The sequence below is a fragment of the Psychrobacter sp. NC44 genome (assembly GCF_904846655.1).
Classification (GTDB): domain Bacteria; phylum Pseudomonadota; class Gammaproteobacteria; order Pseudomonadales; family Moraxellaceae; genus Psychrobacter.
In genome coordinates this window covers 57,672-159,158 of sequence record NZ_CAJHBN010000007.1, presented here as the reverse complement: position 1 = coordinate 159,158, position 101,487 = coordinate 57,672, and the positions used below count along the sequence as shown (strand labels likewise).

The 101,487-nt window shown below is 42.1% G+C and carries 87 protein-coding genes, 2 tRNA genes, 1 pseudogene and 1 riboswitch; of the genes and pseudogenes, 32 read left to right on the top strand and 58 right to left on the bottom strand.

Annotated elements, in window-relative coordinates; genetic code table 11:
- Nucleotides 1–162: 162 nt before the first annotated feature.
- The 19 genes from JMX95_RS07440 to sdhC all read right to left on the bottom strand — a co-directional run bounded on the left by JMX95_RS07440 (nt 163) and on the right by sdhC (nt 24,811).
- The gene (locus JMX95_RS07440) at nt 163–1,365 is read right to left on the bottom strand and encodes a DUF6716 putative glycosyltransferase (RefSeq protein WP_413786830.1); all 1,203 of its coding nucleotides are present in this window, start codon (nt 1,363–1,365) and stop codon (nt 163–165) included.
- Complete coding sequence (locus tag JMX95_RS07435; RefSeq protein ID WP_201560442.1) at nt 1,366–3,009, bottom strand: hypothetical protein; 1,644 nt, start codon at nt 3,007–3,009, stop codon at nt 1,366–1,368.
- A 3-nt stretch (nt 3,010–3,012) separates the two neighbouring features.
- Nucleotides 3,013–3,960 (bottom strand): polysaccharide deacetylase family protein, encoded by a 948-nt coding sequence (locus JMX95_RS07430; RefSeq protein ID WP_201560441.1) that lies wholly within the window; start codon nt 3,958–3,960, stop codon nt 3,013–3,015.
- Nucleotides 3,957–4,964 carry a hypothetical protein gene (locus tag JMX95_RS07425; protein ID WP_201560440.1) on the bottom strand — a complete coding sequence of 336 codons (1,008 nt, stop codon included), beginning with the start codon at nt 4,962–4,964 and terminating at the stop codon, nt 3,957–3,959. Before JMX95_RS07425 ends, JMX95_RS07430 begins: the two co-directional genes overlap by 4 nt.
- Complete coding sequence (locus tag JMX95_RS07420; RefSeq protein ID WP_201560439.1) at nt 4,954–6,639, bottom strand: HAD-IIIC family phosphatase; 1,686 nt, start codon at nt 6,637–6,639, stop codon at nt 4,954–4,956. The genes JMX95_RS07425 and JMX95_RS07420 overlap by 11 nt, the downstream gene beginning before the upstream one ends.
- 1 nt (nt 6,640) lies before the next feature.
- Nucleotides 6,641–6,919 (bottom strand): hypothetical protein, encoded by a 279-nt coding sequence (locus tag JMX95_RS07415; RefSeq protein WP_201560438.1) that lies wholly within the window; start codon nt 6,917–6,919, stop codon nt 6,641–6,643.
- 14 nt (nt 6,920–6,933) lie between these two features.
- Nucleotides 6,934–7,977: an N-acetylneuraminate synthase family protein gene (locus tag JMX95_RS07410; protein WP_201560437.1), complete on the bottom strand. Its 1,044-nt coding sequence runs from the start codon at nt 7,975–7,977 to the stop codon at nt 6,934–6,936.
- A complete protein-coding gene (locus JMX95_RS07405; protein WP_201560436.1) occupies nt 7,974–8,657 on the bottom strand; it encodes a cytidylyltransferase domain-containing protein in 684 nt (227 codons plus the stop codon). Before JMX95_RS07405 ends, JMX95_RS07410 begins: the two co-directional genes overlap by 4 nt.
- An 18-nt stretch (nt 8,658–8,675) precedes the next feature.
- Nucleotides 8,676–9,794, bottom strand: a complete 1,119-nt coding sequence (neuC, locus tag JMX95_RS07400; RefSeq protein ID WP_201560435.1) for a UDP-N-acetylglucosamine 2-epimerase — start codon at nt 9,792–9,794, stop codon at nt 8,676–8,678.
- Nucleotides 9,795–9,902: 108 nt separating this feature from the next.
- On the bottom strand, nt 9,903–10,778 hold the full coding sequence (gene sucD, locus JMX95_RS07395; RefSeq protein WP_045455414.1) for a succinate--CoA ligase subunit alpha: 876 nt from the start codon (nt 10,776–10,778) through the stop codon (nt 9,903–9,905).
- A 152-nt stretch (nt 10,779–10,930) separates the two neighbouring features.
- Nucleotides 10,931–12,097 (bottom strand): ADP-forming succinate--CoA ligase subunit beta, encoded by a 1,167-nt coding sequence (gene sucC, locus JMX95_RS07390; protein WP_055123662.1) that lies wholly within the window; start codon nt 12,095–12,097, stop codon nt 10,931–10,933.
- 156 nt (nt 12,098–12,253) lie between these two features.
- Nucleotides 12,254–13,708: a dihydrolipoyl dehydrogenase gene (gene lpdA, locus JMX95_RS07385; protein WP_201560434.1), complete on the bottom strand. Its 1,455-nt coding sequence runs from the start codon at nt 13,706–13,708 to the stop codon at nt 12,254–12,256.
- A 222-nt stretch (nt 13,709–13,930) separates the two neighbouring features.
- Nucleotides 13,931–15,172, bottom strand: coding sequence for a 2-oxoglutarate dehydrogenase complex dihydrolipoyllysine-residue succinyltransferase (gene odhB / locus JMX95_RS07380; protein ID WP_201560433.1), 1,242 nt, complete (start codon nt 15,170–15,172; stop codon nt 13,931–13,933).
- 153 nt (nt 15,173–15,325) lie between these two features.
- Nucleotides 15,326–18,208, bottom strand: a complete 2,883-nt coding sequence (locus tag JMX95_RS07375) for a 2-oxoglutarate dehydrogenase E1 component (protein ID WP_201560432.1) — start codon at nt 18,206–18,208, stop codon at nt 15,326–15,328.
- Nucleotides 18,209–18,968: 760 nt separating this feature from the next.
- Nucleotides 18,969–20,273, bottom strand: coding sequence for an RNA-guided endonuclease InsQ/TnpB family protein (locus JMX95_RS07370; protein WP_201560431.1), 1,305 nt, complete (start codon nt 20,271–20,273; stop codon nt 18,969–18,971).
- A 508-nt stretch (nt 20,274–20,781) separates the two neighbouring features.
- Nucleotides 20,782–21,492: a succinate dehydrogenase iron-sulfur subunit gene (locus JMX95_RS07365; RefSeq protein ID WP_055123743.1), complete on the bottom strand. Its 711-nt coding sequence runs from the start codon at nt 21,490–21,492 to the stop codon at nt 20,782–20,784.
- Between the two features lie 211 nt (nt 21,493–21,703).
- Nucleotides 21,704–23,554, bottom strand: coding sequence for a succinate dehydrogenase flavoprotein subunit (sdhA, locus tag JMX95_RS07360; protein ID WP_045443095.1), 1,851 nt, complete (start codon nt 23,552–23,554; stop codon nt 21,704–21,706).
- Nucleotides 23,555–24,017: 463 nt separating this feature from the next.
- On the bottom strand, nt 24,018–24,404 hold the full coding sequence (gene sdhD, locus JMX95_RS07355) for a succinate dehydrogenase, hydrophobic membrane anchor protein (protein ID WP_227500963.1): 387 nt from the start codon (nt 24,402–24,404) through the stop codon (nt 24,018–24,020).
- Nucleotides 24,405–24,424: 20 nt separating this feature from the next.
- Nucleotides 24,425–24,811, bottom strand: coding sequence for a succinate dehydrogenase, cytochrome b556 subunit (sdhC, locus tag JMX95_RS07350; protein WP_083475612.1), 387 nt, complete (start codon nt 24,809–24,811; stop codon nt 24,425–24,427).
- A 1,029-nt stretch (nt 24,812–25,840) separates the two neighbouring features.
- On the opposite strand from sdhC, the gene gltA reads away from it, so the two are divergent.
- Nucleotides 25,841–27,121: a citrate synthase gene (gltA, locus tag JMX95_RS07345; RefSeq protein ID WP_055123667.1), complete on the top strand. Its 1,281-nt coding sequence runs from the start codon at nt 25,841–25,843 to the stop codon at nt 27,119–27,121.
- Between the two features lie 172 nt (nt 27,122–27,293).
- Here gltA and JMX95_RS07340 read toward each other — a convergent pair whose 3' ends face one another.
- Nucleotides 27,294–28,241, bottom strand: a complete 948-nt coding sequence (locus JMX95_RS07340) for a hypothetical protein (protein ID WP_201560430.1) — start codon at nt 28,239–28,241, stop codon at nt 27,294–27,296.
- Nucleotides 28,242–28,313: 72 nt separating this feature from the next.
- Nucleotides 28,314–28,820, bottom strand: coding sequence for a type IV secretion protein Rhs (locus JMX95_RS07335; protein ID WP_201560449.1), 507 nt, complete (start codon nt 28,818–28,820; stop codon nt 28,314–28,316).
- A gap of 430 nt (nt 28,821–29,250) precedes the next feature.
- Here JMX95_RS07335 and JMX95_RS07330 point away from each other — a divergent pair, with 430 nt between their 5' ends.
- Both JMX95_RS07330 and ribBA read left to right on the top strand, forming a co-directional pair.
- Nucleotides 29,251–30,540: a replication-associated recombination protein A gene (locus JMX95_RS07330; protein WP_201560429.1), complete on the top strand. Its 1,290-nt coding sequence runs from the start codon at nt 29,251–29,253 to the stop codon at nt 30,538–30,540.
- Between the two features lie 325 nt (nt 30,541–30,865).
- Complete coding sequence (gene ribBA, locus JMX95_RS07325) at nt 30,866–31,978, top strand: bifunctional 3,4-dihydroxy-2-butanone-4-phosphate synthase/GTP cyclohydrolase II (protein WP_055123670.1); 1,113 nt, start codon at nt 30,866–30,868, stop codon at nt 31,976–31,978.
- Between the two features lie 93 nt (nt 31,979–32,071).
- Here the strand turns inward: ribBA and JMX95_RS07320 are convergent, their stop codons facing one another.
- From JMX95_RS07320 to JMX95_RS07295, 6 genes are all read right to left on the bottom strand, one after another.
- Nucleotides 32,072–32,560 (bottom strand): acyl-CoA thioesterase, encoded by a 489-nt coding sequence (locus JMX95_RS07320; protein ID WP_055123671.1) that lies wholly within the window; start codon nt 32,558–32,560, stop codon nt 32,072–32,074.
- 58 nt (nt 32,561–32,618) lie between these two features.
- Nucleotides 32,619–33,596: a hypothetical protein gene (locus tag JMX95_RS07315; protein ID WP_201560428.1), complete on the bottom strand. Its 978-nt coding sequence runs from the start codon at nt 33,594–33,596 to the stop codon at nt 32,619–32,621.
- A 101-nt stretch (nt 33,597–33,697) separates the two neighbouring features.
- Entirely contained in the window at nt 33,698–34,678 is a 981-nt protein-coding gene (locus JMX95_RS07310; protein ID WP_201560427.1) for a uroporphyrinogen-III synthase, read from the bottom strand.
- A gap of 98 nt (nt 34,679–34,776) precedes the next feature.
- Nucleotides 34,777–35,811 (bottom strand): hydroxymethylbilane synthase, encoded by a 1,035-nt coding sequence (gene hemC / locus JMX95_RS07305; RefSeq protein WP_201560426.1) that lies wholly within the window; start codon nt 35,809–35,811, stop codon nt 34,777–34,779.
- A 217-nt stretch (nt 35,812–36,028) separates the two neighbouring features.
- Nucleotides 36,029–36,766 (bottom strand): LytR/AlgR family response regulator transcription factor, encoded by a 738-nt coding sequence (locus JMX95_RS07300; RefSeq protein WP_045443089.1) that lies wholly within the window; start codon nt 36,764–36,766, stop codon nt 36,029–36,031.
- Nucleotides 36,767–37,069: 303 nt separating this feature from the next.
- On the bottom strand, nt 37,070–38,221 hold the full coding sequence (locus tag JMX95_RS07295; RefSeq protein WP_201560425.1) for a sensor histidine kinase: 1,152 nt from the start codon (nt 38,219–38,221) through the stop codon (nt 37,070–37,072).
- Between the two features lie 125 nt (nt 38,222–38,346).
- Here JMX95_RS07295 and argH point away from each other — a divergent pair, with 125 nt between their 5' ends.
- A complete protein-coding gene (gene argH / locus JMX95_RS07290; protein ID WP_201560448.1) occupies nt 38,347–39,720 on the top strand; it encodes an argininosuccinate lyase in 1,374 nt (457 codons plus the stop codon).
- A 306-nt stretch (nt 39,721–40,026) separates the two neighbouring features.
- Nucleotides 40,027–40,317 (top strand): oxidative damage protection protein, encoded by a 291-nt coding sequence (locus tag JMX95_RS07285; protein WP_045443086.1) that lies wholly within the window; start codon nt 40,027–40,029, stop codon nt 40,315–40,317.
- Between the two features lie 87 nt (nt 40,318–40,404).
- On the opposite strand, the gene phoU is transcribed toward JMX95_RS07285, so the two are convergent.
- From phoU to pstS, 5 genes are all read right to left on the bottom strand, one after another.
- Nucleotides 40,405–41,211 (bottom strand): phosphate signaling complex protein PhoU, encoded by an 807-nt coding sequence (gene phoU / locus JMX95_RS07280; protein WP_055123676.1) that lies wholly within the window; start codon nt 41,209–41,211, stop codon nt 40,405–40,407.
- A gap of 119 nt (nt 41,212–41,330) precedes the next feature.
- On the bottom strand, nt 41,331–42,257 hold the full coding sequence (pstB, locus tag JMX95_RS07275) for a phosphate ABC transporter ATP-binding protein PstB (RefSeq protein ID WP_087814967.1): 927 nt from the start codon (nt 42,255–42,257) through the stop codon (nt 41,331–41,333).
- 97 nt (nt 42,258–42,354) lie between these two features.
- Nucleotides 42,355–43,260: a phosphate ABC transporter permease PstA gene (gene pstA / locus JMX95_RS07270; protein ID WP_201560424.1), complete on the bottom strand. Its 906-nt coding sequence runs from the start codon at nt 43,258–43,260 to the stop codon at nt 42,355–42,357.
- Nucleotides 43,261–43,351: 91 nt separating this feature from the next.
- A complete protein-coding gene (gene pstC / locus JMX95_RS07265) occupies nt 43,352–44,305 on the bottom strand; it encodes a phosphate ABC transporter permease subunit PstC (protein WP_201560423.1) in 954 nt (317 codons plus the stop codon).
- A 174-nt stretch (nt 44,306–44,479) separates the two neighbouring features.
- Complete coding sequence (gene pstS, locus JMX95_RS07260) at nt 44,480–45,643, bottom strand: phosphate ABC transporter substrate-binding protein PstS (protein ID WP_201560422.1); 1,164 nt, start codon at nt 45,641–45,643, stop codon at nt 44,480–44,482.
- Nucleotides 45,644–45,935: 292 nt separating this feature from the next.
- A riboswitch (TPP riboswitch) is annotated at nt 45,936–46,078 on the top strand.
- A 248-nt stretch (nt 46,079–46,326) separates the two neighbouring features.
- Here pstS and thiC point away from each other — a divergent pair.
- Nucleotides 46,327–48,222: a phosphomethylpyrimidine synthase ThiC gene (gene thiC / locus JMX95_RS07255; protein WP_227675999.1), complete on the top strand. Its 1,896-nt coding sequence runs from the start codon at nt 46,327–46,329 to the stop codon at nt 48,220–48,222.
- A 285-nt stretch (nt 48,223–48,507) separates the two neighbouring features.
- Here thiC and JMX95_RS07250 read toward each other — a convergent pair whose 3' ends face one another.
- From JMX95_RS07250 to JMX95_RS07240, 3 genes are all read right to left on the bottom strand, one after another.
- On the bottom strand, nt 48,508–49,836 hold the full coding sequence (locus tag JMX95_RS07250) for a hypothetical protein (protein WP_201560421.1): 1,329 nt from the start codon (nt 49,834–49,836) through the stop codon (nt 48,508–48,510).
- Nucleotides 49,837–50,028: 192 nt separating this feature from the next.
- A complete protein-coding gene (locus JMX95_RS07245; protein WP_201560420.1) occupies nt 50,029–50,931 on the bottom strand; it encodes a fructose bisphosphate aldolase in 903 nt (300 codons plus the stop codon).
- Between the two features lie 192 nt (nt 50,932–51,123).
- Entirely contained in the window at nt 51,124–51,972 is an 849-nt protein-coding gene (locus JMX95_RS07240) for a hypothetical protein (RefSeq protein ID WP_045454888.1), read from the bottom strand.
- Nucleotides 51,973–52,290: 318 nt separating this feature from the next.
- On the opposite strand from JMX95_RS07240, the gene JMX95_RS07235 reads away from it, so the two are divergent.
- Genes JMX95_RS07235 through JMX95_RS07225 form a run of 3 tightly spaced genes read left to right on the top strand, consistent with a single transcriptional unit; the run spans nt 52,291 to nt 55,790 of the window.
- A complete protein-coding gene (locus JMX95_RS07235; RefSeq protein ID WP_201560419.1) occupies nt 52,291–54,198 on the top strand; it encodes an ABC transporter ATP-binding protein in 1,908 nt (635 codons plus the stop codon).
- A 51-nt stretch (nt 54,199–54,249) separates the two neighbouring features.
- On the top strand, nt 54,250–55,140 hold the full coding sequence (locus tag JMX95_RS07230; RefSeq protein ID WP_201539401.1) for an alpha/beta fold hydrolase: 891 nt from the start codon (nt 54,250–54,252) through the stop codon (nt 55,138–55,140).
- A gap of 17 nt (nt 55,141–55,157) precedes the next feature.
- Complete coding sequence (locus JMX95_RS07225) at nt 55,158–55,790, top strand: alpha-ketoglutarate-dependent dioxygenase AlkB family protein (RefSeq protein ID WP_201560446.1); 633 nt, start codon at nt 55,158–55,160, stop codon at nt 55,788–55,790.
- A 191-nt stretch (nt 55,791–55,981) separates the two neighbouring features.
- On the opposite strand, the gene JMX95_RS07220 is transcribed toward JMX95_RS07225, so the two are convergent.
- The 4 genes from JMX95_RS07220 to JMX95_RS07205 all read right to left on the bottom strand — a co-directional run bounded on the left by JMX95_RS07220 (nt 55,982) and on the right by JMX95_RS07205 (nt 59,866).
- Entirely contained in the window at nt 55,982–56,986 is a 1,005-nt protein-coding gene (locus tag JMX95_RS07220) for an NADP-dependent oxidoreductase (protein WP_201560418.1), read from the bottom strand.
- Nucleotides 56,987–57,073: 87 nt separating this feature from the next.
- Nucleotides 57,074–57,832: an endonuclease/exonuclease/phosphatase family protein gene (locus tag JMX95_RS07215; protein WP_045443058.1), complete on the bottom strand. Its 759-nt coding sequence runs from the start codon at nt 57,830–57,832 to the stop codon at nt 57,074–57,076.
- Nucleotides 57,833–57,836: 4 nt separating this feature from the next.
- On the bottom strand, nt 57,837–58,589 hold the full coding sequence (locus JMX95_RS07210; protein ID WP_201560417.1) for a M949_RS01915 family surface polysaccharide biosynthesis protein: 753 nt from the start codon (nt 58,587–58,589) through the stop codon (nt 57,837–57,839).
- A 164-nt stretch (nt 58,590–58,753) separates the two neighbouring features.
- On the bottom strand, nt 58,754–59,866 hold the full coding sequence (locus JMX95_RS07205; protein WP_201560416.1) for a hypothetical protein: 1,113 nt from the start codon (nt 59,864–59,866) through the stop codon (nt 58,754–58,756).
- Between the two features lie 456 nt (nt 59,867–60,322).
- Here JMX95_RS07205 and JMX95_RS07200 point away from each other — a divergent pair, with 456 nt between their 5' ends.
- The 4 genes from JMX95_RS07200 (at nt 60,323) to JMX95_RS07185 (ending at nt 64,038) form a co-directional block, all read left to right on the top strand.
- Nucleotides 60,323–62,518: a M3 family metallopeptidase gene (locus JMX95_RS07200; protein WP_201560415.1), complete on the top strand. Its 2,196-nt coding sequence runs from the start codon at nt 60,323–60,325 to the stop codon at nt 62,516–62,518.
- On the top strand, nt 62,519–62,776 hold the full coding sequence (locus JMX95_RS07195; RefSeq protein WP_109590586.1) for a YheV family putative metal-binding protein: 258 nt from the start codon (nt 62,519–62,521) through the stop codon (nt 62,774–62,776).
- Between the two features lie 113 nt (nt 62,777–62,889).
- Nucleotides 62,890–63,414 (top strand): hypothetical protein, encoded by a 525-nt coding sequence (locus JMX95_RS07190; protein WP_109590584.1) that lies wholly within the window; start codon nt 62,890–62,892, stop codon nt 63,412–63,414.
- Between the two features lie 33 nt (nt 63,415–63,447).
- Nucleotides 63,448–64,038 (top strand): hypothetical protein, encoded by a 591-nt coding sequence (locus JMX95_RS07185; protein WP_201560414.1) that lies wholly within the window; start codon nt 63,448–63,450, stop codon nt 64,036–64,038.
- Between the two features lie 109 nt (nt 64,039–64,147).
- Here the strand turns inward: JMX95_RS07185 and pnp are convergent, their stop codons facing one another.
- From pnp to tpiA, 14 genes are all read right to left on the bottom strand, one after another.
- Nucleotides 64,148–66,250 carry a polyribonucleotide nucleotidyltransferase gene (gene pnp / locus JMX95_RS07180; protein WP_201560413.1) on the bottom strand — a complete coding sequence of 701 codons (2,103 nt, stop codon included), beginning with the start codon at nt 66,248–66,250 and terminating at the stop codon, nt 64,148–64,150.
- A gap of 747 nt (nt 66,251–66,997) precedes the next feature.
- On the bottom strand, nt 66,998–67,264 hold the full coding sequence (gene rpsO / locus JMX95_RS07175; RefSeq protein ID WP_045443035.1) for a 30S ribosomal protein S15: 267 nt from the start codon (nt 67,262–67,264) through the stop codon (nt 66,998–67,000).
- A gap of 367 nt (nt 67,265–67,631) precedes the next feature.
- A complete protein-coding gene (locus tag JMX95_RS07170; protein WP_170108275.1) occupies nt 67,632–67,808 on the bottom strand; it encodes a hypothetical protein in 177 nt (58 codons plus the stop codon).
- A 135-nt stretch (nt 67,809–67,943) separates the two neighbouring features.
- Nucleotides 67,944–68,105: a hypothetical protein gene (locus JMX95_RS07165; protein ID WP_201552322.1), complete on the bottom strand. Its 162-nt coding sequence runs from the start codon at nt 68,103–68,105 to the stop codon at nt 67,944–67,946.
- A gap of 99 nt (nt 68,106–68,204) precedes the next feature.
- Nucleotides 68,205–68,729, bottom strand: coding sequence for a type 1 glutamine amidotransferase domain-containing protein (locus JMX95_RS07160; protein WP_045454877.1), 525 nt, complete (start codon nt 68,727–68,729; stop codon nt 68,205–68,207).
- A 375-nt stretch (nt 68,730–69,104) separates the two neighbouring features.
- A complete protein-coding gene (gene truB / locus JMX95_RS07155; RefSeq protein ID WP_109590576.1) occupies nt 69,105–70,184 on the bottom strand; it encodes a tRNA pseudouridine(55) synthase TruB in 1,080 nt (359 codons plus the stop codon).
- Nucleotides 70,185–70,200: 16 nt separating this feature from the next.
- On the bottom strand, nt 70,201–70,605 hold the full coding sequence (locus JMX95_RS07150) for a ribosome-binding factor A (RefSeq protein ID WP_045443024.1): 405 nt from the start codon (nt 70,603–70,605) through the stop codon (nt 70,201–70,203).
- 203 nt (nt 70,606–70,808) lie between these two features.
- Nucleotides 70,809–73,535 carry a translation initiation factor IF-2 gene (gene infB / locus JMX95_RS07145; protein WP_045443021.1) on the bottom strand — a complete coding sequence of 909 codons (2,727 nt, stop codon included), beginning with the start codon at nt 73,533–73,535 and terminating at the stop codon, nt 70,809–70,811.
- A gap of 151 nt (nt 73,536–73,686) precedes the next feature.
- Nucleotides 73,687–75,171 carry a transcription termination factor NusA gene (nusA, locus tag JMX95_RS07140; protein WP_055123697.1) on the bottom strand — a complete coding sequence of 495 codons (1,485 nt, stop codon included), beginning with the start codon at nt 75,169–75,171 and terminating at the stop codon, nt 73,687–73,689.
- A gap of 158 nt (nt 75,172–75,329) precedes the next feature.
- Complete coding sequence (gene rimP, locus JMX95_RS07135) at nt 75,330–75,830, bottom strand: ribosome maturation factor RimP (RefSeq protein WP_045454872.1); 501 nt, start codon at nt 75,828–75,830, stop codon at nt 75,330–75,332.
- Between the two features lie 460 nt (nt 75,831–76,290).
- Nucleotides 76,291–76,367 (bottom strand) — tRNA-Met (locus JMX95_RS07130).
- A 125-nt stretch (nt 76,368–76,492) separates the two neighbouring features.
- Nucleotides 76,493–76,576, bottom strand: a tRNA-Leu gene (locus tag JMX95_RS07125).
- A 186-nt stretch (nt 76,577–76,762) separates the two neighbouring features.
- Complete coding sequence (gene secG / locus JMX95_RS07120; RefSeq protein WP_025652589.1) at nt 76,763–77,071, bottom strand: preprotein translocase subunit SecG; 309 nt, start codon at nt 77,069–77,071, stop codon at nt 76,763–76,765.
- A 214-nt stretch (nt 77,072–77,285) separates the two neighbouring features.
- The gene (gene tpiA, locus JMX95_RS07115) at nt 77,286–78,098 is read right to left on the bottom strand and encodes a triose-phosphate isomerase (protein WP_109590574.1); all 813 of its coding nucleotides are present in this window, start codon (nt 78,096–78,098) and stop codon (nt 77,286–77,288) included.
- 626 nt (nt 78,099–78,724) lie between these two features.
- Between tpiA and pilB the strand changes: the two genes are divergently transcribed.
- From pilB to coaE, 4 genes are all read left to right on the top strand, one after another.
- Nucleotides 78,725–80,434: a type IV-A pilus assembly ATPase PilB gene (pilB, locus tag JMX95_RS07110; protein WP_109590572.1), complete on the top strand. Its 1,710-nt coding sequence runs from the start codon at nt 78,725–78,727 to the stop codon at nt 80,432–80,434.
- Between the two features lie 393 nt (nt 80,435–80,827).
- Nucleotides 80,828–82,051 (top strand): type II secretion system F family protein, encoded by a 1,224-nt coding sequence (locus JMX95_RS07105; protein WP_109590570.1) that lies wholly within the window; start codon nt 80,828–80,830, stop codon nt 82,049–82,051.
- 25 nt (nt 82,052–82,076) lie between these two features.
- Nucleotides 82,077–82,979, top strand: a complete 903-nt coding sequence (locus tag JMX95_RS07100; RefSeq protein WP_109590568.1) for a prepilin peptidase — start codon at nt 82,077–82,079, stop codon at nt 82,977–82,979.
- Between the two features lie 124 nt (nt 82,980–83,103).
- Nucleotides 83,104–83,790 (top strand): dephospho-CoA kinase, encoded by a 687-nt coding sequence (coaE, locus tag JMX95_RS07095; RefSeq protein ID WP_109590566.1) that lies wholly within the window; start codon nt 83,104–83,106, stop codon nt 83,788–83,790.
- Here coaE and rlmB read toward each other — a convergent pair.
- Together rlmB and JMX95_RS07085 are read right to left on the bottom strand one after the other, a co-directional pair.
- Nucleotides 83,753–84,523: a 23S rRNA (guanosine(2251)-2'-O)-methyltransferase RlmB gene (rlmB, locus tag JMX95_RS07090; RefSeq protein WP_055123702.1), complete on the bottom strand. Its 771-nt coding sequence runs from the start codon at nt 84,521–84,523 to the stop codon at nt 83,753–83,755. The genes coaE and rlmB overlap by 38 nt on opposite strands.
- 212 nt (nt 84,524–84,735) lie before the next feature.
- Nucleotides 84,736–85,071 carry a pyrimidine/purine nucleoside phosphorylase gene (locus JMX95_RS07085; protein ID WP_045443006.1) on the bottom strand — a complete coding sequence of 112 codons (336 nt, stop codon included), beginning with the start codon at nt 85,069–85,071 and terminating at the stop codon, nt 84,736–84,738.
- Nucleotides 85,072–85,804: 733 nt separating this feature from the next.
- Here JMX95_RS07085 and recN point away from each other — a divergent pair.
- From recN to JMX95_RS07030, 11 genes and pseudogenes are all read left to right on the top strand, one after another.
- A complete protein-coding gene (gene recN, locus JMX95_RS07080; protein WP_109590562.1) occupies nt 85,805–87,484 on the top strand; it encodes a DNA repair protein RecN in 1,680 nt (559 codons plus the stop codon).
- A 147-nt stretch (nt 87,485–87,631) separates the two neighbouring features.
- Nucleotides 87,632–88,195: a YqgE/AlgH family protein gene (locus tag JMX95_RS07075; RefSeq protein ID WP_045443003.1), complete on the top strand. Its 564-nt coding sequence runs from the start codon at nt 87,632–87,634 to the stop codon at nt 88,193–88,195.
- 91 nt (nt 88,196–88,286) lie between these two features.
- Nucleotides 88,287–88,814 carry a Holliday junction resolvase RuvX gene (gene ruvX / locus JMX95_RS07070; protein WP_055123746.1) on the top strand — a complete coding sequence of 176 codons (528 nt, stop codon included), beginning with the start codon at nt 88,287–88,289 and terminating at the stop codon, nt 88,812–88,814.
- A gap of 92 nt (nt 88,815–88,906) precedes the next feature.
- Nucleotides 88,907–89,386 carry a hypothetical protein gene (locus JMX95_RS07065; RefSeq protein ID WP_060490167.1) on the top strand — a complete coding sequence of 160 codons (480 nt, stop codon included), beginning with the start codon at nt 88,907–88,909 and terminating at the stop codon, nt 89,384–89,386.
- A gap of 60 nt (nt 89,387–89,446) precedes the next feature.
- Nucleotides 89,447–89,773, top strand: coding sequence for a sulfurtransferase TusA (tusA, locus tag JMX95_RS07060; protein ID WP_045454911.1), 327 nt, complete (start codon nt 89,447–89,449; stop codon nt 89,771–89,773).
- A 120-nt stretch (nt 89,774–89,893) separates the two neighbouring features.
- Nucleotides 89,894–91,096: a methyltransferase gene (locus JMX95_RS07055; protein WP_201560412.1), complete on the top strand. Its 1,203-nt coding sequence runs from the start codon at nt 89,894–89,896 to the stop codon at nt 91,094–91,096.
- A gap of 24 nt (nt 91,097–91,120) precedes the next feature.
- Nucleotides 91,121–92,059, top strand: a complete 939-nt coding sequence (xerD, locus tag JMX95_RS07050; protein ID WP_109590558.1) for a site-specific tyrosine recombinase XerD — start codon at nt 91,121–91,123, stop codon at nt 92,057–92,059.
- A gap of 24 nt (nt 92,060–92,083) precedes the next feature.
- Nucleotides 92,084–92,320, top strand: coding sequence for a hypothetical protein (locus JMX95_RS07045; RefSeq protein ID WP_109590556.1), 237 nt, complete (start codon nt 92,084–92,086; stop codon nt 92,318–92,320).
- A gap of 21 nt (nt 92,321–92,341) precedes the next feature.
- Nucleotides 92,342–92,545, top strand: a pseudogene (locus tag JMX95_RS13840) (tetratricopeptide repeat protein); the annotation flags it as partial.
- Between the two features lie 27 nt (nt 92,546–92,572).
- Nucleotides 92,573–92,830: a hypothetical protein gene (locus JMX95_RS07035; RefSeq protein ID WP_109590551.1), complete on the top strand. Its 258-nt coding sequence runs from the start codon at nt 92,573–92,575 to the stop codon at nt 92,828–92,830.
- A 299-nt stretch (nt 92,831–93,129) separates the two neighbouring features.
- A complete protein-coding gene (locus JMX95_RS07030) occupies nt 93,130–93,738 on the top strand; it encodes a class I SAM-dependent methyltransferase (RefSeq protein WP_201560411.1) in 609 nt (202 codons plus the stop codon).
- A gap of 94 nt (nt 93,739–93,832) precedes the next feature.
- Here the strand turns inward: JMX95_RS07030 and lptG are convergent, their stop codons facing one another.
- From lptG to JMX95_RS07015, 3 genes are all read right to left on the bottom strand, one after another.
- Entirely contained in the window at nt 93,833–95,059 is a 1,227-nt protein-coding gene (gene lptG, locus JMX95_RS07025) for an LPS export ABC transporter permease LptG (protein WP_201560410.1), read from the bottom strand.
- On the bottom strand, nt 95,059–96,354 hold the full coding sequence (locus JMX95_RS07020; protein ID WP_201560409.1) for an LPS export ABC transporter permease LptF: 1,296 nt from the start codon (nt 96,352–96,354) through the stop codon (nt 95,059–95,061). The genes lptG and JMX95_RS07020 overlap by 1 nt, the downstream gene beginning before the upstream one ends.
- 167 nt (nt 96,355–96,521) lie before the next feature.
- Nucleotides 96,522–96,809 carry a hypothetical protein gene (locus tag JMX95_RS07015; protein ID WP_201560408.1) on the bottom strand — a complete coding sequence of 96 codons (288 nt, stop codon included), beginning with the start codon at nt 96,807–96,809 and terminating at the stop codon, nt 96,522–96,524.
- Nucleotides 96,810–96,918: 109 nt separating this feature from the next.
- Here JMX95_RS07015 and JMX95_RS07010 point away from each other — a divergent pair, with 109 nt between their 5' ends.
- The 4 genes from JMX95_RS07010 to sstT all read left to right on the top strand — a co-directional run bounded on the left by JMX95_RS07010 (nt 96,919) and on the right by sstT (nt 101,350).
- On the top strand, nt 96,919–97,539 hold the full coding sequence (locus JMX95_RS07010; protein ID WP_201560407.1) for a cysteine hydrolase family protein: 621 nt from the start codon (nt 96,919–96,921) through the stop codon (nt 97,537–97,539).
- Between the two features lie 190 nt (nt 97,540–97,729).
- Nucleotides 97,730–99,409, top strand: coding sequence for a leucyl aminopeptidase (locus JMX95_RS07005; RefSeq protein WP_201560406.1), 1,680 nt, complete (start codon nt 97,730–97,732; stop codon nt 99,407–99,409).
- 36 nt (nt 99,410–99,445) lie between these two features.
- Complete coding sequence (locus tag JMX95_RS07000; RefSeq protein WP_055123714.1) at nt 99,446–99,934, top strand: DNA polymerase III subunit chi; 489 nt, start codon at nt 99,446–99,448, stop codon at nt 99,932–99,934.
- A gap of 213 nt (nt 99,935–100,147) precedes the next feature.
- The gene (sstT, locus tag JMX95_RS06995) at nt 100,148–101,350 is read left to right on the top strand and encodes a serine/threonine transporter SstT (protein WP_201560405.1); all 1,203 of its coding nucleotides are present in this window, start codon (nt 100,148–100,150) and stop codon (nt 101,348–101,350) included.
- Nucleotides 101,351–101,487: the final 137 nt, after the last annotated feature.

Here is a 101,487-nt window from a genome sequence, read left to right as displayed (position 1 = left end):
TGGATGCAAAATGACTTATCCAAATTGTTTTATGATATTTGTCCTAGTCATAACACTTTTATTTTGAACTAACTATACATCGCCTGCATTTGAACATGGCCCATAAACCAATAAGCTCGCTTTCGGTATCTTTCGCATGACAATCTCTCTTATATAATCAATTCATTTAAACCTAGTAAGAAATCCTGAAAGTATAGGATAGTTTTTCAAAAATTTGAACTTTATTCTTTCAGATTTTTTGAGCGAGTACCTCGAGGATAAGTACTTTGCAAAGCAATCATCATAAATCATTTCAGGAAAAGGCAATATATTACCCAAGAACTCCTGTTTTTCGAATAAAACCTCGATCTTTTTATATAAATTACTTGTAGTGAAATCATCGTTAAAATTAATATATTTATTCATCCATTTTTGATTCGGTATTAACCGTTGAATAGTAAGATTACTTATTTCATCAAATTCAATAAAAATATTACTTCCTACAAAGTGTTCAGTACCATAATCCACACGCACCCCAAAATCGGATATCACCCCAACATGAATACCTCTCTTTAAGCAGTGCATAATCACTGTAGACCCTATAGATAAAACGAGATCTGTATTTTCTAAAGAATCTAAGATAGGCAGCATATCTCCATATATAAAATGTATATTGTCTAATTGTTTAAAAAGTTTATATATTATTTCATAATGATGACTTTCTTGATGTGTAACATTATTCTCACCTACCTGTGAACGAGCCTTAATAAAAATACCCCAACTCGGATATTTTTTTGCAAGTTCAACTAACTTTTCGATAATGTAGAATCTCTCAGTCAAACTTTTAGGAACATCAGGCTGTACTATAAATACTACCTTTCGTTCATAGGGTTCATATTTCGCAAAAAATTTGATCGTAGCAGTACTTGTGTTTTGTAGAAACCCTAACAAGTGGATTGGAGACTGTTTGTAGTCTAATTTTTTGAGATAATCGTTAAACACTTCATAATCAAATAAAGTGTTTACACAAACTATGTCAGAACCTAACCTACAATTAAGAGAATGAATATTATATGGGTCAGTAATACCATTATATCCAGTAATAATTATAGGTCGTCTAGAAAACTTACTCAATTCAAATATATCTCTAACTCTTCTAATATATTTATGATTCGCCCCGCCCCCTAAAGCGATAATTAATATATTTGCATCTTGTAATTTATTCCAAGATTTCTTAGAGTCTAAAATGCTAAAATCATAAGATTCATTGCCTCTATACATGAATCTTACTGAGCTTGTAGAGTAATAATTAGATAAAGACTCTGCTAACATTCTAGACCACTTTATTCTAGAGTCCGTGTCCGATATTATTAAGATATTAGTCAACTATGAACCTATCAAATCTTTGAAGACCTTTATAATATCTATTTCGCGTTTGAAGTATCCTATAGATGGACTTTTTATAAAATTATCTAATTCTATTAAATCAATGCTTTCGATAGATGAGTCTATATATTTAACTAGCCCCTCGTCAATATATTCTTTATAATTCAAGAGTCCTTCTTTAGAATAAACAAAGGATTTAACATTATAGAAGTCCGCTTCAAGAACAGTAGTAGATCCTGAAGTTATATTAAAATCTACAGCTTTAAATAAATCTGAAATTAAAATTTCGTCAATAGTGCTACCAAACAATACATTATTAATATCTTGAACTTGTGATTCAATAACTTTATTACCTTTAGGATGAGCTCTAATTATCCATAGAATGCTATCTTGTTGTTTCATTATTTTAAGAATATTATTAGGTATAACATTATCTTTTTGTAAAGAAACTAATATTTTATAATCACAATTCCAATTACTTATCATCTTAGTAATTTGATTATCACTTTTAGAATTAAATTCAAGCCATTTATATCCTAATGGGATAGCTTTATGATGAGTATTGTTATCTAGAACAACTTCATTAAGATAATTAGCTTCCTTATCACTCCAAGTAAAGAAAATATCAGGTAAAGCTTTATATCCACTGATTGGCAGTTCCTGCCAGTTATCATAAAGCATACTATTATAGCCGTGCATTACACCGTGCTGGATATCTGCTGTCATGATATTCATTCTTTTTGCAGCTGTTACTAGAGGCATATTATAGTAGTAAGGATGAAATAAAATTATTTTTGGATTAAATTTTCTGAGTAATTTCGTATAGAAATCAATCATATGCATTTGCCAGTCGATAAAACTATTTATTCTACCTTCTGTGAACTCTATAACTGGAATATTTTTATTCAAGCTTTCTAAAAATTTATATGGGAAATCTGCTTTGCTACTGTAACCTCCAGTAAACAAATTTGATGGTAAAACACAAGTAGGGCGATTATAGTAAAGGGGTATTTTATCTACTGCCTTTGAAGTTGCCTTAATAATTTCAATTTTCTTACACGTAAACTCTTTACTCAACTCATCTATAAGGGGATCAATCAACCTATTATAAATCTTACCATCATATTTAACATGATCAGTAGAGTTTAAATTAGAGAAAAAAAGTATATCATTTTCTTGATCCTCTATTTCGTCTATTAAAGACATATACTCTCGGTTTTTAGCCAAATCATAGGCCATATCATGAGATACATTTGAAGGTCTGCACAGCTGAGTTTGGTAGGGATTAAAAAAATTACTACCCTTAATCTGTTTGTTAAAAGCTATTTCTAATTGTACCATTAGTTCAGCTCTAAGAAATGGCCACAAATTCAACCCTTCATATTTGAACTTATTTAAAGCTAGTTTCGTCTTAGCTTCTATTAAATAATTAACATATACTTCTTGAGGTATTTTTTGAGTTAGACTTTTATTTAATTTTAGATCTTTTTGTCCTTTATCAAATTTTTTATTAATGTTTTCAGGAATATTCCTATTAATTAATTGCTGTGGTGTTTTATCTCTAATTAATAATATACGTTTGTTCTCAATCGCATCCTTCAAAAATGATAACGGGTTATTAACTAGCTTTGTTAGCTTACTCATACTTTAACCTTCAAAATTAAATGTTGCTTGTCCATGAAGAAACTCATTACAATCATACCTAGGTAACTCAAATTTATTATTAATAATATCTGTTCTAGTAATATCCCTCGAACTCACACTGAACCCATATTTATAATTTTGATGAGCTAATATTTCTAACACTCTTTCATCGTAAGATTGCTTTCCACCATAAGGAAAGCAAAATCCATTTAATTCATTTGGATAAACTAACTCCTTTAAATATAAATTCGAAGTTGATAATTCATCTAAAAGATTACTATCTTCTAAATTGGATAGCAAGTTATGAGAGTGTGCATGACATCCCATTTCCATTCCATTGGCTTGCATCTCTAAAATATTTTTCTTAGATAAATAGTAAGTCTCAGCTAAATCTTCTTCAGGAAACTCAAGAAAATGTTCCATTACTCTGTCAAGGACAGCAGTTTTCCTACTAGGATTTAACTGATAATTTACTATCCTTTTGAATTCCTTAATACTTTCTTCAGAATGCTGATTTATGTAAGTTGTTAAAGCGAATTTTGTGTTCGCACTATCAATGAGATCATTTTTTGTAATTATTTTTTTAATATATTTAACGAGATCATTAGCTTCATATCTTCCAAGTAGGTAATGCGTTCTGTGTACATCAAGCAACTTCTTAGATATAAAAGGTAAAGTTGATATAAAAAAAATCCCCCAAAGACCCTTGCTTTTTAAATAAGGATAAACATAGTCATAATGATCACGTACTCCATCATCAAAAGTCAATATCATTCCCTTATCAATGGTTTTACCTGTCTTTAAACAGTAGTAAAACTCTTCTTGATTTAATATGTGATACTCTTTAGATAGAAAATCTATTTGCTTTTGGAAATCAGAGAAATCGAGGTGTATAAATTTAGGTATCTCGGAACTTGCTTCCCTAATGTAATGATACATTATTGCTTTCATATATTAAGCCCCTTAATCAGTGTAGGCCTATCTTGGTCTCCATCACCTTTGGTTACAAAATAACCATCCATTAACTTTGGATGCATAGCAAATTTTATTTCTACATTTCTAGAATCGAATGGCTCAAAATAATTGGGAATTATAGTTGCGGAGTCGGTATTGTTAAGTATGAATTTAGAATGAGTAATGGTGCTTATATCAGTACTGATTAATATATCTATATATTCATAGCCATTTTTAATTATAAAAGACTCCAAACTCTTACTTACCCTTGCCATTGATGCTGGTTGGCCATAGAAATCTATAATTCTTAAGATTTTTCTCTTGCTTATAGTAATCTCTCTACAAACTATTAATAAGTCCTCTTCAGGAATGGTTAAGAATGAGTATCTATAGTATGGATGATTTAAGTATTTATTAACTAGATATCTAACATTTTTATAGCAGGTGCTTTCATGATAGCCTATACTTCGAATATCAACACTATCAACTAACTCAAGCTCAAACAGAATCTCAACATCATTATCACTAAATTTTGGACTATGAGCTATCTTAAAATCATTAATAGTAGGGTTAGCTATATATAAGTGATAAAGAGATTGAACTTCGAATCCTAAATGATTATATAATTGCTCAGCTATAGCACTCATACCATTTGTTGCAATAAATGAATGCTCATAATGTTGACGTAAAAAAGAATATACCATAATGCCTATAAATGGATTTGATGCATCCTCCCTACTTTTCCATAGAGACAACCATATAACGTCTTCTTTGGCTAATGCTTTATCAAATCGAGAAGTAGGAATAAAACCTAATACACATTCCAATTCATTATTATCATCTTTAGATATAATCATATTATATCTACCAGCTGCTTGATCGTAGTATTGATAATCAAACATTTCTTTACTAGTGGCTAAAATATGATCTTTTTTCCAAAAATCATTGATAAATTGCATCACTTGAGCTAAATCTTTCTCTCCACAAAACTCAATCATCATGAGTACCTAATCTAATATCATCCAACTGAATATATGAATATTTTCCATATTCTTTTTTGTTATCCCAAACAAAGAAACCTTCTACTTGATCAAAACCAGATCTATCTTCTAAAAAATCCTTCATAGGTTTATTTCTATCAGTTTTTTCGTAATTAACTCTGACTTCAGATTTATCATGTTTAATGGCAAAGTCAATTATGCTCTTAAGGATTAGATTCTCAATATTCCTTCCCATGACTCTGCAACTCATAACGAAATCATATATTTGTATATAACTATCATATATCTCAAAGGTAACTACAGCCGTTAGCCCTGACTCACCATATTTATCTGATACCCGATAAGCCCAACAGTACCTAGATTGCTTCTCTAGCCAATTATCAATTTCTACTTCAGAAAACCTACGACTGATAGCATTAAATTGGTTTGATTTATTTAAAAGTTGAATTATTCTTTTTTTATTATTTTTATTGATATCTTCGAGCTCAACGTTTATTTTAATTGACTTTAACCAATCATCATGACTTAAGCTCTCTTTGAGCTGCTTTCTATCTTTCTCAGCAGCAAACATCTCCACTCTTTTTTTATCTTCATCACTAATCGAGGATACATTAAAACAGGTCAGTGATAACAATGCTTCGGCATAGTCTGCTGGAGACTCAGGCCAGTCAGGAACATAAACGTCAGGCAGTGTTTCAGAAACTCTACCTCGTTCCACAGGATTATCATCTATAAACACTAATGAACTAAGTCCCAAGTTTAACTCTTCTGCAATCTCTACGATATTAGCAGCCTTATCTTTCCAATTAATTCTCCATGCCGAAAAATCATCTTTTTTCAGATGCATTTCTTGATTATTTTCCAAAGCATGTATTGCATTTTCTTCATAGTTTTTACTTGCTATTGCTAATGCAACCCCCTTATTTTTCAATGTTTTAATAGCTTTCTGAAAATCTAAAAATGCTTCACCAGCTACATCATGTCCTCCAATTTTTATACCTTCAATTCCATCATCCCCTAGAATACCACCCCACAATGTGTTGTCTAAATCTAGTACTAATACTCTCCTAGATTTACCCAATACACCTTCGATGCAAGACAATAAAACCTCTGAAACCTTTTTGAGGAAGTCTAAATCATATGGCATTTTTATTAGGTGTTTCATTTGATTATCAAATACACTTCCTTTGTGACCTATCATGAGATCATTAAAGTTTAAAACATGTATATTTCCGTCATCTTGAGTAGTCTCTATAAATTTGTTATTTAAATGATTGATTAGATATTGAGGGCCATAATTTTTATAATCTAACATACCGTGCAAATAGTTTTGCGGTGGTTTTGTCCAAGAAAACATCAAAATATTTTTTACAACTTTAGAGCATTTCTGTAATATAGAGATGAAATCATTTAGTTCTTCATTTAGAGAATTGAAATTAAAATCAAGAAATTTCACTGACTTATGGTACTCAGGAAAGAGATTTTCTGCTTTAGTCCATATAACTAGGAAATCAATATCAGGCTGCTCACTCTTATTAGCAGCATTAACAATATTAATTAGGTTTTGGTAAACTTGACCATAAGGCAAGTTTACTACTTCAGCTTCCTCCAAATAATTAGTAAGTAAGTTAGCAAAAGGCTCCGAATTAAAGTCTGAAACAACTGTTACATTCATTTTATTTAATCTCCTTTGACAGATAGGCTTTTAACTTACCTATGTCTTCTAAGAAAGAAACATCTGCTCCTGTATTCAGTGCATCTATAAGCTTAATCTTGAAGCCAGTCTCTTTATAAATTTCATTCTCAAGCGTAGAAATAAATATTGCTAGTCCAAGCGAACTAACATTACTGCCTTTTTTCATTAGTAGCTGACTATCAACATTCTGTATATGATTTTCATTTTTTAATTGTAAATTCGTCTTTTGAATTGCATCACTTATAGTTTTATCTAACATCAATTACAACTCCTTCAAATAGAGATATCTGTTTTTTTAATCTGGCTACCTTTAACAATATTGTTGCCAGCAACTTTACCAATCAATAAATCATACTGATCTACTAAAAAATCCCCTGTTCCAGGACGACGTACCCAAAGATTTTCTTCAGTTAATGTTTCACCTGCCTTAATATCTTTGTAGGCAACAACTGAAGCAAAAGCAAAATCGATGGTTGATTGTTCTTCAGCAACAGCTCCTTTAGAACCACCACGAGCTTTTGCAATCGCTTTACTACCTTTGATGAGATCAGCCATACCATCTGAATCCATAGAACAGTTAATGTCTGGGCCCGCTCTATCAAAACTATCCGTGAAGTGACGTTCTAGCACGCTAGCTCCTAATGCTACTGCACCTAAGCATGCATAATTATCTATACAGTGGTCAGACAAACCAATGACAGCGTTAGGAAAAGCCACTTCTAGCTCAGTCAGTGCACCTAAACGCACTAGCTCATATGGAGTTGGATATACATTAGTACAATGTAAAAGCGAATATGGAACTTTTGCAGCTTCTAGAATATTTACAGATTTTCGAATACTTTCGATACTGTTCATACCAGTAGATAAGATAACAGGCTTACCAAATGAGGCGACAAGTTTGATTAGTGGATAATTATTACACTCTCCAGATCCTATCTTATAAGCTTCTACCCCCATACGTTCAAGACGATAGGCAGCTTCTCTAGAAAAAGGAGTGCTAATAAACATCATTCCTTTAGATTCGATATACTCTTTGAGAGCCGTTTCATCTTCTTCATTTAATGCACAGCGCTCCATGATCTCGTAGATAGAAACATCAGCATTGCCAGGGATAACAGACTTAGCTTCTTCAGACATTTCATCTTCTACTACATGCGTTTGATGCTTTACCATTTCTGCACCCGCTCGATGAGCAGCATCTACCATTTCTTTAGCAACATCCAAGGAACCTTCATGGTTAATGCCAATTTCAGCAATAACTAACGGTTCGAAGTCGTAACCAATATCGCGGTTTCCAATTTTAAAGCTTGGTTTCATAATAATTTACCTTTAGTAATTGAATTTGCTCTTTCTAAATCTTTATAACTATCAATATCAATAGATTCATCTTCGCCCATTTCGAAAAATCTTGTTGGATGGCAAAAAAATGAATCATGCTTAATCAGGTTTTTAAAAGAACTTATATAAATAGCACCATTAACCCGTAAAGCTTTTGGTAACTTCTGTCTTGGTGCCTCTAGATCAGATATCTGGCGTATAGGCACCATCTCACCTGTGTCGTCTTGAACAATAACTTTATAAGGGTGATGCTCGCACAATGTCGCTGATACTACAGAATTTACAGGATAGTTACTTTCATATTCATTGATACAGGCTTCTATATCACTGACTTGGCGTAACGGACTAGTTGGTTGAAGAAGAATACACACTTCATCAGATAACATCATATCGCCATATATATCTTTGATAACATCAATAGTTTTTGCACTATCTGATGAAGTCAAATGTCGCCTTCTATGAACTTCAGCATCATATGCTATAGCTTCTTCTATAATACTTTCAGAGTCTGTAGAGACGATTACTCTACTAATACTCTCTATACTGTTGGCAGCATTTATAGCTCTGCCTAACAAAGATACTCCATCTACAAGCTGTAGATTCTTATCTTTGATGCCTTTTGATCCACCACGAGCTGGGATAATTGCGATATATTCCATTTATAATCATTCCTATCTTTAGAGATCCACGAAAACTTTTTGGACTGGAATATTCCACATTCTATCACTATCAATATGAGACTCAAATAACTCAGTACTATTCCCTTTACCAAACCAAGTAGACTTCTCAACGTCGAGCTTATCAATCTCAGTAAGTGCTCGCTCAATTCCTTCCTCTGAATAGTCACAATCTAGGACAGACGGTCCTCTAAAACGAGAGTTCTGCCGAGTCCCTATATTTACACTAGGTAAGCCATAAAAAGGCGCTTCCCTAACACCAGCACTTGAATTACCTATAATAAACTCTGAATTTTTCAAAAGGACTAGAAATGACTCAAAATTGATTGATGGAAATATTCTAAAATTTATATGATTTTTATATCTTTCAATAACATCAAGTATCTTAAGACTACCAGGATCATTATTCGGATAAATAACCACATATCTTTTCTCTGACCTATCAAGAACTTTAAATAGATTTTCAGTATATTGCTTAATGTCTTTTTCTTCACTTGTCACAGGATGAAACATTACAATGCCGTAATTTTCGAAGGTAATATCATAATGATTTTTCGCTTCTTCTAAGCTAGGTAATACACCTGAATCCATAATATCTAAATCTGGAGAACCTATTATGAAAATAGCTTTCTTGTTCTCTCCCATCTGTATCAATCTTTGCTTAGCTTCATCATTAGCAACCATATGAATATGAGAAAGTTTAGTAATTGAATGCCTTATAGAGTCATCAATAGTTCCTGATAGCTCGCCACCTTCTATATGACACACCCGAATGTGATTAAGCGCCCCCACTGTAGCTCCAGCTAGTGCTTCTATTCTATCTCCGTGCACAACAATCATATCTGGATCTATAGAGTTTACTAAACGTGAAATAATACTAATTGTATTCGATAGTACAGAGCACATAGGTTCATCAGTATGCTGATTCGAGATGAGATAACTATTTCTATAGTTCTGCTTTTTCACTTCAATAAATGTTGAGCCATATAACTTCATCATATGCATGCCTGTAACTAAGACATGAAGTTCAAAATTCTTCATACTCTCAACTTTATCCATCAAGCTTTTAATCTTACCAAAATCAGCTCTCGTACCTGTTATAAATAGTATTTTTTTCATTGTTAGAGTTTCGCTTAAGATTGAATAAAAAAAGACACCCCATTGTAGGGGTGTCTTTGTTTCTTTGCAATGCAGTTTTGGTAGTTAAACTGTAGACTTATGCCTATCTTACCAACCAGTAACTTCTTTTAATTTCTCGCCAAGCTTAGATGGGTCACGTGTATACGCGATACCAGCATCTTCAAACGCTTTGAATTTCTCTTCAGCAGTACCTTGACCACCAGAGATAATAGCGCCAGCATGACCCATACGCTTGCCTTCTGGAGCGGTAACACCAGCGATATAACCAACGACTGGCTTGGTTACATGGTCTTTGATATAAGCAGCTGCTTCTTCTTCAGCAGTACCACCGATCTCACCGATTAGGATGATCGCTTCAGTTTGTGGATCTTCTTGGAACAGTTTCAATGCATCGATCTGGTTCATACCAGGGATAGGGTCACCACCGATACCGATACAAGTTGACTGACCAAAACCAAGCTTAGTGGTCTGAGCAACCGCTTCATAAGTCAATGTACCAGAGCGTGAGATGATACCTACTTTACCTGGCAAATGGATATGACCTGGCATGATACCAATTTTGCACTGACCTGGTGTGATAACACCTGGGCAGTTAGGACCAACCATGCGTACGCCTTCAGCTTCTTCGATATAACGTTTTGCTTTTAGCATGTCTAAAGTAGGCACGCCTTCAGTAATAACGATAATCAATTTAACACCAGCATCTACCGCTTCAACGATAGAATCTAGTACGAATGGTGCTGGTACATAGATAACAGAAGCGTCAGCTTGGGTCGCTTCCATAGCTTCTGCCATCGTGTTGAATACTGGTAGGCCTAAATGCGTTTGACCGCCTTTACCTGGCGTTACGCCGCCGACGACTTTGGTACCGTATTCGATGGCTTGTTCAGAATGGAACGTACCATTTTTACCAGTGAAACCTTGTACCAATACTTTGGTATCTTTATCGATTAATACACTCATTATTTATTCCTTGTATTCGGTGGTCTTGCAATAGCCACTTGATGATGTGTTATCCATTAAATGTTAATGATAAATTTATACCAACAAGCTGCTATTACGCGTTGACTACTATGCTTAAGCACGTATATTTAGAGGACTATGCCTCAAATATATTAAGCTTTAACAGCATCGACAATTTTTTGAGCCGCATCTGATAGGCCTTGGGCAGAAATCAATTTCAGACCAGACTCTTCTAGGATTTGCGCGCCTTTTTCAGCGTTGTTACCCTCTAGACGGACAACAACAGGTACTTTTACGTCAACTTCTTTGATAGCAGCGATAATCGCTTCTGCAATCATGTCACAACGTACGATACCACCGAAGATGTTGATTAAAACACCTTCAACGCTGCTGTCTTCAAGAATAATCTTGAATGCTTCAACAACGCGATCTTTAGTCGCGCCGCCGCCAACGTCCAAGAAGTTAGCAGGCTTGCCGCCGTACAATTTGATGATATCCATGGTCGCCATAGCAAGACCAGCACCGTTAACCATACAACCGATATTGCCTTCTAGAGCAACATAGTTTAAGTCAAACTCAGCCGCTTTAAGCTCACGCTCATTTTCTTGTGACTTGTCTTGTAGTGCTGCAATTTTAGGCAGACGATACAGTGCGTTTGAATCGATACCAATTTTGCCATCAACACAAACGATTTCGCCATTTTCACGAACGGCTAATGGGTTGATTTCTAACAAGGCAAAATCGTTATCGATAAATGCTTGATACGCGCCTGTCATCAATTTAACGAATTGATTAATTTGCTTGCCTTCTAAACCTAGTTTGAATGCCACATCACGTGCTTGGAAAGGCATCAAACCAACTAAAGGATCAACGTTTACTTTAAAGATTTTTTCTGGTGTCTCATTTGCGACTTCTTCGATATCAACGCCGCCTTCGGTTGATGCCATGAACGTTACGCGACGCGTAGAACGATCAACGACTGCACCAAGATATAGCTCAGTTTGTACTGGATACATATCTTCTGCAACCAATACGAAGTTAACTGGTTGGCCATCAGCGTCAGTTTGGAAAGTAACCAAATTGGTACCGATAAGCTCTTCAGCAACTTGCTTGGCTTCTTCACGAGTTTTAACCAGCTTTACGCCACCCGCTTTACCGCGACCACCAGCATGTACTTGCGCTTTAATAACCGCAATGTCTGTTGGCGTTTTATCAAAAGCAGCAGCAGCTTCGTCGCCGTTATAGGCAATAATGCCTTCTTGAATCGGCAAACCATAGCTTTTTAATAGCTCTTTTGCTTGATACTCATGTAAATTCATTGATTGTATCCTTTATTTTTTACAATTAATAAAAAGTGAAAACAAGTGCGCATATATACATATTCAACAAGCATATGGCGCACTCATGACCGTGGTGGAAGCCATAACAACCCCACCGCGATCAGGTTATAAGTTGGTACTGATCAAACTAACGACTTATTTCTTACGCTTTTTACGCTGAATGGCGTGAATAGCACGGCCATCAGCAGACAGAGCAGCTTCATGCACGGCTTCTGAAATGGTTGGATGAGCAAAGGTCATCAACTGCAAATCTTCGATACTAGAGACAAATTCCATCGCAATCATACCCTGATGGACGATATCACCAGCACCAGCAGAGATAGCATGCATACCTAATAGGCGATCTGTTTTGGCATCAGCCACGACTTTAATAGAGCCTTCTGCTTCGCTTTGAGCCAATGCACGGCCGTTCGCTGCTAGGTTGAATGAACCTGTTTTAACTTCGTAGCCAGCGGCTTCAGCTTCTTGCTCAGTCAAACCAACCCATGCGATTTCTGGATGGGTATAAATGACGTTAATGATCGTGTCATAATTGACTTGAGCTTTTTCACCGTGAATACGCTCCACCGCCATCATGCCCTCTTCCATTGCTTTATGCGCAAGCATTGGACCACGGACTAAATCACCAATAGCATAAACGCCATCAAGATTGGTTTTGCACTGGTCATCGACATCGATCAAACCGCGTTCAGTCAAGGTCACACCGCTGTCATCACCAAGTAACTTCTCAGAATATGCACGGCGACCAACACAAACGATGAGCTTGTCAAAGCTCTCTTCAGATGACTCGCCTTTATTTTCGCTAGTAACGACGACTTGATCGCCCTTCACTTCAGCATTGGTGACTTTGGTATCAACACGGATATCAAGACCCTGCTTCTTCAGCATTTTGCCTGCTTCTTTTGCGATGTCTTTGTCAGCGGCTGCTAAGAAACTTGGAAGCGCTTCATAAACAACAACTTCGCTACCCAAACGACGCCATACAGAACCGAGCTCAAGACCGATAACGCCAGCACCGATAACGCCTAGACGCTTAGGAACTGAGGTAAAATCAAGGGCACCAGTAGAGTCAACGATACGATCACCGTCAGTTTTGGCAACTGGGATATCAATAGGTACTGAACCGGCCGCTAGAATCACGTTTTTAGCGGTAATAGTGCTTTCTGCTTCGTCTTCTAAAGCGACAAACTTAACTTGCTTATCAGCGCCTTTGCCATCAACCAATGTGCCCCAGCCTTGTAGCCAGTCAACGCCATTACCTTTTAATAACGCTGCCACACCGCCAGTCAATTGCTTAACGATACCTTCTTTGCGAGCAATCATTTGCTCGATATCGATAGCGACGTCGCCAGTGCTAATACCATGTTCTTCAAGATCATGCTTGGTCGCTTCATAACGATGCGAACTATCAAGTAGGGCTTTTGATGGGATACAACCAACGTTTAAGCAAGTACCGCCAAGAGCAGGCTCACCTTTATAAACACGTTTTTCGATACAAGCAACGCTCATACCTAACTGACCTGCACGGATAGCGGCTTCATAACCACCAGGACCGCCGCCGATGACGACTAAATCATAATTGTCTTTCATAGTACGTTCCTATTTTTAATTATCATTCTAATTGTAAATATCATTCAAACTGAGGATTACCTCGTTAATAAATAGGCAATATCTTTATTAGATACTTTTTCACTTGACGGTAAATACACCATATCAGCGAAACATTCTTATTTATTAATAAACAACGAGCACCACTGTTTAGACTAAAGTTAAAAAGCTTGTATCAGCGGTTACCAATACAAGCTTGAAAGCTTACAGGTCTAGGAGCAGCATGGCTGGATCTTCAACCAACTCTTTGATAGTGACCAAGAACTGTACTGCTTCTTTACCATCAATCATACGATGGTCATAAGACAATGCAAGATACATCATTGGTAAGATTTCAACTTTACCATTAACTGCCATTGGGCGGTCGTTGATAGCATGCATACCTAAGATAGCAGTTTGTGGTGGGTTCAAAATAGGCGTTGACATCAATGAGCCAAATACACCACCGTTTGAGATAGTGAACGTACCGCCAGTCATGTCAGCTAGACCAAGCTTGCCCTTTTGGGCAAGGCCACCAAGCTCACGAATACGGCTTTCTACATCAGCCATGCTCATGCGATCGGTATCACGTAATACTGGAACAACCAGACCGCGATCTGAAGATACTGCTACACCAATATCATAATAACCATGATAAACGATATCATCGCCATCTAGTGACGCATTAACTGCTGGGAAGCGTTTGAGTGCTTCTGTTGCTGCTTTTACGAACAATGACATAAAGCCCAAACGTACGCCATGACGCTTCTCGAACTGGTCTTTATACTTAGCACGCATATCCATCAACGGCTTCATATTCACTTCGTTGAACGTCGTTAGCATCGCAGTATCTTGTGACGCTGACAATAGACGATTCGCTACTGTTTTACGTAGACGCGTCATTGGCACACGTTTTTCAGTACGCTCACCCATTGATTCAGCCACTGGACGGCCGCTATCAGATTTGATGCTGCTGTCTGCTTTCAATGTTGGGTTAGCCATATCCGTTTTGGTCACACGACCGCCGCGACCACTGCCTTCCACTTCTTTAGGATCAACGCCAGACTCTTTCGCTGCTTTACGTACCGCTGGGCTTTGATCTTTATGATCCGCTTCGTCTTTTTTATCTGTTGCTTGGACAGGCTCGCCACCATCTGCTGCTTGCTTGGCTTGTACTGGCGCTGCTGGTTGATCTGGATCTACCGCAGGAGCATTATCTGCACTGGCGCTTGCACCAGCTTCGAATTGACCAATGATCTCGTCAGACAACACGGTATCATCAACCTGCTTAACGATTTTGGTCACAACGCCATTATCAGGCGCCACAACTTCTAATACGACTTTATCAGTTTCGATTTCAGCCAATAGGTCATCACGATTGACTTGCTGACCTTCAGTGACATGCCACTCAACGATAGTACCGTCGGCAACTGATTCTGGAAAAACGGGGGCTTTGATATCAGCCATCGATATACTCCTTAGATTGGGATATTCATATTTGTTATTAAGTCGTGATAGGCAGTCAGTGCCATCTTGCATAGCGATCTTAGATAATACTATCTAGATTTTATTACAACATACTGACTGTTATCGCCTGATTCATTTATCTTCAATAATCTGTTACTTAGCCAACTCATCGACACTGATACCAAGACCACCAGCGATCAACGCTTGCTGCTGCTGAGCATGCAGTTTCGGTGACCCTGTAGCAGGTGCTGCACTCGCAGGACGCGCGACCGGCTCCATTACTTTTGCTTTGGTTGGGTGTGGCACAACAATGCGGAACATATGCGGCGCTAAATAATACCAAGCGCCTTGGTTCAGCGGCTCTTCTTGCGTCCAAACGATCTCAGCCAAGTTGCTGTATTTTTCAATCTCAGCCATCAAACGCTGCTCTGGTAATGGGTAGAGCTGCTCAATACGAACAATAGCGACATGATCTAGACCTAAGGCGCGGCGCTGCTCAAGCAAATCGTAATAAACTTTACCACCACAAAGCACCATACGAGTGACTTTGTCTGCATTTTGGTTGTCCATCTCTGGCAGTACCGTTTCAAACTTACCATTCGCTAGCTCTTCAAGATTTGACGTGGCTAGCTTATGACGTAGTAAACTCTTCGGTGACATGACAATCAATGGCTTACGAATTGGGCGAACCGCTTGACGACGTAGCGCATGATAGATCTGTGCAGGTGTCGTTGGCGTTATTACTTGCATATTGTCTTCAGCACATAGCTGTAAGAAACGCTCAAGACGAGCAGATGAATGCTCAGGACCTTGACCTTCAAAACCATGTGGTAATAACATAGTTAGACCACAAACGCGCTGCCATTTCGTCTCACCACTTGAGATAAACTGGTCAATCACCACCTGCGCGCCGTTGACGAAGTCACCAAACTGCGCTTCCCAAACGATCAAGGCGTTTGGTACTGTCGTTGCATAACCATATTCAAATGCTAATACCGCTTCTTCTGATAACAATGAGTTATAAGTGGCAAAGCGGGCTTGAGTGTCACTCATATGAGCCAATGGCACATACATACTGCCATCATTGATATTATAGATTTCGCTATGACGATGTGAGAAAGTACCGCGACCCACATCTTCACCAGTGATGCGTACCAATACTTTATCGTTATCGACTAGTGATGCGTATGCCAATGTTTCAGCTGCACCCCAGTTCAACGGCTCTTCGCCTGTTTGCATGGCTAAGCGCTGCTCAACCACTTTTTGTACTTGGCGTTGTAACTTATAGCCGTCTGGCATTTCCGCCATACGACGTCCATAACCTTTTAGAGTCTCAATGTCGACACTGGTATCCCAATCATCTACCAATTCGTGACCTAAATAAGGTTTCCAATCGACAAATAGCTGCTCGTTAGGTTCTTTAACCAGCGAGTTGGCAACATAGTCACCACGGTCTAAAGATTCACGATAGTCATCTTCATACTGTTTTTCTTCTTCAGCACTTAAGACTCCATCAGCGATAAGCTTCTGTGCATAGATAGTACGAGTCGTTGGTAACTTCTTAATAACGGCATACATGAGTGGTTGAGTCGCTGATGGCTCATCGGCTTCATTGTGACCGTTACGGCGATAGCAGAACAGATCGATAATGATGTCTTTATCAAACTCATGACGATAATCTAATGCTAACTGTGCGGCAAATACCACCGACTCAGGATCATCACCGTTCACATGTAGAATAGGTGCATGTACCATTTTTGCAACGTCAGTACAATATTCAGTCGAACGCACATCTTCTTGACGACTTGTCGTGAAACCGACTTGGTTATTGATCACAATATGTACTGTACCACCAGTGCTATAAGCACGAGTTTGTGACATTTGGAACGTTTCTTGAACCACACCTTGACCAGCAAACGCCGCATCACCATGAATGACGATTGGCAATACTGAGTTACCATCGGTATGTTCCATTAAAGGCTCATCATTACGGCGAACTTGACGTGCGCGTACAGAACCTTGCAATACTGGCGCGACAATCTCAAGATGGGACGGGTTGAATGCCAAAGCCAAATGCGCTTCACCACCTGGCGTCATCACATTCGATGAAAAACCATTATGGTATTTAACGTCACCTGAGCCTTTTTCTGGCTGTACTTTGCCATCAAACTCATCAAACAAGTCCGCAGGGTTTTTGCCTAAGATGTTGACCAATAGGTTTAGGCGTCCACGGTGAGCCATACCAATGACCATCTCTTTGGTGCCATAACCGCCTGCACGTTGGATGATTTCATTGATAGCAGGGATAAAGCTTTCGCCGCCCTCTAGTCCGAAACGCTTAACGCCCGTATATTTACGTGCTAAGTATTTTTCTAGACCTTCAGCTGCTGTTAGGCGCTCAAGAATAGATAAGCGCTTTTCTTTATCAAACTTGATGTAACCTAAGTTGGTTTCTAGATACTTTTCCATCCAGCGTTTTTCAGTACTGGTGGTAACGTGCATGTATTCAGTACCAATGTAACGGCAGTAAACACGTTCCATAATTTCGATGATTTCACGTAAAGGCGCTTCGTCTTTACCGATATTTAAATCATTGGTAGGAAATACGGTATCAAGATCAGCTTCTGAAAGATTATGATAAGCAAGGGTCAAATCTTCCACTTCTGCACGTGGATGTAGATTTAATGGATCAAGCTTGGCACGGCGATGACCACGGCGACGGTAAGCTGAAATTAGCTGTTGTACACCCATTTGTTTAGGGTTGGCACAGTCGGCTAAGCCTGCACTTTGATCAGGCGCTTGAGTGCTGGCTTTGTTGGCAGTTTGGTTGCGAGCAAGCAACAAAAACTGTTCCTTAATAGCGTTATGCTGTGCATCGTTTGCCGATTTGTATTGTTCAAAATACGTTTGCCAATCGGTATCAACGCTATCAGGATCGTTTAGGTACTGCTCATAAAGAGCTTCTATATAGCTGGCGTTGTCAGCAGCCAGTTCTGTATGTCCTAGGCTTGCGGCTTCTTTAGTTATACTATTCATAATAATCGTCTATTTGATAGATAAATGAATGGAATCGTGCTTATTATTGTGTAATCTGTTGTATGTGAGACATCTAAATACTTAATGCTATAAAAACTCAATCGTATTCTGTTCAGTACTGATTTATGAACCACACTTATTACTATAAAAGAAGTACGCTTATCTGTACTTTTGCTTATGACAGACAGTGATGCTAAATAGTGATAATAAGTGCCATTACAATACCTATATTAAAAATATAATTATTTGTGAACGTCCAGTTTTGTTATCTGACTCGTCTCACAACATTAATTTATATATACTGAAGTTAGTCATAACCAATTCATCAAAGATAAACGATCGATGAATTATTGACGCCTTCAGCTGGCCTATTATTTGGCTATCCTCGCTGGAACGTCTGGTTATTCCCAAGCTATCATTACTTTTATGGCAAACATACGTTGCTGTATAGAGTAGCATGACAGCGTTTCGCGCCATAGTTTGTTTGTTCAATACTAACTATTTAGGTAATGAATATCTACTATCATTTTGGATGCATTATTCCAGTCTATTACTTGTTTTGAATACTTATTTATCAGTAAGTTAAACGTTAACGACTGATAGTGGTTCGTCAAAACGACTAATTATTAAAATAATGCGCTATTCTAACATTTAACGTGGTGAATATCTCTGGCTGAATACTTTTTTCTAACACCAATTATTTGACATACTCCCGCCACTTTCGACAAGCTCAAGTGTGGGATTCTAAAAGCAAAAGCTCTTAGGTGACTTTCTCACGAAGGTCACAAGCTTTCTGTTTCATCGGGCGACCTTTACCGCGTCCTCCCTCCACAGACAAAACGGCATGTCCTACCGTAAGAATATTACGAGCTGCATTAACATCAGCATTCGCAATATAACCACATTCAACGCACTCAAATTTTGCTTGGGTGCGTCTATTTTCTTTGGCAACATGCTTGCACTCAAAACAGGTTTGGCTAGTAAATCTTGGGTTTACTTGGATCAATAATCCACCTTGCCATTGCTGTTTATACTCAAGCATAGTCAACGCCATACCCCAACCCTGATCAAGAATTGATTTATTCAATCCTGATTTGGCTCTGACATTGCGACCTTTGTTTTCAAGCGTACCACTTGCTGATTTCGACATATTAGCTACTTTCAAATCCTCACAGACAATCATGGCGTGGTTTTTGCTGATGTCAGTGGTGATCTTATGCAAGTAGTCATGGCGAATATTGGCGATATGATGGTGAAGCTTTTGGATTTTACGGTTTTGCTTTTTCCAATTATTACTAAATAAGACCTTGCGGCTTAATTGGCGCTGTAGCCTTGCTATCTTGACTTGATTGGCTTTGAAGCTATTTTTGGGCTGAATAATATCAGCGTTTGAGGTAGTGATAAATTTAGTAATCCCTAAATCAATACCAATGGCGGTTTTGGACGGATGGGTCGGTGTTTCAACCTCACGCTCCGTACCGAAAGACACGTACCAATGGCCGGATTTCTTACTGATGGTGATATTCTTTATGACACCTATGATCTCTTGAGATTTTTTAAACTTCACCAAGCCAATACCATTCGGTAATTTGACGCGATTGCCCTTAACGCGGCAATATTTATCAAACTGAACCAAGCGGATTGAATCTCGACCATCTGATTTACGTTTAAAACGCGGCATGAGTGGGCGTAGTTGGATTTCAGTGCCGTCGGCAAGCTTGAGGCATTTAGTTTTTCTAGGTTTTCTGTTATTTTCTTTCAGCCTTGCATGAACTTTAGGGTCAAAAAAGCGCGACCAAGCAGAAGCGAGATCACGAACTTTCTGTTGTAAAGATACCGCATTGGAGCTTGTTTTTAAGAATGCAAAATCAGGATTGGCTTTAATATCCATGATTTTATTAACCAAATTCGTTGCATTAATAAACTCATTCTTAACAAACATCTCAAACGATATGGCCAGCATTTGATTCCAAACAAAGCGCGCAGAACCAACAAGGTTATTTAAGATAACCTCTTGCTCTACGTTAGGCTCAAGCCTAAACTTATACGCTTTACTGATTTTCATAACACCAATTCGTTTTCGTCTGACATGTTATCAATACTAAAGATTAACACGATTTATTTCAGTAACTAATCTGTATAAAAATATAAGGCGGTGTTCTAAAAAGTATGGTGACGAAAAAATTTAATACGAAGTCTATGCTAATTTCTCTGATTCCATAGAGCTTTCAAGGCTTCAAAATTGTTCAAATTTTAGTCAACATATTTTTTGACACACCACCGAATATAATAAATACTAAGCGACATTCCCCTCCGCCCTAATGTCGGGTGGAGTCCTATTTCGCTTTTTTGATAGATTGCTGACGTATATATCATGCCTTCTTACATACAACCAACGTATTGATAGCCCAGCCTTACCTTTAACCATGTCGAATAATCGTCTCTATAAGCCCTATCTGACACTGAAAGACAATCAAAGAATCTCAGATATATTGCTCATAAAAAACACCACCTAATGATTAGGTGGTGTCTTTCGTACGCTATCTGCAAAAAAACCAGACCATTATAAACGATTAACCTGCTTGGTCAATGAGCATATTACGTAAATGACCAATTGCTTTGGTTGGATTTAAACCTTTTGGACAAACTGATACACAGTTCATGATACCGCGGCAACGGAATAGGCTAAATGGATCATCTAAGCGCGCCAAACGTGCTTGCGTATCACCATCACGGCTATCAGCCACGAAGCGATAAGCATGCAGTAGTGCTGATGGACCTAAGAATTTATCAGGGTTCCACCAGAACGATGGGCAGCTGGTTGAACAGCATGCGCATAGAATACATTCGTACAAACCGTTTAGCTTTTCGCGTTGCTCAGGTGACTGCAAACGCTCAGTTGGCGGCGCTGGCTGGTCATTGATCAAGTACGGATGTACTTTCTCATATTGCTCATAGAATTGGTTCATATCAACAACCAAATCGCGAACAACAGGTAGACCTGGTAATGGACGAACCGTGACTTTTTCTGGCAGAGTGTTCATGTTAATGAGACACGCTAGGCCATTTTTGCCATTGATGTTCATGCCATCAGAGCCACAAATACCTTCACGGCAAGAGCGACGGAAGGTCAGTGTTTCGTCTTCCTTTTTCAGGCGTAATAACACGTCAAGCAACATACGATCTGAGTCTAGCAACTCAATCGTATACGTTTGCATGCGCGGCGCTGCGTCCAGATCAGGATCGTAGCGATAGATTTCGATGGTGCGAGTACCTCGGCTCATAATGCTAAACTCCACACGTAGGTGATGGCGGGCATACAAAGGTTGCAGCATATCAGCGCTATTGATTAGCCCATATTGACAGTAATTATCAAATATCAACTAATCATATTGTCACGCTGGCATGAGCATGTAGCTGGCGGTCACCTTTTAATAAATGAATAAAAAATAAAACGTTTACGCTGTTCGTATCGCTAAATTGCGCAGTCTAAAATTAGTAGACGCGAACTTTCGGTTCGATATAATCAACCGTTAGTGGTACCTTACGAACTGGCTTATAAATGATGCGATTGCCTTCAGAATACCATAAGGTATGCTTCATCCACTCGTGGTCATTACGGCCATTTGGTGCGTAATCATCATCTTCTGGACGGTCATAGTCAGACACACTATGAGCACCGCGGCTTTCGTGACGCATTGCCGCTGATACCATCGTCGCTTTGGCCACTTCATACAAGTTAGCCACTTCGAATGCTTCAATGCGCGCTGTGTTAAATACTTGTGATTTATCGGCTAAATGGATTTTTTCAATCTTGTCACCAAGCGCTAAAATCTTCTCAACGCCTTCGTCCATCATCGCTTGCGTACGGAACACACTCGCATGCGCTTGCATGGTCGCACGAATCTCGTCAGCCACGTCTTGGGCATTATAGCCTTCAGTCGACTGTTGCAGCTTGTCTAAACGACCGACCGTATAATCTAGCACGCGTGGATCTAGAGGCTTATAGTTATGATCGGCATGATGGAATTCATCAACGATATGCTTACCAGCAGCACGACCAAATACCAGTAGATCAAGCAAAGAGTTGGTACCTAAACGGTTGGCACCATGAACACTGACACAAGCACATTCGCCGATAGCATAAAGACCTTTAACCACGTTGCCTTTTGCATATAGACCGTCTTCATCAGTACCCGCTTCTAGATCAGGCGTGATTACTTGACCATGGATGGTGGTTGGAATACCGCCCATCATATAGTGAATAGTTGGAATAACGGGAATTGGCTCTTTGGTGATATCAACGTTAGCGAAGTTTTTACCAATCTCAAATACTGATGGCAAACGCTTCATGATGGTTTCTACACCCAAATGCGTCATATCCATTACGATATGGTCAGCGTTTGGACCACAGCCGCGACCTTCTTTGATTTCTTGATCCATAGAACGAGAAACCAAATCACGTGGTGCCAAGTCTTTCACGGTTGGCGCATAGCGCTCCATGAACGCTTCGCCATCTTTGTTACGTAAGATTGCGCCTTCACCGCGGCAACCTTCAGTTAACAGTACGCCTGCACCGTGGACACCTGTTGGGTGGAACTGCCAAAACTCCATGTCTTGTAATGGAATACCAGCACGAACTGCCATGCCAATACCGTCACCAGTATTGATATAAGCGTTAGTAGAGGCGGCAAAGATACGACCTGCACCACCTGTCGCTAGGACAGTAATCGGTGACTGGAATACGGCAACCGTACCTGTCTCTTGCTCAAGCGCGATAACACCGTTGATATTACCCGCTTCGTCTTTGATCAAATCAAGCGCAATCCACTCGATAAAGAACTCAGTGCCTTGCTGCAAATTCTTCTGATATAACGTATGTAATAGCGCGTGACCCGTACGGTCAGCTGCAGCACACGCACGTTGTACGGCTTTTTCGCCATAATTTGAGGTATGACCACCGAATGGGCGCTGATAAATCGTGCCGTCTTCGTTACGGTCAAACGGCATGCCCATGTGCTCAAGCTCATAGACTACTTTAGGCGCTTCACGGCACATGTATTCAATCGCGTCTTGATCACCTAACCAATCTGACCCTTTAACGGTGTCATAAAAGTGGAAATGCCAGTTATCGTTGCTCATGTTGCCCAAACTTGCGCCGATACCGCCCTGAGCCGCAACCGTGTGCGAACGGGTTGGGAATACTTTGGTCAAAACGGCAACTTTCATGCCCGCTTCTGCCAAATGTAGTGAAGCACGCATACCTGAGCCGCCGCCACCAACGATGACTGCATCGTAGTTTAGCGTCTTAATATTACTAATGGTATTATCTTGTCTAGTTGCCATTACGGTTTTCCTAATGCCTATTAATGCTTAGAAGTAAATAAAAAGGCTGTCTCAAAATCATCCTATTGCTAGACAAAACACTTTATTGTCTTGCCACTATTTGCAATTATCAAAGTGGATGACGCTCACAACCTTTAACCACCTAATTTGCACATCTATCGTTATATTGGGTTCGCTCACTGACTAAACCATAGCGCACCTATTATATAAGTGACTGGCTAAGTCAATGATGTCCAACGCTATGATTGGCTATGACTATTTTTGGCTACTAACGGATGACTTTGACATTTGCTAGTCGCGTCCGTTATTGTTTATAGATAAATCAAGTTACAGATAAATAAATATTATCAATACATAGTCTGTTCAATATAATATGGATACAAGGAAGGCATGTCACCAGAACTACAAATAGTAGATTAAGCGAGCCTGACACCGTATCCAGATTATAGGGGATTGGCTATCGTTAAACAGCAACCACACCGAAACCAGTACCCCAAAAAATCATGATGCCCCAAAATAGAAACACTAAAATAGCGATAATCATCAATGACTGTAGCACTAAGCGTAGACCTGCTGCGCTTGAGCCCAATTTGCCAGTCGTGATATAGTCGGTGAACACGGTCCACATACCAACCCAAGCATGACCAGCTAGAGCAAGTACCGCCACCAAGCTAAATAGGCGCATAGGTAAACTGGTCATAAATGATGACCATTCAAGATAAGTAACATCGCCATGCGTCAAAAAGAAGCCCAGCAATACCACACTATAAACGGCTAAAACGACAGCGCTAATACGCTGGATAATCCAATCGCGTGAGCCTGAACCTGTCAGACCAGTCGCACTTTTGATTCCTGAATCATTTTTTATCATTAGAACATCACCCATACAAATGACGCGACAATTAGAATCGCTGCAATCACAAAACTAACCATAGACGCAGTGCGGCCAGATTTTAGCTCTTCGTTCATGCCCATATCAGCGAATAAGTGCTTAATACCCATCACAAAGTGATAAGCAATCGCAGCAACAAATATCCATGCTAAAAAGCGCACAAGTACGTTGTCAAATACGGTTTCAAAGCTCTCAGCCGAAGCCAATGAGTTCTGTAGTAACCACAGCATGACAGGAATCAATAAAAATAAAATAATGCCAGAGATACGATGCAAGATAGAGGCGATCGCAATCGGTGAGCGATTAACGCTAATCACTTGGCTTAAAGGCAGATCAATAGGTCGGTTGCTTTTCACAGCGGGCATCCTTTTTGCGGTTATACTCCTGTATCTGCTATCAACGCTTGATATCACTGATGTCGATTAAGCATTGAGCAACACACGAGACGAATAAAGTAAGGAAGAGCTAGCTGACTTCGTTTAGTTTGCGCTAAATATGAAGAAAGGATCGTGGGTTACAAGGTATTGATAAACTGTTTAATATCGCTCGTCAAATCGACAGGTCTATAAAACAACCCGTCTATTATACAACAAAGAAAATAAACATGAGTAAGATCGATTAACTAGTCTATTTTTACTGGTCATATCAATAAAAACAACGCTACTCCGTCATCGATATCAATACAGCCCTTTTACTAATGACTTAAAAATAGAACAGTTAACAAAAGCATTCAAACCCTGGATTACAGATATTGTCTATCAAAACGCTAGTGCGTCGTTGCTCTGGTGCTACTCAGCCATAACCGAGTATGAATAGAAAAACGACACTACATCATGACCACTTATCAATTCGCACAAAGCGAGTGCCAGTTAAGTTCCTACAATTATAAAATGACTGGGCGATAATTACAAATTTATCCCCTAAGTAGTAAAAGGCAAACGCTGGGTTAACAAATAAATAGACAGCGATCATACGTATTTGCCAAAATTACTCAATTTTGAGGAGATTTATGCCAAACTCAATTCGTCTACTACGCATACTCTGTCTGTTTTTAACCCGAATATTAATCAAACCTGCTACATTATTATCGTAAAATTCTTTAAGAATTATGCGGATAATGTAGCTGTACTTACTGTCATAAAAACAAGCTTTCTAAGCAAAATAACCAATCAGACATATTTTGATACAAAAATTACAGTGAATAAACACGACTAAACCGTGCCAATTGGTGCTATTGATGGTAAAAGTCTTTTCAAATCATAAGTAATTACTGCTAATATACCCTGCGTATTAAATGAGTTAAATGCATTTTTATGATTTGACTAACGATAGACCGAGGGTGTGCGTCTGTCGTAATTTTATTCTAACAAGCTAAAACCAATGGAGAGCAATTTATGGCTGACACTAATGCCAAACTAACCGTCAATGGTAAAGAATACGAGTTTCCTATTATCGAAGGTACTTTAGGGCGTCCAGTTCTAGATATTGCTGCTCTACAAGAATCAGGATTTTGGTCTTATGACCCTGGTTTTAAAGTAACCGCTCCTGTTGAATCAAAGATTACTTATATTGATGGCGGTAAAGGTGAGCTACTACACCGCGGCTACCCTATCGATCAATTGGCAAACAATGCTGAATATTTAGAAGTGGCTTATGCCTTGATTCATGGCGACTTACCGAACGCTGAGCAAAAAGCAGATTTCTTTGAAAAAATCCGTAAGCATACGGGTGTTCATGATCAATTACGCAAGTTCTTTGAAGGCTTCCGCCGTGACGCACATCCAATGGCCATTATGGTTGGTGTCGTTGGTGCTTTATCCGCGTTTTATCATGAAGCATTAGACGTCAGTAACGAAGAGCATCGTGAAATCACGGCTATCCGTCTAATCGCTAAAATGCCAACGCTTGCTGCGATGAGTTATAAATACTCGCAAGGCGAACCGTTCATGTATCCACGCAATGACTTTAGCTATGCTGAAAACTTCTTATACATGATGTTTGCCACGCCTGCTGATGTTGATTACCAAACCAATGACGTCATCACTCGCGCCATGGACAAAATCTTTACTTTGCATGCTGACCACGAGCAAAACGCGTCAACGTCTACGGTACGTCTAGCTGGTTCTACTGGCGCAAACCCTTATGCGTGTATCGCTGCTGGTATCGCCGCCCTTTGGGGACCATCACATGGCGGCGCGAACGAAGCCGTGCTTGAGATGTTAGATGAGATCGGTTCAGTTGAAAATGTGCCTGAATTCATGGAAAAAGTGAAGAGCCGTGAAGTGAAACTGATGGGCTTTGGTCATCGCGTTTATAAAAACTTTGATCCACGCGCACAAGTAATGAAAGAAACTTGTGACGAAGTATTAGGCGCATTGGGCATCAATGATCCTAAGCTTGAGCTTGCCATGGCACTTGAGAAAATCGCTTTAGAAGACCCGTTCTTCGTTGAGCGTAACTTGTATCCAAACGTTGATTTTTACTCGGGCATTATCCTTAAAGCCATCGGTATCCCAACGTCAATGTTTACCGTTATTTTCTCATTGGCTCGTACCTCTGGTTGGATCAGCCATTGGTTAGAGATGCACAGCACACCGTTCAAAATTGGTCGTCCACGTCAGTTATACACTGGTGAAACGCATCGCGATTTCGTTAAAGTTGAAGACCGTAAATAGTCACTTATATTTTAGTTTTTAGAACCATAAAAAATCCCGCCATCGTGCGGGATTTTTTATGGTTCTTTTTTTATGGTTCTTACTGTCTCATTTGATACGGTTAGCCACATTACATTTTATAGAAACCCTATCCGTTACTGAATGAATAACTGGTTGAGTGACAGAATTGCGGCTACTGGAATTCTTTTAGTGTCTGCTCATATTTGGCAATTTGCTCATCATAACCTTTAATGGTGTCATTAAACTTAGTCATAAGCGTCTCAAATTCTTTTTGTTGATTCAGTTTCATCTGCTGCATATCAATCACTTGCTGAGCTTCTATCTGCTCCCAAACCTGGTGCTGAATAATCAAACGCGCTAATGCTGGGCTCTTGGCACTGAGCCTGCCAGCAACTTCTGCATGCTCAAATAATTGCGGTACTAACGTTGCGATATTAATTAAAGTATCAACATCTTCTGCGCTAAGAGGTGTCGTTACAGGCTGATAAAGCGCTTCCATCGCTTGCTGGTAGCTTTCGATGATTTGATCTTCTGTTAGCATGACAGGCTTACGCGGCTCAAGGCTAATGCGCTTTAACACCGTTAAATCACGCTCGCCAACTTCCGTACTGGTATTGATATCAGTCTCAGCGGAGATATCCACTTCATCATCTGTGGTGTCAGCAGATAGTGAGCTGCTATCAGCTGCATCGCTGTTATTCTCCATCACGTTATCAGTATTAGTATCGCTAGCAGTATCACCATTTAGCAGCAATGAATCCTCACTATCTGAGCTATCAGCGGCTTGTAGGGATTCATACTCTGCTTGTAAACGACGCTGTAGCCTTTGTGCTTGCGCGACATATATGGGCTGAAACTGCTTTATACGGGTAGCAGCAGAATCACTTGGGCGCATAGGCTGACTGTCTTCAGTGCTCGTTTTTTCAACGCTCTGACTGTCTTCTGGCGCAGGTTGAGTCTCTGCTTGCTGCTGACAACCACTTAACAGCAACACGCCGCTGAGTGTTGCCGCAAGCAAGGTTGGCGAGTGCTGTAAAAGGTTGTTTTTTTGATTTATAGAATCATCGACCACACCTTTATTCATTTTATAACTGGGCTTTTTTGGCAAAAATTTAAACATAAGAGTACGTGTCCTTGTTAAGGCAAAATAATAAAAACCAAACTCGTCATGGCAATCCATTGCCAATGGATATCACTTCATATTGTCGTCAGACTTCACGATTAAAAATGGAATACAAGTTTCTAATGCTTGACAGTCTTGTCCACGTTGACGACGAATAAAATAATCCTGAACCATACGCGCCTGCTGTTCGATACCGTATTTAAAGAAGGATTTGCCTGTCTTGAGTACATAATCATAACGGCGATCAATAAGTGCACCGCGCACCACTTTTAAGCCTTGCTGTAATTGCCATACATGAGTCAATTCATGTATCAGCCAGCTTTTTTTACTCAATGAAGCATCGCTAAAATCTACTGTCCAATCTGCTGGGTTAAAATAAATATTGCCATTAGGACTAACGGCATAATGTTTCAACACCCACCAAGCAGTCTTGAGCTGAACCTCATCGAGATTGATACTGTCGCCAAATACTGACCGCGCCAGCGCTATCTCACCTGTAGTAAGCAAACGTGATTGCTGCTTGGCACTGCGATATAAATAGCGAGCAAACAAGCGCTGTAATATCGGCGGAGACATCATGACGGTAATACCTTATGCCTAATGAATGGATGATCACAAATGATAGGTCGTAAATCGCGCTTGATATCTGCGATCTATCAATGCTGTTGAACCGTTAATAGGGATAAAAGCATAAAAATCAAAGTATTTGGGACATAAGCTGTACACTTGATTGACTTTTATTAACGTAAATCTGCGTTAGCCTATCGTGTATGACACATAACAAGACACATACTAAATAGCATCTTTATAAATTAGCCTACTTTTACCACTAATGTCTAATATTCATTAGTGCGAAAATCATGCCAAACAGACAGATATGGTCTTTTTTCATAGTAATGATGAATGTAATCTAGGATGTAGTCATTTAGATGCAGCAATAAAAGCCCATTAATCACTGTCGTTATGAACTAATTGATAGCTGTTTAAATTGATAATAGAGATTTCTATGCCGCCTAATTTTCATGCCGATACACCCCTTGCTCAGCGTATGCGCCCAACGACAATTGATGCAATCATTGGTCAAGAACATCTACTGGCGGCAGGTGCGCCCTTGCGGCGTTTGGTCGAACAAGGGCATCTGCCATCGATTATTTTGCATGGTGAAGCTGGCATCGGCAAAACGACTATTGCCATGCTGTTGGCTGATGCTGTTGGCAGACCTTTTCATGCCTTGTCTGCCTTGAATACTGGGGTCAAACAGCTGCGAGAAGTATTAGACAATAAGGACTCATTGGCATTTGAATCACCTGTGGTTTTTATCGATGAGATACACCGCTTTAACAAGGCTCAGCAGGATGCCTTACTGGGCGCGGTCGAATCTGGTGATATTACCTTGATTGGTGCGACAACTGAAAACCCCTCCTTTAGTGTCAATAATGCCCTGCTATCACGTTGCCAAGTGTATCGTTTAGAGCCACTGACGCCTAAGCAAATCAGTGCGGTATTGCACAGGGCAATTTCAGAAGATTCAGTGCTGAAAAATTTGACGGTTGATTTACAAGCACAGGACACTATCAGCCAACTGGCGCATGGCGATGCTAGAAAGGCGCTAAATTTATTAGAGCTTGCTATTCAAACGGCGGACACTAAGCAATCACCGCTCTTCATTAACGATGAATTGGTCGCTCGTGTTGCTCAGACCGCGCTGGTACGCTATGACAAAGATGGCGAGCAGCATTACGATATTATCTCGGCGATGATAAAGTCCGTACGTGGCTCAGACCCTGATGCTGCGCTTTATTGGATGGCGCGGATGTTAGTTGGCGGTGAGCCTGCTGATTTTATCGCGCGGCGTTTGGTCATCTTGGCCAGTGAAGATATTGGTAATGCCAACCCTAATGCTTTACTGCTTGCCGATGCAGCATTGCGTAGTGTGCAATCAATTGGTATGCCAGAAGCGCGTATTATCTTGGGGCAAGTAGTGGTTTATCTGGCGACCAGTGCCAAAAGTAACAGCACTTATAAAGCCATCAATGCTGCGATGGCGTTGGCAGGAAAAGATGCCTCTCCTGTGCCGCTACACCTACGTAATGGCGTGACTAAACTGATGCGTAATCAAGGCTATGGTCAAGGTTACGCCTATCCACACGATTATCCCAATCACTATTATCCACAAAGCTATTTGCCAGACAATTTAGTTGGTAGCAGCTTTTATGAATTTGCCGACAACCAACGCGAGCAACACAGTAAACAGTTTATGGATTGGCTAAAAAGCCAAGCAGCCAGTAATGACTGATGGCTCACATGGTCGATTAGCCCTTTACTTAATACACCATTGAATACATGAATCGTCGTGACCATTAGTAATACTTATCACTATATTTGACAGACTAGTCCATATAGTTTTGAGATGAAGCAGCACAGTGGGCTGAAAAGCGTTAAAATGTCCTCATATTGATATATGAGCAATGATTCCATAATGTCTACGGTGGATCAATTTGATCCCATGCACTTTGCCTAACCGCAACAGCGCTCTGTAGCATCTACTGCTACAATAGACAGATAATGCTTTATATTCCACATCACACCTATCTATAAATAATAAAATATTGAGACTTACTATGAGTTTAAATACGATTCCTGAGATTATCGAAGACATTCGTGCTGGCAAGATGGTCATCTTAATGGATGATGAAGACCGTGAAAATGAAGGTGATATCATCATGGCAGCGACCCATGTGCGCCCTGAAGATATTAACTTTATGATTACTCATGCACGTGGTTTGGTCTGCTTGACCTTGTCACAAGCACGCTGCCAACAGTTGGCGTTGCCGCTGATGTCTGATCGTAACGAAGCAAAATTTAGTACCAACTTTACGGTTTCTATCGAAGCCGCTGAAGGCGTTACAACGGGTATTTCTGCTGCTGATCGCGCTCGTACGATTCAAGCAGCGGTTTCTTCTTCAGCAAAACCTGAAGATATCGTCCAGCCTGGACATATCTTCCCAATCATGGCTCAAAATGGTGGCGTCTTGCACCGCGCTGGACATACTGAAGCTGGTTGTGATTTAGCACGCCTAGCAGGGCTTGAGCCCGCAGCAGTAATTGTCGAAATCATCAATGCTGATGGTACGATGGCGCGCCGTGATGACCTTGAGATATTTGCCGAAGAGCATGGCATCAAGATGGGTACAATTGCTGACCTCATCAACTACCGCATCGCGAACGAGCAAACGGTAGAAGAAATTGAGTCGCGTCCTTTTGAAACGGAATACGGCACCTTTACGCTACATCGCTTCCGCGAATTTGGCGCTGATGAAACGCATTTGGCTTTGGTAAAAGGCGATGTGAGCGAAGGCGTCAGCACCGTCCGTGTCCATGGTTTTCACCCACTACGCGACTTGTTTGCTGCCAAAAATGATATGACGGGTCGTAGTGGCTGGAGCGTGCGCTCAGCACTGGAGGAAATCAGTAATTCAGATCGCGGCGTATTAGTTTGGATTGGTAGCAACCAGCCAATAGATTTAGGAGAGGCGTTAGACAAAGCTGCAGACAATGAATCGCAATCGACCATTACTCAGCAGCCGTATCGCAGCATTGGTGTTGGTGCACAGATTTTGCGTCATTTAGGCGTTCGTGATATGCGTTTATTATCATCACCCATGAAGTTTTACGCATTATCAGGCTTTGACTTGAACGTCATCGATTTCGTACATGCGCCAAAGCAAGATTAATGTTTGACTGTTTGATTCGATATCAGCCACATAGCAAAAGGCACGCTAACATAACGTTAGCCTGCCTTTTTTTCATTTATTTAATATTCAGTGCTAAAGCTTAGGTATATGACCAACTTTTGCTTCTAATGCCAATAGCCGAGCGCGCTCTTCCTCTGTCCAAGCTAACTTACGCTTTCCCTCACTATCGAGACGTACCACAACTGCCTCAGCTGTCGCGACGATGGCTGCTTGCGCGGTACTATAGTAGCTGTATTCCATCACGATACTCGTATTGCCCAAGCGCTGACAGCGCACTCCTAATAGCAAAGTATCAGGATAAGTCACTGGGCGTAAATACTGGCAACTTGATTGTGCCAATACCGTCACCATACTGCCATCAAACATACCTAGCGCCTGCAAATAGCCAATTCGTGCTGATTCAGCGTAACGGTAATAAATCACGTTATTTAAATGGTTAAACGCATCCATCTCGCCCCAGTGAATGGGCTGATGATGAATAATGGGATAATGAGACAATTCGTCAGGATGATTATCTGCAATATTGGAGGCTGCATGTGCTGCTTGATTCAAACTGTCCATAACGTCATTTCTCTTATTTTTGTATTCATAAATCTATCAATCAACATCCACTGAACCACTAACGCTGAGATTTATCCAAAATCTGAGTGGTCAACAATGGCGTTGGTTTCGGTGCATTGGCAATCAATTTATCTAACCAATCTATAACTTCTCCGATATTTGTCGGAGCGGATCTGGTTGGTAGATTCTTATCGGTAGAGGTTTGTTTTTTGCCTGCGGACGCAGTATTAGAGGCATTTTCAGTATTAGTCATGGCTGCCTTTGGCGCTGACTCTTGAGGAATAGCAGACTTCGGCACCAAGGTTTGTAGTTGGTTTCGTGCTTGACGCAGATAACCAATCAGCTGCTCTTGTTCGCGCATATTACTGGCTTGACTGGCCAGATTTAAGGTCATAATCACTTCGTGAATGGTCAGTTGTTTGCGCGAGAGGCTCATATTATTATCAGCGCTATTGCGCGGTGTCGCCTCGCTACTCACACGCTCATAGCTGTGCAAAAACTCTTGAATATTTTGGATGGCGAGGTTTTGTAGCTGCCAAGGACTGGGCTGAGTGCTGCTTGCCTGCAAACGTTCGATGTCTTTCATCAAGCTTTGTTTGATCACAACCGTTAGCGCTGGAGCAATCTCATTGCTACTTTGCGAAAGCTGCCAATGCAGACCACGCAACAAATCAATCGCTGCACTGTCGTTATTGTCTGCCAATAATCTATCAGCGGCTTGTATCTGAATACGCAATAAATCTAACTGGTTTTGCGCTTGGCTACTGGCGGCAGATCGAGGCTCTGGCAGCGTCTGCTGACTCATCGCAAATAGACGGTCATCCATCTCATTCAGACGGCTGACGACTTGCTCGTTGCTTTGCAAACGCTCATTAACACTATGCTGGAAACGCTGCTGGCTGATGTAGAGCCACAATAGGGCGGCGATAAGCAACAAGATAACCAGCCACTGCAGGCGCAACAAAAACACATTTGCTTGTCGGCGCTGCTGAGTAGCAGAAGGTTCCTGAGATAACGATTCAGAATTGATTGACATAAGGCAGCACCGTTATTTTGGCTAAAACAGGTTTAAAGCAAATAAATAAAAAGTGAAACATAATAGATAAGGACAGATTATCGGTTGGTACATTTATACATTTAACAGGCTTTAGCATGGATAGCAGCAAGAATGGTTTCTGGCGCCAAATCTTCTACACGCCAATAGCTTAACTGCTGCTCAGCGACCATATTGGCTAAACGCTCACCCAGCACCACATAAGCAAAGTCTGACAATTTATAGGGCAAAATAGCGGGGGTTTCTCTGGCTGTTTCTTTCTTTAATGCCTTTTCTGCCACAGCCCGAACAATGCTTTCCCAATGCTCAAAGGCTGTACCGCTACTGACCACAACGATTGGCTTTGGCTGACTAGCTGATGTATTTTGCATACCATTGCGAGCTAAAAACCCTTGTAGCCACTGCTCATATTGAGTCATTGCATCGACTGGCATTATGCGCTCATACCAAGCAATGCTATCAATATGCACACCGCGTGCCAGCAACGTATCGACCAATAATCGCCTACCACCCAATCCGCGCCACACGAGCAACTTGTCACCTGCTTGCAAACGTTCAATCTCAGGCATCGCTAGCATACCTTCGTTATTGGCAATATGAGGCTGAAGCACTTGGTAATTCGATGCCTCTATTTTGGCATTATTTAATACTGACGCGGTCGCTTCACCCACGGCAATCAAGTAGCTCGGCGCTTGCAGAGCATTAATTGCTATATCTTTTCGCTCATTATTATCATGGTCATGGTCATGGTTTTGAGCTTGATGTTCAAGCGCTTGCCAAACAGCCAGTCCTGAAGCGGCTGCCGTTGGGCTAACGATCACAAGCGCTTTATAATCGCCTGCTAGCCACTGCCGCATCAGCGTCATGTCTTGCTCAGTCGTTGGGCGCGATTGTAACGTCAACATCGGTATCTCTACCACCGTCAGCCCTGCTACTTGTAGATGATCCGTCAATGCAGCGGCACGTTCTACTGGGCGAGTATTGATGACTACTTGCGTGAGTGATGACTCATTATTTGATTGACTGTTAGCAATAAGCTGGGCGTGATTTAATGTTGATGACATAGACGTACCATGACAAAAGACTGATAGAATTGGCTTAACGATAGCCCTAGCATCAATAATACTGGGGCTATGACTAAGATAATCAAAATACTGGTATGTTATTCAGGATGATAAATCGCGGATAAGATATCACCCGCGCCATCGGCAAGCAGTATATTGGCAACATCAATACCAAGCTGATTAGCCTGTACTTCTTGCTCGGCTTGTGTGCCGATCAACGTGACGCGCTTCTCTGCTTTTAGCAGCTCGCTGCCATCCGCTTGACCGACGCGGCCACGTAGCCATAACACATTGCCGTTGTCGTTATTGCCATTATCACCGTTATCGTCATTGTTGCTGCTCGTTTCATCCGCCATTTGTAAAACGGCATAAGCAGCAATGGGCACTTGGCAGCCACCCTCTAAGTGACGGTTTAGCGCGCGCTCAGCAATGAGGCGGATACGAGCTTTATCATCATTCAGTGGTGCCAGTAATTTTAACACCTCATCATCACCTTCACGGCATTCGATTGCTAAGGCGCCCTGACCAACCGCAGGCAGGCAGGCATTGATATCAAGCTCGCCGCGTATGCGCTCATCCAGCTCGATACGCTGCAAACCACTGGTTGCTAAAATAATCGCATCATACTCGCCAGCATCTAGCTTGCCCAAACGTGTACCAACGTTACCGCGTAGGGTTTTGATTTGTAGGTCTGGGCGATAGGCTTTAAGCTGACACTGACGACGCAAACTTGACGTGCCAACAACTGCCCCTTGCGGCAATTCATCAAGACTATTATAGGTGTTAGACACAAAAGCATCAGTCGGTGAGGCGCGTTTGCAATAGACGCCCAGCATCAAGCCTTCTGGAAGCTGCATCGGTACGTCCTTTAATGAATGTACCGCGATGTCCGCTTGTTTGTCATATAGTGCTTGCTCAAGCTCTTTGACAAACAAACCTTTACCGCCAATTTTAGCCAAAGGTGTGTCCAAAATCTTGTCACCCTTAGTGACAATTTTTAGCAAGTTAATCGTCAATTCAGGATACAAATCTAGTAGACGAGCACGGATATGCTCAGCTTGCCATAGTGCTAAAGGGCTCTGACGCGTGGCGATATTCAAGGTAGTCAAAGCAGTTTGCTGCGGATTGCTCATAAAGGGCCTCAATAAATTCGATACTATTCACGTCAGTACTATGCAGGTCAGTATTAAGCAATACTGCAAATTTTCCACAAAAAATGGGCGATATAAACCATATATAGTCAATGCTGACGCAAAAAAATACCCCTATTTAAGCATAAATAAGGGTTTGATGATATGGGATGATTATTTCACGGTTATTTTGCTGTTATTTCACAATGGAAACAGCAGTTTACATGCTTTGAATCTTGTCACGTAATGCAGGTAAGTGACGACGGCTAACCGCAAGTGTCTCATCAATGCCTTTAAAGCGTATTTGATATTGTCCTGCATCCAACGTTTCTAAAAAGTCCAAAAAGCTAAGGTTGATGATGGCATTACGGTGTACTCGAAACAGCCGATCCTCAAATTCTTGCTCAAGCTCTTTTAGCGTCTCATCAATCAGGACAATGCCATCTTTGTGACGGACTTTGACGTACTTTTGATCGGCGGTAAAATAATAGATATCTTTGAGTTTAATGAGCTCAACGCCTCGGTGAGTACGAGCAGCGATATGCTCACGTACTGGCCGCGCTGTTGGGTCTTCGAGTTTACGAATCTCATTTAACTGCGCCGCGTTCAAATTTTTCGCTTTATCTAGTGCTTCTAGTAACTCGTCTTTATTGGCAGGCTTTAATAAATAACCAATCGCATTGGCTTTTAGCGCAGCAATGGCATAATGATCATAAGCGGTGACAAATATAATGGCTGGCGGATGCTCAAGTTTGGCAAGCTCTTGCGCACAGCGCACCCCATCCATCTCAGGCATACGAATATCTAATAATATGATGTCTGGCTGCTGAGTTTTTACAGCGATAATGGCTTCTGCACCCGTGGTTGCTTGAGCAACGACTTGATGACCTGACTCCTGTACAATTCTAACCAAACGCTCACGTGCTAGTGGCTCATCATCACAAACTACGATACGCATGCAAACTCCAATCCTAGGATAAACTTAGTATTTTTTTCAATGGCCTTACCAACATATTAGCACTCATTACCAATCACTTAGCATAAAAACCTTTAATTATTTCATAAAACAATAACTGGCTATATTGACGTTGAGAGCCTTGTGCATTGAGTTTTATTTCAATGCATTTATCGATAATAATTTTGATGGGGAATCATGGCTAAATATAAAGTAAAACAACCCATTAGCTATAAAGATGGTGCAATAACTATGCCATACCTATTTCTTGAGAAATAAAATACAAAATTAAGCCAAAAAAAACGGTCATAAACTAACATCTTGCAGCGGATAGTCGATGACAGTAATAATTCGACTACTGGTAACGCTACTTTTAATATCCGCACTTTGACCGAAATAAGCCCGTAAACGTTCCGCTTGAATATAAAAGTTCATGTGCTGACGTAAATCATGGTTAATAATCATGGTTTTTTTCGGCAGCGCGACACCAATCGTAATCGCAACCCGATGCTGTTGCCAAGTGACTCTAATATTGATATAAATGGTTTCAGTGGTCATCTCAACCACATTCAGCAGCATTTTTTCTAGCACGCTCTGTAAGGTCAAGGCGGTAATCACCATGTCATACATGACATCTTCGTCAGGTAATTGCCAACTCACTTCAAGCTTATCCGCTAAGCGGCTAGACTCAATCGCTAGATAGTGCTCACAAAGAGCAATTTCTTCTTCAAAGCTAATCTCTCGTGCCCCATTAAAACTGGCACGGAATAAGGCAGAAACATGCTGTAATAAAGCAGAAGCTCTTGCTGGATTGGACTCTATCAGTGACACAAGGGTATTGATGGTATTAAAGAAGAAATGCGGAGCGATTCGTGCTTTGATCACATCATTTTGTGCACTCAATTTCTGCTCAAACGATTGTTTGAGCGCATTCGTCTCACGATAACGGCGTAAAAAATACAGTAAGAACACCAAGGTAAAGCCACCACCAATCACCGCATCAAATAATATATTTAGGATAAAAGTTTGACGATCATATTCAAACCAACCAATATTAATCATCACCAGCATGACTAAAATCATGGATATGGTAGATGCCACCATGAGTAAGGCAAGCACATACATGCTGGCTTTAGGTATGCTCATGCCCTTAAAAATGGGGCGCAAATAATCAATGAGGTATAAGAAAGGAATAATACTCAAGGTGTTTTGCAGGACTCTGCTAAACAGCTGAATCAAAAAATCTGACCACGTGGCAATATCATAGCGATTCGTCACCGTGACAAATAGCGACCAAAAAAAGATATAAATGAACCACTGCCAAGGCTTCATGACTTCCATGAGCTTAGGAATAAAAAACTCTAAGCGCTCCGCTAGTAAGGCAACCTCATCCTTTGCTATACTTGAGCTCTTATTCTGCTGACTTGTCTTGTACCGATATGAACGCCAATTCTTCAAAACCTAGTAGTCCCGAATCAAATGTAAACCCATCTGTCTCTGATTCTAGCACAGATGCTCCGATAACAAATAACGCTGCACAAAACAACCCTGTAAGCAGTCCTTCAAACAGCCAAGGCCAGCAGATGTGGGGCGGACGCTTCAGTGAAGCGACGGACAGCTTTGTCGCTGCCTTCACCGCCTCTGTTGGCTTTGACCAACGCTTTGCGCGTCACGATATTCAAGGCTCAATCGCCCACGCGACCATGCTTAAAGAATGTGACATTTTGACCGCTGACGAAGTAGCCACCATTATTGATGGTCTGCATCAGGTACTGCGCGAGATTGAGGCTGGCGAGTTTAACTGGTCAATCGCGCTAGAAGACGTGCACATGAATGTTGAGTCGCGCTTGACTGACATCATCGGCGCTGTTGGTAAAAAACTGCATACGGGTCGTAGCCGTAACGATCAGGTTGCCACCGATATTCGTCTTTGGCTACGCGAAGAGACTGATAATATCATTGCCTTATTAGTACGCTTACAAAGTGGTTTGCTTGATTTGGCTGAGCAGCATACTGACACTATTATGCCCGGCTTTACGCATTTACAAACGGCGCAGCCAGTGAGCTTTGGTCATCACGTCATGGCGTGGTTTGAGATGTTATATCGCGATACCGAACGTCTGGTCGATGCGCGCCGCCGTATCAATCAGATGCCGCTTGGTAGCGCTGCCCTTGCTGGCACGACATTCCCAATCGATCGTACCATTACTGCTGAGCTGTTAGGTTTCGAAGGTATTTGCCAAAACTCGCTTGATGCCGTCTCAGATCGTGACTTTGCGATTGAATTTACCTCAGCCGCTTCTATCTTGATGATGCATATGTCACGGATGAGCGAAGAGATTATCCTATGGATGTCAGCGCAGTTTAACTTTGTGCAAATCCCTGATCGCTTTTGTACCGGCTCATCCATCATGCCGCAAAAGAAAAATCCTGATGTGCCAGAGTTGGTGCGCGGTAAAGCAGCGCGTGTCTTTGGGCAATTAATGACACTATTAAGTCTAATGAAGAGTCAGCCACTGGCTTATAATAAAGACAACCAAGAAGACAAAGAGCCGCTGTTTGATTGCGTCGATACGCTTACCGGCTGTTTATTGGCTTTTGCTGATATGTTACCGAATATCACTCCAAATAAAGAAAACATGCGCGCTGCCACAATGAAAGGCTATGCAACAGCGACGGATTTGGCCGATTATTTGGTACGTCGTGGTGTGGCTTTCCGTGATGCTCATGAAGTGGTCGGTAACGCTGTCGCCTTAGGTATCAAAGAAGGTGTTGATTTGAGTGACTTATCACTGGCGCAGCTACAGCAATTTAGCGATGCTATCGGTGATGATGTATTTGACTATCTAACGTTAGAAGGCTCACTAGCAGCCCGTGACCACTTAGGTGGTACAGCGCCAAATCAAGTTAAGCAAGCCGTTGCTCGCGGTCGCAGTCGTTTAGAAGTGTTTGCGTAAAAGCGCATTGTTGACCTGACAGCTTCTACTATCAAAAACACCCGCCCCTGCTGCGGGTGTTTTTGATACCATGATGAGGTAAAGTAAATTCAGCTAATAATATTTAAGTCACTTATGCTGAATAGGTGCTAACTAATACCATTCACAGAAATTAGAGTAGCAAGGAAAACGAATGAAAGTACTACGCCTTGTAGACTAAGCGAGTTTGACACAGCTAATCTTACTTTTTGGGTTTGGTATAACTATTCTCATGAGTGATTCAATAACATATTTTTATAATAACTAAACCCTAATAAGGAGTGCCTTATGACTGAGACTTTTAATCCGCAAGCCAATACGGTATTTTGCCGTAAGTATCAGCAAGAATTGCCAAAAATGCCGCACCCGCCTTTTCCTAATAAAAAAGGTCAGGAGCTACAAGAAACGGTATCTGACAAAGCGTGGAAAGAATGGCTTGAACAGCAAACGATGCTGATTAATGAAAACCATCTAAGCATGTTAGATCCTGCTGCCAAAAAATTCCTCACCGAACAACGTGATAAATTTTTAGATAATGAAGATTATGAGCGTGCACAAGGTTGGACGCCGGAGAGCTAATTGTTTTTATTATTGCCACAATATAAAAAACGCGCTATTTAATATAGCGCGTTTTTTTGGATGTAAAACTTACGATGAACTATTTTTTCAGCCCTCATCACCGTTTGAGTCTACAAAATCCGTGGCTGACTTGACGGCAGGTTTAGTGGCAGACAGGGTGCTGACTTGGCGCGCCGCCATACGGTCATTGGCTTCTTGCACGGCTTTTTCGACCAGCGCATAGTCGGAATGACGCACATCTTGCCCACTAATATAGTTAATCACCAGTTCTGCAATATTTTGTGCATGATCGCCTACTCGCTCAAGCGCGCGCAATACCCACATAATATTGATGACTTTTGAAACGTGCCGTGAATCTTCCATAATATAGGTCATTAAAGCACGGATGGCGGACTGATACTCATCATTGACCATGCTATCGTTACGCATGACCTCAAACGCTTGCTCAGCATTCGATTGGCTAAATGCCTCTAGCGCATTGTGCAGCATCAAACGAACCTGATTGCTGAGGTGTTGCACCTCCGCATAACCGTATGACAGTTTACCTTGTGCCGCAATTTTTTTGGCCATCTGAGCAATTTTGACGGCTTCATCACCGATGCGTTCTAGATCAACCACGCCTTTACTGATGGACATGACCAAGCGTAAATCGCTGGCGGCGGGCTGGCGTTTGGCGACTAGTAGCAAGATATGCTCATCCAACTCGACCTCCATTCGATTGATATCAAAGTCCATATCAATCACCTCTTGCGCCAGTGTCTCATTTTTATCGATAAGCGCATGGATCGCTTTCGCCACTTGGTTGGCCGCGCTATCACCCATGTATAGAAATAGACGGATAGCTTCATCAAGGTCTTGGTCAAAACTTTTGGAGATATGCTTATCGCTTTGCATAAGAGGTATTCCCTAAAATCCATATTTTGGTAGCGCGGTGTGGCTGTTGAGTCGAACAGATTGGCTCACGATATCTTATTGAACGTATCGAGCACGTCGTCCTTGCTCAGACCGCGATGTTAGCCATAACGACCCGTAATATAATCTTCCGTCGCGGTTTGGGCAGGCTTGGTAAATATCTGGTCGGTCTCGCCCATCTCAATCATATCGCCTAAGTACATATAGACGGTATAGTCAGACACGCGCGCGGCCTGTTGCATGTTATGCGTAACGATGGCAATGGTGTAATCCTGTTTTAAGTCTTCAATCAAATCTTCGATAGCACCTGTCGAAATAGGATCTAACGCTGATGTCGGCTCATCAAGCAATAACACTTCAGGCTTGGTCGCGACGCTACGTGCGATACACAAGCGTTGCTGCTGACCACCGGATAACGAAAGCCCTGACGCTTTCAATTTGTCTTTCACTTCTGGCCATAGTGCGGATTTTTTCAGCGCCCATTCCACCCGATTATCCAGCTCAGCTTTGCTTAATTTTTCATAAAGACGTACCCCAAAGGCGACATTGTCATAAATGGACATCGGGAATGGGGTAGGTTTCTGAAAGACCATACCGACTTGGGCGCGTAGCAAATTGACATCGACGTCTTTGCCCAAGATATTGTTGCCATCAAGATTAATATTGCCTTCTGCCCGCATCCCTGGATATAAGTCATACATCCGATTAAAGGTACGCAACAGCGTCGATTTTCCGCAACCTGAAGGACCAATGAAAGCAGTGACTTTTTTATCAGGAATATCGATATTGATGTTTTTTAGCGCCTGAAAGTCACCATAATAAAAATTCAGATCCCGAATTTGCATTTTTGCTGCGGGCATGTTTTTGGGAATATCATGAAGCGTCTGTTTGGTTAAGCTGGCAATATCTGGCTGCTCCATTTGTGCTGCCGTCGACATCGGTCTGTTTAATAAACTGTCTGTTGTTGGATTAAATTTATCTGCCGCATTGAATTTATCGACAGGCTTTTTTGTACGGATTTTGCTCATGACGTCATTCATAATATGTTCCAACCCAGCTCAATGAATATAAATGGAAGTAAATTCTCGAAGTAATCTAGGACAAGCCTTAATTTACCATCAGTCTTTATTTAGCCTGACCTCTACTACCGATGAACCTTGCCAAAATGTTTAATACCAAGACAGAGGTCGTGATCAGCAACGCTGCCGCCCACGCTAAGGTATGCCAGTTATCATAAGGACTCATCGCAAACTGATAGATGGTATTGGGTAAGTTGGCAATAGGCTGACCCATATCGGTACTGAAATATTGGTTGTTAAGCGCCGTAAATAGCAATGGTGCTGTCTCACCGGTGATGCGAGCAAAAGCCAATAACACCCCAGTGGTCAGTCCTGCTCTAGCCGCCTTAATCGTTACTTGAGTCACCATTTTCCACTTGGGTGTGCCAAGTGCGTAAGCCGCTTCACGAATGCTATTAGGAACCAAATTGAGCATATTCTCAGTGGTACGCACGACCACAGGAATAACGATTAATGCCAATGCCAACGCGCCTGCCCAACCAGAGAAACTTTGACCTTTTACCATCAATGCATAAATAAAGAGACCAATCACAATTGAGGGCGCAGATAACAAAATATCATTTAAAAATCGCGTCACCTTGCCAAGCATACTGCCTTGAGCGAACTCGGATAAATAAATACCCGTCATGAGGCCAATAGGTGCACCGATGAACAAACCTGAAAACGCGAGCATTATTGAACCGACAATGGCGTTACGCAGCCCGCCCGCACTCATCGGTGGCGGTGTGTCAGCAGTAAAAATAGGCAGCTGCACAATACCTTGAAAGCCTTCAACAAAGAGCGTCAACAAAATCCAAAACAACCAAAACAGTCCAAAAACCATCGCCGACATGGCAAAGCCTAGACCTAACTTGTTGGTCAAACGGCGCTTGTTATAAAGGCTTTGATTGTAGCGGCTAGCGCTGTTTGGCTGAGTCGGTAGTGGTGCATTGATCGCATTGTTAGCAGCCATACTATTTATTTCCCATATCTTTTATCAATATCCATCAATGTTTATTGATGTCCAATCAATCCGTAAAAGACCTATCGAGATTGTCAAACGCCTACCGATTGCCTGCCTTGTGATCCATGCGCATGAGCATGAGTTTTGCTAGAGATAGCACAATGAAGGTGATGACAAATAAGATTAAGCCTAAATGTAATAAAGACGCCAAATGTAGCTCACTCGACGCTTCGGCAAACTCGTTTGCTAAAGCTGAGGTAATCGTGACACCAGAGGTAAATAAACTCGGACTGATGTTAAAGGCATTACCAATCAAGAAAGTCACTGCCATCGTCTCACCCAATGCCCGGCCCAGTCCTAAGATCACGCCGCCCACGACACCGGCTTTGGTATACGGCAGGATAATCTTGAACATGACTTCCCAAGTCGTCGCACCCATGCCATAGGCCGACTCTTTGAGCAGGTCTGGCACGACCGAAAAAACATCTCGCATGGTGGCGGCGATAAATGGAATAATCATAATGGCGAGTACAAGGGATGCCGTAAACATACCCAGTCCCATTGGTGCACCCGTAAATAGCTTACCGATGATAGGCAATGGCCCTATATGCTCGATAAACCATGGCTGAATGTGATCACCGAAGAAAGGCGCAAAGACAAACAAACCCCACATACCATAAATGATAGAAGGGATACCCGCTAATAACTCAATGGCAATACCAAGTGGTTTTTTGAGGAAGGTTGGGCACATTTCAGTCAAAAATATCGCAATACCAAAACTGACTGGCACGGCAATGAGAATAGCTATAAATGACGTTACTAGCGTGCCATAAATAGGGGCAAGAGCACCGTATTCATTGGCGACCGTATCCCAATTATTACTGGTATAAAATCCAAGACCAAATGTTTGAATGCTCGGCCACGCTCCGATGATCAAGGAGACTAAAATGCCGCCCAACGATAAGAGTACCAGTATGGCAAAAGCCTTAGTAGCATTCACAAACAATAAGTCATAGCGCTTTTGTTTAGCCAGTTGGGACCTTAAATCATTCATAAGTGTCTCAGCATTAAATAGAATCAAGTCAAAATAGTAGAAGCATTCATTCGGTTTTATCACAACAAACTTGTCATCAAATTTGCTGTGATAAAACCTCTCAAATCACTACCGGAGAATAGTTATTCGAGAGGATAATTAGAAAATTATTGACTCATGATTAGCATGGATAGGTTACTGAGCAGGCTTATAAACAGGCTGTCCATCACTGCCTTTTACCTCATTCCATTTTTCCTTGAATAAGGCAACGGCCGTATCAGAGAATGGTACGTAATCGAGTGCCATGGCATCATCGTCGCCTTGGGTATAAGCCCAATCAAAGAAGTTCAACACGCCAGCCACTTGCTGAGGATTCTCTGGTTGCTTATGTACCAAGATAAAGGTCGCAGCAGCGATCGGCCATGCTTGCTCAGTCTCAGAGTTGGTGATGACTTTATAAAAGCCTGCTTGTTTTGACCAGTCGATATCACCTGCCGCAGCAAATGTCTCAGCAGATGGCTGAACGACGTTGCCAGCAGCGTTTTTCAATGCAGTATGTGACATGTTGTTTTGCTTAGCGTAAGCATATTCCACATAACCGATAGAGTTTTTCATACGATTTACATAGCTTGATACGCCTTCGTTACCTTTACCGCCAGCACCAGTCGCAGACGTTGGCCATTTGACTGTTTTATCAACACCAACTGTGTCTTTCCAGTCTGGCGAGACTTTGGCTAGATAATCCGTAAAGTTAAACGTTGTGCCAGAACCATCTGAGCGGAATACCGTCGTAATAGCGGCATCAGGCAAAGTCAAATCTGGGTTCATGGCTTTGATAGCAGGGTCATTCCAGTTGCTAATCTTACCCAAATAGATGTCTGCCAACATTGCACCGTCTAATTTCAACGCGCCCGGCTCAATACCATCGATGTTGACGATTGGCACGACGCCACCGATAACCGTCGGAAACTGAATCAAGCCTGCTGCGTCTAGCTCTTCAGGCGTCATCGGCGCGTCAGATGCCCCAAAATCGACTGTTTTTGATTCGATTTGTTTGATACCACCAGAAGAGCCAATCGACTGGTAATTGACTTGACCACCGGTAGCAGCGTTATAGTCGTAAGACCATTTAGCATAGATAGGCTGCGGGAATGATGCACCTGCACCCGTGATGTTCATTGCGATATTTTCAGCAGATTTAAAACCTGCTGCAGAAGCAGATGTTGTCTGAGTGGTTGCTTCAGTGGTGGTGACAGCGCTACTGCTATCCGCAGCTGGCTCTGTCGTTTCAGTCGATTTATTACATGCCGTAAGCACTAATGTACAACTAACGGCCACTGCTAATAACGAATAACGCATGTAGGACTCCTAAAGTTTAACAACGATACAAAAAAGCATTGTTTGTGACATGCGTGCTATCTTGCCAAATCTTTATGACAGTTTAATGACAACCTCCAGAATCTTTCATTCGCTTTACATAATATTTAGATAAGCTATCTACAGCTCAGTAATATCAAGTGATTTCAATCACTGGTACCCTAGAGTCGTTCTCATAAAAACATCGAACCTCAAACTCAAAGCCTGATATTTTCATCTAAATATCATTAGCCCTCATTGCAGAACTTTGTTAGTATTGAGGTGATTTACAACACTGACAGACTCGGGGTGCGGTGTATTATCGACTTACTTTTAAGCTTTCTTTATTAAAGTAGTCGCCTTTATACATTCGCTGAGAGATCACCCGCCGAACCTGATGCGGTTAGTACCGACGCAGGGAAGTCTTAAGCACTTTGTTATTTATGGCAAAGGACGTGCAGAAATGCCTTTTTTATCCTTATTACTCCCTTAATATGCGTGATGTACTATTAAGTAGTGAAGACTGATATAAAGCTGCGTCCAACGTTTGATGAGCATCATCCGCGGCTATGTTTTTTGGTCGTAGGCTGATGCTCATGAGCTGAATTTGTCTGGATCACAGATGCTACCCCCGCAGCTACTGGCGGTGTTGCTTTTGTTCAAAAACCAACACGCTAGGACAGCATATGACAACTTTATTAGCCACTTCTCCTTCTCAAAAACCTTCTAAGACAGACGCGTTAAAGACCCCTGCTCACCGCAGTACCAATGATGCGCGCTTTGAAGAAGACGCGCGCGACTTACATCGTATTTTACCTGCTTCTCGTAAAGTTTATATCGAAGGCTCTAGATCCGATATTCAAGTACCCATGCGTGAAATCACCCTTGATCCTACCCCTGTGCAAGGCGTTTCTGAGAACGAATGGGAACAGAACCCACCCTTTTATGTGTATGACACCTCTGGCGTTTATACCGATCCCAACGTTGAGATTGATTTGACGAAAGGCTTACCAAAGCTGCGTGAAGGTTGGATTGCTGAGCGCGGTGATACCGAGCAATTAAGCGGACTGTCTAGCTCTTACGGAATGGCACGCGCCCGCGATATCAGCACTGCCAATCTACGATTTGCTCATATCGACAAACCTCGCCGCGCCAAAGATGTCGATGGCAAAGCTGGCAACGTCACGCAGATGTACTATGCACGCCGCGGCATCATCACCCCAGAAATGGAATATATCGCCATTCGCGAAACGCAAAAGCAGCATGAGCTGACCGATATGCGTCAGCACGATGGTGAGAACTTTGGCGCCAATACGCCCACTGTTATTACCCCTGAGTTTGTGCGGAGTGAAGTGGCTGCAGGTCGCGCCATTATCCCAAATAACATCAATCACCCTGAATCTGAACCGATGATTATCGGGCGTAATTTTTTGGTGAAAATTAATGCCAATATTGGTAACTCAGCGCTAGGTTCTTCTATTGATGAAGAGGTCTCAAAAATGACGTGGGCCACGCGTTGGGGCGCGGATAATATTATGGATTTATCCACGGGTAATCACATTCATGAAACCCGAGAATGGTTAATCCGTAACTCTCCAGTGCCTATTGGTACAGTACCCATTTATCAAGCGCTAGAAAAAGTCGATGGCGTGGCAGAAGATTTAACGTGGGAGATATTCCGCGATACGCTCATTGAGCAAGCAGAGCAAGGTGTTGATTACTTCACCATTCACGCAGGTGTGCTATTAGAGTACGTGCCACTGACTGCAGGACGCCTAACGGGCATCGTCTCGCGTGGCGGATCTATCATGGCGCAGTGGTGCATGTTTCATAATAAAGAGAGTTTTTTATACACTCATTTTGAAGATATCTGCGAGATTATGAAGCAGTATGATGTCGCATTTAGCTTAGGCGATGGCTTGCGTCCGGGCTGCTTGCAAGACGCCAATGACGAAGCACAATTTGGTGAGCTGCGTACCCTTGGTGAGTTGACCCAAGTGGCGTGGAAGCATGATGTACAGGTGATGATAGAAGGTCCGGGACACGTGGCAATGAACCGTATTAAAGAGAATATGGACTTGCAATTAGAAGTTTGTGCCGACGCACCTTTTTATACCTTAGGGCCACTAACCACTGATATTGCACCTGGTTATGACCATATTACCAGTGCGATTGGTGCGGCAATGATCGGCTGGTTTGGCACCGCAATGCTGTGCTATGTGACGCCAAAAGAGCATTTAGGTCTGCCTAATAAAAAAGATGTTAAAGACGGTATCATCACCTATAAAATCGCAGCCCACGCGGCTGATTTGGCTAAAGGTCATCCCGGTGCGCAGGCACGTGATAATGCGTTATCTAAAGCCCGATTTGAATTCCGCTGGGACGACCAGTTCAATCTGGCGCTCGACCCAGATACCGCCCGTGAGTTCCATGATGAAACCTTACCAAAAGACGCGCATAAGACGGCACACTTTTGCTCGATGTGTGGCCCTAAGTTTTGCTCAATGAAAATCACTCAGAACGTGCGAGATTATGCGGCAGGACTAGATAAAGATGCCGCTAATAAAAAAGTTATTTCATAAATAGAGGACCTAACGGATATTAATTATTTAATTGAAGTGATCAACATAACAGCGAAGGACATCAGTTATATAGAGAGATGCAGGCAACCTATAGTCAGAGCACTTTTAAACCGCTACGGTGTTACCCGCCCTAGATGTACTCAGTGTACTATCTGCGGTCTGTCGCCTTGTAGCGATTCTAAAATTCCTTGACTATATATAGCAGCGCATCAAAAAAGCTCAAACCTGATAATCAGGTTCGAGCTTTTTTTAAAATAACTCTTAACATCTTTAAAAACTAAATACTCAATTCAGTGGATATTTTTTCTCAATTTTTCGAATTTCATCAATACCTCCAGATTCTAGCTTGGAAACAATGTAAAACTCTTTGTCACTGCCAAAATTATCTAGGGCACTATTGAGTCCTTTTATGTACTCATAAAACTCTGCGTAAGAATAAACTTCCTCATTATAGCGAATATCAGGTTTATCTATATAGAGGTATACAGAACCTTCGCACTGTGTTACTTCACCTTTGATATTTGTCTCTGCCTCATAAGAGCTTGACGTCAATATTTTGTTGCTGTTGTAACTCATACATACTTTCTGTCCGCCTCTATTCATTGTTTCAAACTTATAACTATCCAGTTTTTGATTTAAGTTGGACTTCAGTTCTGAAAAATCTGTCTCATTTGCTGAAGCATCCAAATTACCCAAAACAACATCTACTTCTGTCAGAGAATTCAGCATAACTTTGTCGTTAGTGCCTCCCATCGCACTGAGTAAACCAATATGGTGAATACCTTTGCGAGATAGCTCATCAATAATTTGCTGTACTGAGTTCGTAGTGCCAAGGACGTCATCACTATAAGCCACGCCAATCCATGCCATTGTCTTCCCCCACGCTATTTCTTGAGTGAGATAGGGTTCAATAGTTACACCCAGAGCTTTCAAAGCCTTACTTTTATCCTCAGGTAAGTTGGCTGCCAGTACTGCCGTATCCTCTTTACAAAAAGTATTGTTGTTCAAATGATTGATAAAATTTGATAAATCCTGAGACTGCATTGATAGCTCTTGCTCACCAAGCGTTAACGCTCGAGAACACGTATAGCGAAGAAACTCAGCTTCACGTTTACCTTTATAGAGCTTGTAGCTATTACTACTGGTGTCTACAAGATTTCCAGATAGCATGTTGAAAATGTCAGGTAGACTTGGGTTTTTATCTTGTAGCAAATCTTCAAAAGAGGCCATGGTAGCAAGATTGCCTTTGTTGACCGTCACATAGCTATCGCTTTCAGGATAAAAAATCCTAGTAGTTTCAATACTGTCAGCGTTATATAGGTTTCCAAGATGCGTTCCAGAAATTGGCAAAACCTTATACATTTTCCCAGTTTCGTTATCGAATCTAGCAGGTGCGCGAATGTACTGATCGACTTCCTCACCTTCTTCAGCCGCCATTTCGTTAGAAAAGGTGACATCTGGTACCTGTGGTTCAATCTTATCTGGTTTAGTAGTTGGTATGACTGGCGTCTCTGGCGTACCGCCACTATTTTTATTACCGCCATCACTACCACCACCGCAGCCATAAAGTGCCAACATAGAAGCCAAAGCCAAACTTAGATAGCGTTTATTCATCAATACATATCCATTTAGGTTAACGGTAGATCAATATAGAAGTGAACTTAATTTCGCTAATAATAGATTTAAATTGATACTAAATCAATACAAATAAATAAAAAAATCCCAACAGATATTTTATCTGTTGGGATTTTAATTAATACTAAATTATATTATAGCTCTTGAACTGTGCTTTTTAAAATTCAGTTTTTAAACCTTCGACGCCTCATAGATTTCTTCGATTGAGCTATCAATCATTGCCGCAAATGCTTCATCGCTTTGCTGCTTACTCAATCCTTCAGTAAAGGCACGTGAGAAGCTGGCTATCATACCCGGGTTTTGCTTGAGCTTAGCACAAGCATCGCCACGGCTGTAGCCGCCCGATAACGCCACAACTTTTAGCACTTTTGGATGATCGATTAGCTCTTGGTAAAAACCCGCTTCTTCTGGCAGAGTCAGTTTTAGCATCACTTGCTGATCATCAGTCAAACGATCTAGGTTGTGCAAAATGCTGGTCTTTAGTATGACTTCACATTCATGCTTTTTGCTACTGTTGATATCGACTTCAGGCTCTACGATTGGCATCAGACCTTTTGAGAGTATCTGTTTTGCCACATCGAATTGCTGTTGCACGACCAGCTCAATGCCATCGACATTCGGCTCATAAATTACTGAGCGCATTTTGGTGCCAAATACTGGATAGTTTTTGGCTTTATCGAGTAGCAAATCTAAATTTGGCATCGGACGCATCACTTGGACGCCATTCATTTGCTCAGCCAAACCCTTATCCACTTTTAAAAACGGTACGATATTTTTATCTTCCCATAGATAATTGGCCGTCGGTTTGCCATTGACCTCACGTTCCATAGTATCTTCGAACAAAATCGCCCCAAGCACACGCTCATTATCAAAAGCCTCACAAGTCATGATACGCGCGCGCATTTCATGCACTTGGTCGAACATGGCTTCATCGTTGTCATAATCATCGCCTGTGACACCATAATTCTCTAACGCTTTTGGTGTACTGCCACCACTTTGATCAAGTGCCGCAATGAACCCTGAACCATTTTTGATACGTTGTAGTTGTTTGTTATATTGGTTTTGATATTCCATTGAGAGTGCGTCCTATTGTTATTTGTTAAGGTCAAGTGTCACAAAGTAAATCGCTTTTTATTGGCTAATATCAGCCTTACTGTTTGTAGACAACCTTATCATAGGACGCTCTTTGTGCCTATATCTGATAAGTTAACGCGTTGATAAAATAATTATCACCTATCCTATAAGCAAACTCACTAGGCTAAACGTTTATGCTAAAAACAGCACTGCCACACAGCAAATGGCTAATAATAAACCCAATACATTAATACGGTTAAGCGACTCCTTAAACACACCAACCCCTATCAAGGTTGCCACTGCAATGACACCGACATTCATACCGGTAAAGACGATGCTAGGCGACTCGGATAATAATTGATGCGCACGTACATAAGCATAAATATTGCCCATATTGAGCGCACCTAATAACAATCCTGCTGCGAGCGCATTCCCCTGCCAGCGCACCCGCGTAATCAGCAAATAAATAAACAGCAATAATCCTGCTAAGCCAAAACTGACAAATAATGTAAGAGGAAAAGCAGCGCCCTGCTTGGCAACTTGCTTGAACAAGATATCAATAATGCCATAGCCTGCCCAGACGCCAAACAACCATAGCGGTGTATGCTTCGATTGTCTGCTAATCTGACCCTGCTGTGGACGATAAATCAACGCTCCGAGTGCTAGAAAGCCCAATAACAGTCCAAATATTCGCGTGCTGGTCAGTATTTCACCAAACAATAAAAAAGCCGCGACGATAGGAATAATCAACGATAGCCGCTGAGCCGCATCGGTTGCTACCATTCCCACAGATTCAATCGCCCTTCCAAGGACAATAAACACGGCGGGAAGCAGGATACCAAGCGCGATAATAATGCCCCATGCACTGCCAAGCGTACCGAGTCCACTGACGTCTGGCTTCAATAAAAACCACGTCAGCAGAAAAGCCACCGGATAGCCTGCGACGATAGTCTGCCGTATGTCTATATTTTTCTGTCGTAACACTTTTAGCAATACTGAAACGGCGACACTACAAAGCACCGCTATCGTCAAATATATCATGAGCTATTACCTTGTTAAACTGCCGCTTTATGGGGACATTATTCGCTCATCATTCATATACTGAAGATAAAGCGCGAACCGCCAATTAGGATAAAGTCATAGAATGTAACAAAGTATTTCTTACACAGCAATCTATTTATTGGCTTTTATTCGACTGCTGACAAGTAGCTCTTTAGCCTTCAATTTACAATTAGCATGCAGGTCTGATTGGGAAGTTTGCTAAAATAGTACTCAATCCTAATAACAAAAGTAAAGATTCAAAATAACGAGTAATGTCGTTGATTTTGGCGTACTGCTATTGATGTTTTATGACTGCCTATGAATGCTCTATTTCGATTTTTTGAAACTCGCCTCCCTGCCTTTCCTGAAACCCCTATGCCGCTACCTTCACCCCGTGATGGCATGCTAAAGTTCTTGTGGGCGTGTACCAACGGTTTACGTGGCTGGCTATTGATATTTATGATTTTGTCTGCGGGCATTGGCATCTATGAAGCGATGCTATTTGCTTGGATTGGGAATATCGTTGACTGGCTAGGCGTCTATACACCTCAGAATCTGTGGTTAGAAAAAGGCGATATGCTACTGCTCATGCTAGCCGTCATGATCGTGAGTCCGCTATGGATTGCATTGTCATCATTCATCCACTTTCAGACCTTGCAAGGGGTATTCCCCATGCAAATGCGATGGCGCTTTCACCAGCGTATGCTTGGACAATCGATGCAGTTTTATCAAGATGAATTTTCTGGACGTGTCTCAGCCAAAGTAATGCAAACCGCACTGGCCGTACGCGATACAGTCATGACCGTCACCGACATGTTTATGTATGTCACCGTTTATTTTATTACGTCAGGTGTCATTTTATTTAATCTGGACAGCCTATTATTAATCCCGTTTATCGTTTGGCTAGTCTTGGTTGCGCTGACCATTTGGTACTTTATCCCTAAGCTCAAACAAACTGCCATTGTGCAAGCAGATGCCCGTGCCTTGATGACCGGCCGCATTACCGATGCTTACGCCAATATCATGACGGTCAAACTGTTTAGCCATTCACGCCGTGAGCTGAGTTATGCCAAAAATGCCATGGGGCAATTTTTAGGGACCGTCCATGCACAGATGCGCTGGGTCAGTTATTTAGAAGTATCAACCCATCTAATCAGTGTGATTTTGGTTAGTGGCACTGCGGCTATTGGCTTATATTTATGGCAACAAGGCGCGGTCGGTGTCGGTGCGATTGCTGCCGCGACAGCCATGGCACTACGTTTGAACGGTTTGACTCGTTGGATCATGTGGCAAACTGCCAGTCTATTTGAAAGTATCGGAACCGTACAAGATGGCATGCGTACCTTATCAGCGCCGCAAAAAATCATTGATAAGCCCAATGCACCCGCTTTGAAAGTCACCGAAGGTCGTATCGTTTTCGATCATGTTGATTTTAGTTATGAGAATGATAGCGACGCTGTTGAAGGCGATATCTTAGATACAGTGAAAACATCAGCAACGCCTACTACGAAGACTAAACTGCTCGATAACTTTTATTTAGATATTAAACCCGGCGAAAAGATAGGCTTGGTTGGGCGCTCAGGTGCTGGTAAATCTACCTTGGTTAATTTATTGTTACGCTTCTTTGATGTTGATAGCGGTAAAATCCTTATCGATGGACAAGCAATTGATGAAGTCACCCAAGAGTCTTTGCGCCAGCAGATAGGTATGGTGACGCAAGATACGTCGTTGCTACATCGGACAGTACGTGAAAATATCGCTTACGGTCGTCCTGATGCAACCGACGAAGAAATTATTACCGCTGCCAAACAAGCGCAAGCATGGGACTTTATCAAAGACTTATATGATGATAAAGGCAATACAGGACTTGATACCCAAGTCGGTGAGCGCGGCGTCAAACTCTCTGGCGGTCAACGTCAGCGTATCGCCATCTCACGTGTTATGCTAAAAAATGCGCCCATCTTACTATTGGACGAAGCGACCAGTGCCCTTGACTCTGAGATTGAATTTGCCATTACCGAAAGCCTGAATGACATCATGACAGGTAAAACGGTCATTGCGATTGCCCATCGTCTCTCCACCATTGCTGCACTTGATCGATTGGTGGTCATGGATAAAGGTCAAATTATCGAACAAGGTAGCCATGATGAATTATTAAATCTACACGGTGTTTATGCTCGCTTGTGGCACCGTCAAAGTGGCGGATTTTTAGGCGAAGACAGCTAAGTACAATCATTAATTTTCATTGAAAATCAGACACAAGGAGGTGTGTACATTATGAAAGCATTTGCAAAAAATATTAATATTAGTGGAAAACAAGCGCGCTACTATAATCTTAGCCAGCTTACGCCATCGATACAGTCAAGTACTGCCTCTCGCGTGCCAGCACACTTTTATGGTGGCAATAGTTTTACCGTTGGTACTTATAGTCCCTTATTAAATGCGCTGGCAACTGACTTCAAAATCAGCTCGCTTGCGCTTCGTGGCTATTGGTATGACAAGCCGCAGCGCCGTCGTCTTACGCGCGAGCAGGATGCTGAGATACTTATTGAATTTTTAGAAAAAACGCAAGACAAACCCATCGTTGGTATTGGTCATTCGCAAGGAGCCACTGCCACTGCCATCGCTGCAGCCCAGCGCCCAGATCTGTTTTCACAGCTATATTTAATAGAGCCTGTGACGTTTACCAAACCACAAGCCAGACTTTACAACCTATTGCCGCGTAAGCTTCTGCTTAGTCGCGAACCGTTTAAAAGCACTCTAACCAAACAGTCTACTTGGGCAAGCATCGATGATTATTATGAGAACTTACGCGCTCAACGTGCTTATAGGCGCATGAGTGATGCGCATTTGCGGGTATTTGCAGAGCAAAGTTTATCCAAAGATATCAATGGCAGTTACACGCTGATATTTGCGCCTGAGCAAGAGCTCGCCAACTATTTCGGCGCGCCGCATATCGATACCGCCCTCAAGCAATTGAGCTGTCCTTATACGCTTATCACTGGCAAGCCGACGTTGTTTATCAACCATAAAGTGCGACAACAATGGCAAAAATTCGTCCCTGATGACAGCATCATATCTTTGTTAGATTACGGTCATCTACTGCCGATGGAAGCACCTGAATTATGTGCTCAAGTTATCAATGAGCATTATCATAGTCATATATAAGCTGAGCCGTCTAAGTGATGACTGACCTTTTTGCGCCTACACCGACTGAAAATCTGTTGCCTTACGATGGTCAGGTCAATGACTTAGGGGTAGTTATCAATGATGCTAACGCTCTGTATGAGAATTTACTAAATGAGCTACCTTGGCAGCCTGATATCGTGACGTTGTTTGGTAAAACGCATGTTACCACTCGCCAAATCGTCTGGATGGGTGACCACGATGTCAGTTATCATTACTCTGGACAGACGCGTCGAGCCATTCCATGGTCGAAGCAGATGTTGCACGTAAAACGACATATTGAGCAGCAGTTATCAAGCAGTGGTATCAACGTTGATTTTAATTCTTGCTTACTTAACCACTATCCCTCTGGTGCTGATGGCATGGGTTATCATGCCGACGATGAAAAAGAGCTGGGCGCGCAGCCGATTATCGCTTCTTTATCGCTCGGTGCTAGGCGAAAATTTGTTTTTAAGCATAAAACCATTAGACAAGAGAATAAGCCCGTCAAAGTTGAGCTATATCTTGAGTCCGGTCAGCTTATCGTTATGCATGGTGATACGCAGGATTTTTGGATGCATACTATTACAAAAACTAAAACTGTCGCATCAGGGCGCATCAGCCTCACCTTTCGAAAAGTGCTACCGCATTAAATTAATGCAACTTAGTATAAGCTAGAGTGCGTCCTCGTTTTGAAAATGGTGATAAAAATGAGATAAACGGTAGCCAAACAAGGAAAATAGCTGATTAATATCGGGATATTAATCAGCTATTTGATGCAGTCTAGAAAGATTTAACCATTTTTAGCCCACTTAGTCGCATGCCTTCATATTGAAGACATGCCCTAGCTCACTTCCAAAACGATCTTGCCAAAAGCAGCACCTTTTTGCAGCTCATGATGAGCCGCGACCACTTCAGACAATGGATAGGTTTGCTGAATACGTAGCGTTAGCTTGCCATCAGCAACGAGCTGTAAAACTCGCGCCATATCTTCACCACTACGCTGCGCCTTATAACCCGCTACCTTTAACTGCTTCTGGCTACCCGCTTCTTTGAGTTTATCCACCCAAATCGTTGGTAACACATTGACACGACCACCAGATTTGAGCACGCTAAGCGCTCGCACCCCTGCTTCATTACCGACCAAATCCAGTAGCACATCTGCCTGTAACTCAGGGAATTCATCGTCTTTGGTATAATCAATCCAACCTGTAAGCTGATTGGTATCTATTATTTCATCAAGCTTGGCATATTTTTCTGGTGAGCAAATAACAGTCACCTTAATATTGTTTTTAGCCACTTTATCCATGAGCAGCTGGATCAACAAGTGACCCACGCCGCCTGCTGGCGCGTTTATCACCACATGCTCACCATCTTGAATATCTGCAAACTCTACAAACTGTATCGCCGTCTGTCCAATACAAGGCAGCGCACCTGCTTGCTGTAACGTGACTGAATTCGGTACTTTTGCCAGCATGTCAGCATCGACTGCTACATACTCTGCATAACAGCCACCATGAAAAGTCAGCGCCGCGACCTGTGTACCGATAGTAAATTGCTCACTACGACTATCGACCACAGTGCCTGACATATCAAACCCCAAAATTGCAGGCTCATTTTTATCAAACTTGTCTTTTTGAATGGCATCAGCGCCCCAGCCTTTGCCTTGACGCGTTTTGTAATCGACAGGATTGATACCCGCGTAAGCAACTTTGACCAATACCTGGTTATCTGTTAACACAGGAATGGCCACATCCTCTTGATAGCTCATCACTTCAGGTTCGCCAAACTCACGTATGAGTACGGCATGTTGGGTCGTTGGTAGCGGGTTATGAGAAAGAGTAGACATCGTTATATATCCTTATAGGTATCTATTGCTTTATTTTTGCATTCAATTTTATTTTTAGTGAATAACTTAAGCTTATCTAATAATCATTTATAAATGTGCCAATTCCGCACTGAGTGGCAGATGATCAGACAGTGTCGACCATGGTTTGCCCGTATGCACCCAAGCATTTTTCACTCTTAGATTACGCACATAAATACGATCTAAGCTCAGCACAGGAAGCTTGGCTGGAAAAGTTGGCAGCAGTTTACCATGACAATGCTTGAAAGCTTCGGTCATACCCAAGCTAGTAGCCAGCTTATCACAAGACATTTTTTTCCAATCATTAAAATCTCCTGCCAAAATCAGTGGTTGATCAGGTGCAATCTCATTGCGAACATAGTTGGCAATGGCTTCATATTGCTTGATGCGATCACGCTCAAACAAATTTAGGTGTGCACACAGTACAACCACTGGTACATCCCATCCAACTGGTTGTACTTCGCAGTGCAAGACGCCGCGCTGCTCAAGCTTATTAACGGTGATATTGACGTTATGCTTAGGATCCAATGGAAAACGGCTCAATACCGCATTGCCATGATGACCGTTTTCATACTCTGAGTTTTTACCATAGCTATTTTGCAGCTGTAAATACTCACCAAACCATTCATGTTGCGATTGGTCAGGATATTCGTTGTACTGCATATTGCGCTTAAGATTCTGACCTTGCACTTCTTGGAGACATAGTACATCAGAGCCAATGATATCAAGGGCTTGGGCGATACCTTGTATTTTAACTTGGCGATTCATCGGCGACATGCCTTTATGAATGTTATAGCTGGTTAGCACAAAAGAGGTTGTGGTAGTCATAGAATTAGTCATCATACTTAAAATAAATGGAACATTGATTATCTCGCCACACTGATTGCAAGTGACGCCTAAATACTGATTTTTGAGAAGCTGATAGCGCTGATTGCTGTAGTAATTTTTCATCAATCTTGTAGTCACCACCGTAATAACCAGTAGCATCAACTGGCTGGTCTGTCTTGGCGTTACAAATTGCAGAGTTACCACGTACAGCAAATTTTTTCTGCCCTTCGTACATGACTACTTTCATCTCATCATAACTTACGTCACCACGACAACCGAGATAATAAGGCACACTCACTTCGACAATACCGTTATTATTAATATCAGTCACTACGGCGGTGTTTTTAGCGAATTCTGCGATTACATCTAACCCATCGCAGGGTACATAATCATATATTTGCCATACTCGTAAAGCCTCTTGTTCATCTATAACATATAAATGCGTGAAGACCTCTCCTGCTGGCTCGTCAGGGCTATTGGTTGAATTGAAACGCTGTAATTGAACTAAATATTGTTCTCCTACTATGCCAATCCAAGAACGAATAGCAACAATATCTTTGGTCTTTAGCCTCATTTTATTTTTTTTAGAGTCTATTTGATAATAGTTTTGAATAGAAGGCGGCAATTGACCCCATGATAGATGGCTCACAGATATATTATTCACATCTGTCTCTGCCATACTGAGACTGGAGCTAAAGGCTATCATTGCTGTGACGCTAAATTGCATAAGAGTATTTGGTATGTTATTTCGCATCATTTAATAACCTAAGGCAATCAAACATAAGTTTTAGGTAAAGGCTTAATATATCATCAATGTAAAAAGAGCATTGATTCTTATCGAACCAATGCTCCCATATTATACCTATCTTCTATCAATGGCGAATTCGCAAAGGATTGTCATCAATAAGCACTATCTAGCAATTAATAGCGTGTCACCAATGCAATTGGTTGATCTTCACCCATAATATCTTGTGGCATAAATACTGCTTCGCCACCATTATGAATGACATGCTCAATGATTTCGCCAATGGCATCATCAGTAACGCCTTCTGAAGCCGCATCATCTGCAAGACTCAAAGTCTGTGCCTTTTCATCAATTTTAGCCGATTGTATATAACCACGACGGACATAAAGTGTCTCGCCTGCACCTTGGAAGGCACTGCGGTAGACTTCTTGTAGATCTGTTTGCAACATATTAGCACCGCGTGCTTTATCAATCTCACCCATGGCTGCTTGATGCAGTGATGCACGATAGCCTTCCACCGCCTCTTGCACACTATTGATAATATGCTGAGCACTACCATCTTCTAGATTGGTCGCATTTGACACTGTGGCAATGATGTTGTCTGGACGATCACAAACTTCTTTATAGTAGCCGATATTTTTAGCATCGCCAACGACAACCAAAGGCATTTTATGCTCACCCCACAGCTCTTGGACACTTTTATCCACCTGATTAAAAAACTCTTTTAGATAGCTGCTTTCATTATTAGATGAGCGATCTGAGCCACCGTCGCCTGTCGTATATAGACCATTGTTTTCAATAGGAAATGGAATATTATCCATGTTTTTTTGTAAGTCATCGTCCTTATCGAACTCTCTCACCACACGATCATTAGACGCTTCAATCAAGCGAGCATTATCACGAGTGAGCACCAAGGTGTAATAGTGCACCGCACTTGCCATATCACGCACCAAATCTCGAGTCGCAAAACGATGTGAAATCACCACACGCTCCGTGGTGTCAATCGGCATACGGATAACTTGCACATCGTCGGTACTGGCAAAAATAGCTAAGGTATCAAGATTTAAGTTGTGATTTAGCTCTTTGGTCTTATCATGAATCTTATCGAGTATGGTAGTCGCTGTGCGCTTATCGTATTCGTTGGTTAAGCGTTCTTCAGCCACTTTTAATTGGTTCTTCAGGGCAATGGGATCTTGATCATTAGCAGGATGCTCGCGATGAGTCTTAACAAAGATACTAACCGCAGGGTTGGCTTTGGTTTCACGTAAACTTTTGAGAGTCGCTTTCATTTATTGCTCCTTGTTTTATTATCATTTACTTTTAACATTGTGATTTTTACTATTAATCAACTGATTCATAGTTTTTACTATCAGCAGCACTTAATATTTCTATTCCATTGCCTTGATGCTAGCAGTCAAACCTCACTCGCTGTAGGGTTAATTTGCAAGCAAATGATAGCGCTTTGTAAGTAGAACACTCTGTATTGTTCTAAAAGCCTGACGGATCGACTTTAAACCCGTTTAATATTCACTATCTTCTCGATTCACTCTTTATATAGTCAATGATTAGGTTGCATTTTCGTCAAACGAACCCATCTTTTATATAGCTTATCGATAAGACAGCAAAAAAAGAAAAATAACACAAAGCTAATGATGTTCTAAATGTCACGGCAAGCCAGTCTCTTATATAAAGCGACGTTTACTCAATAATAATTCATTCACTACGATCAGATATCGGATACTTTTATGAAAACCCTTCCTGCAGATTTACGCCTTGTCGATTTTGACAACGTTTCGCCAAGTACCTTACAAAGCCATGTCATAAGTGCCATTGATGCAGCCAATACATTTTTAGATGAGATGAGTGCAGATACTGATAGCCATAACAGCGCTGCTAATATCAGTGCTGAGCAAGCGCTGGCCGATGTGATGACTTTTGATCATATTAATCTGGCATTGGATCGCAGTTGGGGCATTTTATCGCACCTGAATAGCGTCATGAGCAATGACGACATTCGTCATGTCCATCATGAACTGCTACCTAAATTATCTGCTTATGGCACACGAGTGGGACAGCATCAGCCGCTATTTAATCGTTATCAAACTATCGTTAATGACACAGCATTTTTTGCTGCGCTTGAGCCTGCACGAGCGCGGGCTATTGAGCTTGCGCTACGCAGTTTTGAGCTGTCAGGTGTCGCATTACCAAAAGATAAACAGGAAAAGTTTGCGGCTATTCAAAGTGAGCTTTCCACCTTATCAGCGACCTTTTCAGACAATGTATTAGACGCCACCCAAGCTTATGCCTTACCGCTGCAGCAAGAGCAATTGACAGGTCTAACAGAAAGTGGACTGGCCCTACTCGCAGATGCTGGCGAACAGTATAAAGCGCGCGCGCTTACCAACGGTACGCTCACGCAAGTAGAAGTCGATGCGTTACCAAGTCCTTATTACGTGGCAAGCTTAAATATCCCTGTTTATCTTGCCATCATGACCCATGCGGATGACCGTGAACTGCGCGAGACCCTATACCGCGCTTATGTCACCCGTGCTTCTGAGTTTGATGCGCATACCAATGCCAAAGGTGAGTCGCTAAACAACGCCAATATCATGGGTCAAATCCTGCAATTACGTGAGCAAAAAGCCAAGCTATTAGGTTTTGACAATTATGCAGAAGTCTCATTATCGACTAAAATGGCAGATAACGTGGCAGAAGTAGAAACCTTTTTACGGAGTTTGGCCACGCAAGCAACTCCAGCGGCTAAGCAAGACTTAGCTCAGTTGCAAAAGTATGCGCAGGATTATGATATTAAGGAGTTACAAGCGTGGGACAGTGCTTATATCGCTGAAAAAGTCAAACAAAGCGAGTTCAGCTTATCGCAAGAAGAGATTCGCCCGTACTTTCCCTTACCAAAAGTAATTAGCGGATTATTTGCCATCGTTGAGCGTCTGTACGGTATCAAAGTCCAAGAGCAAAGTGAATCCGTATCACGCTGGCACGACGATGTCAGCTTTTATCAGTTGTTTGATGCTGATGATAACTTGCTTGGTGGCTTTTACTTTGACTTATTTGCACGCAGTGGTAAACGCGGCGGCGCTTGGATGAGTGGTTTTCAGTCACGTTATACTTACAGTGAAAAAAATCATCAGCAGCTGCCCGTTTGCTTTATGGTCGGCAACTTTACCCCTGCCCTCGATGGCAAACCAAGCTTATTGACGCATGATGAAGTATTGACTCTATTCCATGAGTTTGGTCACGGCCTACATCACCTGTTAACCCAAGTGACGGTCGGTGATGTCGCTGGTGTCAATGGCGTTGAGTGGGACGCAGTCGAGTTACCTAGCCAATTTATGGAAAACTGGGCATGGGATGCCGAAGGTATAGCGCTGATTAGCAGTCATGTCGAAACAGGTGCGCCATTACCAACAGACAAACTTGCAGCGTTATTGGCGGTGAAGAATTTCCAAAGCGGCATGCAAACCCTGCGTCAAATCGAATTTGCACTGTTTGACTTATTGATTCATGCGCATACGCCAGCGCTAGATTATGACGGTATATTAGCCACGCTAAATACCGTTCGAAACGACATTGCTATCATGCAGACACCTGACTACAACCGTTTTGCCAACGGCTTTAGTCATATCTTTGCAGGCGGCTATGCGGCAGGTTATTACTCGTATAAATGGGCAGAGTTGCTATCGGCAGATGCCTTTAGCAAGTTTGAAGAAGAAGGTATTTTTAACCCTGTCACTGGTAAAGCCTTCCGTGAGACAATTTTATCCGTTGGTGGTAGTTTCCCTGCCAAGACCAACTTTGAAAACTTCCGTGGTCGTAGCGCCAGCATTGATGCGTTATTACGTCATAGCGGTTTTGATAACGCTAAAAATGACGATGCTGCCAACATTGAAAGCAATGCCCAAACGACGCACGAGGTTATCTAAATGCGCTATCAATCAACGCGACCAAAGCGGCAGTTTTTATCTGGTGTTCGCTGCCCTAAGTGTCAAGCGATGGATGCGGTGGTACAAATAAACGTCATCACCCCAGAACCTGATGAGTATATTGAATGCACATTATGTGGACATAGCGAACATCGCCCTGACCCTGATGCCATCAGTGCCAAAAACCATGCTGAAGACCAAATTGCACGTGATGCTATGGCTACTGGTACCAGCGGCACAGTAAAATTCAAGCCTTAAATATTAAACGTCAAGTCTTAATAGCTACCAGCCTATCTAGCAATAGATAGGCTTTTTATTTTGAGTTTGCTATAGTATGGCTACTTATATTTCTAACATAAATCGACTATAGTATGAAAAGCCAAAAAATGCGTCGTCTGTCAACCAGGTCACTGAAAAAAAAGCCCAGTAAGTCACGCCAGAAATGGTTGTCAATTATTATATTAGCGGCATTACTGATTGGCTACTTGGTCTGGAAAAACAATTCGATAGACACTAATACTGCGCCTATCGAAAGTACACCACCGACGACTGAACCAGATAGCGCTACTCAATTAGATGCTACGCCTTTAGGTAATAATGACAATAGTTCAAACAATAGTGACTTAACGTTAAATACTGATGAGACAAACACAGTCAATCAAATACCTAATGCTGATGCGATCTTAAATGCGGCTTTGCCAGAAACAGATAGTCTTGCTAAAGAAGAAATAGATCGCTTAGCAGATGAAAAACAGCGCTTCGCTGAACAAAAAAAACTCGCTGCTGAACAGCTGGTCATGAATAAGCAATTGACGACAATGAAGGCTGAGCAAATCGCCCTACTTGAACAACAAATAGCGCAATTAGAAGCCGAGACAAACGGCGACAAACAGTAGCTAATTATTTAGACTTTTATCAAGGGGCTGACATTGGCGACTTTGCAACTTACCCACGCCCCTATCTTAAATAGTAGCGCGCAGCTGCTTATTCTACCAGTCAATACTGCAGGGATTCTTTTAGATCCTGTTCTCACAAAAGCTAAGACTTTATTTGCTGATAATTATCAACGTTACTATCGTGCATGCCGCGATGGCAGTCTGAGTGTTGGCAGCTGCTTACTGCATAAACGCGTGCTTGAGCAAGCTGGTTTAAGTATCAGCAGTAATGGCAATCAGCCCAGTTATATCGCTAATCTTGTGGTATCAAATCATCCTTACCACCCCACACGGTCACAATGGTTAATTGCCGCGTTGAATGATTTATCTGAGCAGCTTATCCCGCTTATCCGTTATCAAGGTATCCGTAGGGTTGCCCTCCTCGCACGCCCACTTATTCATAACCACTCACGAAATGAGACAGCTAACGTGTCCAACGCAGCCAATTTAGCAAACGCAGGCTCACTTGCGTTAGACTGGCACGCTGATATCTTACCGTTACTCTTACAGCACCTACAAGATTTGCCTAAAGTTCGAATCGATATTCATCTTCCTAAAGACTTTAATATAGACCAGTTACTTTAATAAGATATTCTACTGCAAACAAGATTTTACACCCATAAAAAAACCGCCTTAAGCACTCATGACGAGAGACTTAAAGCGGTTTTTATATGTTGACTATATTAGATATCGATTAGCTTTGCTCGATACCTTTCATAGTCAATTTAATACGACCACGGTTATCGACGTCTTGGACGAAGACTTTAACGATCTGACCTTCTTTTAGGTAGTCAGAAACATTCTCAACGCGCTCTTCAGCGATTTGTGAGATATGTACCAAGCCATCAGTGTTTGGCAAGACGTTAATAAACGCGCCAAAATCAACGATACGAGCAACCGTACCTTCATAAGTTTTGCCCACTTCAACTTCTGCCGTCAACGCTTCGATTCTACCGATAGCTGCTTTAGTTGCCGCTTTGTTTTCACCAAAGATACGAATCGTGCCGCCATCATCGATATCGATAACTGCGCCAGTCTCTTCGGTTAGCTGACGAATCATCGCGCCGCCTTTACCGATTACGTCACGGATTTTGTCCGGATTGATTTCGATAACCGCATAGTTTGGTGCATGAGCGTTGATTTCAGTACGGCTCTCAGGCAATACTTTATTCATCGCGTCCAAAATATGGATACGACCGGCATGGGCTTGCTTAAGCGCTTGCTCCATGATGTCAGGCGTAATACCTTCGATTTTGATATCCATCTGCAGCGCAGTAATACCGTCTTTAGAACCAGCAACTTTAAAATCCATATCGCCAAGATGATCTTCATCACCTAAGATGTCTGACAGTACAGCGAAACGCTCACCTTCTTTAACCAGACCCATGGCGATACCAGCAACTGGTGCTTTTAGTGGAACACCAGCATCCATCAATGCCAAACTTGCACCACAAACAGACGCCATAGAAGATGAACCGTTTGACTCAGTAATCTCTGATACCACACGGATGACATACGGGAAGCGTTCGCTATCCGGTAGCATCGCTTGTACACCGCGGCGAGCTAGACGACCATGACCGATTTCACGACGTTTTGGAATACCTTCACGACCTGTTTCGCCAACTGAGAAATGCGGGAAGTTGTAATGCAGCATGAAATGGTCACGAATCGTGCCACCTAGTGAGTCAATCATGTTGACGTCACGGCTGTTACCAAGCGTGGTCGTAACCAATGCTTGCGTTTCACCGCGTGTGAACAATGCTGAACCATGCGTGTATGGCAATACACCAACTTGTACGTCAAGGGCACGAACAGTCTCAAGATCACGACCATCAATACGCGGCTTACCTGACAAGATATTGTCACGAACCGTACGATATTTAAGATCGTTATAAATTTCTTTAAGCTCAGATACTGTATCAGCGTAAGTTTCTGACTCAGCATCACCAGCGAGCGCATCGATAATTGATTGCTTGATTTCATCAAGCTTAGCGTAGCGCGCTTGCTTATCAGTAATCGTATAAGCGTCAGCAACTTGCTCACCAAACTGCTCTTTCATGCTGCTGGTAAGCGCTTGATCACGCTCAGGGGCAGTATACTGCTGCTTAGCAGTACCGATTTCTTCTGCCATTGAAGCAATGTTATCAATAACGATTTGCTGTTGCTGATGACCATATAATACCGCGCCTAGCATCTGATCTTCTGACAGCTCTGCCGCTTCTGACTCAACCATTAGTACCGCAGATTTCGTACCAGCTACAACCAAGTCAAGATCGCTCTCTTTAAGCTGCTCAATCGTTGGGTTCAGGATGTACTCGCCGTTGATAAAGCCAACACGGGCAGCTGCGACAGGACCATTGAATGGCGCATCAGAGATGGCCAATGCTGCTGAAGCACCGATTAAGGCTGCGATATCTGCAGACTGAGTTTTATCTGATGAAACAACCGTTGCCGTAATTTGAATTTCGTTAACATAACCTTCAGGGAATAGCGGACGAATCGGACGGTCAATCAAGCGTGAGGTTAGGGTTTCGAACTCGCTTGCACGACCTTCACGTTTGCCATAGGCACCTGGGATTTTGCCCGCTGCATACATTTTTTCTTGATAGTTGACCGTTAGCGGAAAGAAGTTTTGACCTTCTTTAGCCTCTGACTTTACCACTGCTGCGACAAGTACCGTAACGCCGCCCATGTGTACTAAGATAGAGTTTGCTTGACGAGCAATACGACCTGTCTCGATCACAACCTGTTGGTTGCCATACTGAAATTCACGCTTAATGGTGTTAAACATTGTCATATAATCTTCCTAATGTTGACTGACGAAAGTAATATCAGCATTATAAAAAGCTGATATTTTTCATTAAAATTCTGTGTATGTGACTACTAGTGTATATGACTAATAATTGACAGTCTTTCTCTCAGAAATCATCTCAACCAGTGCCAATAACATTACCTAGTTATTCCATATGCCTATCGGTGCTAGACATCGTACTATTGTGTATATTTGGTCATTCAATTTTGGCTTTACTATAAATACTATCAAAAAGACCTTAAGTCAAAAGACTTCGGTGCTAAAAACCCTACAGGCTATTTTTCTGCGCTTTTGAGAGTCAGGTATTAGCGCAGCTAGCTATTCTATAAGCTAAGAAACAGGTATTTTATAAATAGTCACCATATATATAGTAGATATATTATCAAACTCACAAGGCATTATTTTACAGTGATTTATAGCCATTGACCAATGAATTGCGGAACACAGCAATTATCGATAGAAAACACTTAGCTCTAGGCTCTAGTATTACTGTTTTTACGAAAACTTCTATTACCTACTTTGAATTGGTCTTTATAACCAATGCTATCCAAAATCAATCTTGAAAATGAATAAGCATAAAAAAACGGCGTGAAACTATTCCACACCGTTTTTAGAAAAATCTATTTTATCGATAGCAACACGCAAGTTCCAAGCGATTCAGCAAAAATTCTAAAATAGCACCATATGAGGGCTTCTTTTATTTTAGCATCCACTCGTACTATTGTCGTTAGATTAACGACGTAGACCTAACTGGCTGATAAGCGTGGTATAACGACCAAGATCTTTACCTTTTAGGTAATCAAGCAATTTACGACGCGTGTTAACCATACGGATAAGACCGCGACGGCTATGATGGTCAGCTTTATGTGCTTTAAAGTGGTTCTGCAAATCGTTGATACGAGCACTCAATAGTGCTACTTGAACTTCTGGAGAACCAGTGTCATTTTCGCCACGTTGGTATTGAGCAATGATTTGTTCGCGATCGGTATTAGTTAGCATAAATATCTCCGGCAATGCTAAAAGCTTTAAGACATTCTCGAATTTGAGTAAGATCTAAAGCAGTAGAATAGTAAATAAAATAGCCTGCACGTCATTCAGGACAACCCTGCATTACTAGAGTTGACCTAGTGTACGACAAGCTAATGAGTCATAACGACCATTTAGAATAAGCTGCGATGAGAGAGCACTTAATATAACTATCCGTTTTGGACAGCCCATGAAGCACGATGTCTTATCTCAACCTAATGTAAATGTGACGGTGATTATAACAAAAAACTGCTGAACTAGCAGCAGTTTTTCATAATACTTGTAAAGTCAGATTTATTTTTTATAGTTAAATCATCCGTCAATAGGCAATAGAATTTGCTTATTTCTTGACGTCATCTTCCGTCGCGTTACCGCCTAGTTCATCATCTTCAAGCGGTGCAGCTGTGGTAACTTCTGCTAAACTATCAGGAGTAGCATGCTCGCTAGGATTGATGTCTTCTGCAAGCCTTTCAATCTCTTTTTCTTGCTCATCCATGTTATTCAATGAATTACTCATATTAGCTCCTGAATTATTATTTTTTGAAGTAGCTGCTTTATACTTTTTACATTGAAATGCAAATGTCATCAGTGATATTGAGGTGATAAGCAAATATATCAGTGTCACCCTATTATGGATAACACTTTACATACTCTACTTGTCTTCTTTAGCATTTCCTAGGTTGTCAGCAATACGCTCTGCTGCGGCTTCACTATCTTCAGTATGATTGTTCTCAGTTTGGCTTTTAAGTGCTGCAGTTGCTGACTCAGAACGTTGTTGCTCAAGCTTGGTATCGTTTGGGTTAGAGTTTGACATAATGTTTTCCTCAGTTACGGTTGTGGATGTTTAAGAAATATAAGTTGTGAATGTTTAAGAAATATAAATAATTGATTATTCAGTAAATGGGTAGAAAAATTAAGATAATGCCTTATCAATAGCATCAACGAAATTGCTGATATCATCTGGATTACGTGAGGTAATCAAATTACCATCTACCTGTACTGTTTGATCTACAAATTTTGCACCAGCGTTTTCTAAATCTATCTGCAGCGTATGATAAGCAGTGAGCGTTTTACCTTTGGCAATACCTGTATTGATAAGTGCCCAAGGAGCATGGCAAATGACAGCTAATGGCTTGCCTGCATCATTGATAGCATTGATAATACTATGAGCCTCTTCATTGCCACGAATCGTATCCGCATTGACAGTACCACCTGGTAGCACCAACGCATCATAATCAGAAATGCTTGCGTCTTTTGCAAAAATATCAGCAATAAAGGTGTCGCCTTTGTCTACATCTTGCTGCATGGCTTGCACTTCTTTTTCTTTATTTGTGGTTATAAGAAGTGTCTTGTAACCTTTATCTTTGAGTTGATTATTAACCTCTTCGTATTCTGCTTGCTCGAAGTTATTGTGTAGTAAAAAAGCGATGGTTTTCATGATATTCCTTTTTTCGTTATGAGTAATTTTCTTTTAGTTGTTTTATTATTCATACTTTATTTTTATGAGTCGTTGTTATTATTGGCCGTATAGTCTTCCTCTGACCCATCTTGTTCCTATTAAACATTCTCTTTCGAACCTAGTTTTTATTTTTGATATATGACTTTTTATCTTATTATTTTTTATGTTCTTATTGTTAGAGTCTTAGTTCGATTTATTTTTCTATCCAGACTTCCTATCCGGTAGATCTAAAGTACAAAAAAAACAGGTTCCACCATAGGTGAAACCTGCAATAAAATGTGAGGATATGTGATTAGTGTAAACTATTAGTAAGCTAAATCGTGTTTAAACGAGGGTTATATAAGAACCGTAACATTAACGCTGGATTAATTTTTTAGGCTGCAATCTACCGTTGAGACTTACGGCACCCAATCCAAGAAAATGCCCTTGCTGATTTATCAAACGAATATCAGCTGGAATCTCATGGATCAAGGGTTGTTGGTCATCGTCACTACTAACCATATCACTATCTAGTTGAATATCGTTGTTTTCTGACACAGACGACTGATGGCTAATACTAGTTGAAATATAGTCGCGCAGACTGTCTGTCAGCTGCTCAAATACATTCAAACGTTGACCCATGTGTATACGCTCACACTGCTCAACCGTCAACACCATCTCAGCTTCAATATTAATGCAAGCATCTACCGGCATCAATTGCTCTTGCCTGTTATCGAACACTAATGCTTCTAAGTCTGGCAAAGTAATCGCATCATTGATTTTAAAATCACCAACCTGCGTACGGCGTAATGCAGTCAAATGCCCTAATGTACCCATCGCTTTGGCGATGTCTTCACCGAGTACACGCACATAAGTACCTTTAGTACAGGTCACTGTCAATTGAATTTTCTCATGATCAAGCGCTTTTAAATCAATGGCCTTGATTACAATATCTCTAGGCGCTCGTTCTACCTCGATTCCCGCACGAGCATACTCATAGAGTTTTTTGCCATCTTTTTTTAGTGCAGAATACATCGGTGGTATCTGCTGCTGAGCACCTAAAAACTGCTGGGCGACTTTGTCTAAAAGGACATGATCAAATTTTGGAATGGGTGCTTGTGCAACGATTTGACCATCGGCATCACCCGTATCAGTTTGACCACCAAGTAGAATAGTTGCTTGATAAGATTTATCTGCATCTAGCTGATAATGACTAAATTTCGTCGCTTCACCCATACAAATCGGCAATAGACCGGTTGCCATTGGATCAAGTGTCCCTGTGTGCCCCGCTTTTTTACTGTCATGATTTGGCGACTTAAAAAGATACTTCACCTTTGACACCACTTGCTGTGAAGTCATACCTTTAGGTTTATCAACTAAAATAACACCCGAGACTTTAATCTTGTTAGAGTGATTACTAGACTTTTTATCCGCTTGCGTAGATGCGATAGACATAACGACTTTTACCCTTCTACTCTTCGTTTTCTTGCTCGTCAGACTCATTTTCTTCAGTCTTAATCACTGCTTTACTGATTAAATCCATCATGTAATTACCACGAGCAGTCACTTCGTCATAATGAAAACGCAAGCGTGGTGTGGTACGTGTTTTTAGGCTGTGGCTTAATTCGGTGCGCAAAAAGCCCGCCGCTTTATTAAGTACTTTGATACTCTCTTCATGATTGGTCTTATTCATGGAATCGTTAAGCTCAGGCTCCATGATGGTGACATAGACATCAGCATATCCTAAGTCAGGACTAACTTTGACACTAGAAATAGTGACAAAACCAGTTAAACGAGGGTCATTGACTGCATCACGGATGAGAACAGCAAGCTCACGCTGAATTTGGTCGGCTAAGCGTTGTAGACGTTGGTTCATATTTTTACCTTACTTTAATATGGCTTATTTTCGCTGATTGATATATTGGCTTATTAACAAATTTTAGGACTAATAGTTGGTAAAAAAGGCCTAGCAGGATGTACCTGTTAGGCCTAAGTACAGCTAGATATTAAGAAGATACTAATCTGCTCAGCTGATTAAGCATATTGCATGATTAGATATCCTGCTATCGAACTGTAACGTTAGATAGTACGTGCAAACTCTTGGATTTCAAAGACTTCGATCTTATCGCCAGCTTCGACATCATAGCCACGAACAGCCATACCGCATTCCATGCCAGTACGTACTTCATTAACGTCTTCTTTATAGCGACGCAATGATTGCAATTGACCGGTAAAGATAACTTGGTCATCACGCAATACGCGGATCGGTTTGTTGCGATAAATTGTACCTTCAACCACCATACAACCAGCAGCAGCACCGAACTTACTAGAACGGAATACTTCACGAACGTCTGCAACACCAAGGATTTTCTCACGATGTTCTGGCGCAAGCATACCACTCATAGCTGCTTTCACATCATCAATCAAACCATAGATAACGCTGTAATAACGGATATCCATGTTGGCGGCATCCGCTTTGCGACGTGCGGTCGCATCAGCACGAACATTGAAACCTAACAATACCGCTTCGCTAGATTCTGCAAGTGTCACATCAGATTCAGAGATAGGACCGACGCCTGAGCTGATTACTCTGACTTTAACTTCATCAGTTGATAGCTCATTCAATGCAGAAAGCAGTGCTTCAAGCGAACCACGAACATCGGTTTTCAATACGATATTCAAGAATGACACATCGCCTTGTTCCATCTGATCAAACATGCTTTCTAAACGCATGGCATTCTGACGTTCAAGTTGACGCTCACGCTCACGGTTACTTCTAAACTCTGCCACTTCGCGAGCTTTTTTCTCGTCGGTTAAGACTAAGAACTCGCTGCCAGCTGCTGGCGTTTCAGGTAGGCCTAAAATTTCTACAGGGATAGAAGGACCTGCTGATTGAATACGCTTACCATGTTCATCAGTCATCGCACGAACTTTACCATAATGCTCGCCAGCCAAGACCAAGTCACCTTGCTTCAATGTGCCTTTTTTGACTAAGACACTAACAACCGGACCGCGCCCTTTTTCAAGTCTTGATTCAATGACCACACCTTGAGCAGCGCCATCTAACGGTGCTTCTAGCTCCATTAGTTCAGCTTGTAGGCTAATAAGTTCTAACAGCTCATCAATACCATCGCCGGTTTTGGCTGAGATGCGAGCCATTGGGGTATCGCCGCCCCACTCTTCTGAAACGACTTCTTTAGCAGTCAATTCATTAAGGACGCGATCTGGATCAGCGCTTGGCTTATCCATTTTATTGATTGCAACGATAATTGGCGTACCAGCAGCACGAGCATGATCAATAGCTTCTGCTGTTTGCGGCATCATACCATCATCAGCGGCAACAACTAACACAACAATATCAGTCGCCTGTGCACCGCGTGAACGCATAGCACTAAAGGCCGCGTGACCTGGAGTATCAAGGAAGGTAATCACACCACGATCGGTCTTAACGTGATAAGCACCGATATGCTGAGTAATACCACCTGCTTCACCAGTTGCCACTTTTGTTTCACGAATTTTATCAAGTAATGATGTCTTACCGTGATCGACGTGACCCATGATCGTGACTACTGGCGGACGAGTTTGAACGTTACTGCTACGCTCATCAACGGCGTCTTGTAGATCGTCTTCAACCTTAGTATCACTAACTAGTACTGGATTGTGACCCATCTCTTCAACGAGCAAACTTGCTGTCGCTTGATCAATCGTATCTGACTCACGAGCCATCTCACCCATTTTCATAAGCAATTTGGTGACTTCGCGCGCTTTAACTGCCATACGTTGAGCAAGATCTGCGACTGTAATTTGTTCACTAATCTCAACATCGTAAACAATTTTTTCAACAGGTTTTTCGAACTTATGCTGTGATGCTTGCGTTGAACGCAAACCGTTTTTACGGTTTTTGATTTCACGCTCATCTTGATTCTTACGACGACCACGGCCACGAGCACTAGTACTACTGGTGCCACGCTTGATTTCACGACGTTCTTTTTCAAACGATTCTTCTAAGGCATCACCAACCAAACCTTCAGCTAGTGGCTCGTCTTTACGAACTTCAGAAGCAGGCTGATCTGTATATTTTCCAGCCATTTTACGCATTTGTTCAAGCGTACGTTTCTGTGCTTCTTCAGCTTGAGCGCGGCGTGTTTCTGTTTCGATTTCACGTAAACGAGCTTCTTCTTTCTCACGCATTTCGCGCGCTTTACGCTCAACTGCCGTTTCAACTTTCGGTTTCGTCGCTGCAACTTTTTTCTTCGGTTGGTCTTTAGGTTTTACTTCGACAGTGGTTTTGCCACCTTTTTTCACAACCACTGAGGTTGAGATATCGTCGTTTTTATCATCTGACTTTTTGCTAGAGCCTAAGCTTGCACGCATTGCAGCCAAGGTTGCAGCTTGACGTTCTTCAGATTTTTTCTTGGTAGCAGCACGCTCTTCAGCATCTTTAGCAGCACGTTCTTGCGACTCAATCATCGCTTGCTCACGCGCAGCCAACTCTTCAGCCATTTTTTCTGGATCAGGCTTTTCAAATACTTTCTTTTTACGCACTTCCACATTGACGCTCTTAGATTTACCTGAAGAGCCGGTCACGCGCGCAGTACTAGTTGTCTTAGATTTAAGACTAATACGACGCTTTTCTTGCTGACCATGACTTTGCTTTAAATACGTCACCAACTTCTCTTGCTCAAGCTCAGTGACTAGGTCACCTTCTGCACGAGCAGGCAGTCCAGCATCTACCAATTGCTGTTGTACAGCACTTGCGGTTTTGCCTACCATATCTGCCAGTTCTTTGACGGTCTTATCTGCCATTTATTATCACCTACTGTCTATTATTTGCTATATGTTCAATTCAGTTGTTGGCTACAAATGATTGGGGTAAGGCTGGTATTGGTACTGCGTTCATACCAGCACTTTATTATCGATAGCATATCACTAAAAGACAGCGATATGCAGTTACCGCTTATTCATTGAACCAAGATTCCCGAGCTTTCATGATGAGTTTTCCTGCGGTTTCAGAGTCTAAACCTTCGATATCTTCGAGATCGAAGACTGCTTGTTCTGCCAAATCATCAACGGTAATAATGTCTTTTTGTGCCATTTTATAAGCCCAATTGACTGTCATACCTTCAAGCTCTTGTAGCTCTTGACTTGGCTCTTTCATGTTCTGTTGTTTGACCAGCTCATCAGCGATGACGACTTCTTTTGCACGCTCTTGAATCATCTCAATTGCTTCATCGTCTAGACCTTCAATATCATAAAAGGTTTCAACTGGTACGTAAGCCACTTCTTCAATACTGGTAAAACCAATATCGACAAGTGCTTGCGCTAAGTCTTTATCTACTTCTAAACGTTCATAGAATAATTCGATAAAGGCTTTCGATTCGTTTTGTTGACGCTGCTGATATTCTTCTTCTAGCATCATATTAAGCTTATAGCCCGTTAGCTCAGACGCCAAACGTACGTTTTGACCTTGTGAACCGATCGCACGCGCCAACTGATCATTGGTGCTAAAGATAATATCAGCCGTTTGCGTATCTTCATCCAAGATGATGCTACTGACGTCAGCTGGCTCTAAAGCACTGATAATGAACTGTGCTGGATCATCTGACCATACCACCACATCAATGCGTTCGCCATCAAGCTCCTGCTGTACGGCTTGGATACGTGTACCACGCATACCAATACAAGCACCAACTGGATCGATACGATGATCGTTGGTTTTCACAGCTATTTTAGCACGAGTACCCGGCAAGCGCGCGACGTTGCGGATTTCAATAATTTGTTCGGCAATTTCAGGCACTTCTTTTTGCATCAATGCTGAAAGCATTTCAGGATGAGTACGAGACAGTAGCAACTGAGCGCCGCGGTTTTCACGGTTTACATGATACAAAATGGCATTGATACGTGATTTTGCACGTAATTGCTCACGCGGCAGCATCTGATCACGTGACAAATAGCCTTCGGCATTGTCACCTAGATCAATGATATAGCCATCACGAGTCTGCTTCTTGACTTCGCCATACATCATCTCGCCAACACGTGGCTCAAAAGCATCTGCTACTAAATTACGCTCAGCTTCACGAATCTTTTGGATGATGACTTGTTTGGCTTGAGTCGCAGCAATACGACCAAACTCAATCGATTCAATCTGTTCTTCTTTGACATCACCGATTGACCATTCTTCTGGATCAAGATCGCTGATGGCTAGCTGACAAGCCGGCATTTCATGGTCTTCATCTGCAACCACTGTCCAGTAACGATAAGTATCATAATCGCCGGTTGTACGGTCGATAGCAACCCGTACTGCCACTTCTGGCTGTTCGGTGTATACTTTTTTCTTGGTAGATACCACCAAAGCATCTTCTATCGCTTCAAAGATATCTTCAGGATTTAAGCCCTTTTCATTACTGACAGTTTCTACTACCGTTAAGATTTCACGACTCATGCTATACCTGTCCTATCATTTTTAATTGACTTAAATTTTATAATTTATGTATTGCTATTATATTTTCACCGTAAGCTATATAAGCTGTTTGGATATTAAAATGCTGATGGATGATTTGTTACTTCAAGTTTTCAAATCAAACCAAGCTGTACAAAAGCTTAGGCATCTTCATAAATCAAATTGGCTTTATCAATATTACTCAGCGCAATCTCAAACTGCTGACCATCGCTTGATGTCAGATTTAAGACATTTGCATCGATACTATCTAAAGTACCTGTCGCTTTGCGACGTTTTTGATCACCTTCACCAATCGCTTGTATTAAACGCAAGCTGACGGTTTGACCAACATAGGCATGCATCTGCTCATCGGAAAAGAATGCACGGTCGAAACCTGGTGAAGAGACTTCTAAGATAAACTCACCAGCAATCGGATCATGAACCTCAAGAATACCGCTCACTTGATGGTTCACTGCTGCACAGTTTTCAATGGTTACTTGTTTATTTTGAGCCTGCTCTTCTGGCAATGCCTCAATATAGATGCGTAATAAAGAGCGATTGCCTTGCGGTGCAAACTCGATACCCCATAATGCCACATCGCAAGCCGCGACGGCAGGAGCAATAATATTGGTCAGTTCTGTAACTTTGGTTGAAAGCTTCATAATCTATTTATCTTTTCCTATTCACGTATCTATCGTACTTAGTAAACTGCGTAATTGTCGCTCACTCATGGAATTTATTTATTAGTAAGAGACACAGTCATTATATTATCTTAAATCACAAACATATTATTTTATATGATATGCGCTTATATAGGGATGAGCACAAAAAACATCAAGCTCAGCCAGACAATGCTTTTATTATTCACAAAGCAGTACTACCGATAAAGGAGTGAGGAATAAAGGATAGTGTGCTTAAGAAGCAGCGCGCCGATAGCGGCAGGTGACAACCAATAACGAATAACGAATAACGAATAATATCGCACTCTATAGAACTAGAGCTTAGCATAAGTAGGATAGATACCGCGATACCACTGACCGTCAGATACAAAAAAACCCACAAACATAATGGTGGGCTAATCGTTACTGACAAATTTAGTGTACAAAACATCAGTATAAAAAGTGGTAGCGGGGGCTGGATTTGAACCAACGACCTTCGGGTTATGAGCCCGACGAGCTACCAGACTGCTCCACCCCGCATCAATCTATGGTGCGTATTATAGCGGGGGTTTATATAAGTGTCAATCTTTATTTTAAATAAATTAAACTAAATTTCTTACCTATATTACTAACGCCGTACTTAATACGTTACAACTTTAAAAACTTGGTGCGATTGGGGGGACTTGAACCCCCACAGCTTGCGCCACCACCCCCTCAAGATGGCGTGTCTACCATTCCACCACAATCGCATTTTTCACTGCTCTACTATTACTATCTAATCTATCATAATAGATGCTTAAGGTAGGCATCGATAGAATCAGACTGCTAAAACAGAAAAGTATTGTAAATCTAACGCCTCAAAATAGCAAGAGCTGCCTCAATTAAAAGGCAATGACTAAAGACAGCTATTAAAGGCAAATGTCTTTAAAATACAGTTATTGAGGATTCTGTGTCAATGGACGCGGCGTTTGTGGTGCTGACACAGGTGCATCTAAACGGAACTGATCTTCAGCCTGTTTGCGCGCGTGAACGGCTAGCGTCATACTGGTGATAAAAAATATCACTGTTAATACTGCTGTCGCACGCGTTAAAAAGTTCGCTGTTCCTGCCGCACCAAAGACCGTACCTGACGAGCCAGCGCCAAAAGAAGCTCCAGCGTCTGCCCCTTTACCATGCTGTATCAAAATCAAGCCGATCATGGCAATCGCCACGATAATATGCAGGGCTAATATAAACGTAAACATGGTGGCCTCTTTTGCCGCGTAATGACGACTGATAACGGAAAATAAATCTTACGGTTAATAGGAATAGCAATTGACGGGTAATGCTGCCAAATCGATTATATAAATAAGGCGCATTGTACACGATTGCAAGGGCACTGTTAAACCTACTTTTGCCAACTGATAAAGACATTTTATAATCGAGACCGCCATGAAATGCACGTTTTATCTCTATTAACTAGTCTTTAGCTCGACTAAAGGCATTGGCAATTGCCAAAAAACTCTCTACCTTTAATGATGCGCCGCCAACCAATGCCCCATCAATCATAGGATCTGCGGCAAAGCTATCGGCATTATCCGCATTGACACTACCACCATATAGCACACTCATTACCTTTAGTGATTCTGCAAAGCCTGTGATGGTTTGCTTAATATGCTGATGCGTTTGACTGACTTCGCTCACGGTTGGGACTTTGCCAGTACCAATCGCCCACACTGGCTCATAAGCAATGATCAGTCGATCAGATAGTGATGACATGATATCTGGTTGGGTAGTAATCACTTCTTTTATGACTGATAACTGAGTGTCAATTACGTCAAGGGTTTGCTTATCATCATATTGAGCCTGAGTTTCACCAATACAAAATACCACGCCCAAACCTTGGGTAAGTGCGTGAGTCACTTTCTGAAATAACGTATCGTGAGACTCGCTATGATACTGGCGACGCTCAGAATGACCTAGTATTGTCCAAGTTGCCCCAGCGTCTGCTATTTGCTGTGCTGAGCATTCACCCGTATAAGCGCCAACACTGGCACTATGCGCACTGACGTCTTGCGCTGCACTCAATATCGAACTACCAGCTAAACGCGCACTGACAGCTGCCAGATGAATACAGCTTGGTGCCACCATCAACTGACAGCGACTATTTGACCGTTCTATGGCGGCTTGCTCTTTAGCATCAATTGTAGTCAACAAATTATTCAACAATAAATCGACGTCGTGACTCGTTGCTGGATTCTGTTTCCAATTACCAATTACCCAAGCTTGCATACTCATCTACCTTGTTTCATCTATTCTTGCCAATTTGGCTAATATGCGCGCCAGTATAACAAATAATTCCCAAGTGCTATAGTATGCTGCCGCCAGCAGAAAAACAGACAGTCAATGCAAATATTTACTAGGGCGTGTCCTCACTCTAAAAAATAATGATAAAAATGAGATAAATTACTGTCAAACAAGGAAAGTAGCGCAAATATTATCGAGATATTGATAAGCTATTTGACGATGTTTGGCAAAATTTAGCTTATTTAGAAAATAGTCTATTGAATTGAAGACACGCCCTAGACATTGTCTCAAGCTATGATTTTTTGGGTCAAGCACTCAATCGTCCATATAAAATCTTTAAACTAAAGTAATGTTTTATAGTATTGTGTCTATATATAACAGACTATTATCAAGAATCTAACAACTAAGCTACTGATGAACTACACTATTAAAACGGTTTCTCTGCTAAATCTCATAAGAGCATCTCTGCATTGACTGTTATTCATGATGGCCTAAAGGCTAACAATGACTTATAGCAGGTATTTGTTAAAAATTATAATAGTAAGTGGCTCTCAGAAGTATATGGATTTCAGACAAATATATAGCATATTGGATATTAAGGAGAAGTCGTAATGTCTATCACCACGAGCAAGTATGGTGGTTTAGCGCACCAGCTAATCAGCGAAGGTATCGTCAGCGAAGCGAATATGAAAATCGCGCAGACCGAATCGCAACAGCAACAAGTAGGACTAGTGCCCTACCTAGTCGACAATAAATTAGCAGATGCTTATCATCTTGCGCAGATGTTGTCACAAGCGTTTGGCGATCCTCTTTTCGATCTTGATGCTTTACATGTTGATGTCATTCCAAAAGACTTAGTAGATGAAAAAATCATTCGTAAATTTAATGCGTTGCCATTATTCAAACGAGGACAGCGTTTATTCGTCGCATTAAGTGATCCAACTCGTGTGGATGCAATTGACGCTATTGCTTTTAATTCACGGCTGTCTATTGAAACTATTGTCGTCGAAGAAGACAAGTTAAAAAAGCGTATTGAGAGTCTTTACGCTGATGCCATGCAAAATTTTGATAGCTTCTCTGATAGCGATTTAAATGTTGGCTTTGATGAAGGTGAAGAAGAGGAAGGCGAGACCAAGCTTAGTGATGGTGTCGAGGAAGCACCCGTTGTAAAATTTGTTAATAAAATGCTGGTTGATGCCATTCGTATGGGTGCCTCTGACTTGCACTTTGAACCCTATGAAAAAACCTATCGCGTTCGCTTTCGTGTCGATGGTGTGATGCAAAAAATGGCCAATCCACCCGTACAACTGGCTGGGAAAATTGCAGCCCGTTTAAAAGTCATGTCGCAGATGGATATTTCAGAGCGCCGTGTGCCACAAGATGGACGTATCAAGCTCAAGATATCTAAAGATAAAGCCATCGACTTTCGAGTAAGCTGTCTGCCTACCCTATTTGGCGAAAAACTTGTACTTCGTATTTTGGATCCTTCTTCAGCGATGTTGGGTATTGAAGCGCTCGGCTATGAACCTGATCAGAAAGATATGTTTTTAGAGGCACTGCATAAACCACAAGGTATGTTGCTTATCACGGGACCAACTGGTTCTGGTAAGACCGTGTCGCTTTATACTGGTATTAATATTTTAAATACTGGCGCGACCAACATATCCACTGCTGAAGATCCAGTGGAGATTAACTTGGAGGGGATCAATCAAGTCAACGTCAATCCAAAAGTGGGTCTAACTTTCGCAAATGCCCTCAAATCTTTTTTACGACAAGATCCTGATATTGTCATGGTCGGTGAGATTCGTGACCTTGAGACTGCTGAAATTGCAATTAAAGCAGCGCAAACAGGGCACATGGTGCTCTCAACCCTACATACCAACTCAGCACCTGAAACACTGACGCGGCTGCGGAACATGGGTGTGGCCTCCTTTAATATCGCGACTTCAGTAAACTTGGTTATCGCCCAGCGCTTAGCACGACGTTTGTGTAAAAACTGCAAAAAACCTATTAACATCCCTAAGCAAAGTCTGCTTGAGCTCGGCTTTACAGACGCTGATTTGGACAATCCAGACAATATCATTCACGAGCCAGTAGGTTGTAATGAATGCCGTGAAGGTTATAAAGGACGAGTCGGTATCTACGAAGTTATGAAAGTCAGCCCTGATATCTCACGCATCATTATGGAAGACGGTAACGCGATAGATATAAAAGACGCTGCACTTAAAAATGGCTTCCGAGACCTGCGTCGCTCTGGGATTTTAAAAGTCTTACAAGGCGTAACCAGTATTCAAGAAATGATGCGCGTCACTTCTGAATAAGAATACTGGCTATGCGTATGTTGCATACGCACAAAAATACAGACACTGCTGATCACTAAAGAGGAACGTTTGAAGTGACTAAACCAACTACTTTTTAATCTTGAATTGTCGAAAAAATAGCTTTTAGTAATGCACTGATAAAAGGGTATTTGGACATTCAAAACTGTCCTTATATGAGTAATGCCATTATTTATATGAGGACTTATATGATGGGTGGTAATCGTACGGACTTTTATAAATCAGCAATAATCTCTACCAGATATACTTAAATATAAAACAGAGTTATACTGGTTTTTTACGTTAAAATAAAGTATGCCTCTTTTATGTAATGAGTCAGGCATCGTTGCACATCTTTGCAAGATCTATATTAGACAATATTTTGAGGGTAGTAACATGGCAAAAGCGAAGACCGACGTGCTGTTAGACTTTGTCTATGATGGGGTGAATCGACGCGGACAAAAAGTGAAGGGAGAGACCACCAGCCGTAGTTTAGAGTTAGCAAAAGCAACTTTACGCAAACAAGGTATCAGCGTTAAAGGTATCAAGAAAAAACCAAAGCCACTTTACACTTTCAAAAAATCCATCAAACCTATCGATATTGCCATTTTTGCCCGTCAATTAGCGACTATGATGAAAGCGGGTGTGCCATTGACTCAATCCTTTGAGATTGTTGCTGACTCACTTGACAATCCAAGTATGAAAGACTTGGTATTACAAATAAAATATGACATTGAAGCGGGTGGGACTTTTGCTTCAGCATTGCGTAAGCATCCCCGTTATTTTGACGACCTGTTTTGTTCACTTGTCGATTCTGGTGAGCAGTCTGGTGCACTGGAAACCATGCTTGAACGTGTTGCTACCTATAAAGAAAAAAGTGAATTACTTAAAGCCAAAATTAAAAAAGCAATGAAGTACCCTATCGCGGTTGTCGTTGTCGCTATTATTGTGACTATGATTTTGCTAATAAAGGTCGTGCCGGTATTTTCAGAATTATTTGGCTCATTTGGTGCAGATTTACCTGCATTTACCCAAATGGTTGTTAATATGTCTGAGTGGATGCAGGTATGGTGGTTCATTCTAGTTGTTATTATTGGTGGTGCCATTATTGGTTTTTCGGAGGCCAAAAAACGGTCTAAAAAATTCCGTGATTTTTTAGACCGTGCAGTATTAAAAGCACCAATATTTGGAAATATCGCTTATCAAGCGGTTATTGCCCGTTTTTCCCGCACACTATCGACTACCTTTGCTGCGGGCGTGCCGCTTATTGACGCTCTTGAATCTACTGCTGGTGCGGCAAATAATGTCGTATTTTATAACGCTATTCAGCAAATCAAAAATGATGTTTCTACTGGTCAACAGCTACAGTTTTCGATACGCTCAACCAACCTTTTCCCAAGTTTAGCCATTCAAATGGTCGGTATCGGTGAAGAATCCGGTAGTTTGGAAGAGATGTTAGATAAAGTTGCTGTCTATTATGAAAATGAAGTAGACAACGCCGTTGATGGATTGACCAGCTTAATGGAACCTTTAATCATGGCGGTGCTCGGTGTATTAGTTGGCGGCTTGGTGATTGCCATGTATTTACCAATATTCCAAATGGGCTCAGTAGTAGGCTAAAAGCTATTTAAAGGACAGCTTGTTCATGCAATTTATAGAGTTATTACAAGACAATATGCCTATCGCTTTAGGCATATTCGGCCTACTAGGTCTTTGCGTTGGCAGTTTTTTAAATGTGGTGATTCACCGTATTCCGCTGATGATGGTTTATAGCTGGCGACAAGAGTGCAGCCAGTTTATGTCAGAACAAGCAGATATGCCTCGCGGACACACTCTGCCCCTAACAAATATCGTAGCGGCTGACCAGCCGATTACTTTGAGTCGACCAGCCTCACGCTGCCCTCATTGCGCCCACAAAATAAAGTGGTACGAAAACATACCGTTAATTAGCTGGTTAATACTACGTGGCCGTTGCTCAGAATGTAAAGCAGCGATTGGACTGCGTTATCCACTGGTTGAGCTAGCAACAGCCCTACTATCAATGTTAGTGATTTATCAGTTTGACGTAACTGCAGCTGGCTTGTCAGCCCTGATTTTGGTATGGACGCTGGTTGCATTAACCGGTATTGATTTTGATACCCAACTACTGCCTGATCGCTTGACCTTTCCATTAGCGGGTTTAGGATTAGCAGTGAATTCACAAGGCTGGTTTGTCTCACCTACCCAGTCAATTTGGGGCTTATTGCTAGGGTTTTTGTCATTGTGGATAGTGGTTAAGATATTTTATCTAATCACTAAAAAGCATGGTATGGGGCAGGGAGATTTCAAATTATTGGCAGTATTAGGTGCTTGGCTTGGGCCCATGATGTTGCCATTGATTATTTTATTGTCTTCTCTATTAGGCTCAATTGTTGGGATTATTTTGATGAAGAAGCAGGGTGAAAGCAAGCCGTTTGCCTTTGGTCCTTATATCGCTATCGCTGGTATTGTTGCTTTATTATATGGCTCAGATATCGTCAACTGGTATCTCGGCATGTATACTTACTAAATTGTCCTAGAAAGTATTTCGGTCACTCCTTTTTAAACAGACACCAAATCTTAAAATAGGCACCAAAATACTTTCTTAGCTTATAACCATCACTGTCATTATATCGAGCAGATAAGTCATTATTATGTCAAAACAATCATTTTCACCTTATTCTCATAAGCCCCAGACCCCGCAAAAGAAAAGCAAAACTTTAGTAGTTGGCTTAACGGGTGGTATCGGTAGTGGTAAGTCCGCTGCGAGTGCTTGGTTCGCTGAGCAAGGCATTGATATTATCGATGCGGATGTGATTGCCCATGAAGTCGTCGCTAAAGGTAGCAACACTCTGCACAAAATCCAGAAAAAATTTGGTGATTGGGTGTTGAATAGTGATGGATCAATGGATCGAGTGGCAGTAAGAACGCACGTCTTTTCACATCCTGAGGCATTGATTGAGTTAGAAGCAATCACTCACCCAGCGATACGCGAAGCAGCAAAAGCACAGTTGGCAACCAGTACTTCGCCTTACGTGATATTGTCAGCGCCTTTACTTATTGAAGCAGCAGAAGCAGGGCTTGCCAATTTATGCCAACGTATCTTAGTAATGGATGCCACCGAAGATACGCAGATTGCGCGTGCCAGTCAGCGCGACGAACAAAGCATACAAAAAATCAAAGCCATCATGGTGAATCAGCTGAGCCGCGAAGAGCGTAATCGTCATGCAGATGATGTGGTGCTCAACGAAAGTGATCTTGCGGCTCTGTATGTGCAATTAGCGCCATTACACCAAGAATATCTTAAGCTTGCCCAGCAGCTAAAGTACGCTGTCGATTGACTTCATATAGCGCCATACCAGTGGCAACACTCACATTTAGACTTTGAAGGTTGCCATGCTCATTTCCTGACATCGGAATATACACCAGCTCATCACAGCTCTCCATAGTCAGGCGACGCATCCCCTCACCTTCTGAACCCATGATAATGGCTGTTTTGCCAGTCAGATCAGCAGCATGAATGGGTTTGGCATCCGCATTAAGCGCTGTACCAAACACAAATACCCCAGCATTTTTGATTTGCGTGAGCGTACGTGCCAGATTGGTAACACTAATAATCGGCATCATCTCTGCTGCACCGACTGATACTTTAGCCACTGTTGGTGTCAGACTTGCCGCATGATGTTTCGGACAAACCACGGCATCCACACCCATCGCCACTGCGGTACGCAAGCAAGCACCAAAGTTATGTGCATCCGTAATTTGATCTAAGACCAATAATAAGCATTGGTCACGCCCAGCAAGGGTAGCAAGCAAGCCTTCATCAGCAAATCCTAAAGGACGCGCATTCAGCACCACACCTTGGTGCTGCGGGCTGCCACACAATTGCGTGAGTTTGTCTTTTTGCGTGGGTTGGATACTGATACCATTGTCACGTGCTTGCGCCATAATCGCTTGTACATGGCTATCAGTCTCACGACCTTGCTGCACAAACAAGCTTAGCCCATCTAAAGGACGATATTCGAGTAAGGCATCAATCGCATGAATGCCATAAAAATAGGTAGGTTTTGCCATAATAGGCCTATTGATTATAAAGTGGGTATCGCGCTATATGATAAAAACTAGGCGATAAAAAGAGATGACAGTAATTGTATCAATAAATGGATATCTGCATATAAATAATATCAGCAGAAAAAGAAAAACCTTACCAATCCGATAAGGTTTTTCTTTTTTTGAGTAAAAGGCTTTTTGCTGTCATCAATCACTTAATAACAGCTTTAGCAAACTTACCCTTCTAAGTGGCAGATATATTGAACAATTTCTTCTGTCCGCAGATTAAAACCACTATTGCCTTCAACCACGAATGATTGACCAGCGCGGTAATAGCTGAATTCTTCATCACCATTAATTTTGACCTCACACTCACCGCCCGTGATTTCGATACGCTCGGAGGTATTGGTGCTAAAATGGTAATGCTCAACCAAATTATCACAAGGCAAGATAACGCCCAATGTTTTATGTCGACCATCTTCGAACATAATAGTGTGGCTTGAACAACGACCATCATAAGATACCGTCGCTTGAGCATTGACTGTTACATTAGTAAATTGCGCCGCTGTCATAGTGGCTTCCTTATCAAATAATCATTACGAAACTAAAAAATAAGTAATTGGTTAGAGTACCGCCAGAGTTGCGTCGTTAACCGACACCTCTGTACTACGTACTGTATCCTTCTATACTAGATATCTGTGCGCTAAAGCTAGCCACAGGTTCTATGAAAATACTTTAGAATAATGACCGAGTGGCATACTCTTCCAACTATACGCCTATCATTTTACAAAATTATGACTCGTTATCGTGTATTACACCGTACTAATCTAATCAGAAGAGTTTATCATTATGTGAGATTATGCTACCACATTATATCTATAAAGTTTGTTAAAGCGACTAGGAAAATGCTGTTTGATGCGAATCTTAAACTTACTTACTCATCTTTTTTTGAGTCAGCACCTTATCACTATAATGGGGCTTTTTTTATACATTTGATCCGCAACCATTCTTAGTCTAACGCCATCATTTTGACAGGCTTAGTCATCTTAATGATTGATATTGTGAATATTATGATGACGACTCATTGCCAGTTTTTGATAGCTTTATGGTAATCTTCCAAGAATAAATTCTATTATACAGTGCCTGAAAGTTTGTATTTAAGCGCGTTTAACATCATACTATTTGCCTATAACATTTATCTCATTAACACGGTTAAATGAATAATTTCACTCCCTTATCTACCCTATTTTATATATGGCTTCTTGAGATGTATATGAAGTCTATTGTCTGTCATGAGAGGCGTTGATGCTAGTATCATTAACTTTACATCAGTTTGCGTTGATCGCTCAGCATGAGCTGAGTGTGGCTGAAGGCTTCAATGTCATCACGGGTGAGACCGGTGCTGGCAAATCGCTATTACTCGATGCACTGTCTTTATGTGTTGGTGAGCGCGCAGACAGTGCAATGGTCAGACACGGGGCGGCGCAAGCCGATATTTATGCGCAGTTTGATGTGGAGCATAACAATGTCATCGCTGAGTGGTTCGCTAAAAATGATCGACCATTAGAAGAACCTGAAGTCCTAATTCGTCGTCAGCTCAGCAATACCGGACGCTCAAAAGCTTGGTTAAATGGCACGCCTGTCAGCTTGGCGGAGCTCAAAAGCTTAGGTGCATTGCTGGTCAATATCCATAGTCAGCACGCTCAGCAAGCGCTCCTCAAGCCGCAGTTTGTGGTGCAATGGCTCGACGAGATGGCACAAATCACGCCATTAGCTATACAAACTGCCAGTAGCTATCAAGCTTACCAGCAGCTCAAACGCCGTGCTGACGATATTGCGAGCCGTGAGGCTCAGCGCCAAGACCGTATTCAACTATTGCAAAGCCAACTTGCTGATATTGCGCCATTATTGGCGGTTGATTATGCAGAAGTTGAAGCAGAGCACGAAGAGCTGTCTAATATAGAAGCACTGATGCAAGAGGCCAGCCATGGCTTACATCTGCTCGACAATGACACGGATGAGCCAGATGTTATGACCTTGCTTGGACAAGCGATTAAGCTTTGTGATAACCAAATGAGTGTCAGTCAAACCTTTGAGCAAGCCTCCGAGCAACTACATTTAGCACAACAACAAATTACTGAGGTAACAGGCTTACTGTCAGATTATGCTGAGCAACAGTTGCCTGATCCTGAGCGTTTGCAGACATTAGACAGTCTTATCAGCTTAGGACATCGTTTATCACGAAAGCACAGCTTGCCAGCCAGTGATTTAATTGAGGAAGCAAAAGGCTGGGAGATACAATTAGAACAATTAGAGAACGAGCCCAGTAGCGATGCGATGGCTGCTCAAATTGAACAGGCTTGGCAAGAATATCTAACATTAGCCACTCAGTTAAACAAAGAACGCACTAAAGCTGCACCAATTGTCAGTAAACAACTGATTAAGCAATTACAACCGCTTGCGCTACCCAATGCCCGCTGCGAGTTTGTCTTTACCAAGAAGATCGAGCCGAGCCACTATAATGCACAAGGTTGCTATGATATTGATTTATTATTTAGCGCCAATGTCGGTATGCCGATGCAGCCGCTACATAAGATTGCCTCAGGCGGTGAGCTGTCACGAATGGCACTGGTGATGCAAGTACTGCAAGCGACCAATGCCGATAATAATGCCGCCAAGCCGATGCTAGTATTTGATGAAGTCGATGTCGGTATCAGTGGCGGCACGGCGCAAGTGGTCGGTGAGCTACTACGCGCGCTTGGGCAGACGCAGCAACTGCTTGCCATTACTCACCAAGCACAAGTCGCAGCGCAAGCGCATCAGCATATTTTGGTACAAAAGCATCATGACGAGCAGACCGAAAGCGCGCTATTAATACTGACTGATAGCGCGCAAGTCGACGAGCTGGCACGCATGTCTGGCGGTGTGATCATCACTGACGTCACTCGCGACCATGCGCGTAGTTTATTAACCGATGTGAAATAAAGGCTTGGTCATTCATCAACCAGTTGTGCAGCGCTGTGTCTCATCACTGCTAAATATTTGCTTTGGTTGATTTTTACCTCAGTATCGCCATATAGTGGTGTGTCATTTCTGTTATTTTACCTTCAATATTAGGGTGCGTTTGTCTCTATGTCTAAAGCCAATTTGACCCATCATTTCTTAATCGCGGCACCAGAACTGTCAGACCCACGGTTTGAGCAGGCGCTGATTTATATCTGTCGTCATGATAAACACGGCGCACTTGGTCTGATGGTCAATCGTCCATTAGAGCAGGCACGCGTGGGCAAACTGCTAGAAGATTTAGACATTGAAGTGACGGATGCGCAAGTGATGGAAGATGTAGCATTAGAGGGTGGCCCGATGTATCCAGAGGTTGGCTTTGTGCTGCATACGGGTCAACCAGAATGGGCATCGTCTTTTGCAATCTCAGAAAACGTCTGTATTACCACCAGTCAAGATATCCTTAAGCGTATCGCCGCAGGTCAAGGCGTTGGTCACTATCAGCTGTGCTTGGGTCATGCCAGCTGGGGTAAAAAACAGCTCGATCAAGAGCTAAATAATGGCGATTGGCTGGTCTGTCCTGCTGATCTAAATTTATTGTTTGATACACCATTCGAAGAACGCTGGCAAATTGCCGCGGATAAGATTGGGGTGAACTTTGATTACCTTAGTAGTGATATTGGTCATGCTTAATAATTGGTTATGATTGTTAAATTATCCATTTAAATTAAAGCCGTTAAGCTAAATGAATCACGCCCAATAGAAATAGGAAGTATGCATAATGATGGTAGAGTCTGATACGAGCATTAAAATCGAAACTGCTGACACTACTGTGGCGGAACCCGCTATTAAGCCTCATCTTATTTTGGCGCTCGATTACGGGGTAAAAAAGATGGGCATGGCGCTGGGTAATACCATTACCGAGACTGCGCGTGCCTTTGATATTTTAGCGATGAATAATGGTCAGCCTGATTGGGACAATCTGCTCGGTATTATCAAAGTCTGGGGCGTGGCAAAAGTGGTGGTTGGGTTGCCACTTAATATGGATGGCAGCAGCTCAATGCTGTCTAAGCGTGCGCATAAATTCGCTCGTCGTCTAGCGCATCGAGTCATGGAACAGCATCTACCAGTGGTTGTGAGCCTTTGTGATGAGCGTCTAACCTCAGTGGCAGCGCGTGAGATCGCGTGGGATAATGGTTGGATTAAGCATGAACGCGACCCAATTGACGACATCTCTGCCTGCATTCTGATGTCGACTTATTTCGCTGATCCCAGTAGCAGTATCGCCATCGACGCTATCAAAGCCGATTAAATCAGCGATAAACCTGCTGTTAAAGCACTCTTAATTAAAACACTGCCAATTCTGACATATCGTCACTCTACACGGATAAATACCTGATTATTATGACCACTGTCTCAGACCACTCCCTGCAAAACAAATCGCAACATGGTTTTGCGCCGCTTGCCATCGCCCGTATCAAAGGCGCACAGCGAGCGAATCAAATAGCGATTTATCTCATTTATGCCGCTATTCTCGCCTTTATGGTCTTTGGCACCATTGCCAGTATCAAAGCCTTTCATGACAATCAACTGCTTTATCAACTTTTCTATAACTTACCTTATGCCTTGGTTGCGCTTACGATTCCTATTACTATTTATGATGCGCTGGTGATTTATCGTTATCGATTAAACCAAGCGTCGATGATTGCCATGAGCATTGGCGTATCGACCATCATATTGATTGGTGGCTTATTATTCGCTGATACCGCCTGGTTAGGCTTATCTTGTTGGCTAGGTGTGGCGTTTTTATTTAAAGTGAGCTTTAAGCGCTTTTTTAATTTTCTAGAAGCAGAAAAAGACACTGAAACCGCTGAAGAAGCGTAAAGCATACTTATAAATGACGCAAAAAACTTTTACCTTATACTATCGATTTAAATGACTATTATGAGCACTTCTACCATACAAACGACGATCAATCATCATTTAGACACTCAAGGGCTGATTTGCCCTGAGCCAGTCATGATGCTGCATCGAACCATCCGTAACGCTGATGCTGGCGAGGTGATTGAAATACTCGCCACCGACCCAGCCACCACTCGTGACATTCCTAATTTTTGTCGTCATTTGGGACATGAGCTTGTGCAGCAAGAAACGCTTGCTGAAAATGTAAACCTAAACGTCGATCCCGATGAAATAATGGTCGCTGGCGATGAGGATGCACCAATCAGCGCCACTCTTTATCGTTATCTGGTTAAGAAAAAAAGCGCTTAAATGCACTCAAGTTACCGCAGCAAAGCATTGATCACAGCACAACATTGACAGCGCAATAAACAATATAAAGGTATCTTTGCATTTTAAGCGAAGTATCTTTCACAAAAGGTAGACTATTACGTGTTACAAACAGAAAAGCAGTATGTACAATGGCAAGAAAACGAAACGCTACATAATGCTCTTTGGTTGTCTGAAAGCAATCATATGCCACCTGCGCGCATTGTATTGGTCGATGATACAACGACCGCTGATGACGCTTATCGCTTGGCGTGCGAAGGCAGCTCACTATTGTGGCGCGGTGATTTTCATAATGCACGCCAGTTGCTACAAGCGCTTGGTCGTCGCATAGATCGTACCAATGAACGCTCCGAGCTGCGTAAAGCAAAAAAAGCGGCTAAATTTACAACAGAATCTGGTTCAAGCAACTCTAAAGAAATTCCCAACCTCTTTCATCAGCAGCGCCAACTACAAGCGCAGCGTTCGCGCATATTGAGCCGTTTGCTATTAGAGCTTGATGCCAGTTATGTCAGCCAACTACGCCGTGCGCCCGATGTCAGTGCAGCCTGCATAGCCGCTTTTGGCCCGTTAGATAAGGCGATGGATGAGTCTTGCGTGCTGTCGTTTCGTGACTTGCAAGGCGCACTTGGCGCAGCAGGATGGCGCGAAAAAGGCGTCCCAATAGACAGCTTAGGGCTATCCATTTTCCCGCATTATGGCGTCTTTGCACCAACCCGTCATGAGTATGTGCAGCTATTGCTCGATGCACCGCTACCAGCGACCTATGATGTCGCCTATGACATCGGTACCGGCACAGGATTGCTGGCTATTATCTTAGCGCAGCGCGGTGTTCCGCAAGTGATAGCAACGGATTTGAATCCACGTGCTTTGGCTTGTGCCAACGAGAACTTTACACGCTTAGAGTTACCTGCCGTACAACTGCAGCAAGCCGATTTGTATCCGACTGATGCACCACTCGCCAATCTGATTGTCTGTAATCCGCCTTGGTTACCTGCTAAGCCAAGCTCGTCTCTTGAGTACGCCGTCTATGATGCCAAAAGTGCGATGCTGCGTGGGGTTTTGCAAGGTGCCAAACAGCACTTAGCTGAGCAAGGAGAGCTTTGGTTAATAATGTCAGACTTAGCTGAGCACCTGCAACTGCGCACCCGTGATGAGTTATTAGGCTTGTTTGCTGATGCTGGATTGGCGGTAAAATATCGTCTGGATACCCAACCTAAACATGGTCGCAGCCAAGATGGTACAGACCCTCTACATGTCGCTCGCAGTGCTGAAGTCACTTCATTATGGTGTCTAACGCTTATCTAACATTCACCCATCGGGTACCAAGTTATGAGCCGTGATCGTGCCGTGCAACAGCGCCAACCTAAAGCGCTGGCAGTAGATGACGAACCCAGTTATATCACTGAGTTTCGTCAAGCCATGCTGGCACGTGGTCTAGCGACGCGTACTCGTAATGCTTATGTCCGCGACCTGCGCTCTTGCGAGCTGACTAATCCTATTGCCCTAACCAAATGGCTGCCTGATGACGTGCTGCACTGCTTATCAACGCTTACTCAAGAAGGCAAAACCCCACGTACCCAAGCACGCATGCTCTCAAGCTTGCGTCAGTTTTATCTGTGGATGATTGCCAGTAATCTGCGTGAAGACAATCCTTGCGAGCGTATCAAAAGCCCAAAGCTTGGTCGTCCATTGCCCAAAGACTTAGCAGAAGCAGATGTCGATAACCTCCTTGCCGCGCCTGATACCAGCACCGCGCTAGGACTGCGTGATAAAGCCATGTTAGAGGTGTTATATGCCTGCGGTCTGCGGGTGAGCGAGTTGATTAATCTGTCATTAGAGCAAGTGAATCTAAACGCTGGCTGGTTACAAATCACGGGCAAAGGGAATAAAACGCGACTGGTGCCATTGGGTGAATATGCAAGCGATGCACTAGAAGATTATCTAACGCATGCTCGTGGTGATTTAATTGCACATTTTAAATCAGGAAATTGCCAAGCGGTTTTTTTGACGGCGCAAGGTGGCTATATGACGCGTCAGAACTTTTGGTATTTGCTTAAGAAATATGCCAAAGTCGCTATTATCGATAAAGAGCTATCACCGCATACCCTGCGTCACGCTTTTGCCACGCATCTACTGAATCATGGCGCGGACTTGCGTAGCGTGCAGTTATTACTAGGGCACAGTGATTTATCAACGACGCAAATCTATACCCATGTGGCGACGGCGAGATTGCAGAAATTGCATGCGGAGCATCATCCGCGAGGTTAGAATTGAGACTAAGAGATAAAATTTATGACCAATAATAACAATCAAAGTTTTGTCAGAAAGATTACTGAACACTTTAAAAACTTGGATTTTGAAACTGCTTACAATATGTTGAAAAATTCAAATTTGCCAGCTATCGCTATTTTAGAATGCCAAGGAAATGCTGAGTTTTATAAGAAGAACTATCAAGACGCTTTTGCACTCTACGGTCAGGCGAATGCAATAGACAGTAGCTATCGCATAGCCAGAGATTGTTATCTGTAGGCTTCGAATTTCTTCGCTCAAGGTGATTTGGTTCAAGCTTTTGAATACTATCAAGAATCAATTGATATAGAGCCTGATTTTGTGGACGCCTATATCGATTTAGGGGCTTTAATGGCGGACATAGGAGAGTTTTCGTCTGCGAGAAAATGTTATGAAGATGCTCTGACTATAGATCCAAATGACACTAATATAAGAAAGAGCTTAGACTCCTTAAAAAACATGTGAAGCTAAAAGAGAGGTTGAGATTATAAAATGACTCACTATCGAGAAGTAATTATCGAGACTTACGAAAATATCAAAAGTGGTTCGTCTAAAAGAATTAGAGCTCGCCCAATCGAAGGACAGGGACTTGATACGAATATGAACGTCGAGTGTTCGTCAAAAATGAGAAAGTCTTACCCTGTAGGTACTAAGTTCTTATTACAGGCAAAAGTAACAGAAAAAGAAGGCGGTAAACCTTTTCTATACGCTCACTATGATGCCGAATACAAAGTAATTAAAGGTGATTAATTACTCCATAGTAGTAAGAATATAAGCATCAGTAGCAAAATCCACGCTCATAAACCAAAACTACTATATGGCTTATTACACACACTAATTTTTTTTCGATTAAAGTATAACTAGCACTATTAATAGTCATCTTGCTAGCATCAAGGTAGATACAAGTAAGAAACGTGATTAGCGTTATAAAACGTCAGTAATCCCTAGCTGCAATCTCTTTTAATTCTCGTTACAATACCCATCATAATGTGTACGCTGTTTTATTCCATCGCGTACCACCTTTTACTTATCTATTATCCGAGAATCTCATGAGCCATAGACCACCTGCTGACCTATTAAAAAACGCCCAACATTGGCGCGAAGACATTAATTTTCGCCAAGACGTACTGGGTAAGCCATTTGATTTTTCGACCACGTGGGGCATTTTTTCACCGCAAAAGCTCGATGACGGTAGCTTGATGCTGCTTGATTACATTGATTTTGAAGCGGACGATGACTCGATCGATTTGGGCTGTGGTTACGGCGTACTCGGTATGACGGCAGCGCGTGAGTGTCCAAACGGTCTGCATACGTTGATTGATAAAGATTTTATGGCGGTAGAATATGCACGCCTAAATTGTGAGAAAAACGGTCTAAAAAACGTTGATGTGCATTTATCAAATGGCTTCAATCACGTGGCAAAAGACAAAGACTTTAGCCTTGTGATGTCAAACTTACCAGCCAAAGTAGGTAAAGAGCAGCACTATTTATATTTCCTCGATGCCTATGCGCGCATGCGTAAAGGTGGACGTTTTTATGTCGTCACCATCAACGGTCTGCGCCAATTTGTGAAACGCTCGTTTACCGAAGTGTTTGGCAACAGCGAAAAGATCAAACAAGGCAAAACCTATACGATTACCATGGCGACCAAAGACTAAGCTTTAAAAGCTTATGTATTAAAAGCTGCGTAAACAAAAAGCCCGCTAAATCGTCATGATCTAGCGGGCTTTTTTTATGGCTAAATTTCTAAAATTACATCTGCCGTTTGAGCAAATAGCCACCCAAAATTGCACTGGCGATAATTGGTAATATCACCATTAATAACGGCGAAAATCCAGTCGCCAATGAGACAAAGCCAACTAAGTCTTGCACGTAACTAAATAGCAAGCCAAACAATAATGCCACGACGATACGCAAGCCTAAGCTATGCGTCCGCAGTGAGCCAAAGACGAATGAGCAGGCAACAATCACCAGCGATAAAATCGATAATGGTGACAGTAGCTTTTGCCAAAAAGCCAGCTCATGACTTAACGAGCGCGTGCCTTGTTGGCGCATAAATTGACGATGCTCATACAGCTGAGTCAATGACAAATCCTCTGCCTTACGGGTAAGCAGATATACCGATTCTGGGGCAAAGGGCAGGCTTAAAGTATCTGACGGTGAGATGGCTTGGCTACTCTCAAAGCCCTGATTAATCATCAGCTTGGTCATGTTGTTCAGCTGCCACTCATAGCGATATTGCTCGCTCGGTTTGCTGCTGGCAGGATTAACAGGTTCACGACCAATATATTTACCACCCTCAGCGTGAATGGCCGTTTGCAGATTGCCATTATTGTCTAAATGCCAGCGTTTAACTTCACCGATATTGCCTTGCACATCAGCATAATCGATATACAAAATATCGCTACCATCTGGCTTGGCACTGCCGTCTTTTGTACTCTCAAAGCGTGGCTGCAACGTCCAATAACCGCGTACCGAGGTGACCAATGAACTGCTGTCTTCATCGTTGATTTCTTTTGCCAATTGATTAGAGTGCGGCAGCACAAACTGATTGATAATCAATGCGAGCAACACAAAAATCAAAGCAGGCTGCAATACCCAACCGACGATACGATAAACGCTGACGCCAGCGGCACGCATCACGACCAGCTCGCTTTTATTGGCAAGCAAGCCCAAGCCGACCACTGCACCTAGCAATGCGCCAGTGGGAATAAATTGCTCTAAAAAATAAGGCGAGCGATAAAAAATATACTTAATCGCCTCGCCCATCGTATAGCTATCATCTAACGAATCCAGCTCAGACAAATAAGAGAATACCAGCTGTAATGCCCACAAGCCTATGACAGCTCCGACGATTGCGAGCAAAGCGTTCAGCTTGACGTAACGGCTCAGCACTTTTAGTTTGGCAGGTTTGCGAGCGTACTTATCATGAGCGTTTTGCGAGTCAGGATTGGATGGTTTAGAAGATAAGACACTCATTAGGACTGCCCTCCTTGTGAGCCACTGCTCTGATGATCGGCAACCGTTAAAGGCGTGTTCTTCGGTTTGCGAAAACGTAATCGATGCTGCACACGGCTACCCCAATTCATATAAAGCGCCAATGCCATAAATCCCAAAATGAGCCACGCATATGCCCAAACGCTCACGCTGCCTTTGCTAACAGCGTTTTTGAGTGAAATAATACCCAGCGCACAGCTGACAAACAATAAAATAGAAGGGAATAGGCGTAACCAGCGACCTTGACGCGGACGTACTTGCGCCAGTGGTACAGCGAGCATTGGTGCAATGATCATCAACCACGGCAATGCCAAACGATAGCCAAGCTCACTTTGTGCCACACGCAGCGAGTTGCCACTACTTGCCGTACCACCCGTCGCGGCTTGCCATAACGGTCCGATCGCTTGCGTTTCGATATTATCTTCGGTGATGACTTCTTTTGAGGATTCTGTCAAAGTAATGCGGTAACGATCAAAGCCCACTTGATTATATTTCAGACTGCCAGCACCGACTTCATAACGACGCCCTTGGAACAAGTCCAATTGGGTCACACCGCTATTACCCGTGTCTACTTGCTCGGCACGCTTAGCCAACGTGATAGTATCTTTGCTGATGTTGGTATTATTAGTAATCGCAGTTGGCATATTTGGCATGTCTGAAATATTTAATTGCTCAGCTGTTTCGGGATCGATGGTATTTTTAACATCGACAGCAGCCTCTTTAGCAGTGTTATTTTTAGCGGCACTGCCCTTTTTGTCAGGCTCAGATTGAATTAATATCACATCTTGCAATTGCTTTTTATCATCACTCAAGCTGCCCACATACAAATGATAATTGCCACTACTAATAAATTCATTGGGACGAATTAAATCAAAAGCACTGGTCAATGCCTGCTGTTGCCAAACACTTTCCGATGAGCGTACGCCCCACGGTTTACCAACGATAGATAAAGCCGCTTCCCCAACGAACAATGCCAATATTAAAGGCGTCATCAAACGGGCAAGTTTACCACGCGACACCCCACTGGCATTAATCACTGCCATTTCTTGATCGACATACAGCCGCCCGAATACCAGCATTAGAGCGATAAAAAATGCTAATGGCAGGATAAGCTCTAAGAAGTAGGGCAAATTATAACCAATGATGGTAAATAACAAGCTGATGTCCAAGTTGCCTTCTGCGGCAATCCCAAAGTAACGGATCAAACGACCGCCCAGCATCATCACCACTAAAAACCCCAAAACCAATGCGGTCGTTGAGGCAACTTGTTGAGTCATATAGCGGCGTAATATCACAATGGGCACTCTTTTAAAAAGGTTGATAGTCGCACGATTTATCGCAGCTTTATTGGCAAACACTGACAATTATGGACCGCTCTAAATACAATAGCGGATACCGATAACTGAACAATAGAAATATAAGACCGTGCTGCTCAATCAGATACTTAAACAGCCCTAAAAGCAACGGCAAAAGATATGAAAATATCTGCGAGACGGGTTAGCGACATGCTGTAAAAATTAGCGATAAAGATAACCGCTAATCCTAGCATATTTTGCTCAAAAATGGCTGTGAAATGTGTTTGCAAACATTGCGTCCATCTTGCTATAACGCTGTATGGCTCACTAATAATAGATAAGATATGAAAAGAATAACGAGCATTTAACTCATTAGTTTGTCTTATCTGAGAAGCCTTTTCATTAAGTCTTTGCATAACACTTTTACTTGATGTCATTTGGAAACCTTTGTGTGTCATTCGTATCACTGCCCTCGCACCATTAGGATTACTTGTTAAACTGAGAAAACTAAAAATTCCGAATTATCTCGCCCAATGGAGAATATTAATGACAAATAAACTCGATTCTACCCCTTCTACTTTACTTGAAATCGCTGGTGGTCAATTTGATACGCTCGATTGGTCAAATTGCGCCGTGGTTTTTATTGACTATCAAAACGAATATGTCGATGGTGCGATGCCATTGGGGCAAGCTGGTACGAACGCCATTGCAAATGCGCGACTATTGCTAGATAAAGCTCGTAAACAGAACGTCCCTATCTTTCATATCGCCCATCACGGTGCAGATAATGGCAACGTTTTTGACCCTTTATCATCTAACGTCGAGATTATCGCTGAATTACAACCAAAGGATAGCGAAACCGTCATCGTCAAAAAAAATCCCAATGCGTTCCATGATACCCAACTTCGAGCGCTTATTTCAGCTGCACAAAAACAGCAAATTATTTTTGCAGGCTTTATGAGTCATATGTGTGTTAGCTCAAGCGTGAGAGCAGCTTTTGATTTAGGCTTTGATAGTTTTGTTTGCCATGATGCTTGTGCCACTCGTGACCTGCCTGACTATAAAAAAGAGAAAATCAGCGCTGATACCATACATGCTACCGCCATGGCAGCACTGCAAGATAGATTTGCCGCTTTAGTAGCAACCGATGAGTTAGTTAATAGCTAATAAGCAGTTCGAACCCATGACCTAAACCTTGCTCACTGCGCACTCACCTCGCAATATGCTACACTATTGCGATTGCTTGACTGGCCAAACAATCTGATAATTTAACAGGTATCAGCAATTAAAAAAATCTGCCATTTTCATAGCTTTAACGTCATAACTATAATGTCATAACCCCAATAAGGATAAATATATGAATATTAAATTAACCCAAACACTGCCAAAAACCCATACGCAAAAAATCCTCAAAAAAGAAGCGAAAAGTAAAGACGCGGCCTGCCTTGTCGTCTTAATTGATGATCAAAAAAACATCTTAGCTGAGTCAGTATTGAGCGATTATCAAACCCGTATTGAGCAATTGATTGAAGTATCACATTTCAATGGTAAAGCCTGTGAAACGGTTGCTGACTACGCGCTAGCGGGTGATAAGAAAACCACCAAAGAAAATCCAGTACAGCTATTATTGGTCGGTGTGGGTAATGTTGATAAATTGCGTCATAGCGTTCTAGAAAAAATTGCCAATACCATTTATAAGAGCACGCAAAAGCGTGTTGACTCTATCACTGTGGCGTTAGGTGATAGCTTAGAAGAAAACCAGTTTAGTCAATTTGCGCTGAGCCTACTGGCAGCAAGCTATCGTTTTGACAAGTACAAATCTGAGCAGCAAACACCTGTTTTAACTAACATCTACTTACTGGCAGAGTCGTCTTTAGAAGACTCATTAAACTTTGCACAAGCGGTCTTTACTGGTCAAAGCTTGACCCGTGATGTCGCTAATGAGCCGGGTAACATCTGTTTCCCAGCATATATGGCTGAGCAAGCACAAGAATTGGCAGCCACTTATCCTGACCTATTAAAAGTCACGGTACTTGGCGAAGACGAGATGTCAGCACTGGGTATGAACTGCTTCTTATCGGTCGCGCAAGGTTCTACCAAAGAAGGCAAACTGGTGTTAATGGAGTATCGCGGCAAGTCTAATTTTAGCGTCAATACTGATGGTGATACTAGTAAAGCCACTACCAACAGCGCAAAAGTCGCTGGCGGTCTCAAAGCCTTGGCTGATAAACTACCAACCAAAGCTGCTAGCAAAAAAGCCGCTAAAAAATCTGACCAAAATAGCGAAGACAATACCCAAAGTGCACACGATGATGCGCCTATCGTGCTTGTTGGTAAGGGTGTTACCTTTGATTCAGGTGGTATCTCAATCAAACCGGGTGCGGCGATGGATGAGATGAAATTTGATATGGGTGGCTCTGCTGCGGTACTCGGTACCCTAAAAGCATTATGTGAAGCGCGTCTACCGATTAATGTCGTCGGTGCACTAGCTTGTGCTGAAAATATGCCATCAGGAGAGGCAACGCGCCCTGGCGATATCATCATAGCAATGAACGGTAAGTCCGTTGAAATCCTAAATACCGATGCTGAAGGTCGTTTAGTATTGTGCGATACTTTATGCTACGTACAAAAGTATTATCAGCCGAAAGCCATCATTGATGTCGCAACCTTGACTGGTGCTTGTGTGGTCGCGTTGGGTCATGTACGCTCGGCAGTCTTTAGTAATGACGAAGATGTGTTGTTTGACTTAGAAAACGCCAGTAACCTATCAGGCGACCTTATCTGGCATATGCCGATGGATGACGAATATCAAGCGCAGATTGACTCGCCTATCGCTGATATTCAAAATATCGGTGGTAAAGGTGCTGGCGCTGTGACTGCTGCCTGTTTCTTATCGCGCTTCATCGAAGAAGGTCAAGCATGGGCGCATTTAGACATCGCTGGTACGGCATGGATTTCAGGTCAAGACAAAGCCGCGACTGGTCGTCCTGTGCCATTATTCATGCAATACCTAAAAAATAGCGCAAATATGGCATAATCTATTGATGAATCATCACTCAATGAAAACCACTCTATGAAAGTTAGCTTTTATGTATTAACTGAGAATAAGGCCCAAGATTTCTTGGGCTTTATTTGTCAGCTGACCCAGACGGCGCTCAACAAGAGCAGCCAGTCGTTATTGATTCTTATCGAAAAAGACGATGCATTGCTGTCGACGCTTGATGAAGCCCTTTGGGCACAAGACGATACGAGCTTTATACCGCATCAACGCCTTTTAGATTCTAATCCTGAAGGCGCCGATATTGACGGTGTTCATACTGATATTAATAATCAATTATTAGCACCAGTGTTGCTTGCCAGCTATATGCCAGCCGACTTTAAAGGGATCGTACTCAATACTACGATACGTCCTGTTAATGACTATATAAATGCTACCAGCAATACATTGCCAACTCGTATTTTAGAGCTTATCAAACCTGATACAGTCAGCACTGAGGCAGGACGCGCTAAATATAAGCATTACCAGCAACTCGGCTATGAGCTTACCCATTTCAAAGTCTAATCTTCTATTACAAAATCAAACGCCAGTCATGGCGTTTTTTTGTGCTTAAATGTCGACTTTTAAAATTCTTAGAGGCTTATAAGTACGTTATTGCCTACTGCTTTATAAAATCTGTCAGTAGGCGCTTATCACAAAAAATGCTAACATCCTTCGGTTGTTAAGCTAACGATTGTTAAGCTAATATTTATTTCCAAATGGACTAAAGGGGTAAAAATGCATTCATTAATAGCGATGTACCAACGAATCGGATTGGTAACGCTGATTGTTATCGGTTTAGTACTAGGTACTTTGATAGGATGGCTGGCGCCAAGTGTGGGTATTGCCTTAGGGATTTTGGGGACCCTGTTTGTAGGTGCCCTAAAAGCCGTTGCCCCTATATTGGTGTTTTTCTTAGTGATGGCAGCTATCTGTCAACATCGTAGCGGGAATAAGGTCTATGTAAAACCGGTGCTGTTTTTATATCTGATAGGCACTTTTATAGCCGCTTTGGTCGCTGTTGGTGCCAGCTTTTTGTTCCCAACCGAATTGACGTTAGTGAATGCGACAATCGAGCAAGTACCGCCAGCAAACTTAAAAGAAGTATTGAATAATTTATTACTCAGTCTCGTCGCCAATCCAGTTGCTGCACTAGCCAATGCTAATTATATCGGTATATTAGCTTGGGCCGTTATTATTGGCATTGCGCTACGACAAGCTGGCGAGACGACTCGCAGCACTGTCAATGACATTGCAGATGCCATCTCAAAAGTAGTCAAATGGGTCATCGCGCTAGCACCTTTTGGTATTTTGGGATTAGTCGCCAATACCGTCGCTGATACTGGCTTTGCTGCGTTATTGGGCTATGCACGAATTTTGCTAGTACTGATAGGCTGTATGTTGTTTATTGCTTTGGTGACTAACCCTCTCCTCGTATACTTAAAAACGGGTAAAAACCCTTATCCACTGGTATTCACCTGCTTACGTGAATCTGGTATTACTGCGTTTTTTACCCGTAGCTCTGCTGCCAATATTCCTATCAATATGAACCTTGCCAGCAAATTAGGCTTACATGAAAATACTTATTCAGTCACCCTGCCATTAGGCGCCACTATTAATATGGCAGGTGCCGCTATTACTATTAATGTCTTAACCCTTGCAGCAGCGAATACACTCGGTATTGAAGTGACCTTTGGCTCAGCACTACTGCTCAGTATAGTCGCTACGATTAGTGCTGGCGGCACCTCTGGCGTCGCTGGTGGCTCATTACTACTCATTCCTTTGGCGGCCAGTTTATTCAATATTCCTGATGATATTGCGCTACAAGTGGTGGCTATTGGCTTTATTATCAGTGTGCTGCAAGACTCCGCAGAGACCGCATTGAACTCATCAACAGACGTCTTGTTTACTGCCGCTGCTGATCCAAAATATGCACGCTAATGTTGGGGCTGTTTAAGACGACCATAACAAGCCAATTACCTTAATTGATAGGTATAAAAATAAAAAAAGGGCTTAACTGCCCTTTTTTTGGTTATAATTTACCCATTTTTATTCTGTTTTACGAATCTTACCTGTAT

Bases quoted from the DNA above. Each gene is read 5' to 3' on its own strand.
- tusA (WP_045454911.1), top strand. From the start codon at position 89,447: ATGAGCACTTCTACCATACAAACGACGATCAATCATCATTTAGACACT.
- JMX95_RS07170 (WP_170108275.1), bottom strand. From the start codon at position 67,808: ATGAGTAATTCATTGAATAACATGGATGAGCAAGAAAAAGAGATTGAA.
- JMX95_RS07335 (WP_201560449.1), bottom strand. From the start codon at position 28,820: ATGTCTCCGCCGATATTACAGCGCTTGTTTGCTCGCTATTTATATCGC.
- pilB (WP_109590572.1), top strand. From the start codon at position 78,725: ATGTCTATCACCACGAGCAAGTATGGTGGTTTAGCGCACCAGCTAATC.
- JMX95_RS07020 (WP_201560409.1), bottom strand. From the start codon at position 96,354: ATGACTCAACAAGTTGCCTCAACGACCGCATTGGTTTTGGGGTTTTTA.
- JMX95_RS07365 (WP_055123743.1), bottom strand. From the start codon at position 21,492: ATGAGCCGAGGTACTCGCACCATCGAAATCTATCGCTACGATCCTGAT.
- gltA (WP_055123667.1), top strand. From the start codon at position 25,841: ATGGCTGACACTAATGCCAAACTAACCGTCAATGGTAAAGAATACGAG.
- rimP (WP_045454872.1), bottom strand. From the start codon at position 75,830: ATGAAGCTTTCAACCAAAGTTACAGAACTGACCAATATTATTGCTCCT.
- recN (WP_109590562.1), top strand. From the start codon at position 85,805: ATGCTAGTATCATTAACTTTACATCAGTTTGCGTTGATCGCTCAGCAT.
- nusA (WP_055123697.1), bottom strand. From the start codon at position 75,171: ATGAGTCGTGAAATCTTAACGGTAGTAGAAACTGTCAGTAATGAAAAG.
- JMX95_RS07205 (WP_201560416.1), bottom strand. From the start codon at position 59,866: ATGAAAGCGACTCTCAAAAGTTTACGTGAAACCAAAGCCAACCCTGCG.
- JMX95_RS07250 (WP_201560421.1), bottom strand. From the start codon at position 49,836: ATGAATAAACGCTATCTAAGTTTGGCTTTGGCTTCTATGTTGGCACTT.
- rlmB (WP_055123702.1), bottom strand. From the start codon at position 84,523: ATGGCAAAACCTACCTATTTTTATGGCATTCATGCGATTGATGCCTTA.
- JMX95_RS07430 (WP_201560441.1), bottom strand. From the start codon at position 3,960: ATGAAAGCAATAATGTATCATTACATTAGGGAAGCAAGTTCCGAGATA.
- coaE (WP_109590566.1), top strand. From the start codon at position 83,104: ATGTCAAAACAATCATTTTCACCTTATTCTCATAAGCCCCAGACCCCG.
- JMX95_RS07405 (WP_201560436.1), bottom strand. From the start codon at position 8,657: ATGGAATATATCGCAATTATCCCAGCTCGTGGTGGATCAAAAGGCATC.
- JMX95_RS07240 (WP_045454888.1), bottom strand. From the start codon at position 51,972: ATGATATATTTGACGATAGCGGTGCTTTGTAGTGTCGCCGTTTCAGTA.
- JMX95_RS07320 (WP_055123671.1), bottom strand. From the start codon at position 32,560: ATGGACAGTTTGAATCAAGCAGCACATGCAGCCTCCAATATTGCAGAT.
- JMX95_RS07100 (WP_109590568.1), top strand. From the start codon at position 82,077: ATGCAATTTATAGAGTTATTACAAGACAATATGCCTATCGCTTTAGGC.
- neuC (WP_201560435.1), bottom strand. From the start codon at position 9,794: ATGAAAAAAATACTATTTATAACAGGTACGAGAGCTGATTTTGGTAAG.
- sstT (WP_201560405.1), top strand. From the start codon at position 100,148: ATGCATTCATTAATAGCGATGTACCAACGAATCGGATTGGTAACGCTG.
- lptG (WP_201560410.1), bottom strand. From the start codon at position 95,059: ATGAGTGTCTTATCTTCTAAACCATCCAATCCTGACTCGCAAAACGCT.
- JMX95_RS07065 (WP_060490167.1), top strand. From the start codon at position 88,907: ATGACCACTGTCTCAGACCACTCCCTGCAAAACAAATCGCAACATGGT.
- pstC (WP_201560423.1), bottom strand. From the start codon at position 44,305: ATGAATGATTTAAGGTCCCAACTGGCTAAACAAAAGCGCTATGACTTA.
- JMX95_RS07195 (WP_109590586.1), top strand. From the start codon at position 62,519: ATGCGCTATCAATCAACGCGACCAAAGCGGCAGTTTTTATCTGGTGTT.
- JMX95_RS07165 (WP_201552322.1), bottom strand. From the start codon at position 68,105: ATGTCAAACTCTAACCCAAACGATACCAAGCTTGAGCAACAACGTTCT.
- JMX95_RS07230 (WP_201539401.1), top strand. From the start codon at position 54,250: ATGAAAGCATTTGCAAAAAATATTAATATTAGTGGAAAACAAGCGCGC.
- JMX95_RS07005 (WP_201560406.1), top strand. From the start codon at position 97,730: ATGAATATTAAATTAACCCAAACACTGCCAAAAACCCATACGCAAAAA.
- sdhC (WP_083475612.1), bottom strand. From the start codon at position 24,811: ATGCCCGCTGTGAAAAGCAACCGACCTATTGATCTGCCTTTAAGCCAA.
- sucC (WP_055123662.1), bottom strand. From the start codon at position 12,097: ATGAATTTACATGAGTATCAAGCAAAAGAGCTATTAAAAAGCTATGGT.
- odhB (WP_201560433.1), bottom strand. From the start codon at position 15,172: ATGGCTGATATCAAAGCCCCCGTTTTTCCAGAATCAGTTGCCGACGGT.
- infB (WP_045443021.1), bottom strand. From the start codon at position 73,535: ATGGCAGATAAGACCGTCAAAGAACTGGCAGATATGGTAGGCAAAACC.
- ruvX (WP_055123746.1), top strand. From the start codon at position 88,287: ATGGTAGAGTCTGATACGAGCATTAAAATCGAAACTGCTGACACTACT.
- JMX95_RS07210 (WP_201560417.1), bottom strand. From the start codon at position 58,589: ATGATGCGAAATAACATACCAAATACTCTTATGCAATTTAGCGTCACA.
- JMX95_RS07000 (WP_055123714.1), top strand. From the start codon at position 99,446: ATGAAAGTTAGCTTTTATGTATTAACTGAGAATAAGGCCCAAGATTTC.
- JMX95_RS07425 (WP_201560440.1), bottom strand. From the start codon at position 4,964: ATGATGATTGAGTTTTGTGGAGAGAAAGATTTAGCTCAAGTGATGCAA.
- thiC (WP_227675999.1), top strand. From the start codon at position 46,327: ATGACAACTTTATTAGCCACTTCTCCTTCTCAAAAACCTTCTAAGACA.
- JMX95_RS07370 (WP_201560431.1), bottom strand. From the start codon at position 20,273: ATGAAAATCAGTAAAGCGTATAAGTTTAGGCTTGAGCCTAACGTAGAG.
- sdhA (WP_045443095.1), bottom strand. From the start codon at position 23,554: ATGGCAACTAGACAAGATAATACCATTAGTAATATTAAGACGCTAAAC.
- sucD (WP_045455414.1), bottom strand. From the start codon at position 10,778: ATGAGTGTATTAATCGATAAAGATACCAAAGTATTGGTACAAGGTTTC.
- pnp (WP_201560413.1), bottom strand. From the start codon at position 66,250: ATGACAATGTTTAACACCATTAAGCGTGAATTTCAGTATGGCAACCAA.
- xerD (WP_109590558.1), top strand. From the start codon at position 91,121: ATGAGCCGTGATCGTGCCGTGCAACAGCGCCAACCTAAAGCGCTGGCA.
- secG (WP_025652589.1), bottom strand. From the start codon at position 77,071: ATGTTTACGTTTATATTAGCCCTGCATATTATCGTGGCGATTGCCATG.
- JMX95_RS07200 (WP_201560415.1), top strand. From the start codon at position 60,323: ATGAAAACCCTTCCTGCAGATTTACGCCTTGTCGATTTTGACAACGTT.
- JMX95_RS07190 (WP_109590584.1), top strand. From the start codon at position 62,890: ATGAAAAGCCAAAAAATGCGTCGTCTGTCAACCAGGTCACTGAAAAAA.
- pstS (WP_201560422.1), bottom strand. From the start codon at position 45,643: ATGCGTTATTCGTTATTAGCAGTGGCCGTTAGTTGTACATTAGTGCTT.
- hemC (WP_201560426.1), bottom strand. From the start codon at position 35,811: ATGAGCAATCCGCAGCAAACTGCTTTGACTACCTTGAATATCGCCACG.
- JMX95_RS07045 (WP_109590556.1), top strand. From the start codon at position 92,084: ATGACCAATAATAACAATCAAAGTTTTGTCAGAAAGATTACTGAACAC.
- JMX95_RS07220 (WP_201560418.1), bottom strand. From the start codon at position 56,986: ATGTCTACTCTTTCTCATAACCCGCTACCAACGACCCAACATGCCGTA.
- JMX95_RS07410 (WP_201560437.1), bottom strand. From the start codon at position 7,977: ATGAAACCAAGCTTTAAAATTGGAAACCGCGATATTGGTTACGACTTC.
- JMX95_RS07420 (WP_201560439.1), bottom strand. From the start codon at position 6,639: ATGAATGTAACAGTTGTTTCAGACTTTAATTCGGAGCCTTTTGCTAAC.
- JMX95_RS07075 (WP_045443003.1), top strand. From the start codon at position 87,632: ATGTCTAAAGCCAATTTGACCCATCATTTCTTAATCGCGGCACCAGAA.
- JMX95_RS07435 (WP_201560442.1), bottom strand. From the start codon at position 3,009: ATGAGTAAGCTAACAAAGCTAGTTAATAACCCGTTATCATTTTTGAAG.
- JMX95_RS07245 (WP_201560420.1), bottom strand. From the start codon at position 50,931: ATGGAATATCAAAACCAATATAACAAACAACTACAACGTATCAAAAAT.
- JMX95_RS07215 (WP_045443058.1), bottom strand. From the start codon at position 57,832: ATGACTACCACAACCTCTTTTGTGCTAACCAGCTATAACATTCATAAA.
- argH (WP_201560448.1), top strand. From the start codon at position 38,347: ATGTGGGGCGGACGCTTCAGTGAAGCGACGGACAGCTTTGTCGCTGCC.
- truB (WP_109590576.1), bottom strand. From the start codon at position 70,184: ATGTCTATCGCATCTACGCAAGCGGATAAAAAGTCTAGTAATCACTCT.
- JMX95_RS07015 (WP_201560408.1), bottom strand. From the start codon at position 96,809: ATGACATCAAGTAAAAGTGTTATGCAAAGACTTAATGAAAAGGCTTCT.
- JMX95_RS07415 (WP_201560438.1), bottom strand. From the start codon at position 6,919: ATGTTAGATAAAACTATAAGTGATGCAATTCAAAAGACGAATTTACAA.
- rpsO (WP_045443035.1), bottom strand. From the start codon at position 67,264: ATGCTAACTAATACCGATCGCGAACAAATCATTGCTCAATACCAACGT.
- lpdA (WP_201560434.1), bottom strand. From the start codon at position 13,708: ATGAAAGACAATTATGATTTAGTCGTCATCGGCGGCGGTCCTGGTGGT.
- JMX95_RS07235 (WP_201560419.1), top strand. From the start codon at position 52,291: ATGAATGCTCTATTTCGATTTTTTGAAACTCGCCTCCCTGCCTTTCCT.
- JMX95_RS07375 (WP_201560432.1), bottom strand. From the start codon at position 18,208: ATGAATAGTATAACTAAAGAAGCCGCAAGCCTAGGACATACAGAACTG.
- JMX95_RS07340 (WP_201560430.1), bottom strand. From the start codon at position 28,241: ATGTTTAAATTTTTGCCAAAAAAGCCCAGTTATAAAATGAATAAAGGT.
- phoU (WP_055123676.1), bottom strand. From the start codon at position 41,211: ATGCAAAGCGATAAGCATATCTCCAAAAGTTTTGACCAAGACCTTGAT.
- tpiA (WP_109590574.1), bottom strand. From the start codon at position 78,098: ATGCAAGCTTGGGTAATTGGTAATTGGAAACAGAATCCAGCAACGAGT.
- JMX95_RS07315 (WP_201560428.1), bottom strand. From the start codon at position 33,596: ATGTCAATCAATTCTGAATCGTTATCTCAGGAACCTTCTGCTACTCAG.
- JMX95_RS07300 (WP_045443089.1), bottom strand. From the start codon at position 36,766: ATGCGTATCGTAGTTTGTGATGATGAGCCACTAGCACGTGAGCGTTTG.
- ribBA (WP_055123670.1), top strand. From the start codon at position 30,866: ATGAGTTTAAATACGATTCCTGAGATTATCGAAGACATTCGTGCTGGC.
- JMX95_RS07035 (WP_109590551.1), top strand. From the start codon at position 92,573: ATGACTCACTATCGAGAAGTAATTATCGAGACTTACGAAAATATCAAA.
- pstA (WP_201560424.1), bottom strand. From the start codon at position 43,260: ATGGCTGCTAACAATGCGATCAATGCACCACTACCGACTCAGCCAAAC.
- JMX95_RS07310 (WP_201560427.1), bottom strand. From the start codon at position 34,678: ATGTCATCAACATTAAATCACGCCCAGCTTATTGCTAACAGTCAATCA.
- JMX95_RS07285 (WP_045443086.1), top strand. From the start codon at position 40,027: ATGACTGAGACTTTTAATCCGCAAGCCAATACGGTATTTTGCCGTAAG.
- JMX95_RS07085 (WP_045443006.1), bottom strand. From the start codon at position 85,071: ATGACAGCGGCGCAATTTACTAATGTAACAGTCAATGCTCAAGCGACG.
- JMX95_RS07160 (WP_045454877.1), bottom strand. From the start codon at position 68,729: ATGAAAACCATCGCTTTTTTACTACACAATAACTTCGAGCAAGCAGAA.
- JMX95_RS07150 (WP_045443024.1), bottom strand. From the start codon at position 70,605: ATGAACCAACGTCTACAACGCTTAGCCGACCAAATTCAGCGTGAGCTT.
- pstB (WP_087814967.1), bottom strand. From the start codon at position 42,257: ATGAGCAAAATCCGTACAAAAAAGCCTGTCGATAAATTCAATGCGGCA.
- JMX95_RS07030 (WP_201560411.1), top strand. From the start codon at position 93,130: ATGAGCCATAGACCACCTGCTGACCTATTAAAAAACGCCCAACATTGG.
- JMX95_RS07225 (WP_201560446.1), top strand. From the start codon at position 55,158: ATGACTGACCTTTTTGCGCCTACACCGACTGAAAATCTGTTGCCTTAC.
- JMX95_RS07010 (WP_201560407.1), top strand. From the start codon at position 96,919: ATGACAAATAAACTCGATTCTACCCCTTCTACTTTACTTGAAATCGCT.
- JMX95_RS07105 (WP_109590570.1), top strand. From the start codon at position 80,828: ATGGCAAAAGCGAAGACCGACGTGCTGTTAGACTTTGTCTATGATGGG.
- JMX95_RS07330 (WP_201560429.1), top strand. From the start codon at position 29,251: ATGCCGCCTAATTTTCATGCCGATACACCCCTTGCTCAGCGTATGCGC.